This window comes from Burkholderia sp. NLJ2, assembly GCF_049487195.1.
Classification (GTDB): Bacteria; Pseudomonadota; Gammaproteobacteria; order Burkholderiales; family Burkholderiaceae; genus Burkholderia; species Burkholderia pyrrocinia.
The window spans coordinates 402,928-518,270 of sequence record NZ_CP137809.1 but is presented as its reverse complement, the minus strand read 5'-3'; the positions used below and the strand labels follow the sequence as shown (position 1 = coordinate 518,270).

Annotated in this window: 100 protein-coding genes and 2 pseudogenes (2 of these 102 only partly in view); 69 read left to right on the top strand and 33 right to left on the bottom strand. The window is 66.5% G+C overall.

Features of this window, described 5'->3' with window-relative positions; genetic code table 11:
* Window positions 1-601, bottom strand: partial view of a YoaK family protein gene (locus R9B84_RS18905; protein ID WP_423760885.1) — the 5' portion only. Its footprint begins 167 nt before the window's first position; 601 of the gene's 768 nt are visible here — the first part of the coding sequence; the start codon lies at window positions 599-601; its stop codon lies beyond the left edge, outside the window.
* Window positions 602-841: 240 nt separating this feature from the next.
* Here R9B84_RS18905 and hyfB point away from each other — a divergent pair, with 240 nt between their 5' ends.
* The 8 genes from hyfB to R9B84_RS18865 all read left to right on the top strand — a co-directional run bounded on the left by hyfB (window position 842) and on the right by R9B84_RS18865 (window position 8,719).
* A complete protein-coding gene (gene hyfB, locus R9B84_RS18900) occupies window positions 842-2,845 on the top strand; it encodes a hydrogenase 4 subunit B (RefSeq protein WP_423760884.1) in 2,004 nt (667 codons plus the stop codon).
* The gene (locus R9B84_RS18895; RefSeq protein WP_423760883.1) at window positions 2,839-3,789 is read left to right on the top strand and encodes a respiratory chain complex I subunit 1 family protein; all 951 of its coding nucleotides are present in this window, start codon (window positions 2,839-2,841) and stop codon (window positions 3,787-3,789) included. The genes hyfB and R9B84_RS18895 overlap by 7 nt, the downstream gene beginning before the upstream one ends.
* Window positions 3,790-4,449 (top strand): formate hydrogenlyase, encoded by a 660-nt coding sequence (locus R9B84_RS18890; RefSeq protein ID WP_072437918.1) that lies wholly within the window; start codon window positions 3,790-3,792, stop codon window positions 4,447-4,449.
* Window positions 4,442-5,905 (top strand): hydrogenase 4 subunit F, encoded by a 1,464-nt coding sequence (locus tag R9B84_RS18885; protein ID WP_423760882.1) that lies wholly within the window; start codon window positions 4,442-4,444, stop codon window positions 5,903-5,905. Before R9B84_RS18890 ends, R9B84_RS18885 begins: the two co-directional genes overlap by 8 nt.
* A 3-nt stretch (window positions 5,906-5,908) precedes the next feature.
* Complete coding sequence (locus R9B84_RS18880; protein ID WP_423760881.1) at window positions 5,909-7,471, top strand: NADH-quinone oxidoreductase subunit C; 1,563 nt, start codon at window positions 5,909-5,911, stop codon at window positions 7,469-7,471.
* On the top strand, window positions 7,471-7,986 hold the full coding sequence (locus R9B84_RS18875) for an NADH-quinone oxidoreductase subunit B family protein (RefSeq protein WP_423760880.1): 516 nt from the start codon (window positions 7,471-7,473) through the stop codon (window positions 7,984-7,986). The genes R9B84_RS18880 and R9B84_RS18875 overlap by 1 nt, the downstream gene beginning before the upstream one ends.
* 173 nt (window positions 7,987-8,159) lie before the next feature.
* Complete coding sequence (locus R9B84_RS18870) at window positions 8,160-8,510, top strand: hypothetical protein (protein ID WP_423760990.1); 351 nt, start codon at window positions 8,160-8,162, stop codon at window positions 8,508-8,510.
* Window positions 8,507-8,719 carry a twin transmembrane helix small protein gene (locus tag R9B84_RS18865; protein WP_048246513.1) on the top strand — a complete coding sequence of 71 codons (213 nt, stop codon included), beginning with the start codon at window positions 8,507-8,509 and terminating at the stop codon, window positions 8,717-8,719. Before R9B84_RS18870 ends, R9B84_RS18865 begins: the two co-directional genes overlap by 4 nt.
* Window positions 8,720-8,975: 256 nt before the next feature.
* Here R9B84_RS18865 and R9B84_RS18860 read toward each other — a convergent pair whose 3' ends face one another.
* From R9B84_RS18860 to R9B84_RS18835, 6 genes are all read right to left on the bottom strand, one after another.
* Window positions 8,976-10,010 (bottom strand): L-idonate 5-dehydrogenase, encoded by a 1,035-nt coding sequence (locus tag R9B84_RS18860; protein ID WP_423760879.1) that lies wholly within the window; start codon window positions 10,008-10,010, stop codon window positions 8,976-8,978.
* 109 nt (window positions 10,011-10,119) lie between these two features.
* Window positions 10,120-11,559, bottom strand: a complete 1,440-nt coding sequence (locus R9B84_RS18855; protein WP_423760878.1) for an NAD(P)(+) transhydrogenase (Re/Si-specific) subunit beta — start codon at window positions 11,557-11,559, stop codon at window positions 10,120-10,122.
* Entirely contained in the window at window positions 11,556-11,876 is a 321-nt protein-coding gene (locus R9B84_RS18850) for an NAD(P) transhydrogenase subunit alpha (RefSeq protein ID WP_423760877.1), read from the bottom strand. The genes R9B84_RS18855 and R9B84_RS18850 overlap by 4 nt, the downstream gene beginning before the upstream one ends.
* Window positions 11,877-11,886: 10 nt before the next feature.
* Window positions 11,887-13,029: a Re/Si-specific NAD(P)(+) transhydrogenase subunit alpha gene (locus R9B84_RS18845; RefSeq protein WP_423760876.1), complete on the bottom strand. Its 1,143-nt coding sequence runs from the start codon at window positions 13,027-13,029 to the stop codon at window positions 11,887-11,889.
* Window positions 13,030-13,137: 108 nt separating this feature from the next.
* Window positions 13,138-14,247: a porin gene (locus tag R9B84_RS18840; RefSeq protein ID WP_423760875.1), complete on the bottom strand. Its 1,110-nt coding sequence runs from the start codon at window positions 14,245-14,247 to the stop codon at window positions 13,138-13,140.
* A 117-nt stretch (window positions 14,248-14,364) separates the two neighbouring features.
* On the bottom strand, window positions 14,365-15,573 hold the full coding sequence (locus tag R9B84_RS18835; RefSeq protein ID WP_423760874.1) for an aspartate transaminase: 1,209 nt from the start codon (window positions 15,571-15,573) through the stop codon (window positions 14,365-14,367).
* 228 nt (window positions 15,574-15,801) lie between these two features.
* Here R9B84_RS18835 and nac point away from each other — a divergent pair, with 228 nt between their 5' ends.
* The 16 genes from nac (at window position 15,802) to R9B84_RS18755 (ending at window position 31,414) form a co-directional block, all read left to right on the top strand.
* Window positions 15,802-16,728, top strand: a complete 927-nt coding sequence (nac, locus tag R9B84_RS18830) for a nitrogen assimilation transcriptional regulator NAC (RefSeq protein WP_423760989.1) — start codon at window positions 15,802-15,804, stop codon at window positions 16,726-16,728.
* 223 nt (window positions 16,729-16,951) lie between these two features.
* The gene (accB, locus tag R9B84_RS18825) at window positions 16,952-17,416 is read left to right on the top strand and encodes an acetyl-CoA carboxylase biotin carboxyl carrier protein (protein WP_423760873.1); all 465 of its coding nucleotides are present in this window, start codon (window positions 16,952-16,954) and stop codon (window positions 17,414-17,416) included.
* Window positions 17,417-17,485: 69 nt separating this feature from the next.
* A complete protein-coding gene (gene accC / locus R9B84_RS18820; RefSeq protein WP_423760872.1) occupies window positions 17,486-18,838 on the top strand; it encodes an acetyl-CoA carboxylase biotin carboxylase subunit in 1,353 nt (450 codons plus the stop codon).
* An 83-nt stretch (window positions 18,839-18,921) separates the two neighbouring features.
* Complete coding sequence (gene pxpB, locus R9B84_RS18815; protein ID WP_423760871.1) at window positions 18,922-19,593, top strand: 5-oxoprolinase subunit PxpB; 672 nt, start codon at window positions 18,922-18,924, stop codon at window positions 19,591-19,593.
* Window positions 19,590-20,594, top strand: coding sequence for a biotin-dependent carboxyltransferase family protein (locus tag R9B84_RS18810; protein ID WP_423760870.1), 1,005 nt, complete (start codon window positions 19,590-19,592; stop codon window positions 20,592-20,594). The genes pxpB and R9B84_RS18810 overlap by 4 nt, the downstream gene beginning before the upstream one ends.
* Before the next feature lie 3 nt (window positions 20,595-20,597).
* Complete coding sequence (locus R9B84_RS18805) at window positions 20,598-21,068, top strand: acetyl-CoA carboxylase biotin carboxyl carrier protein (protein ID WP_423760869.1); 471 nt, start codon at window positions 20,598-20,600, stop codon at window positions 21,066-21,068.
* Entirely contained in the window at window positions 21,058-21,840 is a 783-nt protein-coding gene (locus R9B84_RS18800) for a LamB/YcsF family protein (RefSeq protein ID WP_423760988.1), read from the top strand. Before R9B84_RS18805 ends, R9B84_RS18800 begins: the two co-directional genes overlap by 11 nt.
* A 121-nt stretch (window positions 21,841-21,961) precedes the next feature.
* Window positions 21,962-22,705: an SDR family oxidoreductase gene (locus tag R9B84_RS18795; protein ID WP_423760868.1), complete on the top strand. Its 744-nt coding sequence runs from the start codon at window positions 21,962-21,964 to the stop codon at window positions 22,703-22,705.
* A gap of 42 nt (window positions 22,706-22,747) precedes the next feature.
* The gene (locus R9B84_RS18790; RefSeq protein WP_423760867.1) at window positions 22,748-23,416 is read left to right on the top strand and encodes an RraA family protein; all 669 of its coding nucleotides are present in this window, start codon (window positions 22,748-22,750) and stop codon (window positions 23,414-23,416) included.
* Between the two features lie 3 nt (window positions 23,417-23,419).
* Window positions 23,420-26,212 carry a phosphoenolpyruvate carboxylase gene (locus R9B84_RS18785; RefSeq protein WP_423760866.1) on the top strand — a complete coding sequence of 931 codons (2,793 nt, stop codon included), beginning with the start codon at window positions 23,420-23,422 and terminating at the stop codon, window positions 26,210-26,212.
* A 123-nt stretch (window positions 26,213-26,335) separates the two neighbouring features.
* Window positions 26,336-27,349 (top strand): 2-hydroxyacid dehydrogenase, encoded by a 1,014-nt coding sequence (locus R9B84_RS18780; RefSeq protein ID WP_423760865.1) that lies wholly within the window; start codon window positions 26,336-26,338, stop codon window positions 27,347-27,349.
* A gap of 314 nt (window positions 27,350-27,663) precedes the next feature.
* Window positions 27,664-28,365, top strand: a complete 702-nt coding sequence (locus tag R9B84_RS18775; RefSeq protein WP_423760864.1) for an amino acid ABC transporter permease — start codon at window positions 27,664-27,666, stop codon at window positions 28,363-28,365.
* 2 nt (window positions 28,366-28,367) lie between these two features.
* Window positions 28,368-29,117: an amino acid ABC transporter permease gene (locus R9B84_RS18770; protein ID WP_423760863.1), complete on the top strand. Its 750-nt coding sequence runs from the start codon at window positions 28,368-28,370 to the stop codon at window positions 29,115-29,117.
* Between the two features lie 27 nt (window positions 29,118-29,144).
* On the top strand, window positions 29,145-29,873 hold the full coding sequence (locus R9B84_RS18765; RefSeq protein WP_423760862.1) for an amino acid ABC transporter ATP-binding protein: 729 nt from the start codon (window positions 29,145-29,147) through the stop codon (window positions 29,871-29,873).
* An 86-nt stretch (window positions 29,874-29,959) separates the two neighbouring features.
* Entirely contained in the window at window positions 29,960-30,808 is an 849-nt protein-coding gene (locus R9B84_RS18760) for a transporter substrate-binding domain-containing protein (protein ID WP_423760861.1), read from the top strand.
* Window positions 30,809-30,820: 12 nt separating this feature from the next.
* On the top strand, window positions 30,821-31,414 hold the full coding sequence (locus R9B84_RS18755) for a gluconokinase (RefSeq protein ID WP_423760860.1): 594 nt from the start codon (window positions 30,821-30,823) through the stop codon (window positions 31,412-31,414).
* A 123-nt stretch (window positions 31,415-31,537) separates the two neighbouring features.
* Here the strand turns inward: R9B84_RS18755 and R9B84_RS18750 are convergent, their stop codons facing one another.
* Together R9B84_RS18750 and R9B84_RS18745 are read right to left on the bottom strand one after the other, a co-directional pair.
* A complete protein-coding gene (locus R9B84_RS18750; RefSeq protein ID WP_423760859.1) occupies window positions 31,538-32,839 on the bottom strand; it encodes a HipA domain-containing protein in 1,302 nt (433 codons plus the stop codon).
* A complete protein-coding gene (locus R9B84_RS18745; RefSeq protein ID WP_096475974.1) occupies window positions 32,832-33,113 on the bottom strand; it encodes a helix-turn-helix domain-containing protein in 282 nt (93 codons plus the stop codon). Before R9B84_RS18745 ends, R9B84_RS18750 begins: the two co-directional genes overlap by 8 nt.
* 354 nt (window positions 33,114-33,467) lie before the next feature.
* Between R9B84_RS18745 and R9B84_RS18740 the strand changes: the two genes are divergently transcribed.
* From R9B84_RS18740 to R9B84_RS18715, 6 genes and pseudogenes are all read left to right on the top strand, one after another.
* Window positions 33,468-34,397, top strand: a complete 930-nt coding sequence (locus R9B84_RS18740) for a TauD/TfdA dioxygenase family protein (RefSeq protein ID WP_423760858.1) — start codon at window positions 33,468-33,470, stop codon at window positions 34,395-34,397.
* Window positions 34,398-34,443: 46 nt separating this feature from the next.
* Window positions 34,444-35,475 (top strand): ABC transporter substrate-binding protein, encoded by a 1,032-nt coding sequence (locus R9B84_RS18735; protein WP_423760857.1) that lies wholly within the window; start codon window positions 34,444-34,446, stop codon window positions 35,473-35,475.
* 67 nt (window positions 35,476-35,542) lie between these two features.
* Window positions 35,543-36,520 carry an ABC transporter ATP-binding protein gene (locus R9B84_RS18730; protein WP_423760856.1) on the top strand — a complete coding sequence of 326 codons (978 nt, stop codon included), beginning with the start codon at window positions 35,543-35,545 and terminating at the stop codon, window positions 36,518-36,520.
* Window positions 36,517-37,404 (top strand): ABC transporter permease, encoded by an 888-nt coding sequence (locus R9B84_RS18725; protein ID WP_423760855.1) that lies wholly within the window; start codon window positions 36,517-36,519, stop codon window positions 37,402-37,404. The genes R9B84_RS18730 and R9B84_RS18725 overlap by 4 nt, the downstream gene beginning before the upstream one ends.
* Before the next feature lie 172 nt (window positions 37,405-37,576).
* The gene (locus tag R9B84_RS18720; RefSeq protein WP_423760854.1) at window positions 37,577-38,794 is read left to right on the top strand and encodes an acyl-CoA dehydrogenase family protein; all 1,218 of its coding nucleotides are present in this window, start codon (window positions 37,577-37,579) and stop codon (window positions 38,792-38,794) included.
* 15 nt (window positions 38,795-38,809) lie between these two features.
* Window positions 38,810-39,185 (top strand): annotated as a pseudogene (locus tag R9B84_RS18715) (nitrilotriacetate monooxygenase); the annotation flags it as partial.
* Between the two features lie 2 nt (window positions 39,186-39,187).
* Here R9B84_RS18715 and R9B84_RS18710 read toward each other — a convergent pair.
* On the bottom strand, window positions 39,188-40,375 hold the full coding sequence (locus R9B84_RS18710; RefSeq protein WP_423760853.1) for an LLM class flavin-dependent oxidoreductase: 1,188 nt from the start codon (window positions 40,373-40,375) through the stop codon (window positions 39,188-39,190).
* Between the two features lie 398 nt (window positions 40,376-40,773).
* Entirely contained in the window at window positions 40,774-41,958 is a 1,185-nt protein-coding gene (locus R9B84_RS18705; RefSeq protein ID WP_047904663.1) for a porin, read from the bottom strand.
* 487 nt (window positions 41,959-42,445) lie between these two features.
* On the opposite strand from R9B84_RS18705, the gene R9B84_RS18700 reads away from it, so the two are divergent.
* Both R9B84_RS18700 and R9B84_RS18695 read left to right on the top strand, forming a co-directional pair.
* The gene (locus R9B84_RS18700; protein ID WP_423760852.1) at window positions 42,446-42,790 is read left to right on the top strand and encodes a DUF3088 domain-containing protein; all 345 of its coding nucleotides are present in this window, start codon (window positions 42,446-42,448) and stop codon (window positions 42,788-42,790) included.
* A gap of 42 nt (window positions 42,791-42,832) precedes the next feature.
* Window positions 42,833-43,831 carry an ABC transporter substrate-binding protein gene (locus tag R9B84_RS18695; protein ID WP_423760851.1) on the top strand — a complete coding sequence of 333 codons (999 nt, stop codon included), beginning with the start codon at window positions 42,833-42,835 and terminating at the stop codon, window positions 43,829-43,831.
* Window positions 43,832-43,919: 88 nt separating this feature from the next.
* Here R9B84_RS18695 and R9B84_RS18690 read toward each other — a convergent pair whose 3' ends face one another.
* Entirely contained in the window at window positions 43,920-44,393 is a 474-nt protein-coding gene (locus tag R9B84_RS18690; RefSeq protein WP_423760850.1) for a hypothetical protein, read from the bottom strand.
* A gap of 290 nt (window positions 44,394-44,683) precedes the next feature.
* Between R9B84_RS18690 and R9B84_RS18685 the strand changes: the two genes are divergently transcribed.
* The 21 genes from R9B84_RS18685 to R9B84_RS18585 all read left to right on the top strand — a co-directional run bounded on the left by R9B84_RS18685 (window position 44,684) and on the right by R9B84_RS18585 (window position 67,574).
* On the top strand, window positions 44,684-45,046 hold the full coding sequence (locus R9B84_RS18685) for a hypothetical protein (RefSeq protein ID WP_423760849.1): 363 nt from the start codon (window positions 44,684-44,686) through the stop codon (window positions 45,044-45,046).
* Window positions 45,047-45,421: 375 nt separating this feature from the next.
* Window positions 45,422-45,706, top strand: a complete 285-nt coding sequence (locus R9B84_RS18680; RefSeq protein ID WP_423760848.1) for a hypothetical protein — start codon at window positions 45,422-45,424, stop codon at window positions 45,704-45,706.
* Window positions 45,707-45,803: 97 nt separating this feature from the next.
* Window positions 45,804-47,501 carry a phage integrase family protein gene (locus R9B84_RS18675; protein WP_423760847.1) on the top strand — a complete coding sequence of 566 codons (1,698 nt, stop codon included), beginning with the start codon at window positions 45,804-45,806 and terminating at the stop codon, window positions 47,499-47,501.
* A 149-nt stretch (window positions 47,502-47,650) separates the two neighbouring features.
* Window positions 47,651-48,628, top strand: coding sequence for a chromate resistance protein ChrB domain-containing protein (locus R9B84_RS18670; RefSeq protein ID WP_423760987.1), 978 nt, complete (start codon window positions 47,651-47,653; stop codon window positions 48,626-48,628).
* Window positions 48,625-49,803: a chromate transporter gene (locus tag R9B84_RS18665; RefSeq protein WP_423760846.1), complete on the top strand. Its 1,179-nt coding sequence runs from the start codon at window positions 48,625-48,627 to the stop codon at window positions 49,801-49,803. Before R9B84_RS18670 ends, R9B84_RS18665 begins: the two co-directional genes overlap by 4 nt.
* Before the next feature lie 22 nt (window positions 49,804-49,825).
* Window positions 49,826-50,416 carry a superoxide dismutase gene (locus R9B84_RS18660; protein WP_423760845.1) on the top strand — a complete coding sequence of 197 codons (591 nt, stop codon included), beginning with the start codon at window positions 49,826-49,828 and terminating at the stop codon, window positions 50,414-50,416.
* Between the two features lie 65 nt (window positions 50,417-50,481).
* Entirely contained in the window at window positions 50,482-51,906 is a 1,425-nt protein-coding gene (chrA, locus tag R9B84_RS18655) for a chromate efflux transporter (protein ID WP_423760844.1), read from the top strand.
* Between the two features lie 106 nt (window positions 51,907-52,012).
* Complete coding sequence (locus tag R9B84_RS18650) at window positions 52,013-52,330, top strand: hypothetical protein (protein ID WP_423760843.1); 318 nt, start codon at window positions 52,013-52,015, stop codon at window positions 52,328-52,330.
* A 39-nt stretch (window positions 52,331-52,369) separates the two neighbouring features.
* Window positions 52,370-52,825: a chromate resistance protein ChrB domain-containing protein gene (locus R9B84_RS18645; RefSeq protein WP_423760842.1), complete on the top strand. Its 456-nt coding sequence runs from the start codon at window positions 52,370-52,372 to the stop codon at window positions 52,823-52,825.
* A gap of 239 nt (window positions 52,826-53,064) precedes the next feature.
* Entirely contained in the window at window positions 53,065-53,799 is a 735-nt protein-coding gene (locus R9B84_RS18640; RefSeq protein ID WP_423760841.1) for a superoxide dismutase, read from the top strand.
* On the top strand, window positions 53,796-54,083 hold the full coding sequence (locus R9B84_RS18635; protein ID WP_423760840.1) for a hypothetical protein: 288 nt from the start codon (window positions 53,796-53,798) through the stop codon (window positions 54,081-54,083). The genes R9B84_RS18640 and R9B84_RS18635 overlap by 4 nt, the downstream gene beginning before the upstream one ends.
* Window positions 54,080-55,120 (top strand): hypothetical protein, encoded by a 1,041-nt coding sequence (locus R9B84_RS18630; protein ID WP_423760839.1) that lies wholly within the window; start codon window positions 54,080-54,082, stop codon window positions 55,118-55,120. The genes R9B84_RS18635 and R9B84_RS18630 overlap by 4 nt, the downstream gene beginning before the upstream one ends.
* A gap of 219 nt (window positions 55,121-55,339) precedes the next feature.
* Entirely contained in the window at window positions 55,340-56,029 is a 690-nt protein-coding gene (locus R9B84_RS18625; RefSeq protein WP_423760838.1) for a response regulator transcription factor, read from the top strand.
* Window positions 56,019-57,332: a sensor histidine kinase gene (locus tag R9B84_RS18620; RefSeq protein ID WP_423760837.1), complete on the top strand. Its 1,314-nt coding sequence runs from the start codon at window positions 56,019-56,021 to the stop codon at window positions 57,330-57,332. Before R9B84_RS18625 ends, R9B84_RS18620 begins: the two co-directional genes overlap by 11 nt.
* 79 nt (window positions 57,333-57,411) lie before the next feature.
* A complete protein-coding gene (locus R9B84_RS18615; protein WP_423760836.1) occupies window positions 57,412-58,803 on the top strand; it encodes a TolC family protein in 1,392 nt (463 codons plus the stop codon).
* Window positions 58,800-59,861, top strand: coding sequence for an efflux RND transporter periplasmic adaptor subunit (locus R9B84_RS18610; RefSeq protein WP_423760835.1), 1,062 nt, complete (start codon window positions 58,800-58,802; stop codon window positions 59,859-59,861). The genes R9B84_RS18615 and R9B84_RS18610 overlap by 4 nt, the downstream gene beginning before the upstream one ends.
* A gap of 42 nt (window positions 59,862-59,903) precedes the next feature.
* Entirely contained in the window at window positions 59,904-63,023 is a 3,120-nt protein-coding gene (locus R9B84_RS18605; protein WP_423760834.1) for an efflux RND transporter permease subunit, read from the top strand.
* Window positions 63,024-63,065: 42 nt separating this feature from the next.
* The gene (locus tag R9B84_RS18600; protein ID WP_423760833.1) at window positions 63,066-65,111 is read left to right on the top strand and encodes a VTT domain-containing protein; all 2,046 of its coding nucleotides are present in this window, start codon (window positions 63,066-63,068) and stop codon (window positions 65,109-65,111) included.
* Between the two features lie 89 nt (window positions 65,112-65,200).
* Window positions 65,201-65,599, top strand: coding sequence for a surface-adhesin E family protein (locus tag R9B84_RS18595; protein ID WP_423760832.1), 399 nt, complete (start codon window positions 65,201-65,203; stop codon window positions 65,597-65,599).
* 140 nt (window positions 65,600-65,739) lie between these two features.
* Window positions 65,740-66,945, top strand: a complete 1,206-nt coding sequence (locus R9B84_RS18590) for an MFS transporter (RefSeq protein ID WP_423760831.1) — start codon at window positions 65,740-65,742, stop codon at window positions 66,943-66,945.
* A 26-nt stretch (window positions 66,946-66,971) separates the two neighbouring features.
* Window positions 66,972-67,574: a phosphatase PAP2 family protein gene (locus tag R9B84_RS18585; protein ID WP_423760986.1), complete on the top strand. Its 603-nt coding sequence runs from the start codon at window positions 66,972-66,974 to the stop codon at window positions 67,572-67,574.
* 217 nt (window positions 67,575-67,791) lie between these two features.
* On the opposite strand, the gene R9B84_RS18580 is transcribed toward R9B84_RS18585, so the two are convergent.
* A complete protein-coding gene (locus R9B84_RS18580; protein WP_423760830.1) occupies window positions 67,792-70,725 on the bottom strand; it encodes a Tn3 family transposase in 2,934 nt (977 codons plus the stop codon).
* Between the two features lie 219 nt (window positions 70,726-70,944).
* Between R9B84_RS18580 and R9B84_RS18575 the strand changes: the two genes are divergently transcribed.
* A complete protein-coding gene (locus tag R9B84_RS18575) occupies window positions 70,945-71,811 on the top strand; it encodes a hypothetical protein (protein ID WP_423760829.1) in 867 nt (288 codons plus the stop codon).
* 146 nt (window positions 71,812-71,957) lie between these two features.
* Here the strand turns inward: R9B84_RS18575 and R9B84_RS18570 are convergent, their stop codons facing one another.
* The 4 genes from R9B84_RS18570 to R9B84_RS18555 form a co-directional block, all read right to left on the bottom strand.
* On the bottom strand, window positions 71,958-72,800 hold the full coding sequence (locus tag R9B84_RS18570; RefSeq protein ID WP_423760828.1) for a hypothetical protein: 843 nt from the start codon (window positions 72,798-72,800) through the stop codon (window positions 71,958-71,960).
* Between the two features lie 163 nt (window positions 72,801-72,963).
* Entirely contained in the window at window positions 72,964-74,106 is a 1,143-nt protein-coding gene (locus R9B84_RS18565; protein WP_423760827.1) for an FAD binding domain-containing protein, read from the bottom strand.
* Between the two features lie 39 nt (window positions 74,107-74,145).
* A complete protein-coding gene (locus tag R9B84_RS18560) occupies window positions 74,146-75,021 on the bottom strand; it encodes an alpha/beta fold hydrolase (RefSeq protein ID WP_423760826.1) in 876 nt (291 codons plus the stop codon).
* A gap of 341 nt (window positions 75,022-75,362) precedes the next feature.
* The gene (locus R9B84_RS18555) at window positions 75,363-76,082 is read right to left on the bottom strand and encodes a TetR/AcrR family transcriptional regulator (RefSeq protein ID WP_423760825.1); all 720 of its coding nucleotides are present in this window, start codon (window positions 76,080-76,082) and stop codon (window positions 75,363-75,365) included.
* A 365-nt stretch (window positions 76,083-76,447) separates the two neighbouring features.
* Between R9B84_RS18555 and R9B84_RS18550 the strand changes: the two genes are divergently transcribed.
* The 3 genes from R9B84_RS18550 to R9B84_RS18540 are packed head-to-tail and all read left to right on the top strand — an operon-like array spanning window position 76,448 to window position 79,647.
* Window positions 76,448-77,185, top strand: coding sequence for a YoaK family protein (locus R9B84_RS18550; RefSeq protein ID WP_423760824.1), 738 nt, complete (start codon window positions 76,448-76,450; stop codon window positions 77,183-77,185).
* A gap of 48 nt (window positions 77,186-77,233) precedes the next feature.
* Window positions 77,234-78,175: a glyoxalase gene (locus tag R9B84_RS18545; RefSeq protein ID WP_423760823.1), complete on the top strand. Its 942-nt coding sequence runs from the start codon at window positions 77,234-77,236 to the stop codon at window positions 78,173-78,175.
* Between the two features lie 14 nt (window positions 78,176-78,189).
* Window positions 78,190-79,647, top strand: coding sequence for an alginate export family protein (locus R9B84_RS18540; protein WP_423760822.1), 1,458 nt, complete (start codon window positions 78,190-78,192; stop codon window positions 79,645-79,647).
* Between the two features lie 18 nt (window positions 79,648-79,665).
* Here the strand turns inward: R9B84_RS18540 and R9B84_RS18535 are convergent, their stop codons facing one another.
* Window positions 79,666-80,571: a LysR family transcriptional regulator gene (locus R9B84_RS18535; protein ID WP_423760821.1), complete on the bottom strand. Its 906-nt coding sequence runs from the start codon at window positions 80,569-80,571 to the stop codon at window positions 79,666-79,668.
* Window positions 80,572-80,704: 133 nt separating this feature from the next.
* On the opposite strand from R9B84_RS18535, the gene R9B84_RS18530 reads away from it, so the two are divergent.
* Together R9B84_RS18530 and R9B84_RS18525 are read left to right on the top strand one after the other, a co-directional pair.
* Complete coding sequence (locus tag R9B84_RS18530) at window positions 80,705-81,340, top strand: DsbA family oxidoreductase (protein WP_423760820.1); 636 nt, start codon at window positions 80,705-80,707, stop codon at window positions 81,338-81,340.
* Window positions 81,341-81,433: 93 nt separating this feature from the next.
* Window positions 81,434-81,538 (top strand): annotated as a pseudogene (locus R9B84_RS18525) (MBL fold metallo-hydrolase); the annotation flags it as partial.
* Between the two features lie 40 nt (window positions 81,539-81,578).
* On the opposite strand, the gene R9B84_RS18520 reads toward R9B84_RS18525, so the two are convergent.
* Window positions 81,579-82,487: a helix-turn-helix domain-containing protein gene (locus R9B84_RS18520; protein ID WP_423760819.1), complete on the bottom strand. Its 909-nt coding sequence runs from the start codon at window positions 82,485-82,487 to the stop codon at window positions 81,579-81,581.
* Between the two features lie 397 nt (window positions 82,488-82,884).
* Between R9B84_RS18520 and R9B84_RS18515 the strand changes: the two genes are divergently transcribed.
* The 3 genes from R9B84_RS18515 (at window position 82,885) to R9B84_RS18505 (ending at window position 88,589) form a co-directional block, all read left to right on the top strand.
* On the top strand, window positions 82,885-85,776 hold the full coding sequence (locus R9B84_RS18515; protein ID WP_423760818.1) for an ATP-binding protein: 2,892 nt from the start codon (window positions 82,885-82,887) through the stop codon (window positions 85,774-85,776).
* Window positions 85,777-85,940: 164 nt separating this feature from the next.
* The gene (locus R9B84_RS18510; protein ID WP_423760817.1) at window positions 85,941-87,680 is read left to right on the top strand and encodes an amidohydrolase; all 1,740 of its coding nucleotides are present in this window, start codon (window positions 85,941-85,943) and stop codon (window positions 87,678-87,680) included.
* Window positions 87,681-87,917: 237 nt separating this feature from the next.
* The gene (locus R9B84_RS18505; RefSeq protein WP_423760816.1) at window positions 87,918-88,589 is read left to right on the top strand and encodes a phosphohydrolase; all 672 of its coding nucleotides are present in this window, start codon (window positions 87,918-87,920) and stop codon (window positions 88,587-88,589) included.
* A gap of 93 nt (window positions 88,590-88,682) precedes the next feature.
* Here R9B84_RS18505 and R9B84_RS18500 read toward each other — a convergent pair whose 3' ends face one another.
* The 7 genes from R9B84_RS18500 to R9B84_RS18470 form a co-directional block, all read right to left on the bottom strand.
* Window positions 88,683-89,795 (bottom strand): alkene reductase, encoded by a 1,113-nt coding sequence (locus tag R9B84_RS18500; RefSeq protein ID WP_423760815.1) that lies wholly within the window; start codon window positions 89,793-89,795, stop codon window positions 88,683-88,685.
* 179 nt (window positions 89,796-89,974) lie between these two features.
* Window positions 89,975-91,192 carry an MFS transporter gene (locus tag R9B84_RS18495; RefSeq protein WP_423760814.1) on the bottom strand — a complete coding sequence of 406 codons (1,218 nt, stop codon included), beginning with the start codon at window positions 91,190-91,192 and terminating at the stop codon, window positions 89,975-89,977.
* Window positions 91,193-91,384: 192 nt separating this feature from the next.
* On the bottom strand, window positions 91,385-92,509 hold the full coding sequence (locus tag R9B84_RS18490) for a hypothetical protein (RefSeq protein ID WP_423760813.1): 1,125 nt from the start codon (window positions 92,507-92,509) through the stop codon (window positions 91,385-91,387).
* Window positions 92,510-92,685: 176 nt separating this feature from the next.
* Window positions 92,686-93,603, bottom strand: a complete 918-nt coding sequence (locus R9B84_RS18485) for a LysR family transcriptional regulator (protein WP_423760812.1) — start codon at window positions 93,601-93,603, stop codon at window positions 92,686-92,688.
* Between the two features lie 76 nt (window positions 93,604-93,679).
* Window positions 93,680-95,941 (bottom strand): molybdopterin cofactor-binding domain-containing protein, encoded by a 2,262-nt coding sequence (locus R9B84_RS18480; RefSeq protein WP_423760811.1) that lies wholly within the window; start codon window positions 95,939-95,941, stop codon window positions 93,680-93,682.
* Complete coding sequence (locus R9B84_RS18475; RefSeq protein ID WP_423760810.1) at window positions 95,941-96,441, bottom strand: (2Fe-2S)-binding protein; 501 nt, start codon at window positions 96,439-96,441, stop codon at window positions 95,941-95,943. The genes R9B84_RS18480 and R9B84_RS18475 overlap by 1 nt, the downstream gene beginning before the upstream one ends.
* Window positions 96,438-97,718, bottom strand: coding sequence for a c-type cytochrome (locus R9B84_RS18470; RefSeq protein WP_423760809.1), 1,281 nt, complete (start codon window positions 97,716-97,718; stop codon window positions 96,438-96,440). Before R9B84_RS18470 ends, R9B84_RS18475 begins: the two co-directional genes overlap by 4 nt.
* Window positions 97,719-97,877: 159 nt before the next feature.
* On the opposite strand from R9B84_RS18470, the gene R9B84_RS18465 reads away from it, so the two are divergent.
* Entirely contained in the window at window positions 97,878-98,075 is a 198-nt protein-coding gene (locus R9B84_RS18465; protein ID WP_423760808.1) for a hypothetical protein, read from the top strand.
* A 59-nt stretch (window positions 98,076-98,134) separates the two neighbouring features.
* On the opposite strand, the gene R9B84_RS18460 is transcribed toward R9B84_RS18465, so the two are convergent.
* Together R9B84_RS18460 and R9B84_RS18455 are read right to left on the bottom strand one after the other, a co-directional pair.
* A complete protein-coding gene (locus R9B84_RS18460; RefSeq protein ID WP_423760807.1) occupies window positions 98,135-99,259 on the bottom strand; it encodes an FAD-dependent monooxygenase in 1,125 nt (374 codons plus the stop codon).
* Window positions 99,260-99,325: 66 nt separating this feature from the next.
* Window positions 99,326-99,598 (bottom strand): ubiquitin carboxyl-terminal hydrolase 14, encoded by a 273-nt coding sequence (locus tag R9B84_RS18455; RefSeq protein WP_423760806.1) that lies wholly within the window; start codon window positions 99,596-99,598, stop codon window positions 99,326-99,328.
* 217 nt (window positions 99,599-99,815) lie between these two features.
* Here R9B84_RS18455 and R9B84_RS18450 point away from each other — a divergent pair, with 217 nt between their 5' ends.
* Window positions 99,816-101,087, top strand: a complete 1,272-nt coding sequence (locus tag R9B84_RS18450) for an NAD(P)/FAD-dependent oxidoreductase (protein WP_423760805.1) — start codon at window positions 99,816-99,818, stop codon at window positions 101,085-101,087.
* A 43-nt stretch (window positions 101,088-101,130) separates the two neighbouring features.
* Here the strand turns inward: R9B84_RS18450 and R9B84_RS18445 are convergent, their stop codons facing one another.
* Entirely contained in the window at window positions 101,131-106,215 is a 5,085-nt protein-coding gene (locus R9B84_RS18445; protein WP_423760804.1) for a trifunctional serine/threonine-protein kinase/ATP-binding protein/sensor histidine kinase, read from the bottom strand.
* Window positions 106,216-106,535: 320 nt separating this feature from the next.
* The gene (locus tag R9B84_RS18440; RefSeq protein WP_423760985.1) at window positions 106,536-107,246 is read right to left on the bottom strand and encodes a response regulator; all 711 of its coding nucleotides are present in this window, start codon (window positions 107,244-107,246) and stop codon (window positions 106,536-106,538) included.
* 625 nt (window positions 107,247-107,871) lie between these two features.
* Between R9B84_RS18440 and R9B84_RS18435 the strand changes: the two genes are divergently transcribed.
* The 5 genes from R9B84_RS18435 to R9B84_RS18415 all read left to right on the top strand — a co-directional run bounded on the left by R9B84_RS18435 (window position 107,872) and on the right by R9B84_RS18415 (window position 112,482).
* Window positions 107,872-108,219, top strand: coding sequence for a hypothetical protein (locus tag R9B84_RS18435; protein WP_423760803.1), 348 nt, complete (start codon window positions 107,872-107,874; stop codon window positions 108,217-108,219).
* A gap of 135 nt (window positions 108,220-108,354) precedes the next feature.
* Window positions 108,355-109,386: a polysaccharide deacetylase family protein gene (locus R9B84_RS18430; protein ID WP_423760802.1), complete on the top strand. Its 1,032-nt coding sequence runs from the start codon at window positions 108,355-108,357 to the stop codon at window positions 109,384-109,386.
* A gap of 361 nt (window positions 109,387-109,747) precedes the next feature.
* Complete coding sequence (locus R9B84_RS18425; protein ID WP_423760801.1) at window positions 109,748-111,226, top strand: winged helix-turn-helix domain-containing protein; 1,479 nt, start codon at window positions 109,748-109,750, stop codon at window positions 111,224-111,226.
* Between the two features lie 103 nt (window positions 111,227-111,329).
* On the top strand, window positions 111,330-111,701 hold the full coding sequence (locus R9B84_RS18420; RefSeq protein ID WP_423760800.1) for a response regulator transcription factor: 372 nt from the start codon (window positions 111,330-111,332) through the stop codon (window positions 111,699-111,701).
* A gap of 106 nt (window positions 111,702-111,807) precedes the next feature.
* Complete coding sequence (locus R9B84_RS18415) at window positions 111,808-112,482, top strand: response regulator transcription factor (protein WP_423760799.1); 675 nt, start codon at window positions 111,808-111,810, stop codon at window positions 112,480-112,482.
* A 156-nt stretch (window positions 112,483-112,638) separates the two neighbouring features.
* Here R9B84_RS18415 and R9B84_RS18410 read toward each other — a convergent pair whose 3' ends face one another.
* The 3 genes from R9B84_RS18410 to R9B84_RS18400 all read right to left on the bottom strand — a co-directional run.
* Window positions 112,639-113,376 (bottom strand): hypothetical protein, encoded by a 738-nt coding sequence (locus tag R9B84_RS18410; protein ID WP_423760798.1) that lies wholly within the window; start codon window positions 113,374-113,376, stop codon window positions 112,639-112,641.
* Window positions 113,377-113,413: 37 nt separating this feature from the next.
* Complete coding sequence (locus R9B84_RS18405; protein WP_262530557.1) at window positions 113,414-113,695, bottom strand: DUF3303 domain-containing protein; 282 nt, start codon at window positions 113,693-113,695, stop codon at window positions 113,414-113,416.
* Between the two features lie 469 nt (window positions 113,696-114,164).
* Window positions 114,165-115,343, bottom strand: the 3' portion of a protein-coding gene (locus R9B84_RS18400) for an efflux transporter outer membrane subunit (protein WP_423760797.1). Its footprint extends 246 nt past the window's final position; the window shows 1,179 of its 1,425 coding nt (coding positions 247-1,425); its start codon lies beyond the right edge, outside the window — the gene reads right to left on this strand; its stop codon occupies window positions 114,165-114,167.

Sequence of the window (115,343 nt, the reverse complement as noted above, 5' to 3'; positions counted from 1 at the left end):
TGCCGTGAATCCTCAGCTTCGCGCGGTTGGCGACGACCGCATGCATGTCCACGTCGACGGCCGAGCGGTTCCAGTAAAGCAGCTTACCCAGCTCGATGCCGAGGTCGGTCACGATACCGGTCATGTGCGTCGTGCGGATCTCCGCGCCCGACAGCTTCGTGATCATCGCGTTTTGCAGCCCCATGATGAAGCACAGCAGGATCACGGTCACGGGCACGAAGAACGCCTCCCACAGCGCGAGGTGGCTGCCGAGCAGCCCGAACAGCAGGAGCAGCACGGCCTCGACCAGCAGCGGCAGCACGTACTGGCTGTGAAGGCCGCGGCGGCGCCCCCAGTTGACGAGCACCGCCGAGCAGCCGGCGCCGACGAGAAACGACGCCAGCGAACTGATGCCGGCCAGCGCGAGCGGAATGTCGCCGAGCGCCGCCTGGTCGGCGATTGCCGACACGATGCCGCTCATGTGTGACGTGTATTGCCTGACCGCAAGGAAGCCGCCCGCGTTGGTCGCTCCGGCGACGAACGCGAGCGAGAAGCCGAGCTGGCGGTTCGCGGTTGCGCTGCGGTGTTTACCCGTCAGGCTTCGAAAGTACTGCGCTGGCATAGGGGCTTCGCTCAATCGCCGGGATCGCGGGCGCGGACATGCCGGACGGTGCCATTCGGGCCGAACGGGCGGCCCGCGAAGGCGCCGGCATCCTCGAATCATGTGGATTGTATGATAATGCCATTATCATACTCTGTTAGCGAGATTTGGCTTTCGATGCAATAATGCACGTGGAGCCGGCGCGCCTGCCGTCGCCGTTCCATGCCCCCGTTCAACCCGAGCGTACTGGAGACAATCCGGATGGCACCCGTGCCGGTCGTCCATTTCGTGCTGCTGGTCGTGGCCGCCTGGCTCGCGATCGGCGCGCTGGGGCTCGGGGCGCTGCATCGCACGCGGGTCGTCGCGCACGGGCTGTTTCCGCTCGGTGCGCTGGGCGGGCTGCTGCTGGCGGCCGCGGGGCTCGCGGGCGTGTTTGCCGAGCCGTCGGTCGCGGTGCTGCCGATCGGGCTGCCCGACCTGCCGTTCCATCTGCGGCTCGACCGCCTGTCCGGCTATTTCCTGTTCGTGCTCGGCCTCGTCAGCGCCGGGATCGGCGCGTTTTCCGCCGGCTACTTCCGCAAGGGCGAGGGCGCCGCGCCCGGGCTCATCTGCTGCGAATATCACGTGTGCGTCGCGAGCATCGCGCTCGTGCTCGTCGCGGACGACGCCTACGCGTTCATGGTCGCGTGGGAAACGCTGACGCTGTCCGCGACCTTTCTCGTGATGACCAACCACCGGATCGGCGAAATCCGCCGTGCGGGCTACCTGTATTTCCTGATTTCGCATGTCGGCGCGCTCGCCCTGCTGCTGTGCTTCGGCATCTTGCAGGCGCGCACCGGCGATTACACGTTCGCGAACATGCGTACCCAGTCGCTCGATGCAACCTGGGCGTCGCTCGCGTTCCTGCTCGCGCTCGTCGGCTTCGGCGCGAAGGCGGGCGTATTTCCGCTGCATGTGTGGCTGCCCGATGCGCATCCGGCCGCACCGTCCCCCGTGTCGGCGCTCCTGAGCGGGTTCGTGCTGAAGGTGGGGCTGTACGGGCTGCTGCGCACCGTGTTCGACCTGCTGCACGTGCAGATCGCGTGGTGGGGCGTGCTGCTGCTCGTGCTCGGCGGCGGCACCGCGCTGCTCGGCGTGGTCTTCAGCACGATCCAGGTCGACATGAAGCGCCTGCTCGCCTATTCGTCGGTCGACAACATCGGCCTGATGATCGTGTCGCTCGGGCTCGCAGTCCTGTTTCGCGCGTTCGGCATGACGACCCTGGCGGCGCTCGCGCTGACCGCGATGCTCTATCAGGTCGTCGCGCATGCGGCATACAAGAGCCTGCTGTTCCTGGGGACGGGCGCCGTGCTGCACGCCACCGGCGAGCGCAATCTCGGCAAGCTCGGCGGGTTGATCCGTTTCATGCCGTGGACGGCCTGGGCCGTGCTCGCGGGCGTTGCGGCGAGCGCGGGCCTGCCGCCGCTGAGCGGTTTCGTCGCGGAGTGGCTGTTGCTGCAGGCGTTCCTGTTCACGCCGAGCCTGCCGGATTCGGTCCTGGCGATGACGGTGCCGATCGCGGCCGCGCTGGTCGCGATGTCGGCCGCGCTCGCCGGCTACACGATGGTCAAGTTCTTCGGCATCGTGTTTCTCGGGCAACCGAGGGAAGCCAAACTGAGCCGCGCCCGCGACGCGAATGCGTGGGAGCGGCTCGCGTTCTGCTGGTTCGCGGCGGTCAGCGTGCTGCTCGGGCTGATGCCCGCGCAGTTCGTCAAGCTGCTGGATCCGGTCACGCGCGGGCTCGTCGGCGCCGGCGTCGGCGCGGCCAATCACGGCTGGCTGCTGTTCGTGCCGGTGTCGACCGCGCGCGCGAGCTACATGCCGGCCGTGTTCATGCTGTTTTTCGTCGCGTGCTGCGGGCTCGCTTGGCTGCTGGTGCGGCGCTTCTACCACGGACGGCTGCGCCGCGCTGCGCCGTGGGGTTGCGGCTTCCCGTTTCCGACCACGCGGATGCAGGACACGGCCGAGGGGTTCGGGCAGCCGATCCGCGAGATCTTCGCGCCGCTGCTGCGCATCGAGCGGCAGGTGCCGTCGCCGTTCGACGCGCAGCCCGCGTACCGGGTGTCGGTCACCGATCGCACGTGGCTGCTCTACGAGCGCATCGCGGCGATCACGCTGCGCGCGGCCGAATGGGCGGGCCGGCTGCAGACGGGCAGGATCGCCGTCTACCTGACCTACAGCTTCGCGGTGCTGATCCTGCTCCTGATGCTGGTGAGAAGATGGTGACCGTCTCCGGCGTGGTATCGCAGATTCTCGAGATCGTGGTGGCGCTCGCCGCCGCGCCGCTGCTGTCCGGCTGGATCAACCAGTGCCGCGCGTGGCTGCAGAATCGGCGCGCGCCGTCGGTCTGGCAGCCGTACCGGATGCTCCACAAGCTGTTCAACAAGGAATCGGTCGTCGCGCACGGCGCGAGCGCGGTGTTTCGCGGCGCGCCCTACGTCGTCTGGGCGGCGATGACGCTCGCGTGCGCGATCGTGCCGACGCTGTCGACGGAGCTGCCGCTGTCGCCCGCCGCGGATGCGATCGCGCTCGTCGGCCTGTTCGCGCTCGCGCGCGTCGCGCTGTCGCTCGCCGCGATGGATATCGGCACGGCATTCGGCACGCTCGGTGCGCGGCGCGAGATGCTGATCGGCTTCCTCGCGGAGCCGGCGCTGCTGATGGTCCTGCTGTCCGCGTCGCTGATCACGCAGTCGACGCTGCTGACGAGCATCGTCGGCACGCTCGGGCGCGGCGAGCTCACGCTCTATCCAAGCCTGGCGTTTGCCGGCATCGCGTTCACGCTGGTGTCGCTCGCCGAAAACGCACGGCTGCCCGTCGACAATCCGGCCACCCATCTCGAACTGACGATGATCCACGAGGCGCTGGTGCTCGAATACTCGGGGCGGCATCTCGCGCTGATGGAGTGGGCGGCGAGTCTCAAGCTGTTCGCCTATTCGTGCATCGGCCTCGCGCTGTTCGTCCCGTGGGGCATTGCCGAGGCGGGTAACCCGCTCGCGCTGCTGCTGGCAGTGCCGGTGCTGTTCGTCAAGCTGATGGCGGGCGGCGCGGCGCTCGCCGCGGTCGAGACCGTCAATGCGAAGATGCGGCTGTTCAGAGTGCCCGAGTTTCTCGCCACCGCGTTCCTGCTCGCGGTGATCGGCATGCTCGTGCACATTCTGCTGGGGGCGTGAATGCACGGCTACGCGACGCAACTGATCAACTTCCTGGCGGCGCTGCTGCTGATCCTGTCGTTCGCGATGCTGAGCCAGCGACGCACGCTGTCGCTGATTCATCTCTACACGCTGCAGGGCGTCGCGCTCGTGTCGGCCAACCTGATTCTCGGCGTCCTGACGGGCGACGCGCACCTGTTCGTCTCCGCCGGGCTGACGCTCGTGCTGAAGGTCGGCGTGATCCCGTGGCTCCTGTATCGGCTCGTGCGCCGGCTCGACGTGCGCGCCGACGTCGAACCGCTCATCAACATTCCGACCACGCAACTGATCGGCATCGTACTCGTGATCGTCGCGTTCAACGTCGCATCGCCGATCAGCCAGCTCGCGACCTCGGTCGCGCGCGGCGCGCTCGGCATCGCGCTCGCCTGCGTGCTGCTGTCGTTCATGGCGATGATCACGCGCGCCAAGGCGATTCCGCAGGTGATCGGCTTCCTGTCGATGGAGAACGGGCTGTTTTTCGCGGCGACGGCCGCGACCAACGGGATGCCGATGATCGTCGAGCTCGGCATCGGGCTCGACGTGCTGGTCGGCATCCTGATCCTGGGCGTGTTCATGTTCCAGATCCGCGAGCAGTTCGACAGCCTGGACATCCATCACCTCGAGACGCTCAAAGATGAATGAGGCCCATGTCGTGCTCGCCGTGCTCGGCCTGCCGCTAGCGGCCGCCGCGACGCTCGCGTGCGTGCGGTCCAGCCGCGTCGCGCGCAACCTGAATGCCGGCTTCAGTTTCGCGACGTTCGCGGCGACGCTCGTGCTCGCCGCGCACACCGTCGAAAACGGCCCGTCGAGCGTGTTCGACGGCGCGTTCTTCGTCGATCCGCTCAACGTCTACCTGGTCGCGCTGACCGCGTTCGTCGGCTGGACGACGTCGTTGTTCTCGCGTCCGTACATGCAGGTCGAGGAGGATCGCGGCCGGATGACGGCCGCGCGGATGCGGCTCTATCACGCGATGTATCAGCTCTTCATGTTCGCGATGCTGCTCGCGCTGCTGACCAACAACCTCGGCGTACTGTGGGTCGCGATGGAGGCGGCGACGCTGGCGACCGTGCTGCTCGTCAGCGTCTACCGGACGGCCGCGAGCCTCGAGGCCGCGTGGAAATATTTCATCCTGTGTGGCGTCGGCATCGCGCAGGCGCTGTTCGGCACGATCCTGCTGTACCTCGCCGCGAGCCGGCAACTGGCCGGCGGCGACGCGCTGCTGTGGACGAGCCTCGTCGCGGTCAAGGCGCACCTCGACCCGACCATCGTGTCGATCTCCTTCGTGTTCCTGCTCGTCGGCTACGGCACGAAGGTCGGCCTCGTGCCGATGCACAGCTGGCTGCCGGACGCGCATGCCGAAGGTCCGACGCCGATTTCGGCGGTGCTGTCAGGCCTGCTGCTGAACGTCGCGCTGTATGCGGTACTGCGTTGCAAGGTGCTGGCCGACGGCGCGCTCGGCAACGGGCTGCCGGGGCGGCTGCTGGTCGGGTTCGGGCTCGTGTCGGTGCTGGTCGCGTCGTTCTCGCTGTTCCGGCAGAAGGACGTGAAGCGACTGTTCTCGTATTCGTCGATCGAGCACATGGGGCTGGTGACGTTCGCCTTCGGCCTCGGTGGCCCGGTCGCGACCTTCGCCGGATTGCTGCACATGACGGTGCACTCGCTCGTCAAGTCGGCGATCTTCTTCGCGGTCGGCCATGCGGCGCAGAAGGCCGGCACGCAGGCGATCGACGGCATTCGCGGGCTGCTGCAGGTCAGCCCGACCGTCGGCTGGGGGATGATGCTCGGTACGCTCGCGATTCTGGGCTTGCCGCCGTTCGGCGTGTTCGCGAGCGAATTCCTGATCCTGACGACCGCGATGAACACGCTGCCGTGGACGGCGCCGTTGCTGCTGCTCGGGCTCGCCGCCGCCTTCGCGGCGATCTTCGCGCGCGTGCAGCGGATGGTGTTCGGCGGCACGACGACGGCGAAACCGCTCGGACACCGGCCGGCGCTGTTGCCGGTGTTCGTCCATCTGGCGCTCGGCCTGATGCTCGGCCTGTACGTGCCGCCTTATCTGGCGACCTGGTATCGCCAGGCCGCGACGATGCTGGCGGGGTGACGCATGCGACTCGACTCGATACCCATGGCGGCCGCGGTCCCGCTCGAATGCCGGGCGGGCCAGATTCGCGCGGCGCTGATGGAAGTCGACCCGGCGGGGTGGCTCGAGGCGGCGCGCGTCGCGCGATCGGAGCGGAGCAGGCTCGTCGCGATGTGGGGCGGCGATGCGCGCGACGCGGGTTTTGCGGTGAACGCCGCGTACGAATGCGACGACGGCATTTTGTGGGTGCGTCTCGCGACCGGGCGGCAGCCCGACGCTGGCGGGGATTTCCCCGACCTGGCGCCGCTGTTTTCGTCCGCCGCCCGGATGCAGCGGGCGATCTTCGACCTGACCGGCCTGAGCGCGCGCGGCGCGCAGGACACGCGGCCGTGGCTCAATCACGGCAACTGGCCCGACGACTATTTCCCGCTGCAACGATCGGCGACCGGTGTCGAGGCGTTCGAATCGAGCGAGGCGAATTACCGGTTCGTGCCGGTGGCCGGCGACGGCGTGCACGAGATCGCGGTCGGGCCCATCCACGCCGGCGTCATCGAGCCGGGACATTTCCGGTTCTCGGTCGTCGGCGAGAAGGTGCTGCGCCTCGAAGAGCGTCTCGGCTACGTGCATCGAGGCGTCGAGCGACTGTTCGAGCGGACGGCCGCGTCGAACGGCCATCGGGTCGCGGGCCGGATCGCCGGCGATTCGACCGTCGCGTTCTCGTGGGCCTATTGCATGGCGCTCGAGCACGCATGCCGCACCGCAGTGCCGAAGCGCGGGCTGTATCTGCGCGCGCTCCTGCTCGAGCGCGAACGCGTGGCGAACCACCTGGGCGATCTCGGCGCGCTCGGCAACGACGCCGGGTTCGGGTTCGGTCTCGCGCAGTTTTCCCGGCTCAAGGAGGACTGGGTCCGCATGAACGATCGCGCGTTCGGGCATCGATACCTGATGGACCGGATCGTGCCCGGCGGCGTGGCGGTCGACGTCGGGCCCGACAGCGTCGCGAGCCTGTCGGACGCGTGTGAACGCATCGAACATGAAGTGCGCGTCATGCGGAAAATCTACGACGACCAGTCGGGGCTGCAGGACAGGTTCGTGGGTACCGGCAGATTGACCGCCGAGGTCGCCGCGCACTTCGGCGTGCGCGGCCTGGCCGCCCGCGCCAGCGCTCACGCGTTCGACGTGCGCGTGGCGATGCGGTCCGCACCGTACGACGAGGTCGCCGTCAACGCGGCGAGCGATCCGCGCGGCGACGTCGCCGCGCGCGTGGCCGTGCGGTTCGCCGAGATCGACGAATCGATACGCGCGATGCGCATGATGCTGGCGAATCTGCCGGCGGGCCCGGTCGCCGTCGACGTGGCGCCAGCCGCGGCGCCTGCCCGCGGGATCGGCTGGGTCGAGGGATGGCGCGGCGATATATTCGTCGCGCTCGAGACGGAAGCGGACGACGCGATCGCGCGGTGTCATTGCCACGATCCGTCGTGGCAGAACTGGCCGGCGCTCGAACATGCGATCATCGGCAATATCGTTGCCGATTTTCCGTTGATCAACAAATCGTTCAACCTGAATTACGCGGGGCACGACCTCTGATGTGGCAGCTTATCCGGCAATTCGCGCGCACCGATTTTCCCGACGAGCCCGTGCCGGCCGCGGAGGACGCGTGGCGTCGCGAGGAGGGGCGCATCCGGCAGGACATTCTCGATCTGCTCGGGCGGGCGCTCTGCATCCGGCAGATCGACGCGGGATCCTGCAACGGCTGTGAGCTGGAGATTCATGCGCTGAACAACGCCTACTACAACATCGAGGGGCTCGGCATCAAGTTCGTCGCGAGTCCCCGCCATGCGGACCTGCTGCTCGTGACCGGGCCCGTGACGCTGAACATGCGGGCGGCCGTGCTCGCCGCATACGACGCGACGCCGGCGCCGAAGCTCGTCGTCGCGGCCGGCGAGTGCGCGTGCACGGGCGGCATCTTTGCCGATAGCTATGCGGTGTGCGGCCCGGTTGCGTCGATCCTGCCGGTCGACGTGACGATTCCCGGCTGCCCGCCGCCGCCTCGCGATTTGCTGCGCGGAATCCTGACGGCCTGCCGGGCGCGCGATGGCTGACGCCGCCGCTATTCCCGTGATCGACATGACGTTTGCCCCGGCTTGCTGCGCTCGTGCCGCGCCGGAACCGTGCAATGCGAGACAATATGGGCGGGAAACCCGCCAAATCCCGGCTTCGACCGGCATCCGGACTCGCTGCGCCGTCCGGATGCGATGACTTCTGCTTCTGCTTCATGACACCAATCAAGTTCATTCTTCGCTACACGGCGATCCCTTTCACGGCCATCTTGGCCGTGGTGATCTGGACTGTCATACCATCGTCGAAAGAGATCGATGCGAGACAATATGCGGCGCTGTCGCGTGCGTACGCGAGTTTCCCGCTGCCGTTCCGGCACGAGATCTCGGAAGCGCTGGACCACGGCCGGATCAACGACCGGCGCTACCAGACGCTCGTGCGCGATTCGCTGGGCAACGGCGTCGCGCTGGACTGGCCGGCGTCAGGCGTCGGCGACATCGCGGACGAACGACAAAAACTGGCCGAACTGATTCAGGCCGATTCGGATCTTCAAAGGCAACACCCATGAAAACTCTGCTGGTTTCTGTGGCATTCGCGCTGATCATCGCGAGCCTGATTTTCGCGCTGTATTTCATGAACCACGATCGCGGCAAGTCCAAGCGGATGGCGTGGTCGCTCGCGGCACGCGTGGGGCTGTCGGTCACGCTGTTCCTGTCGCTGCTGATCGCGTACAAGCTCGGCTGGATCGAACCGACCGGGTTGCCGATCGGGCGTTGAGCAGGGCACGCCCCGTTGCAAGCGGGGCGTTTTCGTAAATGCAAGTTTGATTCGGAAATCGAGGTGTTGTGATAAGAATACTTATCCTGCCGAGTGTTGTTTGCGGTAGCGCAAGACGCGCAGCAGATGCCGCATCGGTACTCCAGCCGAGGATTGCCGTTGGGCAAGGCCGTCACCCGGTTGCCCGGCGTATGCGTCCGTCGGATCGGCGCCATTCGACGGGCGCAAACCGAATGACCGGGTCACCCACGGGTTGTCAGTCGAAAGTAACCAGCACCTTCATCGCTTTCGTGCGATCGCCGGCCGTCTGAAAGGCCTTCACGCATTCCTGATACGGGAAGATGTCGGAAATCAACGGTTTGACGTCGACCAGGCCCTTGTTCAGCAGTTCGACGGCTACAGCAAATTCCTCGTGGAATCGAAAGGCCCCGCGCAGGTCGAATTCCTTGGCGACGATCACGTTCATCGGCAACGCGCTGTCGCCACCGAGCCCGACCTGAACGACGATTCCGCGCGGCCGCAGCACGTCGAATGCGGAGCGTAGCGCGGCCGCATTGCCGCTCGCCTCGAACAGCACGTCGAAGGTTCCTTTGCCGGCCGAGAACTGTTCGAGCCCGGCGGGATCGTCCGCGACGTTGACCGCGATATCCGCGCCGACCTGCGTGGCGCTGTCGAGCGGCATCGCGTTGACGTCAGTGGCGACGATCGTCGCGGCCCCCGCCCGACGGGCCGCCGCGACGATCAGCGAGCCGATCGGCCCGCAGCCGGTGACGAGTACGCGCTTGCCGAGCAGCGGCCCGGCGCGGCGTACCGCATGCAGCGCGACCGACAGCGGTTCGGCCATCGCGGCTTCCGCATCGCTGACGGTATCGGCGACGCAATGCGCCTGCGTGCTGTCGATCACGACTTCCTGCCGGAACGCGCCCTGGACGTGCGGCGTACGCATCGCGCTGCCGTAGTAGCGCATGTCCATGCAATGGTTCTGCAGCCCTTGCTGGCAGTATTCGCATGATCCGCACGGCCGGCTGGGGCTGATCGCGATACGTTGACCCGGCGAGAAACCGCGAACGTTCGCGCCGACCCGGCTGACGACGCCGGATACTTCATGGCCGAGCACCATCGGTTCCTTGATGCGAACCGTGCCGAATCCGCCATGATTGTAGTAATGCAGATCCGATCCGCAGATGCCGCCCGCGCGGACGCGAATCAGCATCTGGTCCGGTCCGGCTTCCGGCGTCGGAACATCCTCGATCCGCAGATCGAGCGGGGCATGAATGACGAGGGCCTGCATGAAAGGTGTCTCCGGTTTTGACGAGGAAGGGGTGACCCCACGATAGGTGCGCCCGACGGGTTCCGCCAGGACGATTTTCGTCTGGCCCGAGAGGCGCGGCGAATGACGCTCAGTCCAGCGCCTTCGTCATGTTCTCGATGACCTTCTTCGCATCGGAGAACACCATCATGGTCTTGTCCATATAGAACAGCTCGTTGTCGAGGCCGGCGTATCCCGACGCCATCGATCGCTTGTTCACGATGACCGTGCGGGCCTTGTATGCGTCGAGGATCGGCATGCCTGCTATCGGCGACGACGGATCGTTTCTGGCGGCAGGATTGACCACGTCGTTGGCGCCCAGCACGAGAACGACATCGGTCTGGCCGAATTCCGCATTGATGTCATCCATCTCGAACACCTGCTCGTAAGGCACTTCCGCCTCGGCAAGCAGCACGTTCATATGCCCCGGCATCCGTCCCGCCACCGGATGGATCGCGTAACGGACGTCGATGCCCTTGGCGGCCAGCTTGTCCGAGAGTTCCTTGAGCGCGTGCTGCGCGCGGGCGACGGCGAGGCCGTATCCCGGCACGATGACGACCGATTCCGCGTTGCCGAGCAGGAACGCCGCGTCGTCCGCGGACCCCGATTTGACGGGGCGCTGCTCCTGTTTCGCACCGCCTTGCGCGGCCGCTTCGGTGCCGAATCCGCCGAGGAGCACGTTGACGAACGAACGGTTCATCGCGCGGCACATGATGTACGACAGGATCGCACCCGAGGAACCGACCAGCGAACCCGAAATGATCAGCATCGGATTGTTCAGCGAAAAGCCGATGCCGGCCGCGGCCCAGCCCGAGTACGAATTCAGCATCGATACGACCACCGGCATGTCGGCGCCGCCGATCGGAATGATGATCAGCACACCGAGCACGAACGCGAGCACGGTCATCGCGATGAACGGCAGCCACGACTGCGTGACGAAGAACGCGATGCCGAAGCCGAGCATGGAGATCGCGAGCGCCAGATTGAGCGCATGCTGGAACGGATAGACGACGGGCGCGCCCTGGAACAGCCGGAACCGGTATTTGCCGGCCAGCTTGCCGAACGCGATGACCGAACCGGAGAACGTGATGGCGCCGATGAAGGTGCCGATGAACAGTTCGACCCGATTGCCGTAGGGGATGCTGCGACCGTCCGTGGCGAGCCCGAACGCGGAGGGTTCGCAGACCACCGCGTAGGCAATGCACACGGCGGCCAGGCCGATCAGCGAATGCATGGCCGCAACGAGCTCGGGCATCTTGGTCATTTCGACGCGGGCCGCGACGATCGCACCGACGATGCCGCCGATCGCGAGCGCGCCTGCCAGCAGGCCGAGCCCGAGCGTCAGGTTCGATCCGAGCGTGGCAGCCTGCTTGCCGATCAACGCGATCGTCGTCAGGATCGCGATGGCCATGCCCGCCATGCCGAAGGCGTTGCCCAGTCTCGCGGTTCGCGGATGGGAGAGGCCCTTGAGCGCCTGGATGAAGCAGACGGAGGCGACGAGATACAGCAGGGTGACGAGGTTCATGCTCATTGCGCGGCTCCGGAACCTTGCTGGCGGTTGCCCTTCTTCCGGAACATCTCGAGCATGCGCCGCGTCACCAGGAAGCCGCCGAATACGTTGACCGCGGCGAGCGCGACAGCTGCCGCGCCGAACGTCTTGCCGGATGCCCCGACCGTCAGCCCGGTGGCCAGCATCGCGCCGACGATGACGATCGCCGAGATCGCGTTCGTGACGGCCATCAGCGGCGTATGCAGTGCCGGCGTGACGTTCCACACGACGTGGTATCCGACATAGATCGCCAGCGTGAAGATGATGAGATTGAGGGTGGTGTGATTGATCAGTTCCATCGTGCGGCCTCTATGCGGATTGTTGATGCGAAGCATCGTGACCAAGCAGCGTGGCGGCCACGATGTCGTCGGTCGTATCGATCCTGAGCTGGCCGTCGTCGCCGATGATCAGCTTGAGAAAGTCGAGCACGTTGCGCGCATAGAGCGACGACGCGTCGGATGCGACCATGGCCGGCAAGTTGGTGAAGCCCGCGATGTGGACGCCATGCCACGTGACGACGCGATCCGCTTCGGTCAGCGGGCAATTTCCGCCGCGCCGGCCGTCGGTCTCGGCGCCGCGTCCGGCGGCGAGATCCACGATGACCGAACCGGGCTTCATGTCCCGCACGATGTCCTCGGGAAGCAGGGTGGGCGCCGTTCTGCCGGGGATCAATGCGGTCGAAATGACGATATCGGCCGCGCTGGCGCGCTCGCGCACCAGCGCGCTCTGGCGGGCGAGCCACGACGCCGGCATCGGCCGTGCGTAGCCGCCGGTTCCCTCGGCGGCCTCGCGCTCTTCGTTCGTTTCGAACGGCACGTCGAGGAATCTGGCGCCGAGCGATTCGATCTGTTCCTTGACCGCCGGCCGCACGTCCGACGCCTCGATCACCGCGCCCATGCGCTTCGCCGTCGCGATCGCCTGCAGGCCTGCCACGCCCGCGCCGAGAATCAGCACGCGCGCGGCCTTGACGGTACCTGCCGCCGTCATCAGCATCGGGAAGAATCGCTGGTAGAGCCCCGCGGCAATCAGCACGGCCTTGTACCCGGCGATGTTGGCCTGCGACGACAGGACATCCATGCTCTGCGCGCGCGTCGTTCTGGGGATCGCCTCCAGCGCGAATGCGGTAACGCCCGCGGTCGTCAGACGCGCGGCACGTTCGGCATTGAACGGATCGAGCATGCCGATCAGCACGGCGCCTTTTCGCAATAGTGCGAACTCGGTATCCGTAGGGGCCTGGACCTTCAGGACGACATCGGACTCCAGTGCACGCTGCGCATCGACGAGCGTCGCGCCGGACGATGCGTACGCGTCGTCCGTGAAATTTGCCCGTTCACCGGCGCTGCGTTGAACGAGCAAGTCGTGTCCTCGCGCAGCGAGCTTCCTGACGGTTTCCGGCGTGGCGGCGACGCGCGCTTCACCCGCCACGCTTTCGGCGGGAATGCCGATTCTCATGTGTTCTACCTCCTGAATGGCGCGTGCCGCTCGCCCACGCGTGATGCGACGCGTCGGACGAACGGACGGAGCCGATCCGCATGGGACCGGCCCCGTTCGACGCGATCGTTAGAATTTATGTCGCAAGCCGATCGCCGCCTCGAACAGCGAGTTGTAGCCATAGAACGGCTGGTTCGAGCCGGAGGCCGCCGCGAGGGTCGTCCACGCTCCGGTCAGGTGGTTGTAGTCGACGCCGACATACACGTCCGTCCGCTTGCTCAGTGCGTAATCGAGTGTCGGGCCGCCGGTGATCCGGGTGCCGCTCTGTCCAGCGTGATGGACGACGTCCACGTAGACGGGCAGTTTCAACGTCAGGAACGGCGTGATGAAGTAGTCGACCGCGGCGGAGAACGAATCGTTGCGGTAATCCGCCGGGTAGACGTGGCTGTAGATGTACGAGCCGTAAACCTTCGCGCGGGCGAACGAATACGTTGCGCCGATCGTGAAGATCTTCTGCGAGCTGTCCGGAATCGTGACGCCGAAATACGTGCTGCCGTACACGCTCGACGCCGGAGTCAGCCCGCCGATGTCGTTGACGATCTGGTAGGCGGCGCCGACGCTCAGCGGGCCCCGATCGTACGACAGGCTGACGGCCGGGGACGAGTTGCGGTGGATATCGCCCGCGGTCTGGCCGAACGTATAGGATGCCTTGGCGGTGAAGCCGGCGATCGTCGGAGACGTATAACGCACGGAATTGTCGAGGCGGCCGCCGCCGGTGAGTCCGGCGCCCTGGAAGCCCAGCGTGCCCGTGTAGTTGGAGAGCGCGTAGAGGTCGTGGGACCAGGCCATTTCGTGCGCCAGCGTATAGAGGCGCCCGCCCGAGATCGTTCCGTAGGGGCTGCTCAACCCGACCATCGCGGTCCGGCCGAACAGCCGCTGGGTGCCGGATGGAGTCGACTGCTGGGAAATCCCGGTATTCGGCGTGAATCCGGACTCGAGCTGGAAGATCGCCTTCATGCCGCCACCGAGATCTTCGGCGCCCTGGAGGCCCCAGCGGCTGCCCTGGATCTGACCGCCGCTGCCCATCGTGAAGAGCTTGCCGCCCGTCTTGTTCTGGTGCGTGTCGAAGCGGACCGCTTCGTCGATGATGCCGTACAGCGTGACGCTCGACTGGGCGCGCGCCGTCACGGTGACGAGCATTCCGCAACCGATTAGGGTAACTAATATTTTGGTGTTCATCTGCATCCCCTTGTCAGTGAAAGTAAAGCGATACCGGGTCCGGCTGCCGCGTCCGAAGGCGCGGCATGCCTTTGTGTCATGCGGACGGAAAGCGCAGCAGCGAGTCCGGCCGATCCCTCAGTTCAGTGCGGCGACCGCTTCGGCGATCTTTCGGCAGCCCTCGCCGATGGTGTCCACGCGGGTGGCGATCGACATCCGGAAGTAAGGCGAGAGGCCGTACGACGTTCCCGCGACCACCGCCACGCCTGCGCGCTCGAGCAGATACAGAACGACGTCCGAATCGGTATCGAGGCGCTTGCCGAGCGGCGTGGTCTTGCCGAGCAGCCCGCCGCAATTGACGTACAGGTAGAACGCGCCGTCGGGCGCGCCGCAACTGATGCCGGGAATCGCATTGAGCGCGGCGAGCGCGTGATCGCGGCGATCCCGATAGACGCCCACCGATTGCGCGACGAACGTCTGGTCGCCGGTCAGCGCCGCCAGCGCGGCGGCCTGGCTGATCGAACTGGCATTGCTGGTCGATTGCGACTGCAGCGTGTCCATGGCGCCGATCAGGTCGGCCGGGCCGGCCGCATAGCCGATGCGCCAGCCCGTCATCGCGTAGGTCTTCGACACGCCGTTGACAACCAGCGTGCGCGACGCGAGGGCCGGCTCGACCGTCAGCAGATGCGGCGTGCGGCCGTCGGTGTAGCGAATGTGCTCGTAGATGTCGTCCATCATCACGAGGACGTGAGGATGACGCAGCAGCACGTCGGCGAGCGCGCGCAGTTCGTCTGCCGAATACGCCGCGCCGGTCGGATTGGTCGGCGAATTGACGATCAGCCACTTGGTGCGCGGCGTGATCGCGGCGTCGAGCGCCGGCGCGGTGAGCTTGAAGCCGTGTGCTTCGGTGCACGGCACGACGACGGGCACGCCGTCGCACGCGAGCGTCATGTCGGGATAGGACACCCAGTAAGGCGCAGGGATCAGCACTTCGTCGCCGGCTTCGACCGTGATCGCGAGCGCGTTGAAGATCGCGTGCTTCGCGCCGCAGGTCACGATGATCTGCTTCGGATCGTAGGTGAGGCCGTTTTCGCGTTCGAGTTTCGCGGCGATCGCGGCGCGCAGCGCGGGCGTGCCGGCGGTCGGCGTATAGCGGGTTTCGCCGCGTTCCATCGCGTCGACGGCGGCCTGGCGAATATGCGCGGGCGTGTCGAAGTCGGGTTCGCCGACGACGAGATTGACGATGGCCTTGCCTTGACGCCGCAATTCGGCGGCGCGGTCGGCCGCCGCGCTGCTCGGAGAGGGCTTGATGCGCTGAACACGGGCGGCGATGCGCGATGCACTCACTCTAGGCTCCTGAACGAAATATGAGTAGCCTTAACAGTAAGCGGGCGAAAACGCGCGCGCCAAGATGTCTTTCCGCTGGGGCGAGAGCATCCGCTTATGACGAATCGTCCGACGATGCCCGGGTGCGATTCGTGTCGTCGTCCGCTGCCGGTAGGGTTTTTGTCCACTTTCCGGGCCGATGGGTTCGTCCTACCATTAACCGATCCGTACATTGAAGACCTGATCACCGTGAACCTGCGGCGCCTGAAGTATTTCGTGAAAAGTGTCGATATCGGCAGCCTGACGCAGGCCGCGGAGGTGCTGCACATCGCCCAGCCGGCGCTCAGCCAGCAGCTGATCACGCTGGAAGACGAATTCCAGCAGCAGCTTCTCGTCCGCACCAAGCGCGGCGTGACGCCGACGGAGGCGGGCGCGACGCTCTACCGCCATGCGCAACTCATCCTGCGCCAGTTCGAGCAGGCGCAGGCCGACGTGAAAAGCGCGGGGCAGACACTGGCCGGCCAGGTCTCGGTCGGGCTCGCGCCCGGCACCGGCGCGTCCGCGTTGTCGTTGCCGTTGTTGCGCGCGGTCCGCGCGCGCCATCCGTCGATCCTTCTGTACATCAACGAAAATTTCGGCACGACGCTGAGCGAGCTGATCATGAACGGCCGCATGGACATGGCCGTGCTGTACGGCGACAAGCCCGTGCACGGCCTGTCGTTCCAGCTGCTGATGAACGAGGAGCTGTTCCTCGTCGCGCCGCGCAGCATGGGCATCGCGGCAGGCGAAATCGACGTGACCGCGCTGCGCGATGTTCCGCTGTTGCTGCCGCGCCCGTACAACTATCTGCGCAAATACGTCGACGAGGCCTTCGCGCGGATGCAGATGATTCCGAACGTGATCGCCGAGATCGAGTCGGCCACGACGCTGTCCGCGGCCGTCGGGGCCGGGATCGGTGCGACGATCCTGCCGGACTCCACCGCGCGCGTCGTCGCGGAGTCCGGCGACGTCGTTCAGTGCCGCATCGTGTCGCCGGTGATCAAGATCCCGTTGTCGGTCTGCCTGTCCGACCATCTTCCGCTGTCCGAGCCGGCCGCCGCGGTCAAGGACATCCTGCTCGAGCTCGCGGGCGATCTCGCTTTCGACATGCGTTCGGAACCGAACGCGGATACATAAGCTCGCCTTATCGCTACAAAGCGAATCCGTCTTGGCGTAATTTTTCTGCGCCCGATACATTGAATCCATCGTCAGTTGCCCGGCGCTGCGCGCGGGGCGACGGGGCGTGCCGCGATCGGGTCCGCGCAGTCGGTGAATTCACCGCTGCGGCCATCGTGGCGCAACGTATGTATCGGCGAACTTCCGTTCGCCGATGCTTGCCAACCGGGCTACGGGCCAAACGATGGATCTCAACAAGATTAAGTCTCTGATCGACCTGCTGGCGGACTCGCCGCTGCTGGAACTCGAATTGGTCGAGGGCGACGACAAGGTCAGGCTGGTCAAGCGGAACCGGGGCGATACCGCCGCCGCGCTGCCGCGCGACGCGGCTCCCGCGCGTGAGCCGCACTCGCGCATCGCACAGGAGGCGGTGCCATTGCCGGTCGCGTCGACCGACATGCAGCGTATCGAGCCGTGCATCGTGCGTGCGCCGATGTTCGGCGTCGCGCATCTTCGGCCGTCGCCGAACGATTCGGACTTCGTCGACACCGACGATCGCGTGCAGGTCGGCCAGGTGCTTTGCACGATCGAGGCAATGAAGGTGTTTCACGCGATCGAATCGGAATACGAGGGCCGGATAGCCGAAGTGCTCGTGAATTCCGGCGACGAGGTCGAAGCTGGCCAGCCGCTGTTCCGGATCGAACGATGATGCGCTTCATTCCTGACAGCCGGGCGGCGACCGGCCGCGGCACCATCGGAACCCACGAGCGGGGCGACCATGTTCGATAAGGTGCTGATTGCGAATCGAGGTGAAATTGCGCTCCGGATTCAGCGCGCGTGCCGCGAGCTGGGCTTGCGGACGGTCGTCGTTCATTCGGAGGCGGATGCCGGCGCGCGCTACGTTCGTCTGGCGGACCAGGCCCTCTGTATCGGGCCGGCGGCGCCGGATCGGAGCTATCTGAACCAGGAGGCAATCCTGCTCGCCGCCCGCGTGAGCGGCGCGGGGGCGATCCACCCCGGCTACGGCTTCCTGTCCGAAAACGCGGCGTTCGCGGAACAGGTCGAGGCGGCCGGGCTGGCGTTCATCGGACCGACGGCCGAATCGATTCGCACCATGGGGGACAAGGTGGCGGCCAAGCGGGCGATGCGCGCGGCCGGCGTGCCGTGCGTGCCGGGTCCCGACGGCGGTCTGCCCGACGATCCCGACGCGATCCTGAACATCGCGGCCGAGATCGGCTATCCCGTCATCGTGAAGGCGGCGGGCGGCGGCGGCGGCCGCGGCATGCGTGTCGTGCACGCCGCGCCGCAACTGCTCGAAGCGGTCGCCGTGACGCGCGAGGAGGCGCGGCGTGCGTTCGGCAAGCCCGAGCTTTATGTCGAGAAGTTCCTCGAACATCCGCGTCACGTCGAAATCCAGGTGCTTTGCGACAGTCACGGCACGGCGCTGTGGCTCGGGTCGCGCGACTGTTCGCTGCAGCGGCGCCATCAGAAAGTACTCGAGGAGGCGCCCGCGCCTCACATCGATCCCGGACTGATTCGCGAGGTGGGCGAGCGTTGTGCGGACGCGTGCCGGCAGATCGGATATCGCGGCGCAGGGACGTTCGAGTTCCTGTTCGAGAACGGCCGGTTCTATTTCATCGAAATGAACACGCGGCTTCAAGTCGAGCATCCGGTGACGGAGGCGATTACCGGAATCGACATCGTGCGCGAGCAGATCCGCATCGCGCAAGGCCATGCGCTGACGTGGACGCAAGCCGACCTGCGCTCGGCCGGGCACGCGCTCGAATGCCGGATCAACGCGGAAGATCCGTTCACCTTCGTCCCGTGTCCGGGCCGGATCGTCGAATGGGAGGTACCCGGCGGGAACGGCATTCGCGTGGATTCGCACCTGAGCGCCGGTCATGTCGTGCCGCCGTACTACGACTCGCTGATCGCGAAGGTCGTGACGCACGGCGCGACCCGCGACGAGGCGATCGCGCGGATGCGCGTCGCGCTGTCGGAGATGCGCATCGAAGGGATACGGACCAATGTGCCGCTTCATCGCGCGATTCTCGACGATCCGGCGTTCGGCGACGGCGGCGTGGATATTCATCATCTGGAACGCTGGCTCGCCGCGCGGGAGGCCGTATGACGCGAATCATCGAGCCTGCGCCGCCCGGACTGCATGACGATCCGGCAGTCGCGTGTGCCGAGCCGGAGGGAAAAACTCTCGCAATGAAACAGGACGATTCGGAACAAACACTGCGCGTCAGCCTGCTCGGCACCACGGCGATGCTGTTCGAGGCGCCGGGCGCGCTCGACCTGCGGGTGCAGCGTCGCATCTGGACGCTCGCGCGCACGGTCGGCAGGTGGCCCGGCGTGCGCGAGGCCGTGCCCGGCGTGACCAACCTGATGCTCACGTTCACGCATCCGCCGAAGGATCCCGCCGCGCTGGAAGCGCAACTGGTCGACGCATGGCATGCGGCCGGCGAACTCGACATCGCGGGCAACGTGGTCGAGCTCGCGGTGCAATACGGCGGGGAGTTCGGACCGCATCTCGACGACGTGGTCGCGCATACGGGCCTGTCGGTCGACGAGGTCGTCGCGATTCATTGCGCGCCGCTTTACACCGTCTACGCGCTCGGCAGCCATCCGGGCTACTGCTATCTCGGCGGCATGGATCCGCGGATCGCCACGCCGAGGCGCAAGGTGCCCGTGCTCGGGCTGCCGGGCGGTGCCGTGTCGATCGGCGGCGTGCAGACGGGCGTGTCGGCGTCCGCCGGCCCCAGCGGGTGGAACACGATCGGCCGCACGGCGATGACGTTCTTCGACCCCGCGCGCGAGCAGCCGGCCACGCTCGCGCCCGGCGACATGATTCGTTTCCGTGCCGAAAGGATTGTCCGATGATCGAGATCTTGTCTTCATCCGCGTTGGCGACGGTGCAGGACCGCGGGCGCGAGGGCTACCTGCGATTCGGCGTCGGCACGTCCGGTGCGATGGACCGGGTTGCGCTCGCGATCGGCAACCTGCTGCTCGGCAATCCGGACGACGCGGCTGCGATCGAAATTCCGATGTTTCCGTTTCGCGTCCGCTTCCTCGAGGATCTGGCATTTGCGATTACGGGCGCCGATTGCGCGGCCCGGCTCGACGAGCGGCCGATTCTGCCGTGGTGGACGATCGAGGCGAAGCGGGGCGAAGTGCTGACGATCGGCATCCCCGCGGCGGGAACGCGCTGCTACCTGTCGCTTGCGGGCGGCGTCGACGTGCCCCGCGTGCTCGGGTCGCGCAGCACGCAGTTGCGCGGGGAGTTCGGCGGATTCAACGGGCGGCAGTTGCAGAAAGGCGACGTGCTGCACGCGATCGGGCTCGATGCGCGTGCGCCGTTGCAGTCCGCCGCGAACGGCGGGTTCGGCGCGGTGCCGCCTGCGTACCTGTTGCCGACGCCCGCGGCCACGCCTGCCGCCGAAGGCGGCGACACGGTGGTGAGGGTGCTGCCGGCCGCCGAATACGAGTGCTACGAAGCCGATTCGCTCGATGCGTTCTGGCGTGAGGGCTGGAAAGTGACGCCGCAGAGCGATCGCTACGGATACCGGCTCGCCGGCCCGACGCTCGCGGCCCGCCGGCCGATCGAGAAACGCTCGCACGGCATTGTGCCGGGCGTCATCCAGGTGCCGCACAGCGGCCAGCCGATCATTCAGCTGCGCGACGCGCAGCCGTCGGGCGGCTATCCGAAGATCGGCACGGTGATCGAAGCCGATTTGTGGCGGCTCGCGCAAGCCCGGATCGGCACGCGGATCCGCTTTGCCAGGACTACTTACGAAGAAGCGGTTGCCGCGCTCGACGAAGTCGAGCGCTATCTCGCCAAGGTCCGCAATCTCGCCGGGCTGTTCCGTGCGTCGAAATACTGACCGATGACAAACAACAACGAAGTGGACATTCAAGAACTTCGCCAGATCTCGTCGTGGCTTGCCGCCGCCGAGATCGAATTCGCGGAGATCCGGCATGCGGGATCGACGGTCCGTCTGTCGCTCGAACCTGCGGTGCCGTCGGGCGAAGCGGGCGCGATCGGGATGCCGTCGCCGGCCGCCGGCCCGACGTCGATCGTCCGGTCGCCGTCGACCGGAATCTTCGCGACCACGCATCCCGACCGGGCGGCGCCGCAAGCCGCGATCGGCCATCGGGTCGAAGCCGGGAACGTCGTCGGTCTGCTGCAGATCGCCGAGTTGTACCGGCCGATTGTTGCGGAGCGCAGCGGCGTGATCTCGGCGATTCCTGCGGAACCGGGGGGCCTCGTCGGGTATGGGGCGCCGCTGTTCGAACTGGCGGCCGACGTGCCGCCGCCACCCCTTCCACGCACCGAGAGAGCAGATGATGGAAATTGACCTGAACGCGGATGTCGGCGAAGGATTCGGCCCGTATCGGATGGGCGACGACGAAGCGATGTTCGATATCGTCTCGTCGATCAATATCGCGTGCGGTTATCACGCGGGCGATCCGGTGATCATGGACCGGACCGTGCGAGTTGCCGGCGCGAAGGGAATCGACCTGGGCGCGCACGTCGGCTTTCCCGATCTGCTCGGGTTCGGGCGACGGCCGATTCAGGCGGACCCGCTCGAACTCGCGAAGTACGTGCTGTACCAGATGGGCGCACTCGAAGGGATCGCACGCGCGGCAGGCCATCGCCTGACCCACATGAGCTTTCACGGCGCGCTCGGCAACATGGCCGCCGCGTCGTATGAACTCGCGGAGCCGCTGGTGCGGGCGGTTGCGGAGTTCGACCGGAATCTCGTGATCAGCGTGTCGACCAATACCGAGATCGAGCGCGCGGCCGACCGGATCGGCATGCGCACCGCGAATACCTTCCTCGCCGACCGCGCCTATGACGACCAGGGCGCGCTCGTGTCCCGCAAGCTCGCGGGCGCGGTGATCAAGGACCGGGCGGCGGTGCTCGCGCGCGTGCAGCAACTGCTCGAGGACGGCACGGTCACCACGATCGAGGGCAATGCCATCAGGATGAATGCGAGGTCGATCCTGCTTCATGGCGACACGCCGGGCGCAGTGGAACTCGCGCGCACCGTGCGCAGTGCGATCGAAGCGGCGGGCGGGCGCGTCGTGCCGGTATCGAAGCTCGTCGATCGCCCGTCGCCGTCATAAGTCCGCCTTATCGCACCACACCGAATCCGTATTGGCGCGCGAATGCGGCGCCGAATACATTGCCAGATATCGACAGCGTTCATCGGCATGCCGATGCAACGCGATTCCACAGAGGTGAACCATGCCGTTTTCCGATTACAAAACCGCACTCGTCACGGGCGCTTCGACGGGGATGGGCGCCGCGATCGTCGAGCGCTTCTGCCGCGAAGGGCTCGAGGTCCATGCACTGGCGCGCAGCGCGGACCGGCTCGACGCGCTCGCGAAACGCACGGGGTGCATTCCGCATGCGATCGACGTCTGCGACCTGGACGCGGTCACGAAGCTGACGCAGGACGTCGAATTCGACATCGTCGTGAACAACGCGGGGGTATCGAGCAAGGGCTCGATTCTCGATGCGAGCGTCGACGACATCGACACGCAGGTGGAAGTGAACCTGCAGGCCGTGCTGCATATCGTGCGGCTCACGATGCCGGGCATGGTCGAGCGCGACCGCGGGCACATCGTCAACATCAGCTCGATCGCGGCGATCTACAACTTCAACGGCAACTCGATCTATCACGCGACGAAAGCGGCCATTCATGCGCTGTCGCGACAGCTTCGCGTCGACGCGACCGGCCGGCGCGTGCGCGTGACGGAGATCTGCCCGGGACGCGTCGCGACCGATATCTTCGGCCACGTGAGCGGCGACATCGAAGCGGCGCGCAAGCAGTTCATCGAAGGGTTCGAGCTGCCGCAGCCGTCCGACATCGCGGATGCGATCGCGTTCGCGATCGCCGCGCCGCTCGCGGTCAACATCAGCAACATGGAAATCCTCCCGACCCTGCAGGTGCCGGGCGGCCTCACGACGGTCAAGCGCGACGCATAAGCGGATCGATTCGGTCACGTCCACACGAACGGAGAGCACATCATGCAGCAACGTATCGGTTCCCGAAAGAACGCGTCGGCACCGCAGGCCGATCCTGCGATCATCGACGCGCTGCGCGACATTCCGGCCGCGCTGATCAGCGACAACATGCGGCGCATCGTCGGCACGGCCGCGCTGCGCCCCTATCACCGGTCGGGCGGGATGGTCGGCACCGCGGTCACGGTACGCGTGCGCCGCGGCGACAATCTCGCGATTCACCGCGCCTTCGAGTATTGCCGGCCGGGCGACGTGCTGGTCGTCGACGGCGGCGGCGACGTCACCCAGGCGCTGCTCGGCGAAATCATGTCGATGTATGCGGAGAGCATCGGCGTGGCCGGGCTCGTGCTCGACGGCGCGATTCGCGACGTCGCGGCGATCCGCGAGAAGGATTTCCCGGTGTTTGCACGAGGCGTCACGCACAAGGGTCCTTACAAGGCCGGTCCCGGCGAGATCAACGTGCCCGTGTCGATCGATGGCCTGGTGATCCATCCCGGCGATATCGTCGTCGGCGACGACGACGGCCTCGTCGCGTTTCCGCAGGAAGAGGCCGAATACCTGATCGGGAAGGCGCGCGCGCAGATGCGCAAGGAAGCCGACACGATCCAGTCGATCAGGGAAGGCCGCTTCGATCGTTCGTGGATCGACGCGTTCGAAGCGAACATGGCTGGCTGAGCGATGGAACCTCGCGGCGAAGCATGCGAAAGCGTTGCCGTCACGGCGCTGGCGAACCGGCTGCTTGCGCTGACCGCCGCGACGCGCGAGCGCTCGGAGGGTGACCCGTTCGCCAATCCGGTGCTGGCGCTCGCATGCGCGATCATGCAGGCGATCGACGACGGGCGAATCGGCGGCGAAGACACGCACGAACTGGTGAGACAGCTGCGCGATCAGGCGTTCTCGGATCGGGCGGCGCGGATCGCCGCCTATGTCGGCGGCGTCGGTGCCGACGCGAACGAAGCGGCGCTCGAATCGATTGCCGGTCGTGTCGTGGGCGACGCGAACGACTGGGACGGCTTTCGCGCGCGTGCCGAGCGCACCCGTTATGCAGCGGTATTCACCGGCCATCCGACCTTCGCGCTGAACCCCGAGGTCGCGCGCCATCTCGCGGATCGCGCTTGCGGCGCGGCGCCGCGGCGATTCGAGTCGCATCGCCCAGGGACGGTCACGCTCGACGCGGAGTTCGAGCAATCGGTGCAGGCGATCGATCATGCGCGCGATGCGCTGGATCGCTTCAACGCCGCGTTGCTGTCGGCGGCACGCCGGGCATTTCCCGACCGTTGGCTGGAGCTGGTGCCGCGGCCGTTGATCGTGGCGACCTGGGTCGGCTACGACACCGACGGGCGAACCGACATCGGTTGGTGGGATACGCTGCGATTTCGTCTGCGGATCAAGCGCCTGCAGTTCGCGCGCATTCATCGGCAGACGTCCGCCATCGACGGCGCGCGGACGCTGAACGCACGCGTCGCGAAGGCCCTCGATGTGCTGGACCACCAGATCGCAGCCTGCCCGGATGGTGCGGACGCGTGCCAGACTTCCCGGTTCGCACGGGCGCTCGTCGCGCACCGCGGCGACGCACTGGTGGATCCCGAAACCCTGGACGCGCTTTATCGCGACGCGATCGCGGATGCGCCCGATCGCGACAAGCTGGCGCTGGCCGTGTCGCGTGCGGGCCTCGCATCGCACGGACTTGCGCTCGCGCATACGCATTTCCGGCTGAACGCCGCGCAGCTTCATAACGCCGCGCGTCAAAGACTCAATATCGCCGATTCCGTCGATGCGCCGCTGCATCGGCGCGCGATGCTGGCGGCGATCAACGCCGAGCTGGACAAGGTGCAGCCGCTGCCGGTCGACTTCGGCGCGCTGCTCGCGGAGCAGGCGACGGCGGCGCGGACGATGATGACGATTGCGCAGCTCGTCAAGCACATCGACGGCGCGACACCGGTTCGATTCCTGATCGCGGAGACGGAGAGCGGATACACGTTGCTGGTCGCGCTGTGGCTGGCACGGCAGTTCGGCGTGGAGCGGCACGTGGAAATCAGCCCGCTGTTCGAGACCGAGGAGGCGCTCGAGCATGGCGCGCATGTCCTCGATGAAGCGCTGCGCAGCCCGCACTATCGCGCCTACGTGAAATCGCACGGACGGTTGGCACTGCAATTCGGTTATTCGGATTCGGGCCGCTATGTCGGCCAGCTTGCCGCGAGCTACCTGATCGAGCGGCTCAGGATGAAGATTACCGGCATGCTCGCGCGCCACGGGCTGAACGGCGTCGAGGTCGTGCTGTTCGACACGCACGGCGAAAGCGTCGGCCGCGGCGCGCATCCCGGCTCGCTCGCCGACCGCCTCAAATACCTGTCGCCGACGGCGTCGCGCCATGCGTTGAACGATTGGGGGTTGCAGGTACGGGAGGAGAGCGCATTCCAGGGCGGCGACGGCTATCTGCTGTTCGGCACGCCGGCGCTGGCGCTTGCGACGGTCGCGCGGATCGCCGAGCATGCGTTCCATCATGCGGTCGGCCCGGTCGACGATCCGATCTACGACGATCCGGATTTCGCTGCCGATTTCTTCGGCTCGATCCGCGCGACGATGACGACGCTCGTCGATGACGCAGGCTATACGGCGATGCTGAGCGCGTTCGGCCCCGCGCTGCTCGACCGCACGGGCTCGCGGCCCGCAGCGCGGCAAGCGGACGGCGCCGCGTTCCGCGCCCGGATTCGCCACCCGAGCGAACTGCGTGCGATCCCGAACAACGCGATCCTGCAACAACTCGGCTGGTGCGCGAACACCGTGCACGGGCTGGGCGCCGCTGCCGCCCGGCAGCCGGAGGGATTCGCGGAGATGCGCGGGCGCAGCCGCAGATTCAGGCGCGCGCTCGATCTCGCGGAAGCGGCGTTCGCGCACTCCGACATCGAGGTGCTGAGAGCCGTGACGTCCTTGCTCGATCCCGGCACGTGGCTCGACCGCGCGCTTCATACGGCGGATGGCGGTGCGCGGGACGCGATGCTCGCGGTCGCCGCGATGCTGGAGCGGATCGACGCGTCCACGGCGACGCGGGCGATGTTTCGCCGCGCGCTGGCCGACGATCTGGCGCTGCGCGCCGTATGGCCGAATCGCGCACGCATGAGCGATCGCGAAATGCTGCTGCATGCGCTGCGGCTTGCGCTGATTCAACGGGTCTGGTTGAAGGCGACGGAGATTCCGGAATTTTCGCCGCGGCCCGATGTGACGGTCGACGATCTGCATCGGGCGATCGTCGGCCTCGACATGCCGTCCGTGCTGTCGGTACTCGCACGGATATTTCCCGAGCGGACGGACGATACGACCGAATACGAGTACGCCGAGCCCGCCGCGCCGCGCGCGCCGGGTTCCTATGCGAGAGAGCACCGCGAGATTTTCGCGCCGATGCGGCAGTGGTTCGAATCGATACGCGAAATCTCCGTGGCCGTAACCCACGAAGTCGGCACGTTCGGCTGACGCCGCTCCGCACGCACATCTCGGGCGATGGCGTTCGCGATGCGACGCGCACCGGGGTGGCCTCGGAGGCCGGCACGGTCCGACTCATTCAACCCTTACCGAAATCCAGCAAGGAGTATTGTCATGCGAGCGTCGATTCTTGTGACCCGAGCTTCGTTTCCCGACATCGTCGACCGTTTGCGGGAGCCCTTCGACGTGACCGACAACCCGGACGACACGATCTGGTCGCAACCGGAACTGATCGCCCGGCTGCAGGGGAAACGCGGCGCCGTCACCGCGGGCAGCGACCGGATCGACGCGACCCTGCTCGATGCCTGCCCCGGGCTCGAGGCGGTCTGCAACATCGGTGTCGGCTACAACAACATCGATGTCGACGCGTGCTCCGCGCGCGGCGTGATCGTGACCAACACACCGGATGTGCTGACCGAAACGACCGCGGATTTCGGGTTTGCGCTGATGATGGCGACCGCGCGGCGCATCACCGAATCCGAGCACTACCTGCGCCGCGGCGCATGGACGAAAACGGGGCGCTACGACATGTTCGTCGGCGCGGACATTCATGGCGCGACGCTCGGGATACTGGGCATGGGCCGCATCGGCCAGGCGATCGCGCGTCGCGGCGCGCTGGGCTTCGGCATGAAGGTGATCTATCACAACCGTTCGCGGTTGTCGCCCGAAGTGGAGGCGAGTTGCCGTGCGCGCCATGTCGACAAGGATGCGCTGCTGCGCGAATCCGACCACCTGATCGTCGTGGTGCCGTATTCGTCGAGCTCCCATCATGCGATCGGCGCGCACGAACTCAGGCAGATGAAATCGACGGCCACGCTGACGAACATCGCACGGGGTGGCGTGGTCGACGACAGCGCACTGGCTGCCGCGCTCGCCGAAGGCGCGATCGCCGCGGCGGGACTCGATGTCTTCGAGGGCGAGCCGGTCGTATGTCCGGCATTGCTCGCGCAGAAGAACGTGGTGCTGACGCCGCATATCGGCAGTGCATCGGTGGCGACACGGCGAGCGATGGCGTCGCTCGCCGTCGACAACCTGATCGCGGCGCTGGGCGCGGGGCCGCACGCCGGCCAGCCGCCGACACCCGTCAATCCTCAGGTGTTGATCGATGCGCCGCGCATCGGTCGATAGCGGACGTTGTCGCACCGGTCGCTGCATGGTCGGGGCGCGTGGGTATTTACCCCGCGGCGTCGCGGCACAGGCGGCATTCCGGTCGACGGGAACATGGCGCGCAGCGCCGCCGGACGGGGCTCGGGTGGCCGTGCGGGCAGGTCATCGACCAAACTTATCGCACCAGAAGAAAGGCGTCTGCAAGCCGGTTTTTTTGCGAGCTAGTATGAATTCAACGCGGTCATCGATGTCGACCGCCGTGTTGAACGACGAAGGGGTGGCGGATCCGGCATCGCGGTACGCCACGATCCGGATTCATTCCAGAGGCGCGGACTATGAAGCTGCATTTTGACCTTTCTGCAGTGCTGCGAGGCGACTACGGCGCACTGTTTCTGCACGGCATCGAGCTGACGCTGTTGATGGCCATTTCGGCGTGGCTACTGTCGCTCGCGATAGGGCTGACCCTCACATTGATTCGCATGACGAATATCCGGATCGCGGAGCGCTTCGTCGCCGCGTTCGTCGCGTATCACCGCAACGTGCCGATGCTCGTGCAGATCCTGTTCTGGTACTTCGGCATTTCGAACATCCTGCCTGCCGGGATTCAGGCGCTTCTCAACCAGTACAACGGCCAGTTCGTGTTCGCGGTCGTCGCGATCGGGCTGTGCAGCGGCGCCTATTTCTCGGAAGACATCCGCAGCGGGTTGCGCGCCGTTCCGTATGGCCAGTACGAAGCCTGCCGCGCGCTCGGCCTGAACTTCCTGAAGGGGATGCGCCATGTTGTCCTGCCGCAGGCGCTGCGAAACGCAATCCCGCCGATGGTCAATCATGCGGTGCTGCTCTTCAAGAACACGAGCCTCGCGATGGCGATCGGCGCCGCGGAGCTGACCTACGTGACGCGGCAGATCGAGAACGACACGTTCCTGTCGTTCGAATCGTATTTCGTCGCAACCGTGATGTATCTGGCCATCTCGCTGCTGATCATGCTCCTGGGCGCACGGCTCGCAGCCTTCTACCGTATTCCGGGAGTGAAATGACCATGTTCGAGATCATTCGGGACAACTGGGCGTTGTTGCTGATCGGTCAGTATCCGCACGGGCCGCTCGGCGGCATCGTGCTGACGATCCTGCTTTCCGTCGCCGCGCTCGCGATCGCGTTTCCGCTCGGGATACTCGTTGCGCTCGCGAGAATCAGCCCGTTTCCGGTGCTGCGCGCGCCGGCCACCGCGCTCGTCTACGCGGTGCGCGGCGTGCCGCTGCTGATGGTCGTGTTCTGGGTGTACTTCCTCGTGCCCGTGCTCACCGGCTATCCGGTAACGGGGTTCGTCACGATGCTGTGCGCGCTCGTCGTGTACGACTCGGCGTATCTCGGCGAGATCATTCGCGGCGGCATCGAAGCGCTGCCGAAAGGGCAGGTCGAGGCGTCGCGTGCGCTCGGCATGAGCTACCTGAAGACCATGCGGTGCGTGGTCCTGCCGCAGACCCTGTACAACGTGGTGCCGAGCATGATGACGCAGTTCGTGTCGACCATCAAGGAGACGTCGCTCGGCTACATCATCAACGTCCAGGAGATCTCGTTCGCGGCCGACCAGATCAACAACCGGCTGCTGACGAAGCCGTTCCCGGTCTATCTGATCCTCGCGCTCTGCTATTTCGCGCTCTGTTATGCGCTGACGCAGTTCGCGCAATACCTGGAACGCCGTGTGACACGCAAGCGTGCCGGCATGAACGTCCGCGCGAAGTCGGCGAACGCAGTTTCGCTGGCCGGCTCGGTATCCACCGGGAACTGAGTGACCCGACTCTCTCAAGGAACTCGCATGATCAAGTTTTCCAACGTCAACAAGTGGTATGGCGAATATCACGCGCTCGTCGACATCAACGCCGAGGTGCGCAAAGGCGAAGTGGTGGTTGTCTGCGGGCCGTCGGGTTCCGGGAAGTCGACACTGATTCGCACGGTCAACCGGCTGGAAGAAATCAATCGCGGCAAGATTTCGTTCGGCGGACAGGACATCCACGACCGGAAGATGAGCGTGAACGCCTATCGAAGCCGTATCGGGTTCGTGTTCCAGCAATTCAATCTCTTCCCGCATTTGTCGGTACTGGAAAACATCACGCTCGCGCCGATTCGCGTCAGCGGTGTGAAGCGCGCAGATGCGGAGAGCAAGGCGCTGGATTTGCTCGCCCGCGTCGGATTGTCGAACAAGGCGAACGCCTATCCGCCCCAGTTGTCGGGCGGGCAGCAACAACGCGTCGCGATTGCGCGGGCGCTCGCGATGAACCCGCCGGCGATGTTGTTCGACGAACCGACCAGCGCGCTCGATCCGGAGATGGTCGGCGAGGTGCTGAGCGTGATGAAGAGTCTCGCGCAGGAAGGCATGACGATGATGTGCGTGACGCACGAAATGGGGTTTGCGCGTGAAGTCGCCGACCGCATCTGGTTCATGGATGCGGGAACGATTCTCGAGACGGCCGAGCCCGATGCATTCTTCACGGCGCCGAAGCACGCGCGCGCGAAAAAATTCCTGTCGGATCTGCGTTCGCATTGATCGCGAGCGCGGCCGGCCGGGCACCGCAGGTCTTCCGTAGTTCATTTCAAAACATGTTTGTCAGTCAAGCCTCAAGGGGTTACACGATGGAAAAGTTGAAAGTCATCGCGGGAATGCTGCTGTCGGTCGGCATCTTCATGTACGTCGCGCCCGCTCGCGCGGATCAGTTGGCCGATGTCAAGTCGCGCGGCGAACTGAACTGCGGCGTGTATTCGAACGTCGAGCCTTTTTCCTATCCGAACGCGCAGACACGCCAGCTCGAGGGGATGGACGTCGACCTCTGCAACGCGATCGCGAAGCAGATCGGTGTGAAGGCGAAACTCTCGCCGCTTGCCGTCGAGGCGCGCATTCCGCAATTGAAGCTCGGGCGAGTGGATATCGTCGTAGCCAACCTCGCTTATACGAAGACGCGGGCGACCCAGGTCGCGTTCAGCGATGCGTATTACTCGACCAAGGAAGTGCTGGTCGTGAAAAAAGCAGACGGCGGCAAGAAGCTCGCCGATTTCACGGGCCAGAAGATCAGCGCGGCCGATGGATCGACGTCGGCGCAGTCGATCCCGCTGTCGATCAAGGATGGCCAGGCGGTGACGTTCCACGACACGAGCTCCGCGTTTCTCGCGCTCGCGCAAGGCAAGGTGAAGGGGTTCGTGACCAACCAGATGACGGCGATCAAGATCGCGAAACAGGTCGAGGGCACGGACGGCGCGGTCACCATTGCAGCCGAGCCGATGTTGATCGAGCCGATTGCCGTCGGGTTGCGTCTGAGCGAGCAGGGGATGCTCGGCGCCGTGAACCAGGCGCTGGCGTCGCTCGAACAGAGCGGGCAGATGCAGGCGATCTTCGATAAATGGCTGGGACCGAAGACGCCGTACGGTCTGGTACGGACCGACAAGGTCACGCCGATCAGTCAGCTGAAGTTCACGCCGGTTTCGTAGCGTGGCCGTTCGATGGCGTGGAAACACGCCATCCAGACCGCGGCAGCCGGCAATCGGCGCTTGCCAGTGAGAATCGGAATGGCATCGGTAGAGACGAGACACAGGATCGCCGTGATGGGCGTGTCCGGTTGCGGGAAGTCGACGCTTGGCGCGAGGCTGGCGGCTGCCGTCGGCGGCGTGTTCGTCGAGGGCGACGATTACCACCTGCCGGAAAGCAAGCACAAGATGCGCAACGGCATCGCGCTGGACGATGCCGATCGGGAGCCGTGGCTGGACCGGCTGGCAAGCATGATGACGGCGCCGGGCGCTTCCGTCGTGTTGTCGTGCTCGGCGCTGAGGGCCGCTTATCGCGCCCGGCTGCGCGCGCGCGTTCCCGGGTTGCGGTTCGTCTATCTCGAAATCGAAATGGACGAGGCGTTGAAGCGCGTATCGGGTCGAGTCGGGCACGAGTTTCCGGCCGCGCTCGTTTCGAATCAGTTCGACACCCTCGAGCCGCCGGTCGGCGAGGATCGCGTGCTGTGCCTGCATGCGTGCGACCGGCAAGAGCGGAATCTCGCGTCGATCGTTCGATGGCTGGATGGATCGATGGATGCCGTCGGCGAGTGACGACGTCTCGCGATCGCTGACGCTGGCCGTCCGACCCGGCCGGCATGTCATGGCGATACGCGCGTGGCGAGCAGTCCGAATCCCAGCCGCCGCTTGAAATGCAGCGCGAACGCCGACAACCGCTTATCCACGCGCCTGACGAAGCGCGCGGCCCATCTCCGCGATCGGCATCGACGCAATCGAGTTCAGCAGGCGGATTTCCCCGGCATCGGGGCGGGCGATCTCGCGCACTTCATCGAGCGTCTGCGCGACGCTGCGATCGAGCGGTTCGAGAAAGCGCCGAAGCTCGCTTTCGGCCGCCTTGTCCTTGAGCCCGAGCGCGTTGCCGAACGCGATCAGCGCGCTCACGTCGATGTCGGAGAAGCGCGTCGCCGTGCCGAGCGGCATCGTCAGTTCGCAGTGCGGCCAGTGATCGCCGCGATGGTCGGGCCGGTGCGTGGGCGTGTGATAGACGACCGTGCTGACGATGTCGTAGAACGGCGCAAGCCGGTAGCCGCGCGCGTCGACGAAGAACGACAGGTTTTTCAGGTGCGCGTCGCCATTGCCGACCACCACGTTGAAGATCGTCCAGCGGAACACCGACAGGCGCGCGAGTGCGCGCGTGCTGGTCTGCCCGATCGCGCGGCCGAGCGCCTCCGCGTTCGCGCGCTGGTACTTGAAGCCGCGATCGTAGTTCAGCAACTGCATCGCGTCGATCGTGTGCAGGCGTCCGGCCGGCTCCGACGCGGTGTCGCGGTCGAAGCGGTCGATCACGTAGCACGCGGACGGCGCACGAAGAAAATGCACGTCCGGAACGTCGAGGCCCATCCGCTTCGCGAGCGTCATGCAGAAGAATTCGTTGATCGCCGAATGCGGATAGCCGGCGGCGCGCATGTCCGGCTTCAGCAGATGCATCGACGGCTCGCTGCCCACCGGTTCGAACAGCGCATAATCTGGCGCGTCGCCGCGCAGGATCACCAGCAGTTTCTGCTGCGCGCCGGCCGCCGACATGCGCTTGGGCGCGGTGGCCGTCAGCGCGCGCTCGGGCATGGCCTGGATGCGGCGCTCGAGTTCGTCGAGCGCAAGCGGCTGCATGCTGCCGGCGGCCTCCTGTTCGCCTTCGGCCAGCAGCGTGAGCGCGCCGGCCGATTCGCGCCCGAAATACGCGAGCAGGCCCCACGCATCGGCGGCATCGACCTTCGCTTCGCGTGCGAGCGACGTCCGCATGCCTTCTTCGGGCAGCAGGTTGTCGAAGAACCACTGGACCGGGCGATCGGTCGAGTTGTCGGTGAAGGTGTCGGCGCGCAGCGCGAAAGCGGGCGACAGCGGGTACGCGCGTGGCGAGGCCAGCCACTGCGCGTCGTACGTGAACGACCAGACGCCCTTGTCGTCGGTCAGCCTGCCCATGCGCAGCCCGTTCGCGGACGCGATCAGCGTTCTAGCCATGGCTGCTCCTGCGGCGTTGAGCGGCCTTGAGCGCGTTTTCCGCCGAAATCTCGATCGACGACTGCGCGAACAGGCTCACGCCCAGTTCGCCGAGCAGCAGCAGCACCTTGCCGATTTGCGCGGTCGGCTTCCCGGCTTCCACCTGGCTGATGAATTTCGGCGAGAGCCCCGTGGCGTTCGCGAGCTCGTCCCGCGTGAACCCCTGCTGGAGCCGCACGGCGCGAATGAGGTTGGCGAGTGCGCCGATCGTGTTGACGGACCGAGTCTCCGGCATGATGTTCTCCGTGCTTCGTATCTGAGCGGGAACAGTATTGCACAACTCGCGGGTTCGGGTATTGATTCGTATCCGTTCGGAAACGGAAGTGCGTCGCAGGTGGCTGGATGGTTGTTTCGTTCCCGAACGGGAACAAGATGGTATGAAATCGCGGGCAACGGCATTTCCGTATCCGGGCGGATACGTGATTGGCGTGCAGGACGGTTTCGCGCGCGGCGGAACCGCCCGTTGCCGCGCGTATGCCCGAGCAGCGATCTTTATGACCGCAGCAGATAAACGTATCCGAATCGCTTCGTTGACGCATTCCGGCACGCACTCGTAGATTCGCGTTTTGACCGAATCAGGGGCCGTACCGTGACGACTACCGCCATCCGCGACACCGCAACGCTTTCCGCCGGGCAGCCGCCCGCATCGCGGCCGGGCAGTGCGGCGCAGCGCTTCGACATCGTTCCGTTCGACGCGCCGCTCGGCGCCGAAGTGGTCGGCCTCGACCTGTCGCAGCCGCTCGACGCCGACGGTTTCGCGCGCATCCATCGCGCGCATCTCGACCATCACGTGCTGGTGTTTCGCGACCAGCGCATCACGCCGGACGAGCACATCGCATTCAGCCGCCGCTTCGGCCCGCTGCAGATCCATGTGCTGCACCAGTTCGCACTCGCCGGGCACCCGGAGGTGCTGATCGTGTCGAACATCGTCGAGAACGGCAAGCCGATCGGGCTCGGCGACGCGGGCCATTTCTGGCATTCCGACCTGTCGTACAAGGAGAAGCCGAGCCTCGGTTCGCTGCTGCACGCGCAGGAATTGCCGGCCGAGGGCGGCGACACGCTGTTCGCGAACATGCATCTCGCCTGGGACACGCTGCCGGCCCACCTGCGTCGCGCGGTCGAAGGGCGGCGCGCCGAGCATACGTATCTCGCGCGTTATGCGGAACTGCAGGCGCGCAGCCCGTGGCGGCCGAACCTGTCGCCCGAGCAGATCGCGCAGGTCGAAGCCGTCGTGCATCCGGTCGTGCGCACGCATCCGGAAACGGGCCGCAACGCACTGTTCGTCAGCGAGCATTTCACGACGCGCATCGTCGGCTTGCCCGACGACGAAAGCCGCGCGCTGCTCGACGAGCTGTTCGCGCACAGCGTGCGCGCCGAACACCTGTACCGGCACCCATGGCGCACGCACGATCTCGTGTTCTGGGACAACCGCTCGCTGATGCATCTCGCCGCCGGCACGCCCGACCACCTGCGTCGCAAGCTGTACCGCACGACGATCGAAGGCGACGCGCCTTTCTGAGCCGCGTGCCGCGTCATTCTTCCGCCCCATCCTGACCGGAGTTCCGATGTCGTTTTCGTTTTTGCCGGCGCGCCGCGCGCTGGCGGCCACGCTCACCGCCGCGCTTGCGTTCGCCGGCGCCGTCATACCGCAAGCCGCGCACGCGGAGGGCCGCATCCGCATCGCCGAGCAGTTCGGCGTCGTCTACCTGATGCTGAACGTCGCGCGCGACCAGCAACTGATCGAAAAGGAAGGGCGCAAGGCCGGCATCGACATCAAGGTCGACTGGGTGCGGCTGTCGGGCGGCGCGGCCGTGAACGACGCGCTGCTGTCCGGTGCGGTCGACATCGCGGGCGCGGGCGTCGGGCCGCTGCTGACCGTGTGGGACCGCACGCGCGGCCGGCAGAACGTGAAGGGTGTCGCGTCGCTCGGCAATTTCCCGTACTACCTCGTCAGCAGCAACCCGAACGTGAAGACGATCGCCGACCTCGGCGCGAAGGACCGCATCGCAGTGCCGGCGGTCGGCGTGTCGGTGCAGTCGCGCGTGCTGCAATACGCGGCCGCGAAGCAGTGGGGCGACAAGCAGTTCGACAAGCTCGACGCGCTCACGCAGGCGATTCCGCACCCCGACGCGACGGCCGCGATCCTGGCGAACGGCAGCGTGATCACCGGCCATTTCGGCAATCCGCCGTTCCAGGAGCAGGAGCTGGCCGGCAACCCGAACGCGCATATCGTGCTGAATTCGTACGACGTGCTCGGCGGCCCGAGCTCCGCGACCGTGCTGTACGCCACCGAGAAATTCCGCGACGACAACCCGAAGACCTATCGCGCGTTCGTCGCTGCGCTGGCCGACGCTGCGCGGCAGATCGCGGCCGACCCCGAGCGTGCGGCCGATACCTATATCCGCGTGAATGCATCGAAGATCGATCGCGCGCTGCTGTTGAAGATCCTGCGCAATCCGCAAGTGCAGTTCAAGACCGCGCCGCAGAACACGCTGCCGCTCGCGCAGTTCATGCACCGCACCGGCGCGATCCGCAACGAGCCGAAGTCGTGGCGCGACTACTTCTTCGACGATCCGGCGACCGCCGGCGGCAGTTGAACGGTGCCGCCGCTTCGACGCCGCGATCGACGCTTATGCGTCGGCGCGGTTTCGATAGGCGCAATCGTTGGTTGGTCCGCGCAAGGCCCGGCCGTATGTTGATGCTTTCCCCGCAAGAGATTCGATCGTGAACGCTACCTCTCCCCGAACCTGGCTGCCGCCGTTTGCGGCGCGCCGCGGCGTGTCGTCCACCGCGCAGGCGGCGCCCGACACGCGCGCCGCGATCCGGCCCGCGCAGGCCGGCGCGCACAGCGAACGCCTGCTCGCCATCGACCGCGTGAATCTCGAATACCGCAGCGGCGCGCGGATCGTTCGCGCGACGCACGACGTGAGCTTCGACGTGTATGGCAGCGACCGCTTCGTGCTGCTCGGCCCGTCGGGGTGCGGGAAGTCGACGCTGCTGAAGGCGATTGCCGGCTTCATCGAGCCCGTGTCGGGTTCGATCGCGCTCGATGGCCTGCCGGTGCGCGGACCGGGGCCCGACCGCATCGTGGTGTTCCAGGAATTCGACCAGTTGCCGCCGTGGAAGACGGTCGTCGAGAACGTCGCGTTTCCGTTGCGCGCCGCTGCGAAGCTGTCGCGTACCGAAGCACGCGAACGCGCGCTGCACTATCTCGACAAGGTCGGGCTGAGCGGGTTTGCGGACGCGTATCCGCACACGCTGTCGGGCGGCATGAAGCAGCGCGTCGCGATCGCGCGTGCGCTTGCGATGCAGCCGCGCGTGCTGCTGATGGACGAGCCGTTCGCCGCGCTCGACGCGCTCACGCGCCGCAAGATGCAGGAGGAACTGCTGCGGCTGTGGGACGAGTTTCGCTTCACGCTGCTGTTCGTCACGCATTCGATCGAGGAAGCGCTCGTCGTCGGCAACCGGATCCTGCTGCTGTCGCCGCATCCGGGCCGCGTGCGCGCGGAACTCAACAGTCACGAGCATTCGCTCGACAGCGTCGACACCGGCGACTTCCGCGACAACGTCGCGCGGATCCATCGCCTGCTGTTCGATACCGATGCAACGAGCGCGCTGGACACGGAGGAAGTCGCATCATGAGCACGATCGATCCGGTCCTGCCGCCGCTGCCGCCCGTGCGCGCCGAATACGAACGCACGCTCGACACGCTGCCCGACGCCGAACGCGCGGCACCGGCCCCGCTGTTGCGCCGCATCGTCGGCGCAGGATGGTTTCGTCGCAGCGTCATCGCGCTCGTGCTGATCGCCGGATGGGAGATCGTCGCGCGCATCGTCACGAACGATCTGCTCGTACCGACCTTCGGCGCGACGCTGGCCGCGTTCGTGCAGGGCATCGAATCGGGCGAACTGCTCGTGAAGACGGGCATCTCGATGTCGGTGCTGCTGCGCGGCTACGCGCTGGGCGTGTTCTTCGCGTTCGCGCTGACGTCGCTCGCGGTTTCGACGCGCATCGGCCGCGACCTGCTGACGATGCTCACGTCGATGTTCAATCCGTTGCCGTCGATCGCGTTGCTGCCGATCGCGCTGCTGTGGTTCGGGCTCGGCACCGGCAGCCTGCTGTTCGTGCTCGTGCATGCGGTGCTGTGGCCGCTCGCGCTCAGCATGTACACGGGTTTCGCGGGCGTGCCGGCCACGCTGAAGATGGCCGGGCGCAACTACGGCCTCACGGGCCTGCGCCAGATCGCGCTGATCCTCGTGCCGGCTGCGCTGCCGTCGATCCTGTCTGGCCTGCGCGTCGGCTGGGCGTTCGCGTGGCGCACGCTGATCGCGGCCGAGCTCGTGTTCGGCGCGAGCGCGGGGCAGGGCGGGCTCGGTTGGTACATCTTCCAGAACCGCAACGAGCTGTATACCGACCGCGTGTTCGCGGGCCTCGCGGCCGTGATCGTGATCGGCCTGCTGGTCGAGAACCTCGTGTTCGACACGCTCGAACGCGCGACCGTGCGGCGCTGGGGTATCCAGCACTGACGCGATGGTGCGCCGTCATTCCCGGCGCACGCATAACAAAAGCTGAAATCGGTTTTTCACGCGCGGCGGGTGCGTCCCTATACTTTGCGGTGCCGTAGGTGCGTCGTGTCGCTGATGCCGTGATTACGACGCGCAGCGACGCTCCCGATCTTCTCGCATAAGGAACTGCCGAATGACCGCACGTGATGCCGTCGATCCGCGCGACGCGTTGCGCGACGCGCTCGCTGCGCTACCCGATCTCGCGAACGCGATCGGGCAGGATGCCGCGCAACGCGAGGCGCGTCGCGAACTGCCGTTCGAAGGCTTCGCGATCTTCCGGCGCTCGGCGCTGGGCGTACTGCGTATTCCGGTCGCGCGCGGCGGCCTCGGCGGCACGCTGGTCGATCTGTTCGACACGATCGCGACGCTGGCCGCGGCCGATTCGAATCTCGCGCACGCGCTGCGCATTCACTACGACATGACCGAGACGCTGCGGCTGTCGCCGCGCACGCCGTTCAACGACGTGCAGCTCGAGCGTGTGCTGGCCGGCGCGATCTTCGGCGGCGCGTCGACCGAGCGCGGCACGTCGCGGCCCGGCGAGAACACGACCGTGCTGCGCCGGGACGGTGCGCACCATCGCGTGACGGGCCGCAAATTCTATTCGACGGGCACCGCGTTTGCCGATTTCGCGCGCATCAACGTGGAGAGCGAGCAGGGCGCTGCACTTGCCGTGATCATTCCGGTCGCGCGCGACGGCGTGCAGGTGCTCGACGACTGGGACGGGATGGGCCAACGCATGACCGCGAGCGGCAGCCTGCTGCTCGACGACGTGCAGGTGTTCGCGGACGAAGTGGCCGCGCGCGACGGCTCGTCGCTCGTCGGCCGCCATTGCGGCGCGCTGCGGCAGCTTCATCTCGTCGCGACGGGCGCGGGGATCGTGCGCAACGTGGTCGCCGATGCGCGCCGATACGTGCTCGCACACGGCCGCCCGGCGCTGCATAGCCCGGCACCGACCGCGCGCGACGATCATTTCATCCAGCAGGTCGTCGGCGAACTGTCCGCGCACAGTCACGCGATCGACGGGCTCGTACGCGAAAACGCGCGAGCGCTCGACCGCTCTGCCGACGCGATCGAGGCCGGCGGCGCCGATGCAGATGCACTCGTGCTCGACAGCGCGCTCGCGACCGCGCGCACGCAACTGATCGTCAGCAAGCTCGCGCTGCATGCGGCCGAGCGGCTGTTCGAAGTCGGCGGTGCATCGGCGACGGCGCGCGAACACAACCTCGACCGGCACTGGCGCAACCTGCGCACGATCTTCAGCCACAACCCGCTGCTGCACAAGGCGCGCGTGGTCGGCGACTACGAACTGAACGGCGTGACGACGCACCTGACCGAAGGGCGTGTGTTCTGATCCGGACGCGCGCACGGGTATCCGCTCGACGGCCCGATTCCGCCGCTGCGGGAAACCAATGCAAGCAAGAGCCGGCAGGCGCTCACGCTCGAACTCGCGCGCCGCGAGAACCTGACGATTCGCGAGCTCTACCTGCGCGTCGCGGGCGCGGGCCATTGGCAACTCGTCGGCACGGCGGAGCAGATCGTCGACCCGCTCGCGGAGCGGTTCGTGCACTACGGCGCCGACGCTGCCCCGCGGGCTCGACGATTTCATCGCGCTGGTGCTGCCCGAGTTGCGCCGCCGCGGGTTGTTTCGCAGCGACTATGCGGGCAGCACGCTGCGCGATCATCTCGGGTTGCAGCGGCCGGTGCGTCGCGACGCCGCCGCGCGCGACGCTTCCGCCGCCTGACGTCAATGCCGCAAGCCCGCGTCGCGCAACAGCGGCAGCACGCGCTCGCCGAAGAAGTCGAGGTCGGGCTTGAAGTCGTAGAAGCTCAACTGGATCCCGTCGATGCCCGCGCGGTGCAGTCGCACGATGGTGTCGGCGACTTCGGCCGGCGAGCCCGTGATCGAGATATTGCCGCCGATTGCGCGTGCCGCTGCCTGCGAACGCTGCTCGAAGCCGCCGCGCCACGCATGTGCGTCGCTGTCGAAGCGGTGGAAGCTGCCTTCGTCCGCGTGCGCGACGATCGCGTCGCGGTACGCGCGCGCTTCTGCGCTTGTCTCGCGGCAGATCACGAGCGGATTGAGCAGCGTGCGGATCGTCCGTCCGCGTGCCGCGGCGGCCGCTTTCACGCGTGCGGCATGTGCGGGCAGCGCGTCGAGCGCAAGGTCGACGTCGGGGCCGGCCGGGCTCGTGACGAACACGATGTCCGAATAGCGCGCCGCGAAATCGATGCCCGCGTCCGAGCCGGTCGCATTGATCAGCAGCGGGCGGCCGTAGCGCGGCTTCGGCGTCACGAATGCGCCGCCCAGGCGCCAGCTCGACAGTGCGGGCGCATAGCTGAAATTGTCCGGTTGCGCCCACAACTGCTGGACCGCGTCGAGGAATTCGGCGGCCATCTCGTAGCGGCGGTCGTGCTCGATCCGGTTCCAGCCGAACATCTCGTGCTCGATCGCACGGTGGCCGGTCACGACGTTGATGCCCCAGCGCCCGCGCGAGATGTGATCGAGCGTCGCGGTGAACTTCGCGAAATGCAGCGGATGCCACGGCCCGTAGAGCACATGGCTCGTCGCGACGAGGATGATTCGCTCGGTGCGCGCGGTCAGCGCGGCGAGCGTCATGAACGAGTCGAGTGCCTGGCCGTCGAACACGCCACCGTAGCCGCCTTTCGGCAGCCACTGCGACAGCGCGAACACGAGATCGAAGCCGAGCGCTTCGGCGTGCGCGACCAGGTCGGCGTTGTAGTCGAAGGTCCAGTCGGTCGAGCGCGGCAGCGTCGACGCGCTCCATCCGCCGGCCTGGATCGGCAGGAACAAACCGAGCATCAGCGGCTGCGCGAGTGCGCGCGACACCGGGCTGTCGGGGAAATCCGCAGGCGAGCGAACGTCGACGAACGGCGACGGTGCGACCGGGGCGGCGAGGGGAGTGTCGCTCATGACGGGTTCCTTGCAGGGTGCGTGCGAGCCGAAGCCGAACGACGACGATGCGCACGCGATGCGGCAGTTCGGCCGGGAGCAACGCGTGATGCTCCGGTGAACCCGTCCACGCCGGCCCATCCAGCGGGGAGAGCAGCGAGAGCGACTGGCTTGCGAGCGCGCGCGCCGCCAGGCAGCAGCGCGCCTGCCCGTCCGCCGGCGAGCCGGCGCAGCGTCGCGCGCCGGCCGGTGCGCGGCGCGCGGGAAGGGGAACGGGAGTCGGTCATGGTCGAACGCGTATCGCGTGCGGCGGCCGCACGCGGGGAAACGGACATTCTCGGCAACCGGGCGCGACGCGGCAAACAACGATTCCCGCTTTGCTTATCATGCCTGTCGTGCCGCGCCCGATGCGCGTGCCGTCAGAACTTCACGCGCAGCCCGCTGACGAGCGCGACCTGGCGATTCGTCGACGACGCGCTGCCGATGTTCGAGATCGCCGCGACCTTGCGATAACCGCCCGACGTCGCCGTGCTCGGATCGCCGGCCGCAAGCTGGTAGATGCCGGACAGGTAGATATCGGTGCGCTTCGACAACGCGTAGTCGAACCCGAGCGTGAACTGGTGCCAGCGCGGCTTCAGCGTCTGGCCGCCGGTGCCCGGCAGGCCGCTCGCGCGCCCGTCGGTGAACGTATAGACGCCGATCAGCGTGGCAGCCGGCGTGATCTGGTAACGCGCGTTCGCGTCGTAGTTGTTGAACTTGCGCGACGAGCCGTCGACGTAGTCGAGCTGCGTGTGGCTCCACGTGAAGCCGAGCGTCGCGCGGCCGAGCGCGTAGTTCGCGCCCACGGCGCCGATCTGCTGCTTGAGCACGCCGCCGTTCAGCCCGTAGAAGAACGCGCCGCTGTAGTCGTTGCCGGTGGTCGAGGTCGCGCCGCCCACCGCGCCGCTCGTATTCGACGTCGCGTTCGGATGATTGAGCCGCACGTAGCCGCCGCCGACCGACAGCGGGCCGTTCACGTAGTTCGCCGACACGCCCCACGCGTTGTTGTTCGAGAAACCGGTGCCCGCGCCGCCGTTCGCCTGGTTGCTGAACGCATAGAGCAGGTCGGCCGTGAAGCCGGCGATCGTGTCGCTGCGGAACTTCACCGCGTTGTTCAGCCGGAAGCTCTGGTTCAGGTTGTCGTTGTCGCCCACGTGCGTGGCCGGCGACCAGAAGCCGGACCCCGAGTACTGCGCGACGAGATCGGTGATCGGCTCGTACTGGCGGCCGAACGTCAGCGTGCCGAGGCCCTTCTTCGCGAGGCCCACGTACGCGGAGCGGCCGAACAGGCGGCCGCCCTGGCCGAGCCCGCCGTCGCTCGGCCGGAACCCGCTTTCGAGCGTGAAGACCGCCTGCAGGCCGCCGCCGAGATCCTCCGCGCCTTTCAGGCCCCAGCGGCTGCCGCTCAGCTTGCCGCTCGTCTGCTGGATGTTGCTCGCACCGCCCTGGTTGTTCGTATAGGCGATACCGGCATCGACGACGCCGTACAACGTGACCGAACTCTGCGCATGCGCGCTGACCGAACCGATCGAAACCAAACCCAGGACTACCGATTTCTTGATCATGACCATCCTCTGTTTTTATGACTACGTCTGCGAGGATGACGATGCTATTGACGACGGGAGCCGCGATGAACGGTCGATCCGTGGTTTGTAAATCGCTGCGCGGCCGATTTGTAATGTGCAGTGCCGCACGCTCGACACGTACGTCGCGATCGCGTCCGGCGCGCATGCTGCGGCGAACGCATCGCACCGACGGCGAACGTCGAGCGCCGGAAACGTGCGACCGCCGTCATATCGATCGATGAAATCGTTCGATGTCCGCAACACATGCGGCTCGCCTCGCGATGCTTTTATGCAACGGCCCCCTGTTCGGCGAACGGCCGATGCGCTATGCGCGGCCGCATATCGATTTCGCAAAACGTTGGTAGGGCAGGGCGATGCGTGACGGTAGAGTCGGGCATCCGGTCGCGGGCCGGCATGCTCCGGGAGTACGAGGGCGCCGACGTGCGCGTTCGTCCCGGTCGTACAACGAACACGGGAGCCGTTCGACATGAGTCGCGATGTGCTGTTTTTGCTGGAACCGGGCTTTACCGATCCGAAGCATCCGGGCCAACGCTTCGTCTGTCCGCATGGACTGCCGATCGAAGGGCTGCTGGCGAGCGCGCCCGACCGCGCCGGCCGCATCGACGTGCAGCGCATCGGTTTCGAGCGGCCGCGGCACGCGGTGATCGACGCGCTCGACGACGCGCACCAGGGCCTGCCCGTGCTTGTGCTCGGTCGCGACCAGCCGGCGCCGGACGACGCGCAGACACTCGGCGAAGTGCGCTTCGTCACCGACGCGCGGCGCATCCTCGAACTGCTGGCCGAACGCCACGGGTTTCCGGTGCTTCACTGACGCAACGCTTTTCACTTCTTGTTCGATTCACAGGAGCATCCGATGTCGTCAATCTCGGTGGCACGCCGCCGCCTGCTGCTCGCCGGTGCCGCGGTCGTGTCGGCCCCGTTGGCCGCAAGGGCCGCGTTCGCCGCGCCGGCCGTCAATGCCGATCTCGCCGGCACGACGTTGCGCGTCGCGACCTACAAGGGCGGCTGGCGCGCGCTGCTGCAGGCGGCCGGCCTCGACGACACGCCGTACCGGATCGAATGGCGCGAACTGAATAACGGCGTGCTGCACATCGAGGCACTCAACGCGGACGCGCTCGATATCGGTTCGGGCAGCGAAATTCCGGCTGTGTTCGCGGCGCGCCAGAAGGCCAATGTGCGGTTCATCTCCCGCGCACGCGAAGACCTGAACAACCAGGTCACGCTCGCGCGCAAGGACACGCCGATCCGCAGCATCGCGGAACTGAAGGGCAAGCGCGTCGGCTACGTGCGCGCGACGACGTCGCACTATTTCCTGTATCGCCAGTTGGCGGAGGCCGGCCTGAGCTTCGACGACATCCAGCCGATCAACCTGTCGCCGACCGACGGGTTGTCCGCATACGATCGCGGCGATATCGATGCATGGGCGATCTACGGCTACAACGGCCAGCTCGCGCGCAATCGCTACGGCGCACGCGTGCTGAAGACGGGGAAGGGTTATCTGTCGGGCAATTTTCCGGTCTACGCGAACCCGCGCACGCTCGACGATGCGCGCCGTCGTGCCGCGACGGGCGATCTGCTACAGCGGTTCCGACACGCGTATGCGTGGGCGAACGGGCATTTCCGCGACTATGCGCTCGTGCAGAACCGCGAGACGCGCGTGCCGGTTGCCGATCTCGTCGCGATGTTCGAGCAGCGCAGCGACGACTATGCGCTGCTGCCGGTGACGCCCGACGTGGTGGCGCAGCATCAGCAGGTCGCGGACGTGTTCGCTCGCATCGGCGTGCTGGACGGGCCGGCGAATGTCGCGCCGTTCTGGGATACGTCGTTCAACTCGGTGGTGGCGGCGGCGTGAGGCGGTGCGGCAGGAAGAAGCGCATGCGATCTCACGGCTTCAAGCTCGACGTAGACCTGGTCGGGTCGGGCGATCCGGCTCGACCGGATCAGGAGAACGTCGTCGCGACCATGATCCCGAACACTACCCCGAGCGCGATCCCGCAGAGCCGGCCGTAGATCGATGCGCGCACATTGTCGTCGAGCACGAAAGGCGAGCGTTTGTGCTTCCATACCGTGCTGAATGCCACCGGGCGGGTCAGCAGCGCAATGCATGCGATCAGCACCGGCGTTGCGATCAGCATCGCGATGCGCTGTCCGTTCCAGTCGACGCCGTGCATGGCGAGCGAAACCAGCGCGGCGAGCGGAACCTCGACGCACAGGCCGAGCAACGAACCGTTGACGAAGGAATCTCCCGGGGACTGGAGCATGATCGGTCCTGGCGTTCGAATGAAATCGGCGCCCGGTTCGAGCACCTGAATAATAAAAACCACGGCCGATGTCCTGGGGCGGACGACCGGGCTCGGCATCAGTCGGAATGACGGCCGGATGGTAAGGCAAATTGCTGGCCGTTTGTCGGTCATTCAAGCTATTTAACAAATGCTCCGAGTTGCGGCGTACTTTTAAACCGCACCGGAATATCGCGCCGTTGTAAAAATCGCGTAATCGGCTTGCGTAAGGCTCAGCGGATCCCTCGATATTCATTACAATCGAGCAGCCCTTTGTCAACGAACGGGTAAGCCCTTGAATTGATTCCTGCCGATATCGTCTGACGATAATGGGTGTTCGACTGCTTCCCGATAATCGGCCGCGCGCGTAAAAACCCGCAGCCGGACCTATTCGAAACGCGGACTTCCAATTAATCACCACACGCATGAACACGTCCGACAACAACGAGACCAACCGCCGTCATCTCGTCGCCTTCGCAATCGACGACAACACGCAGGCCTGGTACGAGATGGTGGTCCCCTTCATCGTATCGCTGCGCGCGACGGACTACCGGGGGCGCATCGGCGTCATCGGCTATGGCTTGTCCGAGGAAAAACAGCAGCGGCTGCGTGCCGACGGTATCGAGGTCTATGCCGCGGCAGGCGTCGGCGACCTTGCGTGGGATCGCTACATCTCCGCGGCCGCGGTCTTCGACGCGGATCCGGAACTGCAGACGCTCGCCCTCTACGACGCCGATATCTGGTTCCCGGGGCCGCGGTTCGATCTCTTCGACGTCGTGCCGGGGTAATCGTCCTTTTCGTGCAAAATCTGGCGGTTTCGCTATAAATGTCGTTATGAATCAATGGCATAGAGGTATCTTGACTTCGCGAAACCGTGTCCTTCGGATGCAAAATCTGGCGTTTTCAGCCTGCTGCGCCACCAAGACCAAAGCGCGCCCGATAGTCAGCCACCCGACGAGACCGTCGCAGCTGGTTCGTCGTCGCTCGTGCTCTTGATTTGGTCGATGGTGCCGCACGCCAGTTCGTCAACCAATGCGAAGATCTGCTCGTGCAGCACCGAAAGTTGATCCGCCGCGCGCCGTCACTGGAGAACCACCTCGCCCTGGCCCGCCGTGCGGGGTGGGCGCGGCGACCTCGACCAGGCCAGTTTCCTGGTGCGCGTTGTGTACCTCGAGTTCTATTTGCGGGATGCGACGTCGACCGGCACGGACTTTGATCTGTACCGGCGCGCCGAAGCAGCGCTCAATGCATGCGTCACGAGTGTGGGTCGTGGGGAGCACTGCCTGCTGCTCGATCACGAACTGGTGATCGTCGAGCGCATTCTGGTCATCCACGACGAGCAGCTTGCCGCAATTCCGTGGCATCGATACCTGACTGCCTGGGAGCGGCTGCAGCGCTACATCGTAGCGGGCAAGCGCTCGCCTATCGCGGCCGCAGCGGGCACGTGACAGCATCGACAGAAAGGCAGTCGTTGATATTTGAACGACGATAGACAGATAACGAACATTATCAGCCCATCATCGAATTTGATCTAAACTGGCTGTCATGAAAACGCGCGACACCCTCTCCACCGACGGGATCGAACTTGGTTTTCCCGACGAGGCCGAACTCGCGGCATTGCGCAGTTGGTACGCTGGCCTGGACGCGCGAGCCGCCGTGGCCCGTTATCTCGGAGGCCGCCGGGCAGCCGGGGCGTCGTCGCGCGGAATGCTCAGCCGGATTCGCCGGCAGCTCGTTGCGTACGCGTTGGCTCGCCACCGAGCGGACCTCGCGGCCGCGTTCGTCGCTCGCCTGATGCGTGCGTCGGCCGATGGCGTGGCCCGCGCGATCGAGACGCTCCGCAATTTGCCCGCGCCGGCGCCGCTGATCACCGATGCCGTCGAGGTGTGGCTGCCGCCGCGCATCGCTGAAGCGTTGCACGCGCACGGTATTCGGACACTCGCGGACCTGACCGTGCGAATTCCGCGGCGCCGTCGCTGGTGGTCGGCGATCGCCGGGCTCGGCGCAGCCGGCGCGCGCCGCATCGAGGCGTTCTTCGCTGCCCATCCGGCGCTAACCGAACGCGCGCGAGAATTGATCGTCGCAGCACCGTCCGGCGGCATCGTGCCGTGGGAGCAACTGCGTGTGCCGCACGAGGTCGACGGTTCGCGCGGACAGTTCCGCGCCCCGGAAAGCGCTTGCCTGCTGAAGGCCTCGAACGACTATGAGGCGGTTCAGTCGTGGCTGTCGCTGCACGAATCGGCCGCCACGCAGCGCGCCTACCGGAAAGAGGCCGAACGCCTGATCCTGTGGGCGATCGTTGAGCGCAGTTGCGCTCTGTCGTCGCTCACCACCGACGATGCAATCGCCTACCGGAGTTTCCTACGGCGGCCAACGCCGCGCGAGCGCTGGGTTGGCCCGTCGCGGCCGCGGCACAACGTCGAATGGCGGCCGTTCACTGGTCCGCTGTCCGCCCGCTCGGCGGCGTATGCCCTGAACGTCTTGTCGGCGTTGTTTCGATGGCTCGTCGAGCAGCGCTACGTACTCGCGAATCCGTTTGCCGGTGTCAAGATCAAGAGCCACGTGCAGCGTGCGGGACTGGACGTGTCTCGCGGCTTTACCGAGGGTGAGTGGCTGCTGATCCGCACGCTTGCCGATGGCCTCGAATGGTCATACGGCTGGAGTACGCCGGCGGCGCAGCGCCTGCGGTTTCTGCTGGACTTCGGCTACGCGACCGGCCTGCGCGCGAGCGAACTAGTCAGTGCGACGCTCGGCGATATCCGCCGCGACGAGCACGGCGATCACTGGCTGCACGTGCTCGGCAAGGGCGGCAAGCTCGGTAAGGTGGTGTTGCCGTCGCTCGCTCGAACCGCGCTGGATCAATCTCTCGTGCAGCGCGGACTGCCCGTCACGCCGGCGCGCTGGAACCCGGCGACGCCACTCGTTGCGAGTCTCGGTGAAGATGGCGCGGGCATCGAAAGCACTCGACTGTGGCGCGTGCTGCGCCGGTTCTTCGTGCTGTCGGCTGACGCGATCCAGGACGAACGGCCGGCAACCGCTGAGAAGCTGCGGCGCGCGAGCCCGCACTGGATGCGGCACACGCACGCGTCGCACGCGCTCGCGCGCGGCGCCGAGCTGATCATGGTGCGCGACAACCTGCGCCACGCGTCGATCTCGACGACGTCGACTTATCTGCATGGCGACGAGGTACAGCGAGCTCGGCAGTTCGATCAGGCGTTTAGTTCACGGAACTTCAAGCAGTAAACCGCCGGCTAATGGCATTTGAGGTATAAGCGCAAGAAGTTTCATAACCCCAAGGCTTATGATAGGAATTTGCGCTTACCGTGTTCATACCCCGAGGTCGGTTAAAAGTTAACTTGTAGCGTGAATAACACATGAGTAGTATTCGCTACATGGATACGCTCACGACCTGGTCGCTTCTCGTTCTGACCCTTCCCACTGAAAACGCGACAGCCCGCATGCGGTACTGGCGCGCGCTCAAGGCAAAGGGCTGCGCGGTGCTGCGCGACGGCATCTACCTGCTTCCGTACACCGCCGAGCACGAAAGCACGCTGCGCGAACTGGCGGACGGGATCGCCGAAAGCGGCGGCACGGCCCACTTGCTGCGCGCACCGAGCCTCGATGCTTCGCAGGAGCAGGAATTCCGCGCGCTGTTCAGCCGCGACGACGATTACGCGGCCTTTACCCGCACCCTCGCCGACGCGCGCAAGACGCTGACCGGGCAATCCGCCACCGAACTGACCCGCCTGCTGCGGCGCCTGCGCAAGGACTACGACTCGCTCCGTGCGATCGACTATTTCCCGGGCGATTCGGCCACCCGCGCCGAAGTCGCGCTGCAGGATTTCGTCGCACTGGTCGACACCGTGCTGTCGCCGGGCGAGCCGCATGCCGCGGATCGCGCCATTCGCCCGCTGGCGATTGGTGAATACCAAGGCCGCACCTGGGCGACACGGCAGCGCATGTGGGTCGACCGTGTCGCAAGCGCGTGGCTGATCCGCCGTTTCATCGACGCGCGCGCCCGCTTCATCTGGCTCGCGTCGCCGGTCGATTGCCCGGCCGATGCACTGGGCTTCGATTTCGATGGCGCGACCTTCACCCACGTCGGCGAACGCGTGACGTTCGAGGTGCTGCTCGCGAGTTTCGGGCTCGACCGGGACCCGGCGCTGATGCGGCTCGGCGAGATCGTGCATGCGCTCGACGTCGGCGGTACCGCGGCGCCGGAAGCGGTTGGCTTCGAGGCCGTGATGGCGGGCACGCGACAGCGCACAGACAACGACGATCAACTGCTCGAGCAGATGGGCGCGGTACTCGACTCGCTGCATGCGCATTTCGCGTCGAACGACAAGAACGGATCTGGGGCCAAGTCATGACCACCGCCATCGCCACGACCGAACCGACCTATTCGCTGGGTCAACTGGTCGGCTACATGCTGCGCCTCGGCACATTCGGATTCGGCGGACCGGTCGCGCTCGCGGGCTACATGCGCCGCGACCTCGTCGATCGACGCGGCTGGATTACCGAAGCGGACTACAAGGAAGGACTCACGCTGGCCCAGCTCGCACCGGGGCCGATGGCCGCCCAGCTCGCGATCTACCTCGGCTTCGTCCATTACCGGATTCTCGGCGCGACGCTCGTCGGCTTCGCATTCGTGCTGCCGTCGTTCCTGATGGTGCTCGCGCTCGGCTTCGCGTACGCGCACTTCGGCGGGCTGTCGTGGATGCAGGCCGTGTTTTACGGCGTCGGTGCCGCGGTGGTTGGCATCATTGCGATGAGCGCGTACAAGCTCACGACGAAGACCGTCGGCCACGACAAACTCCTCTGGGCCATTTTCCTCACGCTGGCCGCCGTGACCTTCATCACGGAATCGGAAATCGCGTGGCTGTTCATCGTCGCCGGCCTGATCGGGTGGCTGTGGCGCGCCCCGCCGAAATGGCTGCACAAGGGAGGATTGAACGCGGTCGCGGCCGCCAACCTACCTGCGGCCAGCGGCTGGCTGAGCAGCATCGACGTGCCGCAACTCGTGCAGATCGGCGTGTTCTTCACGAAGGCCGGCGCCTTCGTGTTCGGCTCGGGGCTCGCGATTGTGCCGTTCCTGTACGGCGGCGTCGTCACCGAGCACCACTGGCTCAACGACAAGCAGTTCGTCGACGCTGTCGCGGTCGCGATGATCACACCCGGCCCGGTCGTAATCACCGTCGGCTTCATCGGCTACCTCGTCGCCGGGCTGCCCGGCGCGATCGTCGCGGCGCTCGGCACGTTCCTGCCGTGCTACCTGTTCACGGTGATCCCCGCGCCGTACGTGAAGAAGTACGGTCACCTGCCGAGCGTCAAGGCGTTCGTCGACGGCATCACGGCCGCGGCCGTCGGCGCGATCACGGGCTCCGTGCTCGTCATCGCGAAGCGATCGATCGTCGACGTGCCAACCGCGCTGCTCGCCGTCGCTACCGTGCTGCTGTTGTGGCGCTTCAAGAAGCTGCAGGAACCGGTGATCGTGACCGCAGCGGCACTCATCGGGCTGGCGGCCTATCCGTTCCTCCATCACTGACCCGCGTTACCGGGAGACGAACATGACGTACCAGATGAAAACGCTGGCATGCGATCCGGCCCAACTGCAGGGCCTGTCCGAACGGCTGATCGTCAGCCACTACGAGAACAACTACGGCGGCGCCGTCAAACGCCTCGGCGCCATCACGGAGCAACTGGCGTCGATCGATCCGGCCGCGTCGCCCGTGTTCGTGCTGAACGGTCTGAAGCGCGAGGAACTGATTGCCGCGAATTCGATGATCCTGCACGAGATCTACTTCGACGGCCTCGGCGCGAACGGGTCGCTCGATGGCGCATTCGCGGCCGCGCTCGTGCGTGACTTCGGCAGCGTCGAGCGCTGGCGCGCCGAATTCACGGCAATGGGCAAGGCGCTCGGCGGCGGCTCCGGGTGGGTGCTATTGAGCTGGTCGCCGCGGCTCGGGCGGCTGACCAACCAATGGGCGTCGGATCACGCGCACACGTTGGCCGACGGCACGCCGCTGCTGGCGCTCGACATGTACGAACACGCGTATCACATCGACTTCGGCGCGAAAGCGGCCGCCTATGTCGACGCGTTCATGCAGAACATCAACTGGACCAACGTCGCGGCGCGATTCGCCGACGCGACCCGCTGATCCGGGCATGCGTCGCGATCGGTGCGGCGCGCCTGGCCCATGACACCACCGGAAGAATCGATTTGATGGACACCACCACTGTCGACGCGCAGCGACCTGTCGCCACGACACAGGACATTCCCGCGCACGAGCGCCACGGCGTCTCGTTCCGCGACGCATTCTGGGTATGGGTCCGCGTGGCCGCGCTCAGCTTCGGCGGCCCCGCGGGCCAGATCGCCGTGATGCACCGGATCCTGGTCGAGGAAAAGCGCTGGATCAGCGAAACGCGTTTCCTGCACGCGCTGAACTACTGCACGCTCGTGCCCGGGCCCGAAGCGCACAAGCTGGCCGTCTACATCGGCTGGCTGCTGCATCGAACGCGCGGCGGCCTCGTGGCCGGCCTCCTCTTCATCTTGCCCGGTCTCGTTGCGCTCGGGATTCTGAGCTGGGTCTTTGCGACTTATGGAAGCGTCGGGTATGTCCAGGCGTTGTTCTTCGGCCTGAAGGCCGCCGTGCTCGCGGTCGTGCTGGAGGCCGTGGTACGCGTCGGGCGCCGCGCACTGAAGACCCGCACGATGGTTGCCGTTGCCGCGCTCTCGTTCATCGCGATCTTCTTCTTCGCGGTGCCGTTCCCCTTCATCATCATCGCGGCAGCCGCGATCGGCCTGGTCGGCCGCGCGACCGGCACATTGTCGTCGCGCGGTACGACCGGGCAGAAAGAAACGGAGCACGACGAAGGGCCGCTGCCCGCAATCGACGCCGCGTTCGCCGTGGAAATTCCTGAGCACGTGCGCCCGTCACATGCTCGCGCGCTCAAGGTGACGGCGATCGGTGTGCTGCTCTGGCTCGGGCCGCTGTTCGTGTTTCTGGCTACGATCGGCCCGGACAGCGTGTTCACGCACATCGCCACCTTCTTCAGCAAGATGGCGGTGCTTACTTTCGGCGGCGCCTACGCGATCCTGACCTACGTCGCACAACAAGCCGTCGACCACTATCACTGGCTCGCGCCCGGCGAAATGCTGGCCGGTCTCGGCATGGCCGAGACGACGCCGGGGCCGCTCATCAGCGTCGTGCAGTTCGTCGGCTTCATGGCCGCGTTCCGTCAGCCCGGCGCGCTCGACCCGGTGCTCGCCGGCACGCTCGGCGGTGTGCTCGCGAAGTGGGTGACCTTCGCGCCGTCGTTCCTGTTCATCTTCATCGGTGCGCCGTACATCGAGGCCCTGCGCAACAACCGCGCGCTCAACGCGGTGCTCTCGACGATCATGGCCGCCGTCGTCGGCGTAATCCTGAACCTGGCCACGTGGTTCGCGATTCATACGTTGTTTGCGCAAGTCAACGTGAAGCATGCTTTGGGAATGACCTTGCAGATTCCGGTGCTGTCGAGTCTCGATCTTTGGTCTCTGGTTCTCTCCGCTGCCGCAATGCTGGCGCTGTTCCGGTTCAAGCTCGGGATGATGACCACGCTCGCGGGGTGCTGCATTGCCGGGATGGCGATTCACCTGATCGCGTAATAGCGCGAACTGCTCTACAGGAATGTGCGTTGTCGAAGAGCCGGCGCAGAAGGCGATCTGCCCCGGCTCGAACCAGGAACAAGCTCGCGCCGACAAGGAGTATGCAATGAAACCTTTTTTCAGATTCCTGCCACCTGCGGTGTTCGTCGCGCTGTGCGTGGCGCTGGCCGGCTGCGACAGAAATCCGGCGGAGAAGCACCCGGCCGAGGTGGTTTCGGCTGCACAGGTGCCCGCCGCGGTGCAAGCAACGCTCAATCGGCAATCCCAGAACGGCAATGTCAAGCAGATTGAAAAACTGACCCGAAACGGAAAGACGTTCTATCGTGCGTCGGTCCTGATAAACGGTCAGGAGCAGAAATTTGTCGTCGCGGAAGACGGCGCGCTGATCGTCGCGCACGCTGGCGACGACGATGACGACGATTAACCGGAAGTCTGACTTCTCCCTCATGACAAGGAGTCCCCAATGAAATGGGTTACCCGTGAACGGCCGAAGATCGACCGCATTGCCTGCCCCTGGCTTATCGCCCGATTTATCGACAAACAGCCTGAATTTCTCTACGTACCCAATCGAGACGTGCTGCGCGTGGCCGACGAGACCGGCGCGATTCCATATGACATCCCCGGCGTCGAGCTGTCGCATGATGGTGAGCTGTGCAGCTTCGACGCGTTTCTGAAGAAATACGGCCTGGAGGATTCGGCGCTGTACCAGCTCGCGACCATCATTCGAGGCGCAGACACGTCGCATCTAGACCTGACACCTCAGTCGTCCGGGTTGTACGCAATCTCGCTCGGACTGTCACAAAACTTCGCAGATGACCATGAGATGCTTCGACACGGCATGGTGATATACGACGCCCTGTATGCATGGTGTCAGTCATGCCAGTCCGAGAAGCACAACTGGCCACCTCAGATGAATTGATGGGAATTCAATTAATACGGAATACGAACGATAGAAGTACAGTTAGCTATCCACGTCAGGCGTTGTTGCCATCACTAGCCAGCGAGCGTCGGCATCCGCGCTGACGCGCGTGTAACAGAATTCAAGAGTCGATCTCGCAGGTGCAGCGGCCAGTACTAGCCTGATTGTAAATTTGCATGAACCATACGCACGCCATCCGAATTCTGTGATGGGCGCCACCCATTGAGGAGAAGAGAGCCATGTCTTCACGACGAATCTTCCTGCACAACAGCGCTGCAGTTGGCGCCGGCATCATGCTCGCTCAGACGCGAACCGCTTACGCGGCAGAGGCGCCCGTATACCGCGACAAATTGACCGACGCGGACGGCAAATATGCCGCAGCGCCGCTGCCCTTTTCCTATGACGCGCTCGAACCAGTCATCGACGCACGTACCGTCGAGTTGCACTACAACTTTCACCACAAGCCTGCGGTGGCGGCTGCGAACAAGGCCGAGGAGGCGTTGGCGAAAGCGCGCGAGTCGAACGATTTCGCGCTGGTGAAGTTCTACGAGAAAGAGCTCGCTTTCCAGTTGTCCAGTCACATCCTGCATACCGTCTACTGGACGAGCATTTCGGGCAAGGGCGGCGAACCGAAGGGCGAACTGGCCAAAGCTATCGACAGGAATTTTGGGTCGTATGCGAAATTCAAGGCTCAGTTGGTCGCAGCCACGGTTGCCGTTGAGGCGTCCGGTTGGGGTGTCGTCGGCTACCACCCGGTTACGGAAAAACTGATGATCCTTCAGTGCGAGAATCACCAGAAGCTCACGGCCTGGGGTATCCAGCCGATTCTGATCCTCGACGTTTTCGAGCATGCGTACTACCTGAAGTATCAAAACCGGCGTGCCGAATACGTCAATCAGCTCTTCAGACTCGTCAACTGGGAAAATGCGGCCCAGAGATTTCAGGCAGCACAGCCGGTGCGGAAATCGGCATGAAATGCGCCGTCGGTTGCGCGAGCAACCGACTGAATGACTGGGCCGAGACGCGGTGCCTTGGGGTAGTCGGTAGTTCGATGCTTCTCGGCGCCGCAGACGCAGCAAGCCGAATTGAAGTAACGCACGCCCCGCTCGCATTTCACGTGCTGCCGGTTGCTTCCGCTGATCGTGATATCCGGAACCGCGCCAGCTTCTACTACAAAGATTCTTCTGCCTTGATTCGCGGTCTGGTGATGGCTTGCGCTGAATGCGGCGGTGTTGGTTGTCGCAGGATCGAGTTATGAAACACCTTCGAGATTTACGCCTGGGTCTGCTTCTGCTGGCCGGGCTCTTAGGGATGCTCTGCGTCGCGGGCTTCGCTGCCTACCGTGCTCATGCGGAAGCAGACGATCTCTCGCTTGGCAGCTTGCCGCTAAAACACGTTGCGGATGTTCCATTGCCCGGACGAAGGACGCGATTCGACTACGCAAGCCTGGATACGAATCGCAACTTGCTCTTTATCGCGCATCTTGGCGACGGGGAGGTCGTGGTATTCGATACGGCCGCGTCGCGCGTGATCGCCCGGATCGGAGATGTATCCTCGGTGCATGGTGTTCTCGCGGTTCCCGAGCTCTCGCGTGTGTATGCATCCGCGACCGGTACAAACGAGGTCGTAGCGATCGACGCTTCCACGCTGAAGATCGTCGCGCGTATGCCGGGCGGGCGCTATCCCGACGGAATGGCCTATGCGCCAGACGTGGGCAAGCTCTACGTGTCCGATGAATACGGGGAAACGGAAACCGTCATCGATGTACGAACCAATCAGCGCGTCGCCACGATTCCGCTCGACGGCGAGGCCGGAAACACGCAATACGATCCGATCTCGCATCACATCTTCGTGAACGTCCAGACGCGCCGTCAGCTCGTCGAAATTGATCCGGCGACCGACCGAATCGTTGGTCGCTTCGATCTGCTGGGCGCCAAAGGCAATCATGGCCTGTTGATCGATTCGCATGATCGTCTCGCCTTCATTGCGTGCGAAGGCAACGCCAAGCTGATCGTGTTCGATATGCGCTCGAAGCGGGCAATCCAGTCGTTTGCGGTCGGTGGTGATCCCGACGTGCTGGCATTCGACCCGACGTTGTCAACGCTCTACGTGGCAGGCGAGGATGGCGTCGTTTCGCTATTTCGCTTTAAGGCGGGTACAGGTGACAAGATTGGCGAGGGCCGCCTCGGGCGGAATGCGCATGTCGTCGCAGTCGATTCGACCACACACCGGTCGTATTTCCCACTGAAGGATGTTGGTGGCCGGCCGATGCTGCGTGTGATGGAACCCGGATAAGCGCGCTGGCTCACGGAATCTCCCCCAACAGTGCGTACGATCCGGAGTTCAGCGAACGGGAGCTGACTTGAACGGCCTGCGGAATTGTCCCGGTAGACGTCAAGTTGCTGCTCTCCACGTTCTTACTATGGACGTTCCGACGGAGGGAAGGTCAAGGATGCTGGGACTCAGTGCTTGCATGGCACAATCGGTACCGCCAACTGACCGTGGGAGAAAATCGTGCGCGTTCTCGTCATCGAAGACGATGCCAGCATCGCGACCAACCTCTATGACTATTTGGAGAGTATCGGATATGAAGTCGATGCGGCGTCGAGCGGTCCCGCCGGGTTTCAACTCGCGCTGGAGCAGCATTGGGATGCAATACTGCTCGATCTGTCATTGCCGGGCATGGACGGTCTGACGCTGTGCCGCAAATTGCGTGAGGAAGCCCACCGGGACACACCTGTGCTGATGCTGACGGCGCGAGACGCACTCGACGACAGACTCGAGGGTTTTGGGCACGGCGCTGATGATTATCTGGTCAAACCGTTCTCACTCAAGGAGGTCGGTGCGCGGCTCGGCGCGCTGATCAAGCGCTACAGGGGGCAGGTTACCGAGGCGGCAATTTGTTGTGCGGACGTGCGCCTTGATCTGCAGACGTTGACCGTCGAGCGCGGTGGGCAACCCATCAAGCTGCCGCCCAAATGCCTGCAGTTGCTGCGCATCCTGATGCAATCCCCGAATCGGGTCCTCGGCCGGGCAGAGCTCGAAACGGCGATCTGGGGCGAACAGATGCCGGACAGCGACACGTTACGTTCGCACGTGTACACGTTGCGCCGGGCGCTTACCGCGAACGGCGGCAGCGATCCCATTGAAACGGTTCACGGCCTAGGGTACCGGCTCGTGGTGGACGTCGCCCATGCGTCGTAGCCTGCGCTTCAAGGTCGCGCTGGTATTCTCCGCGCTCACGATCCTGCTGCTCGTCGCGCAGGCGCTCGGCGTGAAGACGCTCGCCGAAGCGCAGGAAGAGAAACTGATCGGCGCGCTGATTCGCGACGACATTGCCAGCGTCGTGAAGTCATATGAGAGCGACGCGGCGCTGCTGCCGCTCTACGACGCGCGCGTGAACGGCTACGTTTCCGCAGCCGATCGTACACCCGTTGCATTGCCCGACGCGGTTATGAATCTCCCTTACGGTACGCACGAACTCATCCTGGACGGTCGCGAGATTCACGTCACGATCGTGCCGTTCGGCGCAACCCGGCTGTACCGGATCTACAACTTCAGTGCGTACGAAAAGCGGTTCAAGGAGGTGATCAACGCGCTGATGGCTGGCACCGGCGTGTTCGCGCTGCTGACGATCTGGCTGGCATATGGTCTGGCCGGACTGCTCGTACGTCAGGTGGCCGGGTTCGCGCGGCAGGTCAAGGCCCTCCGTGCGGGGGAGTCGACGTCGATCAATCCCGGGCGTTACGATGAAGCGGAAGTCGTCGAACTCGTTGGGGTTTTTAATGACTACCACCGCCGCATGGCGGACATGATCGAGCGCGAAAAGGATTTTACCGGCAACGTCAGCCACGAGCTGCGCACCCCGCTCACTACCATCAAGACGAGCTGCGAGTTGCTCGAACAGGATCCTGCGCTCGGCGAAAAATCGAGGGTGCGGCTGCGACAGATCGACCGCGCGGCCGACAGTATGCGCGAATTGGTCAACGCGCTGCTGGTGCTGGCCCGCGAGAATTCGGCGCAGGATATCGAACCGCTGAACATCGCGCGGCTGATTGAGACTGCGCTGGCCCCGTTCGCTGACCGCCTGTCGGACAAACGGATTGATGTCGCAATCGACCTGGAACGCGATCTTCACCTTCTCGCGAACCGGTCCGCACTTGCCATCGTGCTGTCGAATCTGATCGACAATGCCGTCCGTTATACCGACCACGGCCGGATACGCTTCGTGTACGAAAGCGGATGGCTGAATGTCGAGGACACGGGACCGGGCATTCCGACGGAAGCGGTGCCGCATGTTTTCACGCGCTTCTATCAGGCGGGGGATGCACCGAGGTCACCCCCCGGCTTCGGTATCGGCCTGTCGATCGTGAAAAAGCTCTGCGACCGGTATGGTTGGGCCATCGAAGTGGACAGCGGCCCAGGCCGGGGCACCCGCATCTCGCTCCGCCTGCCGCCGGCCAATCCCGCCTCGTCGGGGCGCCATGTCGGATCGATCCCTTCTTGACGAAAACTTCACAACCGGTTGCGTAGCATCGGGGTCTCGAGCCGCCCACCGGGGCGGCCACTGAACCCACGGATGCCCCATGCGCCGAGCACTGCCGGTTGTGTGCGCCCTGCTGGCGGGGTGCGCGACCTATCACCCCCAGCCGATCGCGCCGGTCCAGCTTGCCCAACAGTTCGAGCAGCGAACGCTGGACAGCGACAATCTGCACGCGTACCTCGTTCGTGAGCTCGGCCACGATGTCGAGCCGTGGCCGCTGCCGCGATGGAATCGCGAACTGCTCACGCTCGCGGCGTGGTACTACAGTCCGGCGCTCGATGTCGTCCGCGCCCAATGGGGTACCGCCAAAGCAGGTATCGACGTCGCCGGTGCGATCCCGAACCCGGTGCTTCAGTTGCCGTTCCAGTGGGCCACGCCGAACCCGGGACCGGGTGCGCCATTCACCACCGGCCCGGCCCTCGATATCCCGATCGAGACGGCGGGGAAGCGCGGCTACCGCGTCGATCAGGCGTCGCACCTGTCCGAAGCCGCGCGTCTGGCCATCGGAAACGAGGCGTGGAAGGTCCGCGCGCAGGTGCGCGACGCACTGCTGACGCTCCATGCGGCTCGCGAACACAGTGCGTTCCTGTCGCGTAAAGCCGAAGCCGAGCAGCAGATCGTCGCGATGGTCACCAAGCGTCGCGCCGTCGGCGAGAATGCCGGCCCCGACGTCGACGCGGCCGTGGTCGCCGCCACCCAGGCGCAAGCGGATCTGGCCAGCGCCCGAAGCGCCGAACAGGATGCACGCGCGCAGCTGGCCGCGGCGATCGGCGTACCGGCGTCCGCGCTCGACGGCGTCCAGCTCGACATGGCCGGGTTCGACCATGCGCCGCTTCCGCCTCCAGCCGCCGATGCACAACGCGACGCGATCCTGCATCGCGCCGACCTGCTGGGCTCGCTCGCCGAATACGCGGCGGCCGAGTCGGCGCTGCAACTCGAGGTCGCGAAGCAATACCCCGACATTCACCTGGGGCCCGGCTACACGTACGACACCGGCACTCACAAGATCGCGTTCGGCGTCGCCGGCATCTCGCTGCCGATCTTCGACCAGAACCAGGGCGGCATCGCCCAGGCGGAAGCGAAGCGCAAGGAAGCTGCGGCTCGCACCGCGGCGCTACAGGACACGATCTTGAGCGATCTGGACCGCGCACTGTCGCGTTACCGGTCCAGCATCGACGCGCTGCGGCTGTCCGACGCGCACCGGGGCGCCGCGCGCAGACAGCTCGACAGCCACGCCGCAAGTTTTGCGGCGGGCAGTGAGGATCGACTGACGTTCACGCAGGCGAAGGCGGATTACCAGGCCAGCGAGATTGCCCATCTGGATGCCGTCGTAGCCACCCAGCAGGCGGCCGGGGCGCTCGAAGACGCGATGCAGCGGCCTCTGACACCCGATGCGGCGAACGCGGCATCAACCCAACAAGAGATCGCCCGATGAAGCCTCGACTGCTCGTCCTTTCTATCCTTTCCGTGGCGCTCGCGGCCGGTGCCGGCTGGTACATCTACCGGACGCTCGATCCTGGCGCCGCGGCCCCGACCACTGTACAGGTGGCTCCGCAGCCCACTGTGCAAACGGTCAATGGCGAGACAGTGGTCACCGTCAGCCCAGACGCGCAGCGCGCGAGTCACATTGATACTGCGCCGCTCGCCTCGACGGCGGTCCAGGCCGACACGCCCGCTTACGCGACGGTGATCGACCTGCAACCGCTCTTCGATCTGCGCAATCGGCTGGCTGCGGCGCGCGCGGATCTCGACACGTTACACGCCCAGGCAGGCAATTCGCGCGCGCAGTTCGAGCGCAGTCATGTGTTGTTCGAAGACGACCGGAATGTCTCGCAAAAGAGCCTGCAGGACGCGCGGGCCGCAATGCAGGCGGACCAGGCGAAGCTGCAGTCGGCCGACGCGGCTCAGGGGGGGCTGGAAGCGACGATGCGCCAGCAATTCGGCGATGCGCTTACGAGCGCCGCGATGACGCCGGATTCGGATTTGTTCCGGCGCCTGCTGGCTGGCCGCGCCGCGGTCCTGAGAGTCACGCTACCCGCCGGTTACGGCGGCACAGTGCCGGCACGCATCTCGGTCGACACGCCGGACGGGCTGCCCGTGCAGGCGCAGAAACTCTCCGCTTCGCCGCAGGGGGATCCGGCCATCCAGGGAAATCCGTATCTCTACACGGTGACGATTCCCGTTCCAGTGGGAACGCGCACGAGCGCGCACATCCCGTCGTCCGCGCCCGCCACCTCGGCACTCGTGATTCCCGAACGTGCGGTTGTCTGGTATGGCGGACAGCCGTGGGCTTACGTGCGCACCGCCGTCGATCGCTTTACGCGCCGCGCCGTGCCTGCGGACTCCGCTGGCAATCAGGGCTTCGTCGTGACGAACGGCTTTCACGCGGGCGATGCCGTGGTGATTCGGGGTGCACAACTGCTGCTGTCCGAGGAGCAAAAGCCGCAGGGCATATCGACGGTCTGCAAGGACCCGCCGGAATGCGACGACTGATCCGGGATTGAGTTCCGCACAACACACATCCAACCACTGCCCATGCTCACTGCCATCATCCGGTTCTCGTTGCGCTTTCGCGGCGTGATTTACGCGCTGGCTGTGCTTGCGGCCGGCTACGGACTCTATTCGCTCACGCGCGCCAAACTCGACGTGTTTCCCGAGTTTGCACCGCCGATGAGCATCGTGCAGACCGAGGCGCCGGGTCTGACCAGCGCGCAGGTCGAGACGCTGGTGACGCAGCCGATCGAAAACGCGCTCGGCGGCATGGTCGGGCTGCAGTCGATGCGCTCGAAATCGATGCAGGGATTGTCCGCGGTCACGTTGGTGTTCGACGCGCACGCGAACGTGATGCAGGTCCGGCAACTGGTGTCCGAGCGCGTCAATGCGCTCGCCGCGACCTTGCCCGCCGGCGTGCAGCCGCCGCGGCTGCTGCCGCTCACGACCACCACCAGTGTCGTGCGGACCATCGGCCTGACGTCGAAAACCCGCTCGCCGATGGATCTGTACGACATCGCGCAATGGACGGTCAAACCGCAGCTGATGAGCGTCCCGGGCGTGGCGGACGCGATCGTCTTCGGCGGCGAGACGCGCCAGTTGCAGATCCAGGTCGATCCGACGAAGCTGATGCGCTACGGCCTGTCGATTCAGGACGTGATCGCCGCTGCACGCCTGTCGACCGGCGTGCGCGGTGCCGGCTTCATCGAGAACGCGAACCAGCGCATTGCCGTCAACGCGGATGGCCAGATCACGACGCCCGCGACATTGGCCGGCGTCGTGCTGCGCTGGAGCAATGGTGCCGCCGTGCGCCTCGGTGACGTCGCCACCGTGACCTGGGGCAGCGCGCCGGCGGTCGGCGCTGCCTCGATCATGGGCCAGCCCGGCGTGATGATGGTGCTCGAGAGCCAGTACGGCACCAACACGCTGATGGTCACGAAAGCAATCGAGAAGTCACTCGCCGCACTGAAGCCGGAACTGGAGCGGCAAGGCGTCGCCATGAACACCGACGTGTTCCGGCCCGCCAGCTTCATCGACGCGTCGATCGGCCATCTGCGCACCGCGCTGCTGGTGGGTGCGGTGCTGGTGATCGCGGTCCTGTTCCTGTTCCTGCTGAACGCGCGGACGGCGGTCATCTCGGCGGTGGCGATTCCGCTCTCGCTGCTGATCGCGATCGTCGTGCTGACTTCGTTCGGCGTGAGCCTCAATACGATGACGCTCGGGGGTCTCGCGATCGCACTCGGCGAAGTGGTCGACGACGCGATCATCGACGTCGAGAACATCTATCGGCGGCTACGCCAGAATCGCAGCCGGCGTGAGCCAATGGCGGCCTATCGCGTGGTGCTGCGCGCGTCGCTCGAAGTGCGTAGCGCGGTCGTGTTCGCCACTTTCATCGTGATGCTGATCTTCCTGCCGGTTTTGTCGCTCTCGGGCGTCGCCGGCAAGCTGTTCGCGCCGCTCGGCATCGCGTACATCCTCGCGGTGCTGGCTTCACTCGGCGTCGCACTGACGCTCACGCCGGCGATGGCGCTCGCGCTGCTGGCACGCGGGCCGCTCCCGGCGCACGAACCCCGGCTGCTGACGTGGCTGAAGGCACGCTACACGGCGTTGCTGCTGAAGGTCGAGCAGCGCGTCAAAACCGTCATGGTGGTCGTCGCGCTGTTGTGCGTCGCGGCGCTCGGCGCGCTGCCGTTCCTGCGCGGAAACTTCATTCCGGAGCTGCGGGAGGGACACTACATCGTGCACATGGGGCTCGCGCCCGGGACGTCGCTCGCCGAGTCGATGCGCATCGGCACGCAGGTCTCGCAAGCGCTGATGCGCGTATCCGGGGTGCGGCTGGTGGCGCAGCGTGCCGGCCGCGCGAACGAGGTCGTCGATCCGGTCGGGGTACAACTGAGCGAGTTCGAAGTGGATCTTGAGCCGATGGGCGCGTCCGGCCAGAACGCGACCCTGCGTCGCATCCAGGACGCGCTATCGCGCTTTCCCGGCCTGTCCACGTCGGTCAATACGTTCCTGGTCGAGCGCATCGACGAAACCATTTCCGGGGTGACGGCGCCCGTGGTCGTCAACGTGTTCGGCGACAACCTCGATGTGATCGACCGCACGGCACAGGACGTCGCCCGGCTGCTGGGGACGATCCACGGCGTCGCGAGCGTGAACGTCGAATCGCCGCCCGGCATTCCCGAACTCGAAGTCAGGCTCAAACCGGATCAGTTGAGCCGCTGGGGCTTCAGGCCGGTGGAAGTGCTCGATGCGATCCAGAGCGGGTACCAGGGCGCCACGGTAGCGCAGACCTACGGAGGTGGCCGGATCTACGACGTCTCGGTCGTCCTCGCCCCCGGAGCTCGCAGCAATCTCGGCGACGTGGGCGCGTTGATGCTGCGCAATCCGGAGGGCCTCGCCGTCCCGTTGCGCGAACTGGCAGCGATCAGCCAGGTGTCGGGCCGCTACCAGATCACCCATGATGGTGGCCGGCGCATGCAGACGGTCGCCGTGACGCTCGGTAGCCGTGCGGTGAGCGATTTCGTGCGCGAAGCCCAGGCCCGCGTGAATCGCGAGATCGCGATGCCGAGAGGCACCTATGCAGTGTTCTCGGGGGAGAGCGAAGCGCGCGCGCAGTCGCAGCGCGACCTGCTCGCCTATGGCGCGATGTCGATCATCGGCATCGCATTGTTGCTGTTCCTGGCGATGAAGAGCCGGCGCGGCGTGCTGCTCGTGATGGTGAACCTGCCGTTCGCGCTGGTCGGTGGGGTATTGAGTGTGGTCCTGACCGGCGGCAACCTGTCGCTCGGCGGCATGGTGGGGTTCGTGACGCTGTTTGGTATTTCGTTGCGCAACTCGATCATGCTGATCAGCCACTACGAGCATCTGGTGCACGTCGACGAAATCCCCTGGAATGCCGACACGGCCGTGCGCGGCGCCTCGGAACGGCTGATCCCGATCCTGATGACCGCACTCGTGACCGGGTTGGCGCTGCTGCCGCTCGCGCTGACGAGCGGCGCGGCTGGCAACGAGATCGAGGGGCCGATGGCGATCGTGATCCTTGGCGGTCTGATTACGTCGACCGCGCTGAACCTGATCGTGCTGCCCACGCTGGCGCTGCGCTACGGCCGCTTCGAACGCGACTCGCTGGCGGAATCGCTAGCTGCGTCGTCGAACGGGTGAACCATGCCCGTCCGCGAACCCCATATCTGACCGGAACCGACTATGCACGCGTGGCTCACCAGCATTGGCGCCCATCCCGGACTGGTCCTCGTCATCGTTTTTGGCGTGGCATGCGCGGAGTCGCTCGCTGTTGTTGGGACCTTCGTCCCGGCGGGCATCGTGATGTTTGCAGCGGGGGCGCTGATCGGGGCCGGGATTCTGGGCGGATGGGTGACGCTGGGCGTCGCCGCGCTCGGCGCCGTGGCGGGCGACGGAATCAGCTACGAACTCGGCCACCGGTATGCACGCGAAGTGCGCATGTGGTGGGTGGCGAAGGGACACGAGGCGGCCTGGGCGCGTGGCGAGCAGTTCGTCGCAAGGCACGGCGGGAAAAGCATCGTCATGGCCCGCTTCTTCGCACCCGTGCGCGCAATCGTCCCGCTGGTGGTCGGCGCGGCCCGGATGCCGCGACACAAGTTCTATCCGATCAACATCGCCTCCGCGCTGGCGTGGTCGCCCGCGCACATCGGCCCGGGGATCGTGTTCGGCGCATCGGCCCAACTCGCCGAAGCGGTCAGCGGGCGCCTCGCCGCGATGCTGCTCCTGCTGGCTGCGCTACTCTGGCTGATCGTACGGTTGACGCGCGTTGCCATCCGGCGTGGCGTGCCGCTCGCCCGGGTGGGCGCACAGCGGGCGATGGCACGTCTGGAGCGCCGGCATCCGCGCCTGGCGAGGCGGCTGTCGGGCGTCGTCGGACCCGATCGCCCGGAATCGCCAACGCTGCTGGTGCTGGCGCTGCTCTTAATCGGCAGCGTGTGGCTGTTTCTGGGCATCCTGCAGGATGTGGTCGCACACGATCCGCTCACGCGCGCCGACACCGTGATCTACAGTTTCCTGCAAACGCTGCGCACGGCACCAGTCGATGACCTGATGGCTGGCATCGTCGAACTGAGCACCTGGAGCGCGGGGCTGGCGATGGCCGCCGCCGTGCTCGTCTGGTTGATGGTGCGGCGGTGCTGGCGCACGGCGGGCTACTGGGCGCTCACAGTCGCCATTGCCGGCGCCGTGAGTCCCGTACTCGAGCCTTCGGACTATGTGCGACCGTTCGCCTGGAAGGCGAACGGGATGCACGCTCCGTTACCAAGCGGTAATGCCACCTTCAACATCCTGATCTACGGATTTCTCGGCTGGCTGCTGGTCCATCGTCGAACGCCGCTGTGGCGCAATGTCGTCATCACCCTCATAGCGATCTGGGTTGCGCTGACCGGGTTTGCTCGCCTGTATCTGGGGGAAAACTGGCTGGCGGATGTGCTGGGCGGCTGGAGCCTGGGCCTTGCGTGGTTCGCGGTGGTGGCCGGCCTCTACACGTACCGGCGGGTGCAGGACGACGTCCGACCGGGGCTGTTGGCCGGCCTCGTGATGGTTGTGCTCGCAATTTTTGGTCCGTGGACGAGTCCCGGGCATCTGCAGGCCGAGCTCGCCCGGTACCGGCCGGCGATTCACGAAACCGGGGTGACGCTGAAGCAGTGGAGCGACGGCGGCTGGCGCGAACTCCCGGCCCGCCGCACCGAACTGAGCGGCGATCAAGAAGAAGCGCTGCCGTTGCAGTGGGTCGACGATTCCTCTGCAATCGCGCACCGCCTCGAAGCAGCCGGCTGGCGAGTCGCGCCGGCATGGTCCGCGCAGTCTACGTTACTGTGGCTGTCGCCCAGAACATCGGTGGCGGCGTTGCCCGTGCTGCCGAAGCTGTCGGAAGGACGCAGCACGGATCTGACCTTCGCGAAGTTCGATCCGGACCGGCCGATGGACCGCGTGGTGCTGCGGCTCTGGCGATCGCGTTTCCGACTGACGGACGGAGGGGGGACCAGTGGGCCGCGCGGCGTCCCGGTCTGGTACGGCGCCCTGTATCAGGAGGCCTTCCGGCAGCCCTGGCATCTCGTCACACTGGGCAAGACCGCGTGGCCGGATGCCGCTGCCATTCCCCCTCTGCTGCCTGCGGGCATGCAGACGTTGAGCCTCTCAGTGCCCGACGACGGCGAGGTTCGGCACGCGGTGCTGGTCTTGCCGGTCGTCCCCGAAACGCCATCCGGAACGCGGGCGGGCAAATGATCAATTTGCGATGCGCTGCCTGGCGGGCCGGAATGGTGGCCGCGACTCAATTCGGAAAGCTGGCCGGTCGGCGACCGGGGATAATCCGTGTGCTGGTCGTCGCCCTGATCACTGCGTCAACGGGTGTGGCGGCAGGCCCCGCGTGGGTGGCCGTCGCCGCGAGCCCCGACATGCGGATCCTTGTCGATGCCGGATCGGTCACGAAGAATTCGCGCGGCGTCATCGACCTCTGGACGAAAACGCGTTACGCGTCGCCGCAGACCGCGACCGGGATTCAATACGCAGCGGACATGACACGCTTCGCGCTGGATTGCGCTGCCGCACGCTATGGCATCACCGGAGGCAAGTTCCTCGACGCACAGGGTAAGGTGCTTCGGCAGTTCGACGAACCGGCGGCCGAGCTTGAGCCGATTCCCGTGGCGAGCAAAATCGACGCCGTCGCGCGTGCGGTGTGCCCGATGGGTCGCGGTACGTGGCGGGGTAAATAATGCCGTGCTGTATTCGTCTTCACGTTCGGGCGCGCTCGACCTTTGCGTGCCTGGCGATTGTCGACAGCGCGACACGCACGCGGCGCGGATCGGCGAACGACGACGTGCTGCAACCGGATTGCCTTGACCCCTGACAGCCTATGACCCCTGACACCTCTGCCATCAAGAAACCCGCCATTCCACGCACGGTCTGGGCGCTCGGCTTCGTGAGCCTGTTCATGGACCTGTCGTCCGAACTGGTCCATGCGCTGCTGCCAGTCTATCTGGTCACGACCATGGGCATGAGCGTCGCCGCGCTCGGCATCCTCGAAGGCGCCGCCGAAGCGACCGCAATGATCGTCAAGGTGTTCTCGGGCGCCATCAGCGACTGGCTGGGACGCCGCAAGGGCCTGCTGCTTCTCGGATACGGGCTGGCTGCGTTGACAAAACCCCTGTTTCCGCTCGCGGGGACACCGGCCGTTGTCGTAACCGCCCGACTGCTTGACCGGGTGGGCAAGGGCATTCGTGGCGCGCCACGCGATGCGCTGGTGGCCGACGTGGCGCCCCCGGAAATCCGCGGCGCGTGTTTCGGCCTGCGCCAGTCGATGGATACGATTGGTGCGTTCCTTGGCCCGTCCCTCGCGATCATGCTGATGTTCGGGTTCGCCGACCATATTCGCACGGTTATGTGGTTCGCCGTGGTGCCCGCGTTCATTGCAATCGGCCTGATCGCGTTCGGCATCGACGAATCGAGTCATGCGCCGGCCCGGCGCACCTTCCGGTCGCCGCTGCACTGGCGCGCGCTCCGCGAGTTCTCCGCGCACTACTGGTTCGTAGTCGTCATCGGTGCCACCTTCACGCTCGCACGCTTCAGCGAGGCGTTCCTCGTGTTGCGCGCGCAGCAGACTGGGCTGGATCTTGCGTGGATTCCCGCCGTGATGGTCGTCATGAGTCTCGCATACTCGCTGTCGGCGTATCCGGTTGGCATCCTCTCCGACCGGCTGGATCGCCGGCTGCTGCTGGCGATCGGCATGGCGCTGCTGATCGCGGCCGATCTGCTGCTCGGCATCGGCAAGTCAATCCCGTCAATGTTCATCGGCGTCGCCGTGTGGGGACTACATATGGGCTTCACGCAGGGCATTCTCGCGGCGATGGTGTCCGAAACGTCGCCTGCGACGTTGCGCGGCACCGCGTTCGGGGTGTTCAACATGGCCAGCGGCGTGTGCATGCTGCTCGCCAGCGCGATCGCCGGTGGGCTGTGGGAGCGTTTCGGCGCGTCCGTCACCTTTCTCGCCGGCGCGGCGCTCGTCGCGATCCCGCTGTGCCTGTGCTGGTTCGCGCCGCAGCCGACGGTCTCGCGAAGCTGATCGATTTCCATCCAGGTCCCATTGCCATGAACACTCTCGAAGCATTCAACCAGGCGCTGTTTCTGATGGTCAACGCGACGACCGCGACGCCGCCGTGGCTGATCCGTCTTGCGACCGTGGTCGCCGACGACCTGGTCTATCTGATCCCCGTGCTGCTGACGGGCATGTGGCTGTCGGGCAGCGAAGTGCAGCGGAATCTGGCCATCCGCGGATGCGTTGTCGCGGTGGTCGCACTCGGAGCGAACCAGCTGATCGGCCTCGCGTGGCAACATCCGCGGCCGTTCATGATCGGCCTGGGACACACCTTTATCGCGCACGCGCCGGATTCCTCGTTCCCGAGCGATCACGCGACCGTGTTCGCCGGCATTGCGCTGACATTGCTGGCCGGCGGTGCGCGCATGCTGGGCGCATTGACGCTCCTCGCCGGCGTGGCCGTTGCGTGGGCGCGGATTTTTCTCGGCGTGCATTTCCCGCTCGATATGCTCGGCGCGGCTGCGGTCGCGTGTGCGACCTACGTGCTGATCGTGCCACTCTGGCATCGCGCCGGCGACGCCGTGACACGGGTGATCGTCCTAACGTACCGCAAACTCCTGGCACGTCCGATCGCGTCCGGCTGGTTGCGACGCTGAATCGCGGCGGAGTGCGGCATCCGATATTCCATGCCTGAATGGTCCGGCCGCAGGATACTCGATGGTGCCGAACGCGATGGATCAGGAACGCGGCTCGACCCAATGGAACAGGTGCGCGCCGAACCACGCGCTACCGATCAACAGGATGACCGTCAAGCCAACATTCCAGGCAAGAATCATCATCGTGGCATCGATCGGATGGAACAGCGACAGGGTCTCATGACCCCGTTCTGCGTTGCCAGGGCGCGGCCGCCAGCAATACGTCGCTGTATTGTTCGATAGGAAAGCTCAAGGTGCCCCGGAAGTTCACGTGCGCAAAATGCGCCGGGCCCATCCGGCGCAACCATTCGTCGTCGACCTTTCGCCCCTTGTGTCGCCAGTCGTCGATCGTCGCCTGCATGCGTTGTGTGTTCCAGGCGATCACGAGGTTCGTCAGCAGCGTCAATGACCCCGAAATCGCAACCATTTCATCACGACGTCGGCCGCGTTCGGGGGCCACTCGGCCGGTGTAGATCGCGCGCTGAAGCTGATGCACTGACTCTCCGCGATTCAGGAGCGTATGCAGTTCTCGACGGAACGCCGCGTTGCTGAAGTAATCGCACAGGAAAAGCGTGCGTAGCAACTTGCCGAGCTGATCGGCAGCCCGGTACACCGGGTCGCCCTGTGCTGCACTGCCGAACCGCTGTAGCGCGACTACCGCGCTGACGCGACCTGACTGAATCGAGGCGACGAGTCGCAGCAGTTCGTCCCATCCGTTGCGAATCGCCCTGAGCGAAACATCGTGGGCTACAACCGCCGACAGACCTTCGGAGACAGCAATTCCGCGTGGCAGATACAACTTGCGCTCGGCCAGATTGCGCAGGCCCGGGCACAGGTCGAAGCCGAGCAGTTTCGAGACGGTCATCCCTACGCTCGTGTACCCGTGCGTGTCGACTGAGAGCCGCAGCAGCCTACCATCGTCACGGCTTTCGTTATGCCGCAATACGCCTTCGATGGCGACACCTGCCTGCCGCTCGTTCAGCACGATCGGCTGGTTATAGACAATGCCATGCTGATCCAGCACGTGCGTGTAGATCCCGACCGCGTGAGTTCGTCGTCGCGGATCGACGCGGGCGTAAAAGAGGTGCGGCGAAGTATCCAGGCTCATGGAATCGCTGGATGCGTGGCGCCCGGTGCCCCAGAGTTCGGTAATCGGATGCGTGCGCTGAAACTCGACCACGCGCTCGTTCGCGCGCGACAATCTCCCGGGCATTTCGAGTGCCCGCATGGCGGTGGCGATGGGCGCCAAATCAAGCTGAGGGACCATCGCGACAACGCTCTTCGCGTCGAGATCCGTTCCGTGCGCAATCAACGCCGCGTATAACGAAACCAGTTCGTTCGCGTCGCGCGCGCGCCGCGCCAGCAGCGTTTCGCTGAAGCCGGTGTGGACGTCCATCTCGATGAGCAGGTCGGCCAACTGCGTGGTCCCGATTTCCTTGAACATCAAGTCGCGCGTACGTCTCGGGAGGCCATCGGTGGGCAACGCTTCGATCGCTGACAGGTGTAATGCGCCGTCCGTCCCGACCGTGACACGCCCAGCCGCCAGCGCTTCTTCGAGTGCCGCCATCCCCGCCTTAAGATGGCTCGATAGCCGTTCCAGGAAGGGTTCCGCCTTGTGGGACAAGCTGAGCGATGACAGATGCCGATCACGCTCGCACTCCCACTGCGCCGGCGGAATCAGCAGCTGATCGCGGGCGCGGAACGACAGGCTGTGGCTGATCCAGACCGATCCGCGTCGCAAATCCCTGCGCAGTCCCGTGATCGCCGAGGCCTCCAGCGCCCGCATCGCACGTACCCGGTCCTCGCCCTCGACGAGATCCCGCCAGCTTGCGCTTACCGGCACCTCACAGTCGGCGGGTAGTTCAGTCACGCCGCGGTCGTGCAGCGTGCTGAGGAGCTCTAGCTGTCGCAGGCTCGGCTCAGCCTCCCTGCCGGACAGTTCCAGTTCGCGTAACGGCACCAGCAGGTTGCGGATGCGATGATGATCGTCGGTCAGCGTTTCGCGGACGCTGGCTGCGTGACTCGTCGGCGGCTTGTCCGACAGATCCTCGAGCAACTTGCCAATGTCGGCGAGCCGTTCTTCCGCGGAGCGGCTTGTATCGTTGACGAGCGCCTTGATCGACATCAGCTGCTGGCGGTACTCGACAGCGGATCGAGCCTGTTTGACCGTCGTCCGATCGTAGGCGTGCCGGACGAGATCGGAGACGCGGCGACCCGTTTGGTAGAGCAGTGCGTCGGTTAGCTCCAGCAGCGTGACGTGCAAGAAGAAGATCAGCTCGATCGTGCGCGTCGACGCCTTGAGTTCACGAACCTTGGCGGGACGCCGGGCCTGTATGCGCTGCGCATAGGCACGCTGTTTCTCGATCGGCACCGCACCCAGGTTCCACGTGTGGGCCCCGAGCGACTTAAGGAAGCGGACCTTCGAAAGGGTTTCGGTAATAGTCGACGGGCTGTGCCGTGCCGGCGGCGTCTTCAGCCATTCGAGCACGGTCATCCCCGATGTACCGTGTTGCGTGGACAAGACTGCATCGGCGCGCATCAGTTCGGCGTCGCTGACGGTCGACTGAATCGTCGCGAGCAGACCGCGTTCGGCCTCCGCCCAGATCGCTCGCCCCAGGTCCCGCAGCGTTCGCTCGGCGGGAATCAACAGTCGCCGCTCGTACAGCCAGTGATGCGCATGCTGGACCAGTTCGTCGAGCGCCAGCGATTCGGCCGCATCCTGACGCATCCATGCTTCGAGCCCGGCCCACTGGTCGGCGCCGATCGACGTCAGGCCGAGGTATTCGCACGCCCACACCTGGTGCTCGTATTGGGTCTTGTAGCGTTGGTAGAGCGTTCGCAGCGACGCGATCGACGGTGTTGGCAGGCCGAGGCGTTCGCCGACATAGCGCAACAGTTGCCGTGGAAGCGTGCCTACGTGGTCCAGCGTGTGGCCGCTGGCCCGCAGAAAGACCAGTTGAACGGCGGCGCCCGCGCGACGATCGCGCCGGAAACGTTCGTTGATCGCGGCTACGTCGCTGTCGTTCAGCGCGAAGTAGCGCTCGACGTCGAACTCCGACAGTCGCGCGGGTAAGCGATCTTGCCCCACATACCGAAATTCCAGGCTTGGCATCTGCTGCCTCCCCTCACGGTCGCAATTGAAAATTGCGGGCAGGTAGCTTAGCGCAGATCACGGCCGGGACTGCAGACGATAGTCGGAATCGACCGGGAAGCCTTGCTACACAAGGCGTTCAGAAGAAACCGCCAGATTTTGCACGAAAAGGACGATTACCCCGTGCCGGACGACGATGTCCTCCACGTCGCACCTGATGCCCACTTCTGCGCATTCGTGATGTCCCCGATCATCGGCGAACGGAGGGACGCGCTGATCCGTCAGTGCGTCCAGGACGTGCTCGATCGGGTGGGGCATCCGCTGCAGGCGGGGCTCGTCGTAGGCGGTCGTGCGCCGTGGGCGCGGTTCGCGCAGTATGTTCGCGAGCAGGCGGCAAGGATCGGCCAGGATTTCGCGGCGATCCACGGACTGGACACGACGTTCCTGCATCTGTGGGGCGGCCTTGGACAGGTTCGACTCGTGGGCTGCGAACAGAATTTCGTCACGAAATGGGGGCTTCACGAGCGGCACGATTTCGATGCGGTCCGGATCGTGCTCGAGCATCAGGGCAAACCGATCCGTGGCCTGCACATGACGGGCGACGTGCGCTTTCTCAACCACTGGCGATATCTGGCTCGCCATGCCGAGCACGCGATCGCACTCGGGCACGCGTTCGCGCTGGCGCCCGAATCCGGCATGCGGGAACAGCCGGCCGACCTCGGCCTGCTTCAGCCCGAACGCTTTGCCGCGAGCGGGTTGTCGCTCGTGGCCGCGCACGAGGACGTGCTGGCGAACGTCCCGCGTCTCGCCGCGGGACCCTCGTTCCGCAACCCGCAGGGCTGTGCGCTCAATGCGTGGGCGTCGCACACCGTCGAATTTGCGGTGACGGGCGAACGGATGGTGCTGGACATCTGCGTGTCGTATCTGAGCGGCCAGCCTTCGGCACCCAGCGCCCAACTGGCGCACAACGGCGCAACGGTGTCGCTGCAGGCGCCTCAAAAGCTCAGCCTCGCGACGCAACCGGGCGATCGAATCGCGCTACGCGCGCTCACGCTGCCAGGGCAGGCATGTCATACCGCGTGGGATATTGTCGTGCGGTACGCGTGACGTCGCGATAAATCGGGTTCGCCGCGACTCCCGTGCCGGTTGGAACCCGGACAGTAGACGGGCGTCATCGAACGCGTCGCATAGGCGCTCGGACGTTGCGCGACAGCCGGACGCATCGTGGCCCGATGCGGAGCGCCGCGGGTTCGTCAGGCGGCGAAGATCCGGCGCTGGTAATCGAGAATCAGGCGATCGATGTCCTGATCGGCACGCCGCGGCTGGCTTTTCGGTTCGAGCCAGAGCCATCGCATCATCCGGTAACGGGCCTCGACGCACATCAGCCACGCGTCCCAGTCCGACCAGTGGCGCAGCAGCGGGATGTTGCGAATGTCCCGCAGCCCGTCGCGAATCTCGTACACGTGGAAATGCTTGCCGGCGCGCTGGCTCAACTCGTCGAACGCGCGTGCGGCTCGCTCCGGGTCGGACAGCAGGAAGTCGTGGATTTCGATGATGACGTGGCTGCCGGAGAGCTGCTCCAGCAGCGCGTCGTCGAACAGGTCGAACTCCGCTCCCTCGATATCGCACAGGATGACCCGCCCGGCCGGATCGCCGCCGTGCTCCGACAGGACTGCCGGCAGGTTGCGATCGGCCTGGCCATGGACAGCAACCCGATCCGCCAGCCCCATCTCCGCGGACCGGTGCTGGATGGCCTGGCGGCGCTGCTCGTCCATCTCGAAACACAGGCTGCGGCCGAAGACGTTGTTGCTGACCAGGCCGATGCCGAAAATCCCGTCGGCAGCCCCCAGATCGACCAGCACCTTGTCGGGCGACCCGAGTGCTTCGAGAATCGCGCAAACGGCGATCTCGTAGGTGCCGAGCAGGTAGCCGCCAACCGCGACCTCCGCCCAATGGCTGACGCCGATGGGAAACCCGCGAAGGATGCCGTACTGGACGACCGAGCCCGTCTGCTCGCGCAGCAATTGCGACAGATAGTGCAGACGAAGATTCGCGGCCTGAAGCGAGCTTTGGCTGAAGTATTGCGCGTGGTCCATTTTTCTCGTTCTCTCCGGGGGAAGAAGCGCATCGGAAAATGCGGCGAGGGCGGGGTGTCGTCCGCGAATGCGACGCGCGTTGCCCTGCCTGGAACGAGAATATAACGCCTTGTCGACGCCGCGGTGTACGTGAGCCATGGATTGGCGCGCGGCCGCTGGCCGGTCACGCGCGCCCCATGATCCGGGTGCCGAGCGAGATGCCGAGTTCGGACAGCGACGCATTGGTCGCGAGCTGACGGGCTTCCCAGCGCGACAGCGCGGCGTCGAACGCGGGGCCGTGCACGACGCCGCGCAGCGCCTCGGCGAGACCGACCGCATTCTCCGCCGCTTTCGCGACGCCGGCGGCCGTGTGCGGCCGGACGAGGCAGGCCGCGTCGCCGAGCAACACCGCGCGGCCGAACACCATGCGGTCGACCGCGAGATCCAGGATCGCCTGCGCGAACGGCGCGTGCGTCGCATCGACGAGCGCGGCGAGCGTCGGCGCAAGCATCCGGCGGCCGGCGTCCACGAGTTCGAGCCGGTTGTCGTCCCGCATCGCGCCGGGCGGCAACGAACCGTCGCGCTGCGTGCCGTCCTGCGCGAGGAACAGCGACGGCACGCGATCCTGCGCGAGCCGCCGGTACCAGACCCAGTTCACGCGGCGTTTGCCCGGTTCGATCGCGCCGTCGCGGCCGGGCACCAGATAGGTCAGGAACAGATGCGCGTCGCCTTGCTGAAACGTGAAGCGGTCGCGCAGTACCTGCAGCACCGTGTCGGGAAGCAGGTGCTCGTCGACGAGCCCGCGCCACGCGACATAACCCGCATACGCCGGCCGCGCATCGGGCAGCAATTGCGCACGGACGTTCGAGCGGCCGCCGTCGGCGCCGACCAGCAGGTCGGCCTGCTCGACGCGGCCGTCCGCGAAATGCGCGATCACGCTGTCGCCTTGCTGCGCGAACCGCTCGAACGATACGCCGGCGTGCACGACGCCGGCAGGCAGCGCGCGCTTCAGGGCCGTGTAGATCACGTTCCACGCGGTCTGCGTTTGCGGCATGTCAAGGCGTTGGACGATCCGGTCGTGCTCGTCGAGATAGATCCGGTCGATGGAATCGACACCCGCATTGCGCGGCACGGGCACGCCGCCGAACGCGAATGCGCGTTCGATCGGCGCTTGCAGCACGATGCCGCCGCCGCGGCTGTCGAGGTCGTTCGGCGATTGCTCGAAGACCTTGACGCGCCATCCGGCCGCCCGCAGCGCGGTGGCCGTGAAAAGCCCGCCCACCGATCCGCCGATGACGACCGCCAGCGGGCCCGAAACGTCGCTCATGATGGGTTCCTCCCGATGATCCGTCGCGTGCGCAGCGATTCAGCCTTCCCAGTGCTGCAGGAAGTCGAGCAGCAGCGCGTTCACGCGTTCCGGCTGCTCTTCGTGCGGCAGGTGCCCGCACTGCGCGATCGGCTCGGCACGCAGGTTCGTCGCCATGCTTTCCCACACGGATTTCATGTCGAACATCTTGCCGACCGCATGGAAATCCTCGCCCCAGATGGCCATGGTCGGGCACGCGATCCTGACGTCCGCATCGACCAGATCCTGCTTCACGTCTTCCGCGTTCGCGCGATAGTCGGCCAGTGCGCCGCGCACGGCGCCCGGACGTCGATACGCACGCACGTACGTGTCGAACGCGTCGCCGGAGATCGCGTGCGGGTTGTAGCACCAGTCGGAGAAGAAATAGCTCAGCCATTCGGCTTCCTTGCCGGCGATCAACGCCTCGGGAAGGTCCGGCACCTGGTGGAACAGGAAGAACCAGTACGCGCGCGCCGTTTGCGCGGTCATGTTCTGCGCGACGATGCGCGTCGGCACGTTGTCCATCACGACGAGCCGCTCGACGCGCTCGGGGAAGTCTTTCGAGAAACGCGTCGCGACGCGCGCGCCGCGATCGTGCCCGACGAGCGCGATGCGGCCGATGCCGAGCGTGTCGAGCAGCCCGGCGAGGTCGCGCGCCATGTTGCGTTTGTCGTACCCGGCGGCCGGCTTGTCGGTTTCGCCGTAGCCGCGCAGATCGGGTGCGATCACGCGGTAGCGCTGCGCCAGCGCGGGGATCTGGAAGCGCCACGCGAAGCTGGTTTCCGGAAAGCCGTGCAGCAGGACGACGACGGGCCCGCTGCCGGCATCGATGTAATGCTGGCGGATGCCGTTCGCGGTGACGGTGTGATGGGTGATCGAAGGCGTGGCGAGGGTCATGCGGCGGTCCCGGTTCGGTTCGGCCGCGTAGCAGGCGCGGCTGCGAATGCCTATCGAGGATAGGTGAAGCGCGCGGCGCGCCGGATAAATTGTTCTGAATTCGTCTGGTTGCGCGCGCGACCGGTATCGACCGCCTCATCACGATCACGTTGTGGCCGGGTGGCCGGCGTCTTCCGATCCTCGCGTGCAATGCGCTGCAAGCGGCGGTCCGACGATCGGCACGACCGACGACGGAGCCCGGGCGGGAAAATGCCGGATGTCGATTCGGCCGTCTTCAAGCGTCGTCGAGCGTCGCGCCACGATCGCACGCGATCTGCGCGCGCCCGTCGGCCGCCACCGCGTCACGCGCGCCGGCGGCGCCGGGCGGTCGCGCCCGACCCGAGCTGCTTCAGCGCGGCGGGCGTGCCGTTCAGGAACGCGTCGATCAGCCGCTCGATTTCGGTGTCGAGATCGTCGGGCACCGGCAGGCCGTAGACCCACTTGCGGACGCCGAGATAGAAGATGCTCGCGTGCAGGCTCCAGACCAGTTCGATTTCCGCATTGCGCTGGGCCTCCGTCGCCGGCGTGGCGATGTCGTATTCGTGCCGCAGCTCGCGCAACACCGGCAGGAAGACGCGTTCGCGCAGCCGCGACAGGTAGCGCGTGTTGAAACCCTCGCGGCTGAGCCCCGCGAAGATGAAGGTGCGGATCCATTCGCGCCGCAGGATGGTTTGCGCGTAGGCGCGATAGAACGCGACGAGCCGGTCCTGCAGCGAGACCGTGCGATCGGCGATCAGCTTTTCCCACTCGGGATTCCACGTGTAGATCTCGTCGTAAACGCGATCGATCAGCGCTTCCTTGCTCGGAAAGTACCGGTACAGCAGCGGCTGGGTGACGCCGATCTGCCGCGCGAGCTCGCGCGTGCTGCCGGAAAACCCGTGCGTCGCAAAGTGTTCGATCGCCTTCTCGACGATCTGCCGCTCGCGCGCTTCCGGTGCGAGCCGGCGGCCCGGCGCGATGGCGTTGCCGTCGGCGTCGGTCCCGGGCTCGCGGGCCGGCGTGCTGCGTTTTCTTTCGGTCATTCGTCGGCTCCTGATGGCGCGCATGCCTAAACTATCGATCGAAAAATAACACGATCGGGGCCGCGAATACGGTTTGCGGCGCGGCTTTTGTTGGAGTGCTGAATGCGTCGCGGGATCACCCAGCGTCGAACCGGACCGGCGCCCCCGTCCTGCACTCGAGCCGGCGGATTCAGAAAAATTCAGGCTGCCGCCAAGACATTCAGGCCGGCCTTCACTACTCTAGCTTCCGAACCGTCGCATGGGCCGGACGCCAGTCGGCAAGCCGGACTGTCGGCGAAACCGGAGCGGAACATGCTTTATCTGATCTCGCCACGCGCAGGCATGGCGGACGCCGGCGCAGTCGACACATTCCAGGAAGTCAGGCCATGCCCTCGCAGCAAGTAACCGCGGGCTCCACCGCCGCGCCCGATCACGTGCGCGGCGAGGACGTGTTTCTCGCGTCGATCGCGGGTTATGTCGACACGCTCGGCTTCGTCGCGCTGTTCGGCCTGTTCACCGCGCACGTCACCGGCAACTTCATCCTGATCGGCTCGGGGCTGGCCGGCGTCGGGCAAGGGCTCGTGATCAAGTGGCTCGCGTTTCCGGCCTTCATCGCCGGCATCGTCGGCGCGCGCGTGCTCGACCACCGGATGCGCGCGCTGGGCCATGGCGTGCGCGCACGTTCGCTGTATGCGCTGCAGGCCGTGCTGCTGGCCGGGTTCATGCTGGCCGGCGTGATGGCGTCGCCGATCGCCGACGCCGACGCGCCGCGGACGATCCTGTGCGGCCTGCTCGGCGCCGCGGCGATGGGTGTCCAGAACGCGCACGGCCGGCTGACGGCCCGCTCGGTCGTCGCCAACACGGTGATGACGGGCAACGTCACGCAGGCGGTGATCGATGCATTCGACTGGCTCGTGCCGCTCGCAGCGCCTGCCGAACGGGAAGCCGCGCGTGCGCGGCTGCGGCGCACGCTGCCGCCGATCGCGGGTTTTGCGCTCGGGGCAGGAGCGGGGGCCGCGGCTTACGTGTTCGCCGCCTTCTGGGCGCTGGCGCTGCCGCTCGCGGCGCTGTGCTTCCTCGCCTATCAATCCGGTCGGCCCGACGCGCGGCCGACGTCACGCTGAATGCGCGCGCAGCGTACGGCTGCGCTTGCCACTTTCAAGGAGAACACGATGATTGCACTGAAGTTGCGACAGGTATTGCGGATGACGGCCGCGTCGACGGCCGTGCTCGGCGCATTGCTGGCGACCGCGCCGGCCCATGCCGACGAGACGCGCCTGCTGGAGACCTCGTCCGCGAAGGTGCCGGCCGTTGCGGTCGGCCCGCAATACGACACGACGCACGTGTGCGTCGCACCGGAAGATTTCGACCGCTTCACCGACAGCTTCGTCGCGACCTTCGGCGGCAAGAAGTCGCAGCAGGGCGTGTTCCAGGTCACGCCGACGCCGAGCCAGACGATGTCGCAGCTCGTGCTGACGCCGGTCGGCACGGTCTCGGTGTTCGGCTTCAAGACGCCGATCCCGTATCCGTTCTGCGAGGAGCGTACCGGCTATCTCGTCACCGACATGGACGTCGCGGTGAAGTCGGCGCGCGCGCACGGCGCGGACGTGATCGTCGACACGTTCCCCGACCCGATCGGCCGCGACGCGATCGTCCGCTGGCCGGGCGGCGTGAACATGCAGCTGTACTGGCACACCCAGGCGCCGCACTACGACCCGCTGCAGACGGTGCCTGAAAACCGCGTGTACGTGTCGCCGGAAAGCGCGAGCAAGCTGGTGCACGACTTCGTCGCGTTCTCGCGCGGCAAGGTCGTGTCCGACGTGCGCAAGGCGCCGGGCATCGAGATCGGCCGGCCGAACGACACGTATCGCCGCATCCGCATCGAATCGGGGTTCGGCAAGATGACGGTGCTGGCCACGGACGGCCATCTGCCTTACCCGTTCGGCCGCGAGATGACGGGCTATGAAGTGCCGGATCTGGCCGCGACGCTGAAGCAGGCGCAGGCCGCGGGCGTAACCGTGCTGGTGCCGACGTTCACGTCGGACGGGCGCGATGCCGCGCTCGTGCAGTTCCCGGGCGGCTACGTCGCCGAGATCCACGCGCGGTCGAAATAATGATCCGCCGGCGGATGGGACGAGCATGGCGGCGCGTGCTGCCGGCCGCCGTGCTGGCGGGCGGCGTCGCGACGTACGCCGGTACGGCGGCCGGTGCCGAGGAAGCCGCGGCGGCCGGTGCCGCGGCGCCGGCGTCGACCGCCGGCACCACGTGTACCGCGAAGCGGCCCACCGTGCTGTTCAACCGCTGGCAGGAAGACTGGTCGGTGCTCGCGAATCCGTGCGTGCCGCGCAAGCCGCTCGATGCGCTGAAGTACATCCCGCTGGGCGCCGACCCGTCGACCTACCTGTCGCTCGGCGCGAACCTGCGCGAGCGCTTCGAGCTGAACAACGCGCCGCTGTTCGGGCTCGGCGCCGCGCATGACGACAATTACGTGATCCAGCGCGCGACGGTGCATGCGGACCTGCGTTATGCCGGGCACTTCCAGGCGTTCGTCCAGTTCGTCGATGCGCGGCCGTTCGGCAAGGATACGGTCGGGTCCGTCGACAAGGATCAGCTCGATATCGAGCAGGCGTTCGTCGCGTATGTCGACCAGGTGGGCGGCGGCACGTTCAAGACCCGCATCGGCCGGCAGGAGATGGCCTTCGACTTGCAGCGGTTCGTGTCGGTGCGCGACGGCCCGAACGTGCGTCAGGCGTTCGACGCGCTGTGGGCGGATTACGAAATCGGCAAATGGCGGCTGATCGGTTATGTGACGCGCCCGGTGCAGTACCGCAACGACGCGGTGTTCGACGACGTGTCGAACCGGCACCTGAGATTCGACGGCGTGCGCATCGAGCGCAACGGCACGGGCCCCGGCGACCTGTCGGGCTACTGGTCGCGCTATACGCGCGACAACGCGCGTTATCTCGCCGGCGCCGGGAACGAGCGGCGCGACGTATTCGACCTGCGCTACGCGGGCAAATCCGGCCGCCTCGACTGGGACGTCGAGGCGATGCTGCAGACGGGGCACATCGGGCAGGACACGATCGGTGCGTGGGCGTTCGGCGCGCTGGGCGGCTACACGTTCACGAAGACGCCGGGCACGCCGCGCATCGGCATCCAGGTCGACGGCGCGTCGGGCGACAGGCACCCCGGCGACGGGCGCATGGGCACCTTCAACCCGCTGTTCCCGAACGGCTATTACTTCACGCTCGCCGGCTACACCGGCTACAGCAACCTGATTCACGTGAAGCCGTCGCTGACGTTCAAGCCGGCGAGCAACGTGACGGTGCTGACCGCGGTCGGTTTCCAGTGGCGCGAGACGACGGCCGACGCGATCTACGGGCAAGGGATGTCGGCCGTGCCCGGCACGGCCGGCAAGGGCGGGTCGTGGACGGGCATGTATGCGCAGGCCCGCGTGGACTGGCTCGTCAATCCGAACCTGGCGCTGGCCGTCGAGGCCGTGCACTTCCAGGTCGCCGATTCGATTCGCGCGCTCGGTGCGCGCAATGCCGACTATGTCGGCGTGGAAGCGAAGTTCGGCTGGTAACGCGGCGCGCCGCGCGGCTCAGTGCTGCGGGCGCGCCAGCGTCTCGACAAAATCGATGAACGCCGTGACGCGCTTCGAGCCGCGCTGATTCGGCAGGTACAGCGCGGTGACGACCGAGCGCGCCGCATCGGGCGTGACGTCGTACTGTTCGAAGAGCCTGCGCAGGCGGCCCGACTGGACGTCGGCATCGACCAGCCAGTCGGGCAGCAGCGCGATGCCGGCGCCGTCGAGCACGGCATCGTGCAACACTTCGCTGTGATTCGACTTCAGGCGCCCGGCGACGAGCACTTTCGTCGTGCCGTGCGCATCGGCAAACGTCCACGCCTGCTGGTCGCCGCCGAAATGAAAGCGCAGGCACCCGTGATCGACCAGTTCGCCCGGCGCCGATGGCGTGCCGTGCGCATCGAGGTAGTCGTGGCTCGCGACGACATAGCGCTGGAACGTGCCGAGCTGCCGCGCGACGACTTCCGCGGACGGCGCCGCTTCGCCGAGCCGGATCGCGACGTCGATCCGGCTGGCGACGAGATCGACGCGTTCGTCGGTGAGCTGCAGGTCGAGATCGAGCTTTGGATAGCGCGCGAGGAAGGCCGCGACGTGCGGCGCGATGCGGCGCCTGCCGTACGCGACCGGCACCGACACGCGCAGCGGTCCGGACGGCTCGTCGCCGCGATCGGCGACCAGCGCGTCGGCTTCCGCGAGTTCCTCGAGCAGCCGCTTCGCGCGGGCGTAGTACACGGAGCCGGCATCGGACAGCGTGACCTGTCGCGTCGTGCGGTTCAGCAGCACGGTGCCGAGCGACGCTTCAAGTGCATCCACCGCGCGCACCACCGACGACGCCGCGAGTTCGAGACGCCGTCCCGCGCTCGAGAAGCCGCCGGCTTCCGCTACTTCCACGAACGCGCGCAGCGCGGAGAATTTGTCCATGTCGTCGCCTTGGTGACTTCGTGCCTTTGTGTCTTTGTGCGTATCGCAACGATGCGTTGCGTGCCGTTCGGATTCTATCGCCGGCCCGCACGCGTTATCTTCCGGACTGGCAATGTACAGGAAGGAGCGTGCGATGAAACCCCTCGAAGTCACGGTGACCTACGATCTCATCTGCCCGTGGTGCTGGATCGCGGAGCACCGGCTTGCGGAGGCGATCGACGAAGCCGGCCTCGCCGGCAACGTGAGCATCCGGTTCGTGCCGTTCGAACTGAACCCGACGATGCCGGCCGGCGGCATCGACCGCAAGGCGTACCGGAGCGCGAAGTTCGGCAGTTGGGCGCGCTCGCAGGCACTCGACGCGCATGTCGCCGAAGCCGGCCGGGCGGCGGGCCTCGTGTTCGATCATGCGCGGATCGCGCGCACGCCGAACACGCGGCTTGCACACCGGCTCGTCTGGTTCGCCCAGCAACGCGGTAGCGCGGTCGCGCTCGCCGATGCGCTGTTCGCCGCCTATTTCCGCGACGGCCGCGACATCGGCGACGCGGACGTGCTGGTCGAGATTGCGGCCGGCACCGGTTTGCCGGGCGACGCGGCGCGTGCGTTCCTGGCGTCCGGCGAAGGGCTCGACGCGGTGGTCGCGCTCGAAGCGGACGCGGTGCGCGAAGGCGTCGCTTCGGTGCCGTCGACGCGCATCGGGCTGTCGGTCGTCAGCGGTGCGCAGCCGGCTGCCGTCTTTCGCGATGCATTGATTGCCGCGCAGCCCGCTTGACCGGGCCGCGTGAATCCGGGCCGGCGCAGCCGAGACGCGGCTTTCAGAACGATTCATGTCCTGCTCAGGATTATTGCGAATTCGGCCGGTAAGCTCGGTGCCGCGCACGTCGCGTTTCCCGGGCTCGGGCATTTGCGCAGGGACGGGGAGCAGTACGACTGGGTGCCGGTCAATTACGACACGACGCCGCTTCGATGACGGGTATGGTGCGCGGAAACAGTGGCCGCGCGTGACGGAATCAGCGCGACAGTTCGCGCCGCCATGCGCCCGGCGGATGGCCGACGATGCGCACGAACACGCGGTTCAGGTGGCTCTGGTCCGCGAAGCCGCAGGCGGCCGCGATTTCCGCGAGCGTCATGTCGGTCGTCTCGATCAGTTGCCGGGCGCGGATCACGCGCTGTTCGAGCAGCCATTGATGCGGCGTGCGCCCCGTCGTGCGCGAGAACGCGCGGATGAAATAGCCGCGCGACAGATCGCATTCATTGGCCACTTCCTCGATCGACACGCCGAGATCCGCCTTTTCCATCAGCAGTTCCTTGGCGAGCGCTGCCTTGGCCGGCGACAGCAGGCCCTTGCGCTGCAGGTCGCGCGCGTGCGCATTGCCGTAGCGGCATGCGAGATGCGTGCCGATCGCGAGCCCCATTTGCTCGACGAACAGCGTGTTCAACGCGCCCGGCGCGTCGAGGCTGTTGGCGACGGCGTGCGCGAGATGGCCCAGCACCGCGTCCTGCACGTCGGGCGCGCAGGTCAGGCCGCCGATTTCCGTTCCGTCGTGCTCGCGGCCCAGGTCGTCCAGGTAGCTGCGCGACAGCTCGACGAGCACGAAGTCGAACTTGCCGTACAGGTCGGCGCGGAAATTCCGGGAAAAGTCGCGAATGTAGATCGAGTTGTGCTGAAACCGCCGCTCGGATGCGCCGGCCCCGCCGTAGATCGTGCGCCGGTGCCCGCCATTGAGCGACACGCCGATCAGGAAGCCGCGATCGCTGGCCGCCATCTCGATGCGCTCGAATTGCTCGTCGCGCATGCATTTGCGGTGGAGCGTCAGGCCGCCGACCGACCTTTCAATATCCTTGTGCAGCAGGCTCGCGATGCATCCGAGCGTGTCTTTCGGCGGCGCCGCAGGGGGTGCGACGAAGGGGGCTTGCATGGTGGAACGATCCTTCGATGGGGTACGGCGCGCGAGCATGTTCACGCGCAGTTTAAACGGTGCACCCGACAGCCCCAAGATAACTTGAATAAATGTCCACTGCCTGACGAAATGCTTGCAGCGGCCCGATCCGTGCCGCGCCGGCCCGGCAGGCGCGCGAAGGCGCGATCCCGATCGATATTGCCCCATTCGTATTCGCGCGACGCGGGTTCGGTGGCGTGCCCATGCGGCGGTCGCCAGCGCATTTTCCTTCAAGATTTTTGTTTTTACGGCGTTTACACTCGGCCCACTTTTTGAGATTTTGCGCCCGGCCTGCAGGGCTGGCCGGGTGCGCACTCCCGCCCCGGTGAACTGCCGTGTTCACATGGCGGTCATCGTGGGGAACCTGGAGGCGGCCATGATCCAGATCGGGACGTTGTCGGTGGATTTCGAGCAGCGAGACATTCGCTGCCACGGCGCGTCGCTGCGTATTGGCGCACGCGCGCTTGACATACTGGAAGTACTGCATCGCGCCAACGGTTCCGTCGTGTCGAAGGACGACATCATGGATGCCGTCTGGCCGGGCCTGATCGTCGAGGAGAACCGGCTGCAGGTCCATGTCGCGACGTTGCGCAAGGCGCTGGGCGCAGACCGCGACCTGATCAAGACGGTGCCGGGCCGCGGCTACGTGCTGATCGCGAATCCTGCCGCCGCGCACGCGGCGCCACCGCGCGCGACCGCATTGCCGCCCGACGCCGTCGCGGCTGCCCGTCCGGTTCCGCTGGTCGGACGTCAGGCCGAGATCGAGCAGATCGTCGACATGATCGAACGCGCGCCGGTCGTCACGCTGGTCGGTGCGGGCGGCATCGGCAAGACGAGCCTGGCCGACCGGGTCGCGCACGAGCTGCGCAGCCGGTCCGGCGAGCGCGTCCTGTTCGTGGCGCTGGCGAGTGCCGCGACGCGCGACGACGTGCTGCTCGCGATTGCCGCGGAACTTGGGCTCGACACGGACGGCATGCCGGACCTCGACCGGATCGGCGATGCATTCGCCGCGTCACCGGGCCTGATCGTGCTCGACAACGCGGAGCACGTCGTCGATCTGGTGGCCGACCTCGTCGATACGCTGACGTCGCGCGCCGCGTCGCTGCGCGTGCTCGTGACGAGTCGCGAGCCTCTTCATATCTCGGTCGAAGCCGTGTTTCGCGTGAGTCCGCTGGCGGTGCCGGACGGCGGTGCATCCGTCGACGAGATCGTGCGCCATTCGGCCGTCGAGCTGTTCCTGGCGCGGATCCGCGCCGCCACGCCCGACTGCGCGGTCGATCCGGCCAGCATCAGGCTGATCGGCGACATCTGCCGGCGTCTCGACGGGCTGCCGCTGGCGATCGAACTGGCTGCCGCGCGCGTCGCGACGCTCGGGCTCGAGGTCGTCGCGTCGCGTCTCGACGACCGGCTGAACCTGCTGACGGGCGGGCTTCGCTCGGCGCTGCCGCGCCACCAGACGTTGCGGGCGACGTTCGACTGGAGCTACGTGCTGCTGGATGCGGCCGCGCGGTCGCTGTTTCGTCGGATGGCGTGCTTCATCGGCCCGTTTACGTTCGATGCCGCCCGCGAGGTCGCGATGGAGCCCGGCATGTCGGCCGCCGAGATGATCGCGGTGCTCGGCGAACTGGTCGCGAAATCGCTGGTGACCGTCGAGTTCGACGGCGCGCAGGCGCGCTACCGGTTGACGGAATCGACACGCGCGTATGCGCTCGAGAAGCTGCACAACGAGGGCGAATTCGAATCCGTCGCCGAGCGTCATGCGTGCTACGAACGCGAGCAGGGGGAAGCGCGGATGCAGACGCAGGCACAAGCCGCGGATCTCGCGAGCCTGCGTCTTGCCGCAGGCGCGCCGGCGTCGCGCGAGCCCGTGGCGGCCGAGCCCCAGGCGCTGGAAGCGGACGCGCTGACGCTCGCGTTGCGGGAGCCGGCGCACATGCGCGAATGTTCGATACCGGCGAGACGGGCGCTCGACGCAATCGAGGCCGAAGGGGCAGGAGGCGTCGACGCGGCGCGCGAGATGCGCTTGCGCGCGGCCTATGCGGCGGCGCTGCTGCATACCGATGGCGATACGCACACGGCCGCCGCGATGTGGGACAGGACGCTCGGTCTCGCGGGCCGGCTCGGCGACGAGGCGTTCGACGCGCGCGCGCTGGTGGGGCTGTGGAACACGATGCTGACGCGCTCCGACATCCACGAATCGTTGCGTTACGCGACGCGCTTCGAGCGCGCCGCCGAGCGGCGGGGCGACCGGTCGCAGCGGCTGCTGGCGAACGCGATGGTCGCGACTTCGCTGCATTACTTCGGCGAGCATGCGCAGGCGCGCGAGCGGCTGGAGGCGGCGACGGCCGGGCTGGCCGAGGTCGGCGAGCCGTCGTGCGCGGAGGCGGCGCTGGGGATCGACGTCGCGGCGCTCGGCCGGACGATGCTGACGCGGCTCGTGTGGATGCAGGGCGATCCGGAATATGCGATGCGACTGGCGGCGCAGGCGGTCGAATGTGCGCGCCGCGCCGGGTCGGGGCTGGCGTTGTGTGTCGTGCTCGGCGCCGCAGCCGTACCGATTGCATTGCGCTATGGCGACCACGACGTGATTTCCGACTATCTCGGCACGCTGCGATCGACCGCCGAGGCGAACGGGTTCGACATCTGGCTCAGCCACGCGGAATGTCTGGCCGGGCAGTTCGACATGCAGACCGGGCACCCCGGTGCCGGTCTCGCGCGGCTCGAGCCCGCGCTGCGGCGCATCGAAACGAGCGGATTCAGGCGCGTGCTCGCGCCGCTGACCGTCGCGTACGCGGAAGGACTGACGCGCACGGGCCGCGCGGCCGAGGCATGCACGAAGCTCGACGCGACGCTCGCGCGCTGCCGCGCGCACGGCGAGCATCTGTTCGTGCCTGAACTGTTGCGTGCCAGGGGGCTCGCGATGCTCGAACAGGCCCGCACCGCCGATGCGGATCTCGCGATTGCCTGCGAAGCCGACGGGCACCGTCATCTGCTGATGGGGATCCATACCGCGAACGGGCAAGGGGCCGCGATGTGGGCGCTGCGCGGCACGCTCGATCTCGCCGATCACCTGATCGAGCGTGGGCGGACCGCGCAGGCTTCGTCGCTGGTGGCGAATCTGTCGGGGCATTTCGATCCGCAATCGCGCGCGTTCGACGTGCGCCGGCTGGCACGCGTGCAGAACTTCGTGCGCCCGGAGACGACACCGTCGACGTCCCGTACGCGCATGCGGCACGAGGCGGCGGATGCGATGCAGCAGGTGGCGTAGCGGCGCGCCCGGCCCGCGCAGGACGCCGTCGCGCCGTCGCGCCGCGGCCTGCCGGTCCGATCGATCAACGTTCAAGGGGAAGTGGATGGTCCGTGTATCGTCAATCCGGGTGCATGCCGCGTGCGGCCGTATGCCGGCTTTCGGCGCAAGCGGGAGGCACGACAGTGCTTAAGGCGACGGAATCCGCCGAAGCGGCGGACCTCATCGTATGCAACGGCAAGATCGCGACGCAGGACGACAGGCAGTCGTTCGTGACCGCGCTCGCGGTGAAGGACGGCCGGATCCTCGCGACCGGCAGCGGGCACGACGTGATGCGCCATGCGCGCGCCGACACGCTGCGCATCGACCTGAACGGCCGCACCGTGATCCCGGGGCTGAACGATTCGCACCTGCACATGATCCGCGGCGGCCTGAATTTCAACCTGGAACTGCGCTGGGACGGCGTGCCGACGCTGGCCGATGCGCTCGCCATGCTGCGTCGCCAGGTGTTGCGCACGCCTGCGCGGCAGTGGGTGCGCGTCGTCGGCGGCTGGACCGAATTCCAGTTCGCGGAAAAACGCGGGCCGACGGTGGCCGAACTCAACGCGATCGCACCCGACACGCCGGTCTTCATCATGCACCTGGGCGACAGCGCGCTCCTGAACGCGGCCGCGCTGCGCGCGATCGGCTATGGCCGCGACACGTCGGACCCGCCCGGCGGCGAGATCCAGCGCGATCGCCTCGGCAGGCCGACCGGCATGCTGATCGCGCGCCCGGACATGGGCGTCCTGCATGCGGCGCTCGAGAAGGGCCCGAAGCTCGGCCATGACGACCAGATGAATTCGATGCGGCATTTCATGCGCGAACTGAACCGCCTCGGCGTGACGAGCGCGATCGACGCAGGCGGCGATTTCCAGGCCTTTCCGGACGACTATGGCGCGATCCTGGCGCTCGCACAGCGCGGCGAACTGACGGTGCGCATTGCGTACAGCCTGTTCGTGCAGCATGCCGGACGGGAACTCGACGACTACGCGCGCTGGGTGACGCTGGCGAAGCCCGGCGACGGCGACGCGTTCCTGCGGATGAACGGCGCCGGCGAACTGCTGGTGTATTCGGCCGCCGATTTCGGGAATTTTCTCGAACCGCGCCCCGACCTGCCCGCGGCGCTCGAGGCCGAACTGGCCGCGGTGGTCCGGCTGCTGGTGCGGCACCGCTGGCCGTTCCGGCTGCATGCGACGTACGACGAATCGATCGGCCGTTTCCTGAACGTGCTCGAAGCGGTGAACCGCGACATGCCGTTCGACGGGCTGCGCTGGTTCTTCGACCACTGCGAGACGATTTCGGATGCGAACATCGCGCGCATCGCCGCGCTCGGCGGCGGCGTGACGGTCCAGCACCGGATGGCGTTCCAGGGTGAGTACTTCATTGCGCGCTACGGCGCCGAAGCGGCCACGCGCACGCCGCCGATCCGCGCGATGCTCGCGGCCGGCTTGCCGGTCGGCGCGGGCACCGATGCGACGCGCATCGCGAGCTACAACCCGTTCGTGTCGCTGTACTGGATGGTGTCCGGGCGCACGGTCGGCGGTACGGCGCTCTACCCCGAACGCAACCGGCTCAGCCGGATGGAAGCGCTGCGCCGCTACACGGTCGGCAGCGCGTGGTTCTCGAACGAGGACGACCGCAAGGGCGCGCTGGTGCCCGGCCAGTACGCTGATTTCGCGGTGCTGACGGACGATTACTTCATGATCGACGAATCACGGATCAATTCTTTGTCGTCGGTGCTGACGGTCGTCGACGGCAAGGTCGTGCATGCGGACGACGAGTTCGCGCCGCTCGCGCCGCCGCCGCTGCCGGTCAGCCCCGCGTGGTCGCCGGTGGCCGAATTCGGCGGATTCGACCGGCGTCGCCATGCCGCGTCGGCGTAGCCGCGCGCAGCGGCGGTCGACGGTCCGGACGCCGGTTCCGCACGCGGTCGCGGCCGTCGTTTCGTTTGGCGCCTTCGGGCGGCCGGGATGGACGCCGTCGAGCAGTGCGAAGCAGTCGGTCAACCCGGTGTCGCCTTTCAGGATGGCATCGATCAGCGGGCAGGCCGGCCACCCCGGCGCGTGCTGCGCGATGAATGGATAATTTTTCGCCCCCGGCGTGGGGCAGAAGGAGACGAGATGAGTGCTGCGCATACCTGCGCAACGAACGATGACGAAGTCGCCGGCGTCCGCATTCCCCGTACGCCGATGGCGATCGAAGCCGCCGAAGCGGCATGCGCGTCGCTACCGCTGGTGATCACCGATCACGCGTGCCGGGTGTTCGTCCTCGCGTCGCTGGCCGCGCGACGTGCAAACGAGACCTGCGATGCCGATACGCTGTACGTGGCCGCGATGTACGCGAACATGGGATTGAGCACCGCGTATGGGCGCTCGACCGAGCGCTACGAGCTCGACAGCGCCGATGCCGCACAGGCGTTCCTGCTGCGCCATCAGACATCGCAGCGCATGCGCGACGACGTGTGGCACGCGATCGCGCTGCATACGACGCCCGGCGTGGCCGCGCGCGTGTCGCCGCTCGCGCGTGTGCTGGCGTCCGCCGTATCGACCGACCTGATGGCAACCGGCTTCGACGCGTATTCGGCCGACGAGCGGCGGGCGCTGCTCGCCGCGTACCCGCGCGGCGACGGGTTCGGCGACGCGTTCCTCGACGCGATCGCGCGCGGGGTCGCGCACCGGCCGGCATCGACGTTCGGCACGTGGAGCGCCGACGTGCTCGAGCGCGCCGATCCGGATTTTCACCGGCCGAATTTCTGCGGACGCGTGCTGGGCGCACGCTGGAAAGACGCCTGACGGCGTCCGTGCGGATCCGGCAGATCGTGCCGGCCTCGTCGGCCGTCGGGGCGGCCCGGCGATTGTCGCGCCGGGCCACGGCCGGTGCGGCGTTCAGGCGTTCCGGCCTGCTGCGTCGTGACGCGCATAGTCGACGTATCCCGCGCGGTCGCCGCCATACCAGCCGACCGGCTTCGGCGCGGCGAGCGGCGCATTCGCCGCGAGGCGTTCGACGAGATCGGGGTTGGCGATGTACGCGCGCGCGAACGCGACGAGATCGGCATCGCCCGCATCGATCAGCGCATGCGCGGCATCCGGCGCAATGCCGCCGTTGACGATCAGCGTGCCGCCGAAGGTCTTGCGCGTGTTCTCGACGATGCGCGGCAGGTCGGGCTCGCCGCTCCAGCCGTTGGTGTCCGCCGCGTGCAGATAGGCGACGCCGGCTTCGTCGAGCAGGCGGCCGACGTACGCGTACGTCGCATCCGGATCCGCATCGCGCACGTTGTTGTACTTCGCGTACGGCGAGATGCGCACGCCCACGCGGTCGAGCGGCATCACGCCGCCGACCGCGTCGACGATTTCCTCGAGGAAGCGCGCGCGGTTCGCGACCGAGCCGCCGTAACGGTCGTCGCGGCGGTTCAGCGTCGACGACAGGAACTGGTGCGGCAGGTAGCCGTTGGCCGCATGGATCTCGACGCCGTCGAAGCCGGCCGCCATCGCGCGGACGGCCGCCTGGCGGAATTCGTCGACTGTCCCGGCGACTTCGTCCGTCGTCATCGCGCGCGACGGCGTCGCGTGGATCTTCGTGTAATAGCCGTTCTGCAACTGCGCCCACACCTGCAACTGCTCGAGATCGTCGTTGACGCCGGACGGCGACAGCGGCGCGTTGCCGCCGAGCAGCGTCAGCGAGCTGACCCGGCCGCCGTGCCACAACTGCGCGAAGATGCGGCCGCCGTTCGCGTGGACCGCGTCCGTGATCTGCTTCCAGCCGGCCGCCTGCTCGTCGGTGACGAGCCCCGGCGTCAGTTCGAACGACGCGGAGGCCGGGCTGACGTTGGTCGCTTCGGTGACGATCAGGCCGGCGGACGCGCGCTGTGCGTAGTATTCGGCCATGAGTTCGGTCGGCTGGCCGCGCGACGGCGCGCGCGAACGCGTCATCGGCCCCATCACGACACGGTTGGGAAGCGGCAGGCCGCGCAGGTCGTAGTGGCTGAGCAGGGAAGACATGATGGATTCCTTTTGCGTGGCGCAGGGCGGCGCCGCGTATCGTCCGGTTGCGACCGGCGCAAGGCGGGCCCTGCGGAAAGTTCGGGGGTGACGTGGGTGACGCGGGTGACGTGCCGGCAGCGTTCCGGCGCGCGAACGGCCCGGTCGGGCGTCGCGCGTGAACCGGTGCCGGCGCCGGTTCAGGTCCGTGCGTGGCGTTCGGCGTGCGGACGCCCGATCACGAGGTAATGCGCGAGCGCGACGATCGGGAACGCGCCGGCGACCGCGGCGACGAGCGGCCAGCCGCCATGCTCGTACAGCGGGCTCGCGAGCGCGGAGCCGACGGCGCCGCCGACGAAGATGCTCGTCATGTACAGCGCGTTCAGGCGGTTGCGGCTCGCCGCATGCAGCGCGTAGATCTCGCGCTGGCCGAGCACCATGTTCATCTGCACCGCGAAATCGAGCACGATGCCCGTGACGACGAGGCCGTACAGGCCGGCGCCGTGGATCAGCGCGACCGCGTACGACAGCGTGCCGGCCACCAGCGCGATCAGCGTCGCCCGGACGGTATGGCCGGCATCCGCGAGGCGGCCCGCGACCGGCGCCGACGTCGCGCCGATTGCGCCGACGAGGGCGAACAGGCCGATGGCCGATTGCGACAGCCCGTAGTGACGCGTCAGCTCGACCGGTACGGCGGTCCAGAACAGGCTGAACGACGCGAACATCAGGCCCTGGTAGAACGCGCGATGACGCAGCACCGGCATCGTGCGGACCAGATGCAGCAGCGAGCCGATCAGTTCGAAGTAGGTGGCGCGATGGTCGGGCTGGCGCGACGGGATCGTCAGCGCGAGCACGGCCGTCACGAGCGTCATCAGCACGGCGGCGGCCGCGAATACGAAGCGCCAGCCGAACGCGTCGGCCACCACGCTCGACAGCGGGCGCGCGAGCAGGATGCCGAGCAGCAGCCCGCTCATGATCGTGCCGACCACGCGGCCGCGCGAATGATCCGGCGCGAGGTGCGCGGCAAGCGGCACCAGGATCTGCACGGCAACCGAGCTGAAGCCGACCAGCAGCGAGATCGCGAGGAACAGCCCGGGCGTCTGGACGACCGCGGCCGCCGCGAGGCTCGCGATCGACACGACGGCCGTGACGATCATCAGCTTGCGGTTCTCGAGCAGGTCGCCGAGCGGCACGATGAAGAACAGGCCGAGCGCGTAGCCGATCTGCGTCAGCGACACGATGAGGCTCGCGGTCCCGCCGGACATGTGCAGGCTGGGTGCGATGAGTTCGGTGATCGGTTGCGCGTAATACAGGTTCGCGACGATCGCGCCGCAACTGAACGCGAACAGCAGGATGAGGCCCTGCGTGAGCTTGGTCGCGTGCCCGTGGGCCGGGACCGAGGTGGATTCTGCTGACATGGTCGACTCCTTGGAAAGAGATGTCGGGTGCCCAGTCGTCGGGCGGGCGTGATGGTGTTCGGGTGTTCGTCGCGGCGTAACGCAAGTCGCCGCATTGCCGTCAAGATTATTGATCGATCGATAACAAGGGAATACGCCCGGTGCGCAATCGAGCTTTGCGCGCTACGCAAAGGGGTCGGACCGTGGACGGATTCATGCGCATGCGCCGAGGCCGAGATCGGTCGCGAACCGCACGCCGGCGTCGGTGAGGCCCGCCGACGCGACCCGGCGCGCGGCCGCCCAGGACGCGGTGCGTCTCGTGACGTCGTGCGCGCCCGACGGCAGCGCCTGCGCGAGGGTGACCGCGTCGGCAAGGGCCTTCGACATGCCGGATGCCGTATGGGGCCGCAGCGTGCAGGCCGCGTCGCCGACGAGCGCGATGCGGCCGCTGGCGAAGGCGGGGCTGAAGGCGTCGAAGACGGCCTGAACGGACGGCGCGGCGGTCGCGTCGACCAGTTGCGACAGCACCGGCGGCAGACGCTCGCGCGCGAGCATGCCCAGCTCGGCGTGCGCGCGGGTCGACAACAGGCCCGGTTCGGCCGACACGCCGTGCAGGCGGCCGCCGAGGTCGGCCAGATGGCTGTGCAATGCGTCGAGGTTCGCTTCGGAGCGGTACCAGATCCAGTTGAAGCGTTGCGCGCGAGGCCCCGGCATGCCGTCGGCGGCGGGAATCTGGAACGCCATGAACAGTTCGCCGGGCTGCCGGTAGAGCGTCAGGTTCTCGACCAGCATTTCGATGGTCCCGGCATCGAACGCGGCTTCGTCGACGACGCCACGCCATGCGAAGTAGCCGGCATAACGCGGCGCGTAGCCGGGAAACAGCGCCGTGCGGATGCGCGAGCCCGCGCCTTCCGCGGCGACGAGCAGGTCCACCCGTTCGCGCGTCGCGCCGATCTGCAGGTCGACGCCGTCCGGGGCGCGGCGTTCGACCGTCACGGGGCTGTCGTAGCGGATCATGCCGTCCGGCAGCATCGCGCACAGCGCGCGATAGACGATGTCCCACGACGAGAACGGCAGCCATTGACACGCGTCGTCGACGATGCGGCCCGCGCGGTCGATCCAGCGCCGGCGGCGCGTCGGAACCGTCGCGATCGACAGCCGCTGACCGCCGTGCGCGTCGAGAAATGCCGTCATGCGGCGCAGGACCGCGACACCGCCGCCATGATCGGGCACTCGCCGGTCGCGGCGCTCGTGGACGACGACCTCGTGACCGATGCAATTCAGCGTGACGGCGGCGGCGAGGCCCGCGATGGAGCCGCCGGCGATCGCGATCTTCATGATGCGCCTCTCGAAACGGGCTTCCGGCGCGGATATCGCGGGTAGCGAAGCCCCATGAGAGCAGTCTGGATCGGGCGGACTGAATAGTCCTAAACCGCGTCTTAATTCACTTGATTTTCACAGTGTGCACGGCGGCGCGGGCGAGCGGTTTCAGCGATGAGGGTCGACCGCCGGCGTCAACTGCGCTTGCCCTGCAGCGTCGGAATCTGCGCGAACAGCCCCGTGAGCCAGTCGACGAAGACCTTGAGCTTGACGGGCGTATGTCGATTGGGCGGATACAGGATCGAGATCGGCCGCGGCGGCGTGTTGAAATCGGTCAGCACCTCGCGCAGGCGCCCCGATTGCAGATACGGCTCGACCAGGTACAGCGCGGTCCTGATCAAGCCGATGCCCGCGACGCCGCACGCGATGTAGGCGTCGGCGTCGTTGACCGCGACCGTGCCGCACATCTGCACGATGCGCGTTTCGCCGTCGACGATGTAGTCCCAGGGGCGCGGCCGGCCCGTATCGGCCGAGATGTGGCTGACCGCGACGTGCTGCGCGAGATCGTCCACCGTTTCGGGCATGCCGTATTGGTCGAGATACGTGGAGGACGCGCAGGTGCAGGTCGTCAGGCTGCCGATCCGTTTCGCGATCAAGCCTGAATCGTCGAGCGCGCCGATCCGCACCACGCAGTCGACGCCTTCGCCGACGAGGTCGATCTGGCGATCGGTCACGCCGAGCTCGACCATGATGCCCGGATGGGCGGCGAGAAACTCGGGCAGGGCCGGTATCATGATCTGCTTCGCCATGGCCGGCGGCAGGTTCACTTTCAGACGGCCGCGCGGCACATTGCGCGCTTGCGACACCGATGCCTCCATGTCGTCGATCTCGCGCAGCACCGCGACCGAGCGTTCGTAGTACGCCTGCCCGTCCTCGGTCAGCGAAATCCGGCGTGTGGTGCGGTTCAGCAGCCGGCAGCCGAGATGCTGTTCGAGTCCGCTCAGCAGCGCGGACACGCGCGGCGTCGTGAGTCCGGTCGTGTCGGACGCGCGCGTGAAGCTGCCCGTCTCGACGATGCGCGTAAACACGCGCATCGAAAGCAAGGTATCCATCGTTCGGAAATCTCCAGCCTGTGTGTTGCTCGCGCCGGTTCATGCCGGCGCGATTTGTTGTGATTGTGCGATGCCGCTATGCGTCGATGCGTTTCCTGAGGGCGTCGCCCGCAAACGGCATTTCGCGCATGCGCTGGCCGGTCGCGTCGAAGATCGCGTTGGCGAGCGCGCCGGCAGTCGGCCCCATCGACGCCTCGGCCGCGCCGAGGAACGGTGCGCCCGGACGATTGATCAGATGCACTTTGATGCTTTGCGGTGCTGCGCCGAAGCGGAGAATCGGATAGCTGCTCCAGTCGAAGCTGCGGATGCGTTGCGTATCGTATTTCAACGCCTCGTACAGCGTCCAGCTCGCGGACTGGATGATACCGCCTTCGATCTGGTTGCGAATGCCGTCCGGCGACACGACCTGGCCCGCGTCGACGGCCGCTTCCGCACGTTCGAGCGTCACCTGGCCGGTTTCCGGAACGACCGACACCTCGACCGCGATCGCGACGTAAGCCATCAGGTTCTTGTATTTGCCGAATGCGAAGCCGACGCCGCGGTTGCGCTCGCGCGGCGGCCGGGGCCAGCCGAATTTCGTCGCGACGAGCTTGATCACCTGGCTCGCGCGGTGATCCTGCATGTGACGCAGCCGGAATTCGACCGGATCGACGCCGGCGGCGTGCGCCAGCTCGTCCATGAAGCTTTCGATCGCCCAGACGTTCGTGTGCGCGCCGAGCGAGCGCATCGCCGACGTCTGCAGCGGCATCGTCGGCGAGAAGTTGTTGACGATGTGCAGGTTCGGCAGCGCGTACAGCGGGATCGCGTTGCGATCGCCGCCGCCCTCGGGCTGCAGCATCGGCGTCGACGGCGCGGGCACGAACGGCGGTTCGAGCATCCGCGCGGGCAGCAGCCGGCCGGCATTGACGATGCGCTCGTTGTGCGAGCTGCTCCACAGCGCGTAGTTCCAGTCGACGATGCGGCCGCTCGCGTCGAGCGACGCGCTGAGCTCGGTGACCATTGCCGGCGTGAAGTGGTCCCACGTATGTTCCTGCTCGCGCATCCACTGCACGCGGATCGGCTTGCCGGGCATCGCGGCCGCGATCAGCGCCGCATGCGCGGCCGCGTCGTCCGCTCCGTTGTGCCCGTAGCAGCCGGAGCCCTCGGTGTGAATGCAGCGGATGCTCGCCTTCGGCATCGACAGCATCTCGGCAAGCGCGTCGCGCAGCGGGTATACGCCCTGCGAGTGGGTCCACACGGTCAGCGTGCCGTTCTCGAGATGCGCGACCGAGCAGGACGGCCCGATCGAGCCGTGCAGCAGGTAGTTCTTCAGGAACGTGGCGCTCAGCGTTTTCGTGGCCGGCGCGGTTTGCGCATGCGTATTGGCGATTTCAATGCGCTGCGTCGCGATCCGCTTCAGGTCCTGATGAACCGTCGCGCGATCGGGCAGCGCCCGGCCGGGCGACCAGCGGCAGCCGGCGGACAGCGCGCGCTGCGCGACGACCGCCTGCCATTCGCCCTGCGCGACCACCGCGAGCAGGCCGCCGTTGCGCACGATCCGCACGACACCCGGCATCTTCAGGATCGCGGCCTCGTCGAACGACTGCAGTTTCGCGTCGTACACCGGCGGCATCACGACGCGCGCGTGCAGCATGCCGGGCAGTTCCATGTCCTGTACGTAGCTGACGCCGCCCGTGACCTTGTTCGGGATGTCGACGCGCGGCAGCGACGTGCCGATCACGGCGAACGTGGTTGGAGGCTTCAACGGCGATGTCGGCGTCGCGTTGCGATGCAGGTCGACGGTCCGGACCGCGTCGCCGTAGCGCATCGTGCGGCCGTCCGGCGCCTTGATGACCGCGTCGGCGACGGTGAGCAGGCGCGCCTCGACGCCGAACTGCTTCGCCGCGCCGTCGACCAGCAGCCCGCGCACCTGCGCGGCGGCGTTCAGCAACGCGGAGCCGCTGTCCGCCATCGTGTGGCTGCCGGCCGTCAATCCCTCGTCCGGCGACGCGCCGGTGTCGGCGGTCAGGAACGTGATCAGCGACGGCTTCATGTTCAGCTCTTCGGCGGCCACCTGCAGCAACGCGGTGCGCACGCCGGTGCCGAGCTCGACCTTGCCGGTGAACACGGTGACCTTGCCCTCGGGCGTGATCTTGATCCACGCGTCCAGCAATGGGTTGGTCTTCAGGCTGCCGGCCAGCGTTTCGGTGGCCTTGGCCACGTGGACGGCGGCGCCTTCGTCCGCGAGCACGACCTCGGCGGCGGCACGCGCGGCCGGTGCGAGGCTGAACGCGACGAAGAGCGCGCCGGAAACCATGAAGTGCCGGCGGCCTTCGTCGATGTCGTCGGGTGGGTTCATCAGAGCCCCTTGCTGATCATGACGGGCGCGGCCGCCGGTTCCGGGTCCGGCAAGCCCGCGACCTGGCGCACGGCCGCCAGGATCCGCATGTGGGTGCCGCAACGGCACAGATTCGGTTCCATGTGCGTGCGCAGCTCCTGTTCGGTCGGTTTCGGGTTGCGTTCGAGCAGCGCCTGCGCGCGCATGATCATGCCGGCGATGCAATAACCGCACTGCGCCGCCTGATGATCGATGAACGCCTGCTGAAGCTTGCCCGGATGCCCGGCGGTGCCGAGGCTCTCGAGGGTCCTGACGCGGCGCTCGCCGATCGCGGCGACCGGGATCAGGCACGAGAACATCGGCTTGTCGTCGACGATCACGGTGCACGCGCCGCATTGTCCGAGGCCGCAGCCGAACTTCGCGCCGTGCAGGTGCAGGTCGTTGCGCAGCGCGTAAAGGAGCGGCGTGGACGGATCGATGTCGAGCGTGTGCCGCACGCCATTCACGGTGAGGGTGATCATTGCGCGCTGTCCTCCTTTCTGAGCTTCGCGGCCAGGGTGTCGATGCCGCTCCACGCGGGGCGATCGGAATACGTTTCGCGGAGGTAGGCGGCGAGGTCCGCGATCTGCGCGTCGTCGTACTGGTCGAGGTAGGACGGCATGTAGTTCAGCGTGTCCTCGCCATGCCAGCCGATCCCGTTGAACATCATCTGGATCGCGTTGCGCGGCGTGTCGGCGGCGACCGCCGTGCTGAACGCGAGCGTCGGCCGCTCGCCGATCGACTGCATCGGTGCTGCCGGCCCGTGGCACTGCGCGCACGACGCCTGGAACAGCACCGCACCGCGTTGGCCGGCGGGCGTCGTCGCTTTGCGTTCGGCGGCGGTCGTCACGGGCCGTGGAGCAGCCGGCTTCTGGATCGACAGGATGTAGGCCGCGATGGCCTCGACATCCTCGACCGGCACCGTTGCGAGATCGCGCGTGACGGGGAGCATCGGTCCGGCGGCCGCGCCGTGCTCGCTCGCGCGGCCGGTGCGCAGGTACGTGACCAGTTGCGCCTGCGTCCACGGGTGGACCGCGTTGCCGAGCGTATTGAGCGGTGGTGCGTCCCAGCCGTCGACGATGCCGCCGTCGAACGCCTTGCCGGCCTGTTCGCCGCCGATCGCATTCAGCGGCGAATGGCAGGACGCGCAGTGTCCGAGGCCGTCGACGAGCAGCTTGCCGCGATTCCATTGCGCGGATTGCGACGGGTCCGGCCGGTACGCGCCCTCGCGCAGGAACAGCACGTTCCAGAACGCGACCAGCGGCCGGAAGTTGAGCGGGAAGATCAGGTCGTTCGCCGGCGTCTTCGTTTGGACCGGTTCGCGGGTCATCAGGTATGCGTACGCGGCCGCGATGTCGTCGTCGGACATCCGCGTGAAGTGAATGTACGGAAAGGCCGGGTACAGCGGATGGCCGTCGCGGGCGATGCCGCTGCGCAGCGCGCGCGCGAATGCGTCACGCGACCAGCGGCCGATGCCGGTGTCGGCATCCGGCGTGATGTTGGTCGCGTAGATCGTGCCGAACGGCGTCGCGAGCGGCAGCCCGCCGGCGAACGGCTTGCCGTCCTTCGCGGTGTGGCAGACGATGCAATCGCCGAGCGCGACCACGCGCGCGCCGGCCCGGATCAGTTGCGGATCGAACGACGCGCGTGCCGGCGGATCGATCGGCGCGATCGACGGCCGAACCATGATGCCGATCGCGACCGCCAGGCCGACGATCGTGACGCCTGCGGCACCGAACCAGAGTCGTTTGTGCTTCATGCGCGCTCCACGCGAACCGGTTCGTCCGGCGTCGTTCGCCAGGCGGGGCAATAGACCGAACGCCGGCCGCGGGTGTCCGCATGACGGTTGTACGCGGCGCCGCAGATCCGGTTACCGCGACAGGCGGGCCAGCTTGTGCGGCCGGGCGTGCGAGTGATCGTGACGGACGTTCCGGTCGGCATCGCCGGATGGCAGCGCGGCATCGCCGATCGATTCGGCGATGACAAGCCTGCCCGGCGGCAGCGATTCGCGGCGGAGATCATGTCGTTGCTCCAGGAGTGGGGGCCGCGCGCGGGCCGTGGCCTGCGCGGTGGCGGATGGGAGGCAGTCTACGTGGGCGCCGGCGCCAATTCCTGAAGCGGCGCTGAAACGTTCTGAACGGGCGCACGAACCGTTCCGGCGCCTGCATCCATGCGTCATCGCGGCGTGCCGAGGCCGAACGCCGCGGCAAGTTGCGGACCCTTGTCGAGCAACGACGTCACTTCCTCCCGCCGCCGGGCCGACCATTGCGCCAGGCGCTCGACGACATCGGTCGCGTCCGCCGGCAGTGCTTCCGCGAGCGACACGGCATCGCTCGCCGCCTTCGACGTGCCGGATGCGGTATGGGGACGCACGGTGCAGGCCGCGTCGCCGATCAGTGCGACGCGGCCGTCGACGAAAGCGGGACTCAACGCGTCGACAATCGCCTGGTTGAATGGCGCGGGCGTCGCGAGCACCAGTTGCGACAGGGAAGCAGGCAGCCGTTCGTCGGCGAGTCGCCGCAGCGTGGCGACGACCTCGTCGGAAAGCTGCCCCGGCTGCACGGACGCGTGATGAACGTGGCCGGCCCGATCGGTCAGGTGGCGGCGCAGCGCATCCTGGTCGGTTTCGTTGCGATACCAGAGCCAGTTGAAGCGGCGCGCGCCCGGCGCGAGCGAGCCGTCGAGCGCGGGAATCAGGAACGCCATGAACAGCTCGCCCGGCGCCTTGTGAAGCGTCATGTTCTCGACCAGCGATGCGATCGCCGCGGCGTCGAATTCGGCTTCGTCGACGATGCCGCGCCATGCGAGGTAACCGGCAAACGATGGCGTATAGCCGGGGAAGAGTTGCGCGCGCAGGTGCGAGCCGGAACCGTCGGCTGCAATCAGCACATCCGCGCGGATGCGTTCGTCTCCGAGGTGGACGTCGACACCGTCCGCGTCCTGCTCGAAGCCGGTGACCGCGCGGCCGTACTGGATGCGCCCGCGCGGCAGCGTCTCGCACAGCGAGCGGTAGACGGCGTCCCATGACGAAAACGGCAGCATTTCGGGTTCGTCGCGCGTGACGAGGCCGTCGCGATCGATCCAGCGCCGCCGGTGCGTCGGCACGCTGATCATCTGGCGGCAATGCCGGCCATGCTGTTCGAGAAACGCCATCATGCGCCGCAGCACGGCCACGCCGCCGCCCTGGCCGCGCAGCGGGGACGGCGAGCGTTCGCAGACCGTGACGTCGTGTCCGATGCAATCGAGCGTCAGCGCGGCTGCGAGGCCGGCGATCGATCCGCCTGCAATGACTATCTTCATCGTGCGTGACTCCCGTGTTCGACCGCCGGCGTGCGTCGCCGGCCGGCCGTCGTGATGCGTGGTGCGTTACGACGTGATTTCGCCGGCCATCACGTCGTCCGCATAGCACCAGACCCAGCGCTCGCCGGGCTCGATCGAACGCGCGAGCGGGTGGCTGGTTTCGTGAAAATGCCGGCTGGCGTGGCGATTCGGCGACGAGTCGCAACAGCCGACGTGCCCGCAGGTCAGGCACAGGCGCAAATGCACCCACCGGCTGCCGGACTTCACGCATTCCTCGCAGTAGTCCTTGTCGGTGGTCAGGATGCGCGCTTCGCCGAGATGGGTGCAGGTCGTGGTCATGTTCCGCTCCGATGCCGGCGCCGCGGAGCGCTCGCAGCGCGGCCGGCGCGACGCTGCGAGCGGGGTGGGACAGGATTCATTGTGGACGGTCGACTCGCGAGCGGACCTTAATTCTTATGAAACATGGCGGCCGCGACCGACGGACGACGTACAGTCACACGTGCGGACGGCGCGGGAACCGGCCGGGATCCGACACGGCGGTCACCGGGAGACACTCATGGCGCAGTCGCAGCATGTCAAGGTAATCGGCTTGCCGAACAGCAAGGAGGCCTACGCAATCCGCGACTTCCTGAAACGCGGCGTGGTCGAGTACGAATGGTGCGAATTGACGTCCGACACCGATTGCGCGCGCGAGCTGGGCATCGCGCCGCTGCGCGATATCCGGTTGCCGGCCGTCATCTTCCCGGACGGTTCGTGCATCTTCCAGCCGACGCTGCCGGAGATTGCCGCCAAGCTCGGCTGGGTCGCCCGGCCGCGCTTCATCGAGTACGACGTATCGATTTACGGCGCCGGTCCGGCCGGCCTGTCGGCGGCCGTCTACGCGGCATCGGAAGGGCTGCGGGCCGTCGTGATCGAACGCGATGCGATCGGCGGGCAGGCGGGCACGAGTTCGCTGATCGAGAATTACATGGGGTTCCCGGAGGGCATTCCGGGCGCCGAGCTGGCCGAGCGCGCCCGCCAGCAGGCGGTCAAGTTCGGCGTCGAGCTGCTGATGATGCGCGAGGGCGTGCACGCGACGTTCGTCGACGGAAAAATTCGCGTCGACCTGGCCGACGGCTCGATCCTGACCGCGCGCTCGAACATCTGCGCGACCGGGATCGAATACCGCAGTCTCGGCTTGCCCGACGAACAGAAGTTTCTCAACGCCGGCCTGTTCTACGGCGCGGGGTCGAGCGAAGCGCCGATGTGCGACGGCAAGCACGTGTTCATCGTCGGCGGCGGCAATTCGGCGGGGCAGGCCGCGATGAACTTCGCGCGGCACGCGCGCGAAGTCACGATGATCGTCAGGGGCGCGTCGCTGGCGGCGACGCTGTCGCGCTACCTGATCGACCGGATCGAGCGCATGCCGAACGTGACGGTGCGGTACGGCTCGACCGTCGACGCGCTGCACGGCGACGGCCGGCTCGAAGCGATCGTGCTGCGTTCGGAAGACGGCGCGCGCGACGTGCTGCCGGCCACGCACCTGTTCGTCTGCATCGGCGGTGCGCCGAACACCGAATGGGCGCGCGATACGAACATCATCCGCAATCCGGGCGGCTATCTGGTGACCGGCAGCGATCTGTACGACTGCCCGGCATTCGAGCGCGTGTGGCCGCTCGAGCGCCGGCCCTACTATCTGGAAACGAGCGTGCCCGGTTCGTTCGCGGCGGGCGACGTGCGGTCGGGGTCGGTCAAGCGGGTGGCGTCGGCGGTCGGCGAAGGGGCGATGGCCGTGACGTTCGTGCACCGGTTCCTCGGCGAAGACGCGCATCGGTCGGGCGGCACCTGAACGGCGGGGAGACGCGGGTTGCGCTCCGTGCTCGCCCCGCGCGTCAGCCTGTCGTCGACACCGGCAGCCGGAACGTCAGCACGGTGCCGTTCCCGTCGCGCGGCGCGGCTTCGAGCGTGCCGCCATGCGCTTCGACGATCGAGCGGCAGATCGCGAGGCCCATCCCCATGCCGTGCGATTTCGTCGTGAAGAACGGATCGAAGATCTGGTTCGCGATCCCGGCATCGATGCCGGCGCCGCGGTCGGCAACGGAGACGACCGCGTAACCGTCGTCGACGTGCGACGCGATCTCGAGCTCGCACGATGTGGCGAGTCCGTCCATCGCGTCGAGCGCGTTGGTGACCAGGTTCAGGATCACCTGCTGGAGCTGGGTGCGATCCGCCATCACGCGGATGTCGTTGCAATGCAGGTCGACGCGCAGCGCGACCTGCTTCGCGTCGATTTCGGTCGCGGTGAGATGCAGCATGTCGCGAATCAGGTCGTCGATCGCGAGCGGCGCCAGCGCGGGCGGTGCCTGGCGTGCAAGCGATCGCAACGCGCGGACGATGTCGGCCGCCCGCACGCCGGACGCGCGGATGTCCTCGAGGCTCGCGAGCGCTTCGCCGAGATCGGGTTGCGTGCCGCGCAGCCAGCGCATGCACGCGCCGACGCTCGACACGATGCTCGTCAGCGGCTGATTGATCTCGTGCGCGATCGACGCGGCCAGTTCGCCCATCACCGTCATGTGCGCGGTGCGCGCGAGTTCGGTCCGCGCATGCCGCAGCGCGGCCTCGGTCTCGACCCGGCGCGCGTTCTCGTCGATCAGTTCCGCGTAGAGCCGGGCGGATTCGAGCGCATTGGCCGCTTGCGGCGCGAGCACTTCCAGCATCGCGATGCGCCGCGGCGAAAACACGCCGTTGGACAAAGCATTCTCGAGATACAGCACGCCGATCAGCGCACCCTGCTTCAACAACGGCAGGCAGAACAGCGAGCGCGTCGGGTGCGAGCGCAGGCTGTCGGCGTGGTCGGGCACGCCTTCGCGCTGCGCGTTCGCGAGCACGACCGGCTTGCGGGTCCGGGCGACGGTGTTCAGGATCGACAGCGGGACATCCTGCTCGGTGGGTTCGCTGCGGGCGATATCGACGATCACGTCGCTGCTGACGATGCGCGCGGTCGCCTCGATCGTCAGCCGGTCGTGCCGGGCGAGCAGCAGCAGGCCATGGCGTGCGCCGGCGTACACGATCATGTTGCGCATCAGCGTCTGGATCAGGCGCTCCAGCACGATTTCCTCGGACAGCGAATGGGCCGCGCGCATCGCGAGCGCGAGATCGAGATCTTCGCGCGCGGGCATGGCCGGGCCGCCCGGCGACGGGTCCATCACGAGGAACGGATGCTGCGCTTCCATCGCCTGCGCCTTGCCGGTCGCGCCCCAGCGCCGGTAGCACGCATGGGCGAGCCGCAGCTGGTGGCGGGCCGGGCCAGCAAGCCCGAGCGACGTGGCGTGATGCGCGGCCAGTTCGTGCGCGAGGGCCTGTTCGTGTACGAATCCGCGTTCCGCCGCGAGGCTGGCCGAGGCCTCGTACTGCTGCATCGCGACGATATGCTCGCCGCGCACGCGCGCGAATTCGGCGTCGATCAGCGCAAGCTTGTTGCGGAACGTCGCCGGATTGCGTTCGTTCCACGTGGCGAAGCGGGCGCGTTGCGGCGCATGGCGTTCGAGCAGCCGCTCGGGCGGCGTGGCGCCGCGGTCGCTCGCGATCCCGGCCAGCACGCCGAACAGATGGAAGTCGGACAGCATGATGTGCGCGGGCGTCGACCACGCGCTCGAGGCGGCGGCATCGAGCGACGCACGCGCCGCGTCCGCGTCGCCGTAGATGAAGGCCGCCTGGCCAGCGAGCACGTCGGTCCAGAACTGCAGGACCGACATCGGCGTCTTCGTCGACGGACGCGCACGCCACGTGCCGACCGGCCGGTGGTAGCCGTGCTGCAGCGCGTCGACGAATTCCGACTGGGTGGACACGAGGTCGACGATGTCGTCGTAACGCGCGCCGCGTGCGATCTGCAGCAGCGGATCGATCTCGTCGCGGATCGCCGGCAGCGCTTCGCCCATCGACAGCAGATCGCTGACGATGTGATTGCAGCTGTAGCACATCCAGCGCAGCTCGGCGCTCGCATTGCCCGCCGTTTTCGCATCGCGCGCGCGGTCGAGCGCGTACGACAGCGGCTGGGTCCAGACGCTCACCTGGTCGAGCGCGATCAGCGTCGCGGAGCGGTAGCGCTCGAAGCCGTGGCGATCGACCAGCGCGAGCGCGACCTTCGCGAATTCGAAGCCGTCTTCATACGCGTCGTGATGCCCGGCGATGCTGACGCCGTACCACGCAAGCCCCTGCACCGACGCGGCGGTGACGCCGTGGCGCAGGGTCAGCCGGACCATCGTCGCGAAATGCAGCAACATCAGCCCGCCGCTCGGATAGAACATCGCGGCTTCGAGTGCGGTCAGCAGTGACATCGTGGCTTCGACGCGCGTGTCGGTCATCACGGGCAGGTCGACGAGGTCGCGGATGGCGCGGCCGTCGAGCGCTTCCCGCACCGCGTCGCAGGCGGCCGCGAGATCGGCCTCGGCCGGCTCGGCCGACAGTTCCACGCCGAGCAGCGCCAGCCCGGCCAGCGCGACGTCGACGGCCTGCCGGTAGCGCGACTCCACCGTGAGCTGCCCGGCCTTCAGCCGGTGCGCCTCGGCGCGATCGGGCGGCGTGCGCGTACGCGCCATCAGCTCGTCGATCGCGTCGGAGGCCTGTGCGGTTTCGCCGGTCGCGAGCAGCAGGCCGCTGCGCAGGATGCCGATCCGGCTTGCAAGACCGTAGTGGTGCAACCAGGTGTGAGGACCGAGCAGCGCTTGCGCGGACGCGAGAAACGACAACGCGCGATCGCGCGCGGCGGCCGTGGCCGCCGCCTCCGCGGCCGCGACCAGCGCCTCCGCGAATGCGAGTGCGAGCGCGCTGTCGAGCGGCGCGGTTTTCGCCTGCTCGATCTGGGCGGCGAGTTCCAGCAGGGATTCGGTCGACTGTGCGCCCGTGCGCCCGAGCATCGCGGCGGCGATCCGGGCGTGGCACTGCGCGCGCTCAGCCCGCCCGGCGAGCGCGTGGGCGGCCTCGACGATGCGGTCGTGAACGAAGCGCCAGCGGTTTCCCGAGAGCGACACGAGGCCCGCCTGGCGCGCGGGGTCCATCCAGAAGCGGAGTTCGGCCCACGTCTTGCCGGCGACGGCGCACAACAACGCTTCGTCGGCATCGGTGCCGATACAGGCCAGCAGCGACAGCAGCGTTCTCGATTCACGCGGCAGCCGCTGCATCCGGACCGCGAGCAGGCTCACGACGTTCTCGGTCAGGTGGCGCGCGTCGATGTCGGCCGAATGCCATTGCCACGTTTGCGTCGCCGGGTCATGGCCGAGGAGCCGCTCGTCGATCAGCGTGTGCAGCAGTTGCTGGATGTAGAACGGATTGCCGCCGGTCCTGCGGTGAACGATGTCGCCGAGCCCGGACAGCCGGGCCGGCGCCTCCCCGAGCATGCCGGCCAGCATGCGCGTGACGTCGGGTGCGTCGAGCGGTGCCAGCGTCAGCGCCGACAGGCGCGCGGGCTCGAGCTGCTGCAGGAAGCGGCGGAACGCCGGCGGGTGGTCGTGCTGCCGCCCGCTTCGATAACCGGCCACGATGCAGAAATTGGCCGGCGGATCGACCGCGATCGACGCAAGAAACGCGAGTGTCGCGTTGTCGGCCCACTGGATGTCGTCCAGCGCCATGACCAGCGGTTCGACCGGCGTCGCGAACGCACGGAAGGCATTCACGACGATCTGGCATAGATGAAATTCCGGAATCGCATCGGTATGGTCGAATGCGACGGGCTCGACATCGAGCAGCCACGCAATCTCCGGGAAGATGCCGGACAGCAGGTTGGCCTGACGGCCCACGCAGTCGCGCAGCCGCGCGGCGATCGCCGCGAATTCGTCGTCGGGCCTGGCCAGCGCGCTGCCGAACAGCGCGCGCAATGCCTGCAGCACGGGCGCATAGGGCCGAGCGGGCTGGAACTGATCGACCTTTGCCGACGTGCACCAGGCCGCAGGCGATGCCGCTCGCGCATGGCGCATGAAGTCCTCCGCGAGCGCGGTCTTGCCGACGCCGGCCGGCCCGTCGATCAGGACGATGGCCGTCTCGCCGGTTCGCGAGACGGCCGCCAGCACCTCATCGAGCCGGCGGGATTCGGCTTCGCGGCCGACCAGCAGGTCGGGCGCGTGCAGACCGGCGAGCGGATCGCTGCCGCCGAGCGCGAACGGCTCGACGCGGCCTGCCGCCAGCCAGTCGCGCAGGATACGTTCGAGATCGTGCTGCACCGTTTCGCAGGACGGGTAGCGATCGGCGGGCTCCTTGGCGATCAGTTTCAGGATCAGGTCGTTCAGGACGGCAGGCAGGTCGTCGCGAAAGGTCGTGGCCGGCGCCGGCTGCATGGCGACGTGCGCGTGGACCCATTCGGACGTCGACGTGGCCCTGTAAGGCATTGCGCCCGTCAGCAGGCGGAACAGCGTGATGCCGAACGCGTACAGGTCGGAGCGCTCGTCGACGCATGAGCCTTCGGAGACTTCGGGCGCCGCGTAGGCAGCGAAATCGGTGCGCATCGTACTCGCTGCGGCGCGTTCCGTCCGACGGTCCCACGCATGGGCGAACGAGCGGAGCATCACCGCACCGTCCGGTGCGATGACGAAACTGGCCGGTTGCAGATCGCCATGCAGCCAGCCGCGCCGATGAAGCTCCCCGAGCGCGCGCACGGCCTGGATCGCCGCGTCGAGAAAGGTGTCGAGCGGCAGCCGTCCGTCCGCCAGCGTGTCGAACGCACGCACGTCCGGGCGAGGATAGACGAGCACCGGGCCGTCCGCGGCGCGGATCAGCGCAACCGGCATGAGCGCCCACGCCGGTTCCAGGGCGCCGTTCAATGCGTATTCGTGCTCGAATTGCCGGCAGCGCTGGTCGGATTCCCACCCGGTCTGGCACGCGGACCACACGCGCCCCGTCCCGGCGTCGGTCAGGTCGAACCACAGCACGTCGCCCGAGCGGACCGCATTCGACAGGCGGGCGCGCGCCAGCCAGTCGGCATCCATTCGCTTCGTGTCGTCCGGGTCGCGCAAGGGTTGGTTCACGGTGGGGGCAGGCTGGGTGGAGCGGGGTGAAAACGGATTGTAAACGGGGTCGGCCGGGCCGGGTTGCGCCCGTCCGGGCGGGCCCCGTGCATTGTCCGCCAGCCTGAGGAAATTTGCAGTACCTCCAGGCCTGCGTTGTACGAGGCACCGGGCGGAGGATGGCAGGCCGGCGGCGCGGAACGGGTGGCACACGCGTGATAGCCGGTGGGCAGCCGATCGATGCATGCGGCCGTGCGGCGCACATGGGGTACGCGACGCCACGCGTCGGCACGCATTCGGCGTTATTCCCACGCGTGTTTGCTGAACAGATAACCCTTGCCGCGGATCGTTTTGATTCGCTTCGGTTCGAGCGCGTCATCACACAGTTTGCGGCGCAGCTTCGAGATGTGACAGTCGATCGAGCGATCGAGGCCGTCGAACGCGATGCGGCGTAACAGCAGCGTCAGGTCTTCCCGGCCGACCACCTCGCCGGCGCGGCAGGCAAGGGCCCACAGCAGGTCGAATTCGGTTGACGTAAGGCGAGGCGTGCTGCCGTCGGGAAGGTGAACCTTGCGATCCGTCCGGTCGATCGAGAACCTGCCGAACGCGAATCGCTGGGGCGATTCGGGCGTGCAGGCGTCCGGACGCATTCGTAGCCGTCGCAGCTGCGCCTTGATCCGCGCGAGCAGAATGCGTGGCTCGATCGGCTTGTGGAGAAAGTCGTCTGCGCCGAACTCCAGGCCGAGCAACTCGTCGAACTTTTCGTCGCGTGCCGTCAACATGATGACGACGCCGTCGTAGTGCGTGCGTGCCTCGCGGCAAATCTCGAAGCCGTCCTTGCCCGGCAGGTTGATGTCGAGCAGCACCAGATCGGGGCAACTCGCGACGATCGTGGATACGGCGTCGGTGCCGTCGAACAGCGTGTCCACCGCGTACTGATGCTTGCGCAGATAGTCCGCGATCAGCGCGGACAAATGAACGTCGTCTTCGACCAGCAGGATTCGGATGGACATCGGTAAGCGAGGGGGCAATACGGGAAAATGGCGAGCGGTCAGGCCCAGTCCGGACGCGTGGTAGCCGAAGCGAGGTGGATAATACTGCGCAATATTCCGACGGAATGTGGCGAAATCTGCATCGTTCGTTGAACCTATCTGCACGGAAATCATCGCCACCTGGCGGAAAAGCGAATCGATGACGGTGTGGAATCGTGTCGTCGACGAACGGCTCGATGTTCGGGCGAAATGATTCAGAGCGATATCCGGCGCGTCACCGGCAGGGAACGCTGACGACGCGTCGTTCGGGCGAGAACGTTTGCGGAACGCCGCTTGTGCGAACGGCTCTCACGCTGGCCAGTCCGAAGCCCGGTAAAGGTTGCTCGACATATCATTACAAAATATTACGTACGCTGCGGCATAGGGCTCCCTACAATCCTCGCAACTGACGGGCGTGCATGCCGCACCGCGGTTTCCGCTCTGTCGTCGAAGGGCTTGCAGCGACGAAGGCGGTGACCGATAACAGGCAGTTGCCCCTATTCAGCGCGCCACTGCCGGCATTGAACGCGTGTGGATCGGTGTTGACGTCACTCGGGCCTTAGCGGGCAAGCATCCAGACGGCACGATTTACTGATAGGAATGCGAAATGACGCCGTTGCAAGTCATCCGGAGCCTTGACGGGCTCACGAACGCGATCGAAGTCGCGGTTGGCCGGGCCGACTGGAGCGAGGCCGTCCGGGCGGCGGAAACACGTTCAAGGTTCGTGTTTGCGCTTGCGTCCGATCAACCGGACGAGGTTCGCGCGGCGATCGGGAGAATGCAGGAGGCCGATATCCGGGTCTCCACCGTCGCACGGGAAACGTTGGTGGCACTCATCACCGAGGGCTGGATTGCGTCGTACGAAACCGGGCTGGCGACGAAGGTGTTGGCGGCGAAGCCGCTGTCGCCCGGGGCGGATGCCGTGGCTTCCCGGTCTCCTTCTTTTCCCGTATGAGCTTCGCTACCCCGGCGATGCACATGCTGCAATACGCAGACAGGTCTTTGGACGTGCCTGTCACGGGTTAACGTTTCGTTGGCGGTATGCGATTTCGAAAACGCATCAGTTCTGTCGATGCAACGCGGTGGTTCGTTGACGACGACGATTCTTGATCATGGCAGGTTGCCCTGGTTCCGGCACCAACCCTCCCCGGATTGTCCGGAACCCCTCGCCGGCCCCGAAACGGGCCGGTTTTTTTTCAGAAGTTCGGTGCGGGATAAATACCTGATTCGGCAGGATGCCCAATCATTTTTATATTCATGGCAGGTAAAGCCATCTATGGAATCGTACGCTCGATCGGTGCCAGTAGTGATGTATCACCACGTTTCACCATCGCCCGGGGAACTCAGCATCACCCCGGAGCACTTCGAATCGCAGATGCATTGGCTGGCGAGTAACGGATACGTCACGTTAACGGCGGACGAATTCGCGTGCTTTCTGCACGGCGCGCCAATGCCGGAGAAGTCGATTCTGCTGACGTTCGACGACGGTTATCTGGACAACTATGTTCATGCTCATCCGTGTCTTGCGCGCTACGGTTTCAACGCGATCATGTTTCTTGTAACAGGTCGCGTCCACGACGGTCCCACCCGATCCTTTCCTGGTCGTGCTGGCAGCGCGGAACGTTCGCACGCGGAATGCGAGCGCCTCGTTCTGACCGGGAAAGCCGACGATGTAACCGTACGCTGGAGCGAGATCGACGTCATGCGCGCGGCTGGCACGTTCGAATTCCACAGTCACACGCACTATCACCTGCGTTGGGATCGTTATTGCACTGATCCGGACGAGAAAATTCATCACATCCGCACGGACATCGAGACGTCAAAGCGGATTCTGATCGAGAAAATGGGTGTGGCGTCAAAGCATTTGTGCTGGCCAGAAGGCTATTACGACAAGGACCATATCGACGCGGCCCGAACGGCGGGGTTCGAGTACCTCTATACGACACGCAACACTCGACGCAACGTGCCGGGTAGCGACCCGTACCGGATTCATCGCATGGCGGATAACGGCAAGAACGGAGAGTGGCTGGCGCGAGAGGTGCGGCAATACCAGCAACCGCAGTGGGGTGGGGCGTACGACTGGTTCAAGCGATTGATAAGCGCTAACAAGATGAGTGGCTAAGAGACGGTTTCATCAAGGCTGTTGGGCGAGCGGTGCCACCCGCCTGCAGCCTGCCAACCGCGTAGCCAGCGCCAACCCGTCACATCAACCGCTCGCCACGAAAGCCGACAGCCCCACGGGGCCTTTCTGAAACCGCTTCCAACGGTTGACGAACCACATAGGGGCACTCCCCCACACCGTTCCCGCCGACCGGGCCGGCCGGTACCCGACTAAACCTATAGATAATGGCCGGCGCGCCCGCCGCGCCATACGATGCGTTCAAGCCTCCCGACCCGCATCGATGCGGGTCCGGCGGGCGGAACAGGGGGGGCCGTCTCGCGAGGCGGCCCAGGGTGCGGAGCAGCATAAGCGAGTGCGGATCATGTACACGTTCGGGCGGGTGACGGTTTCCCTTGAATGCCGCGAAGTCTGCGTCGACGGGCAGCCCCGGTATATCGGCGCCCGGGCATTCGAGATTCTCGAGTTGCTGGTGACGGCGGCCGGCCGGCTCGTGTCGAAGGACGAGATCATGCAAGCGGTGTGGCCGAACACGATCGTGGTCGAGAACAACATCCAGGTGCACATCTCGACGCTGCGCAAGCTGTTCGGCGGCAAGCACGGGTGGATACGGACCGAATCGGGCCGCGGCTATCGGCTCGCGCCGCCGGCCGACCTGACCCATGCCGACCGCCAGCCGGACGGGGTCGAGCCGGCGCGCGGCGCCCGCGCGGGCACCGCACCGCGCAAATGTCCGCTGATCGGCCGCGAGCAGGAAGTGGCCGAGCTGCACGCGCTGCTCGAGCGCGAGGCGCTCGTCACGCTGGTCGGCCCCGGCGGCGTTGGCAAGACGCATCTCGCGCTGGAGGTCGCGACGGCCTGTTCGGCGGTGCGCGGCATCGAGATGGTCCGGATCGATCTCGCCGGCTGGCAGGGCGGCGCGACGCTGGAGTCCGCGGTGCTGGACGCGCTCGACCTGCCGGGCGGCCCGGACGCCGGGCCGGCCGAGGTCGTGCGCGCGATCGCCGGGCAGCGCGTCATGCTGGTGCTCGATAACGCCGAGCAGCATGTCGACGAGCTGGCGGACCTCTGCGAAGCGATCGCGGAGGCGAATGCCGGCGCGATACTCGTCGTGACCAGCCGCGAACCGCTGCGTGTCGCCGGCGAGCGCGTTTATCGCGTCGGGCCGCTGCCCGTGCCGCCGGCCGGCACGGACGACGGCGAGATCGTCGCGTGCGGTGCAGTCCGCATGTTTCTGGCCCGGGCTCGCGCGATGGGCACCGACATTCCCGCGGATGCGAAGACGCTGGACGCGATCGCGACGATCTGCCGCCGCCTGAGCGGCCTGCCGCTCGCGCTCGAGCTCGGCGCGGCCCGCGTCGCGCTGCTCGGGATCCAGGGGCTGGCAGCCGATCTCGACACGTCCGTGCTGTCGTTGTCCGGCGGTCTGCGTACGGCCCATCCGCGCCAGCAGACCCTCAGGGCCACCATCGAATGGAGCTATCGGCTGCTCGGCGATGCGGAGCGCACCGTGCTGTGCCGCCTCGCGGTGTTTCCGGATGCGTTCCGGCTCGACGCGGCGTGCGCGCTGGCCGCCTGCGACGAACTGGGCGCCGCCCGGGTGCTCGACTGCCTGGTGAGCCTTGCATCGAAATCGCTGCTGGTCGTCCATTCGGTCGGACTTTCGAAGCGTTATTCGCTGCTCGAGGTCGTGCGCGCGTATGCGCTCGAGAAGCTGGCGGAGTCGGGCGAAGCCGGCCGCGTCCATGCCCGGTGTGCGTCCTTCGTCGGCGACGCGCGCGCGGAGACGCCGGTGCCGGCAGCGTCCGCGCAACCGCTGCTGGCGGCAGGGTCGTGGGCATGACACACGGGTCGTGCGGGCGTGGCGCGTAGCGGTTGCGCCTGTCGATGCGGCGCACGCTACGTCGTGATGTTCTGGATTGACAAAATTTTCAGGTTCTCATTTCATGGCCATTGTTTGCATCATCGATGACGATGCGTCGGTCCGTAAGAGTCTTGCCAGCCTGCTGAAATCGGCTGGCCATACCGCATTGCCGTTCGCGTCGGGCGAGGAATTCCTGGCGGCCGGCCCGCTGGACGACGCGGTTTGCGTGCTGGTCGATCTGAAGATGAAGGGGATGAGCGGTCTCGACCTCCAGCGTCTGCTGGTCCAGCGCAAGGCGACGCTTCCGGTCATCTTCATGTCGGCGCACGGCGACGACGAGTCGGTCCGACGCGCGCTTGCGCAGGGCGCGGTCGCGTTCCTGCGCAAGCCGTTTCCGTCGGACGATATGCTCAATCTGATCGATCAGGTCGCATCCGGCGCGCCGCCTGCGTGAGCGGTGGCCTGTCGACCGGCCGCGCCGCATGCGGCGACGCGGTTCCGCCCGGCCGCTTCTTAGTTTATCATTCGATAATGAAGCGGATGCCTACACGGGAAATGCAATGGCGAGCACGCCGGATATGACGTCGATCGGCAATCGGGGCGCGGGTGACTCCGCGCCGATCGTCTATGTGGTCGACGACGACGAAACGCTGCGGCGCGCGTTGAGTTCGCTGTTGCGTTCGGCGGGATTGCGCGTCGAGACGTTCGCGTCGTCGCGGGCGTTTCTCGCGTTCGAGCGGCCCGCCGTGCCGAGCTGCCTGATCCTCGACGTGCGTCTTGCCGACGAGAGCGGGCTGGCCCTTCAGGAGGAAGCGGTGCGTGCGGGCCTGAACGTGCCGATCCTGTTCATGACGGGTTACGGCGACGTGGCCACGACAGTCAAGGCGATGAAGGGCGGCGCGCTCGACTTCCTGACGAAGCCGTTCGACGACGAAACGATGCTCGATGCCGTCGCCCGCGCACTGGCCCGCGACGGCGAGCGCCTCGCGCGCGACCGTGCGCTGGACGCGGTGCGCGGGGCCTATGCGTCGTTGACGCCACGCGAACGCGAAGTGATGAGCCAGGTGGTCGCGGGCCTGATGAACAAGCAGATCGCAGCGAATCTCGGTCTGCAGGAAATCACGGTGAAGGTGCATCGGGCCCAGGTGATGAAGAAGATGCAGGTCCGCACGCTGCCGGATCTCGTGCGGCAAGCCGAAGCGCTGGGCGTGGGCCCGGCCGGCGCGCGCGCCTGAGCGGGCGGGCCGGGCCGTTCGACGCGACGGCGCCGGCTTCGACGTGGCGGGCCGGGCCGCGATGGCGCGAACGACGGCGTTCATGCGGCCACTTTTGCTTCAACGTGGGTTCGGCGTTGCCGGCGTCGCAGCGAAGGCCAGCGGGATGCGCGTCGCTCATCGCGCGCCGGCGACGGCGTTTGTCGATGAAACGGCATGACCAAGCGACAGGTAGCTCCGGTGCAGTAGCGATTCGATGGTTGCCCAATCGGCGTCGGTGACGCTGCCCGCATCTTCGCGGGCGTCGCGAAGCAGCATCGCTTGCGCGCGCAACTGGCCGTGTTCGCGTGTCGAGACCGCGGACACCCTGTACAGCGATGCGGCGGCTTCAGCGCACGCGCTGCCCAACGCGCCGGGCGGATAACGTCCACGCTGCCGGTGCACGATCCACCATTCCAGTTCGAGCGCGGTGGTGCGCGAGAGATTGAAGTCGCGGTTCCCTGTGTTGCGGATCAGGCTGAAATAGGTGTGCAGCGCCGGCAACGCTTTTTCGTAATCGCTGCGTTCCTTGCCCTCCTTGAACGTGAATGCCGCTGATGCGCCGTAGTAAGCGCCGACGTACGACCTGAGCCACGGAAGGTGGTATTGCGTGCGCAGGGTTTGCGCCAATTCAAGAAAGAGCGCGACGTGCTGGCGCTCATAGTAGGAGCGCCATATTTTCGTTTCGAGTGTCCCCGTCGCGATGGGATCGAAGCGGCTCAGGTCACGGTGCAATGGCCAGAAGAGATCGGCGGCGGCATAGCCGACCAGAACGACGAGCAGGACCAGGATCGTCCGTCGCCGGCGTCCTGGTCCGGCTGAAAGGATCGCGCGGTGCCGCAGGTCGTGGCTGCGGGTGCGCCCGGTTGTGTTCATGTCGAATGGCGTCGATATCGACCGTGCGTTGAACCCTCTATTTCATGACGCGCCCCAGCACCTCGCCCAACTCGGCGTCGTCAAGCACCGGGACGATGTCCAGCTCCATCAGGTCGCTCCACTGATAGGCGAACTCGGTGAGTTTCTTCATATCATCTGTTTCGAGCAGATCGAACCCTGCGCTCAGATCGGCTCGCGTCCACCGGCCCACCAGCCGGACGCCGTCGGGCGGGAGCCCGCCGGTTCGCTGAAAGCGCTCGATGGCTTCGGCACGCTGCTGGGTATCCGGTGCCCAGTGGAAGGTCATCATGAATTTCATGGCGGTGTCTCCTGACGGTGGTTCGTCCACCTGTTTCAATTTATACGCGCGATGACGGCATACAGGTGGGTGCAATCGAGTGTGTGCACTGCAACGCAAGTCGACGCCAGGAGTCGATCGCGAGATGCCCTCGCAACACACCATGCTGATCGTCCTTGCCCGACGCCAGTCGTTGCTTGACCCGTCGTCGACCGGGCAGCCGCGCCCGCGCCGGGGACAGAATGCCGGGCAAGCGCGGTCAATGCCGGGACGGCCAGTGCGGGCGTGGTAATCATCTTTCCGCAACCGTCTCGAGTATCTCGAGTGTTTTCAGGCGATCCATGACAGGTTTCGCTTCGGCGGATTCGACACGATCAATTCATGCAGCGCGCCGGCACCGGGCAACACAAAAAACGTTAGGTAAGCTTAAGAGCGATATGACAATACGCGAGGCCGATCGAGCGAAGGCCGGCGGCACGGCGATGTGTTTTCAGAACCGGTCTTCGCGATTCGCGACGTTCGCCGGTTTCGCCGAAGGCGGCGTCCATCCGCCGCCCAGCGCGCGCACGAGATTGACCGTCGCGATGGCGAGTGCCTGGCGGCTATGAATCAACTGGCGCTGCGCGCTCAATGCGTCCCGGTCCGCGTCGATGACCTCGAGATAGCTGACGTAGCCGTGCCCGTAGCGGCTCAGCGACAATCGCGCCGCTGCTTCGGTGGCGCGCGTCGCGCTGTCGTAGCGCACGATCCGCTCTTTCTGCGCGGCGATGTCGTTGAGTGCGTCCTGAACCTCGCGCAGCGCACCCAGCGCGGTCGCGCGATAGTTCGCGTCGGCGAGTGCCGCGCCTGCTGTCGCGGCGGCCACCGCGGCCTCGCGCTTGCCGCCGTCGAACACCGTTTCGGCCACGCTCGCGCCGAGGCCCCACAGCGAACTGTTGCGGTCGAGAAACGTGCGGAGGTCGCGGCTGGCGAACCCGCCCTGGGCGGTCAGCGTCAAGGTCGGAAGCCACGCGGTGCGGGCGACGCCGATTTCGAGCGACGCCGCGTCGACGCGGCGCGCCGCCGCATAGACGTCCGGCCGTTGCACGAGCAGCGCGGACGGCAGGCCGGGCGGCACCTCCGGCACGCGCATGGCGGAGGCGGTCGGTCCGACCGTGAATGCAGTCGGCGAGACACCGGTCAGCACGGCGAGCGCGTCGACGAGGTTTTCGCGCAGCCGCCGGCTGTCGGCGAGATCGGCGCGAGCCGTATCGAGATCGGCCGCCGCACGCAGCGCGTCGAGGTCGCTCGCCGCGCCGGCCCGCACGCGCGCGGCGATCACGTCGAGTGCGGTGCGCCGCAGCTCGATCGCGCGGGCGAGCGTCGCGAGATCCTGCTCGACGAAATGGAGCGTCAGGTAGTCGCTCGCGACATCGGTCGCGACGCGCAGGCGAACGGCTGCGCGATCCGCGTCTGCCTGCAGCACGTTCTGCCTGCCGATCTCCGCATCGCCGCGCAGGCGCCCCCACAGATCGACTTCATAGCTGGCGTTGAACGGCACCGACCAGTTGTGCATCGTGCGTTTCGGCAATGCGTTGTCGACCGTGCCGGATACGCGCGAGCGGCTGAACGACGGATCGACGCCGACGGTCGGTGCGCGTGCGGCTTCACGCACGCCGAGCAGCGCCTG

Excerpts from the sequence above, each read along its gene's own strand:
- R9B84_RS18735 (WP_423760857.1), top strand. The coding sequence starts at position 34,444 with ATGTCGTTTTCGTTTTTGCCGGCGCGCCGCGCGCTGGCGGCCACGCTC.
- R9B84_RS18550 (WP_423760824.1), top strand. The coding sequence starts at position 76,448 with ATGCCCTCGCAGCAAGTAACCGCGGGCTCCACCGCCGCGCCCGATCAC.
- R9B84_RS18435 (WP_423760803.1), top strand. The coding sequence starts at position 107,872 with ATGACGCCGTTGCAAGTCATCCGGAGCCTTGACGGGCTCACGAACGCG.
- R9B84_RS18850 (WP_423760877.1), bottom strand. The coding sequence starts at position 11,876 with ATGGAACTGATCAATCACACCACCCTCAATCTCATCATCTTCACGCTG.
- R9B84_RS18575 (WP_423760829.1), top strand. The coding sequence starts at position 70,945 with ATGTCCCCGATCATCGGCGAACGGAGGGACGCGCTGATCCGTCAGTGC.
- R9B84_RS18750 (WP_423760859.1), bottom strand. The coding sequence starts at position 32,839 with ATGGCTAGAACGCTGATCGCGTCCGCGAACGGGCTGCGCATGGGCAGG.
- R9B84_RS18420 (WP_423760800.1), top strand. The coding sequence starts at position 111,330 with ATGGCCATTGTTTGCATCATCGATGACGATGCGTCGGTCCGTAAGAGT.
- R9B84_RS18725 (WP_423760855.1), top strand. The coding sequence starts at position 36,517 with ATGAGCACGATCGATCCGGTCCTGCCGCCGCTGCCGCCCGTGCGCGCC.
- R9B84_RS18620 (WP_423760837.1), top strand. The coding sequence starts at position 56,019 with ATGCGTCGTAGCCTGCGCTTCAAGGTCGCGCTGGTATTCTCCGCGCTC.
- R9B84_RS18635 (WP_423760840.1), top strand. The coding sequence starts at position 53,796 with ATGAAATGCGCCGTCGGTTGCGCGAGCAACCGACTGAATGACTGGGCC.
- R9B84_RS18760 (WP_423760861.1), top strand. The coding sequence starts at position 29,960 with ATGGAAAAGTTGAAAGTCATCGCGGGAATGCTGCTGTCGGTCGGCATC.
- accC (WP_423760872.1), top strand. The coding sequence starts at position 17,486 with ATGTTCGATAAGGTGCTGATTGCGAATCGAGGTGAAATTGCGCTCCGG.
- R9B84_RS18865 (WP_048246513.1), top strand. The coding sequence starts at position 8,507 with ATGAAAACTCTGCTGGTTTCTGTGGCATTCGCGCTGATCATCGCGAGC.
- R9B84_RS18440 (WP_423760985.1), bottom strand. The coding sequence starts at position 107,246 with ATGTCCATCCGAATCCTGCTGGTCGAAGACGACGTTCATTTGTCCGCG.
- R9B84_RS18645 (WP_423760842.1), top strand. The coding sequence starts at position 52,370 with ATGAAATGGGTTACCCGTGAACGGCCGAAGATCGACCGCATTGCCTGC.
- R9B84_RS18470 (WP_423760809.1), bottom strand. The coding sequence starts at position 97,718 with ATGAAGCACAAACGACTCTGGTTCGGTGCCGCAGGCGTCACGATCGTC.
- R9B84_RS18690 (WP_423760850.1), bottom strand. The coding sequence starts at position 44,393 with ATGACCGACAAACGGCCAGCAATTTGCCTTACCATCCGGCCGTCATTC.
- R9B84_RS18890 (WP_072437918.1), top strand. The coding sequence starts at position 3,790 with ATGCACGGCTACGCGACGCAACTGATCAACTTCCTGGCGGCGCTGCTG.
- R9B84_RS18475 (WP_423760810.1), bottom strand. The coding sequence starts at position 96,441 with ATGATCACCCTCACCGTGAATGGCGTGCGGCACACGCTCGACATCGAT.
- R9B84_RS18670 (WP_423760987.1), top strand. The coding sequence starts at position 47,651 with ATGGATACGCTCACGACCTGGTCGCTTCTCGTTCTGACCCTTCCCACT.
- R9B84_RS18495 (WP_423760814.1), bottom strand. The coding sequence starts at position 91,192 with ATGTCAGCAGAATCCACCTCGGTCCCGGCCCACGGGCACGCGACCAAG.
- R9B84_RS18845 (WP_423760876.1), bottom strand. The coding sequence starts at position 13,029 with ATGAGAATCGGCATTCCCGCCGAAAGCGTGGCGGGTGAAGCGCGCGTC.
- R9B84_RS18720 (WP_423760854.1), top strand. The coding sequence starts at position 37,577 with ATGACCGCACGTGATGCCGTCGATCCGCGCGACGCGTTGCGCGACGCG.
- R9B84_RS18885 (WP_423760882.1), top strand. The coding sequence starts at position 4,442 with ATGAATGAGGCCCATGTCGTGCTCGCCGTGCTCGGCCTGCCGCTAGCG.
- R9B84_RS18570 (WP_423760828.1), bottom strand. The coding sequence starts at position 72,800 with ATGGACCACGCGCAATACTTCAGCCAAAGCTCGCTTCAGGCCGCGAAT.
- R9B84_RS18460 (WP_423760807.1), bottom strand. The coding sequence starts at position 99,259 with ATGAAGATAGTCATTGCAGGCGGATCGATCGCCGGCCTCGCAGCCGCG.
- R9B84_RS18665 (WP_423760846.1), top strand. The coding sequence starts at position 48,625 with ATGACCACCGCCATCGCCACGACCGAACCGACCTATTCGCTGGGTCAA.
- R9B84_RS18650 (WP_423760843.1), top strand. The coding sequence starts at position 52,013 with ATGAAACCTTTTTTCAGATTCCTGCCACCTGCGGTGTTCGTCGCGCTG.
- R9B84_RS18615 (WP_423760836.1), top strand. The coding sequence starts at position 57,412 with ATGCGCCGAGCACTGCCGGTTGTGTGCGCCCTGCTGGCGGGGTGCGCG.
- R9B84_RS18410 (WP_423760798.1), bottom strand. The coding sequence starts at position 113,376 with ATGAACACAACCGGGCGCACCCGCAGCCACGACCTGCGGCACCGCGCG.
- R9B84_RS18765 (WP_423760862.1), top strand. The coding sequence starts at position 29,145 with ATGATCAAGTTTTCCAACGTCAACAAGTGGTATGGCGAATATCACGCG.
- R9B84_RS18505 (WP_423760816.1), top strand. The coding sequence starts at position 87,918 with ATGAGTGCTGCGCATACCTGCGCAACGAACGATGACGAAGTCGCCGGC.
- R9B84_RS18480 (WP_423760811.1), bottom strand. The coding sequence starts at position 95,941 with ATGAACCCACCCGACGACATCGACGAAGGCCGCCGGCACTTCATGGTT.
- R9B84_RS18545 (WP_423760823.1), top strand. The coding sequence starts at position 77,234 with ATGATTGCACTGAAGTTGCGACAGGTATTGCGGATGACGGCCGCGTCG.
- R9B84_RS18805 (WP_423760869.1), top strand. The coding sequence starts at position 20,598 with ATGACAAACAACAACGAAGTGGACATTCAAGAACTTCGCCAGATCTCG.
- R9B84_RS18700 (WP_423760852.1), top strand. The coding sequence starts at position 42,446 with ATGAGTCGCGATGTGCTGTTTTTGCTGGAACCGGGCTTTACCGATCCG.
- R9B84_RS18780 (WP_423760865.1), top strand. The coding sequence starts at position 26,336 with ATGCGAGCGTCGATTCTTGTGACCCGAGCTTCGTTTCCCGACATCGTC.
- R9B84_RS18870 (WP_423760990.1), top strand. The coding sequence starts at position 8,160 with ATGACACCAATCAAGTTCATTCTTCGCTACACGGCGATCCCTTTCACG.
- R9B84_RS18660 (WP_423760845.1), top strand. The coding sequence starts at position 49,826 with ATGACGTACCAGATGAAAACGCTGGCATGCGATCCGGCCCAACTGCAG.
- R9B84_RS18880 (WP_423760881.1), top strand. The coding sequence starts at position 5,909 with ATGCGACTCGACTCGATACCCATGGCGGCCGCGGTCCCGCTCGAATGC.
- R9B84_RS18560 (WP_423760826.1), bottom strand. The coding sequence starts at position 75,021 with ATGACCCTCGCCACGCCTTCGATCACCCATCACACCGTCACCGCGAAC.
- R9B84_RS18790 (WP_423760867.1), top strand. The coding sequence starts at position 22,748 with ATGCAGCAACGTATCGGTTCCCGAAAGAACGCGTCGGCACCGCAGGCC.
- R9B84_RS18405 (WP_262530557.1), bottom strand. The coding sequence starts at position 113,695 with ATGAAATTCATGATGACCTTCCACTGGGCACCGGATACCCAGCAGCGT.
- R9B84_RS18565 (WP_423760827.1), bottom strand. The coding sequence starts at position 74,106 with ATGAGCGACGTTTCGGGCCCGCTGGCGGTCGTCATCGGCGGATCGGTG.
- R9B84_RS18520 (WP_423760819.1), bottom strand. The coding sequence starts at position 82,487 with ATGCAAGCCCCCTTCGTCGCACCCCCTGCGGCGCCGCCGAAAGACACG.
- R9B84_RS18555 (WP_423760825.1), bottom strand. The coding sequence starts at position 76,082 with ATGACCGAAAGAAAACGCAGCACGCCGGCCCGCGAGCCCGGGACCGAC.
- R9B84_RS18695 (WP_423760851.1), top strand. The coding sequence starts at position 42,833 with ATGTCGTCAATCTCGGTGGCACGCCGCCGCCTGCTGCTCGCCGGTGCC.
- R9B84_RS18785 (WP_423760866.1), top strand. The coding sequence starts at position 23,420 with ATGGAACCTCGCGGCGAAGCATGCGAAAGCGTTGCCGTCACGGCGCTG.
- R9B84_RS18775 (WP_423760864.1), top strand. The coding sequence starts at position 27,664 with ATGAAGCTGCATTTTGACCTTTCTGCAGTGCTGCGAGGCGACTACGGC.
- R9B84_RS18770 (WP_423760863.1), top strand. The coding sequence starts at position 28,368 with ATGTTCGAGATCATTCGGGACAACTGGGCGTTGTTGCTGATCGGTCAG.
- R9B84_RS18490 (WP_423760813.1), bottom strand. The coding sequence starts at position 92,509 with ATGAAGATCGCGATCGCCGGCGGCTCCATCGCGGGCCTCGCCGCCGCC.
- R9B84_RS18445 (WP_423760804.1), bottom strand. The coding sequence starts at position 106,215 with ATGGATGCCGACTGGCTGGCGCGCGCCCGCCTGTCGAATGCGGTCCGC.
- R9B84_RS18810 (WP_423760870.1), top strand. The coding sequence starts at position 19,590 with ATGATCGAGATCTTGTCTTCATCCGCGTTGGCGACGGTGCAGGACCGC.
- R9B84_RS18685 (WP_423760849.1), top strand. The coding sequence starts at position 44,684 with ATGAACACGTCCGACAACAACGAGACCAACCGCCGTCATCTCGTCGCC.
- R9B84_RS18605 (WP_423760834.1), top strand. The coding sequence starts at position 59,904 with ATGCTCACTGCCATCATCCGGTTCTCGTTGCGCTTTCGCGGCGTGATT.
- R9B84_RS18415 (WP_423760799.1), top strand. The coding sequence starts at position 111,808 with ATGGCGAGCACGCCGGATATGACGTCGATCGGCAATCGGGGCGCGGGT.
- R9B84_RS18485 (WP_423760812.1), bottom strand. The coding sequence starts at position 93,603 with ATGGATACCTTGCTTTCGATGCGCGTGTTTACGCGCATCGTCGAGACG.
- R9B84_RS18855 (WP_423760878.1), bottom strand. The coding sequence starts at position 11,559 with ATGAGCATGAACCTCGTCACCCTGCTGTATCTCGTCGCCTCCGTCTGC.
- R9B84_RS18705 (WP_047904663.1), bottom strand. The coding sequence starts at position 41,958 with ATGATCAAGAAATCGGTAGTCCTGGGTTTGGTTTCGATCGGTTCGGTC.
- R9B84_RS18590 (WP_423760831.1), top strand. The coding sequence starts at position 65,740 with ATGACCCCTGACACCTCTGCCATCAAGAAACCCGCCATTCCACGCACG.
- R9B84_RS18755 (WP_423760860.1), top strand. The coding sequence starts at position 30,821 with ATGGCGTGGAAACACGCCATCCAGACCGCGGCAGCCGGCAATCGGCGC.
- R9B84_RS18610 (WP_423760835.1), top strand. The coding sequence starts at position 58,800 with ATGAAGCCTCGACTGCTCGTCCTTTCTATCCTTTCCGTGGCGCTCGCG.
- R9B84_RS18455 (WP_423760806.1), bottom strand. The coding sequence starts at position 99,598 with ATGACCACGACCTGCACCCATCTCGGCGAAGCGCGCATCCTGACCACC.
- R9B84_RS18540 (WP_423760822.1), top strand. The coding sequence starts at position 78,190 with ATGGGACGAGCATGGCGGCGCGTGCTGCCGGCCGCCGTGCTGGCGGGC.
- R9B84_RS18840 (WP_423760875.1), bottom strand. The coding sequence starts at position 14,247 with ATGAACACCAAAATATTAGTTACCCTAATCGGTTGCGGAATGCTCGTC.
- R9B84_RS18500 (WP_423760815.1), bottom strand. The coding sequence starts at position 89,795 with ATGTCTTCCCTGCTCAGCCACTACGACCTGCGCGGCCTGCCGCTTCCC.
- R9B84_RS18585 (WP_423760986.1), top strand. The coding sequence starts at position 66,972 with ATGAACACTCTCGAAGCATTCAACCAGGCGCTGTTTCTGATGGTCAAC.
- chrA (WP_423760844.1), top strand. The coding sequence starts at position 50,482 with ATGGACACCACCACTGTCGACGCGCAGCGACCTGTCGCCACGACACAG.
- R9B84_RS18450 (WP_423760805.1), top strand. The coding sequence starts at position 99,816 with ATGGCGCAGTCGCAGCATGTCAAGGTAATCGGCTTGCCGAACAGCAAG.
- R9B84_RS18630 (WP_423760839.1), top strand. The coding sequence starts at position 54,080 with ATGAAACACCTTCGAGATTTACGCCTGGGTCTGCTTCTGCTGGCCGGG.
- R9B84_RS18515 (WP_423760818.1), top strand. The coding sequence starts at position 82,885 with ATGATCCAGATCGGGACGTTGTCGGTGGATTTCGAGCAGCGAGACATT.
- R9B84_RS18425 (WP_423760801.1), top strand. The coding sequence starts at position 109,748 with ATGTACACGTTCGGGCGGGTGACGGTTTCCCTTGAATGCCGCGAAGTC.
- R9B84_RS18795 (WP_423760868.1), top strand. The coding sequence starts at position 21,962 with ATGCCGTTTTCCGATTACAAAACCGCACTCGTCACGGGCGCTTCGACG.
- R9B84_RS18860 (WP_423760879.1), bottom strand. The coding sequence starts at position 10,010 with ATGCAGGCCCTCGTCATTCATGCCCCGCTCGATCTGCGGATCGAGGAT.
- R9B84_RS18875 (WP_423760880.1), top strand. The coding sequence starts at position 7,471 with ATGTGGCAGCTTATCCGGCAATTCGCGCGCACCGATTTTCCCGACGAG.
- R9B84_RS18675 (WP_423760847.1), top strand. The coding sequence starts at position 45,804 with ATGAAAACGCGCGACACCCTCTCCACCGACGGGATCGAACTTGGTTTT.
- pxpB (WP_423760871.1), top strand. The coding sequence starts at position 18,922 with ATGAAACAGGACGATTCGGAACAAACACTGCGCGTCAGCCTGCTCGGC.
- R9B84_RS18800 (WP_423760988.1), top strand. The coding sequence starts at position 21,058 with ATGGAAATTGACCTGAACGCGGATGTCGGCGAAGGATTCGGCCCGTAT.
- R9B84_RS18895 (WP_423760883.1), top strand. The coding sequence starts at position 2,839 with ATGGTGACCGTCTCCGGCGTGGTATCGCAGATTCTCGAGATCGTGGTG.
- accB (WP_423760873.1), top strand. The coding sequence starts at position 16,952 with ATGGATCTCAACAAGATTAAGTCTCTGATCGACCTGCTGGCGGACTCG.
- R9B84_RS18580 (WP_423760830.1), bottom strand. The coding sequence starts at position 70,725 with ATGCCAAGCCTGGAATTTCGGTATGTGGGGCAAGATCGCTTACCCGCG.
- R9B84_RS18745 (WP_096475974.1), bottom strand. The coding sequence starts at position 33,113 with ATGCCGGAGACTCGGTCCGTCAACACGATCGGCGCACTCGCCAACCTC.
- hyfB (WP_423760884.1), top strand. The coding sequence starts at position 842 with ATGGCACCCGTGCCGGTCGTCCATTTCGTGCTGCTGGTCGTGGCCGCC.
- R9B84_RS18710 (WP_423760853.1), bottom strand. The coding sequence starts at position 40,375 with ATGAGCGACACTCCCCTCGCCGCCCCGGTCGCACCGTCGCCGTTCGTC.
- R9B84_RS18600 (WP_423760833.1), top strand. The coding sequence starts at position 63,066 with ATGCACGCGTGGCTCACCAGCATTGGCGCCCATCCCGGACTGGTCCTC.
- R9B84_RS18535 (WP_423760821.1), bottom strand. The coding sequence starts at position 80,571 with ATGGACAAATTCTCCGCGCTGCGCGCGTTCGTGGAAGTAGCGGAAGCC.
- R9B84_RS18640 (WP_423760841.1), top strand. The coding sequence starts at position 53,065 with ATGTCTTCACGACGAATCTTCCTGCACAACAGCGCTGCAGTTGGCGCC.
- R9B84_RS18530 (WP_423760820.1), top strand. The coding sequence starts at position 80,705 with ATGAAACCCCTCGAAGTCACGGTGACCTACGATCTCATCTGCCCGTGG.